At 63.6% G+C, this 113,012-nt stretch carries 101 protein-coding genes, 6 tRNA genes, 1 pseudogene and 1 riboswitch (2 of these 109 cut by a window edge); of the genes and pseudogenes, 54 read left to right on the top strand and 54 right to left on the bottom strand.

Going from position 1 to position 113,012, the window contains the following annotated elements; all coding sequences use genetic code 11:
• Positions 1–450, top strand: the end of a protein-coding gene (locus PQR27_RS16655) for an NAD-dependent epimerase/dehydratase family protein (protein WP_408524676.1). It extends 573 nt beyond the left edge of the window; the window shows 450 of its 1,023 coding nt (coding positions 574–1,023); its start codon lies off the left edge, out of view; the stop codon is at positions 448–450.
• A gap of 10 nt (positions 451–460) precedes the next feature.
• On the opposite strand, the gene PQR27_RS16650 is transcribed toward PQR27_RS16655, so the two are convergent.
• On the bottom strand, positions 461–649 hold the full coding sequence (locus PQR27_RS16650) for a hypothetical protein (RefSeq protein WP_408524675.1): 189 nt from the start codon (positions 647–649) through the stop codon (positions 461–463).
• 166 nt (positions 650–815) lie between these two features.
• Positions 816–1,526, bottom strand: a complete 711-nt coding sequence (locus PQR27_RS16645) for a pseudouridine synthase (protein ID WP_408524674.1) — start codon at positions 1,524–1,526, stop codon at positions 816–818.
• Between the two features lie 94 nt (positions 1,527–1,620).
• On the opposite strand from PQR27_RS16645, the gene PQR27_RS16640 reads away from it, so the two are divergent.
• From PQR27_RS16640 to poxB, 10 genes are all read left to right on the top strand, one after another.
• Entirely contained in the window at positions 1,621–2,871 is a 1,251-nt protein-coding gene (locus tag PQR27_RS16640; RefSeq protein WP_408524673.1) for an MFS transporter, read from the top strand.
• 184 nt (positions 2,872–3,055) lie between these two features.
• The gene (locus PQR27_RS16635; protein WP_408524672.1) at positions 3,056–4,024 is read left to right on the top strand and encodes a MurR/RpiR family transcriptional regulator; all 969 of its coding nucleotides are present in this window, start codon (positions 3,056–3,058) and stop codon (positions 4,022–4,024) included.
• The gene (locus tag PQR27_RS16630; RefSeq protein ID WP_408524671.1) at positions 4,021–5,013 is read left to right on the top strand and encodes an isoaspartyl peptidase/L-asparaginase family protein; all 993 of its coding nucleotides are present in this window, start codon (positions 4,021–4,023) and stop codon (positions 5,011–5,013) included. Before PQR27_RS16635 ends, PQR27_RS16630 begins: the two co-directional genes overlap by 4 nt.
• Positions 5,014–5,103: 90 nt before the next feature.
• On the top strand, positions 5,104–6,993 hold the full coding sequence (locus PQR27_RS16625; RefSeq protein ID WP_459251658.1) for a dipeptide ABC transporter ATP-binding protein: 1,890 nt from the start codon (positions 5,104–5,106) through the stop codon (positions 6,991–6,993).
• Between the two features lie 89 nt (positions 6,994–7,082).
• Entirely contained in the window at positions 7,083–8,645 is a 1,563-nt protein-coding gene (gsiB, locus tag PQR27_RS16620) for a glutathione ABC transporter substrate-binding protein GsiB (protein WP_408524669.1), read from the top strand.
• A gap of 106 nt (positions 8,646–8,751) precedes the next feature.
• Positions 8,752–9,672: a glutathione ABC transporter permease GsiC gene (gsiC, locus tag PQR27_RS16615; RefSeq protein ID WP_408524668.1), complete on the top strand. Its 921-nt coding sequence runs from the start codon at positions 8,752–8,754 to the stop codon at positions 9,670–9,672.
• Positions 9,673–9,679: 7 nt separating this feature from the next.
• On the top strand, positions 9,680–10,585 hold the full coding sequence (gene gsiD / locus PQR27_RS16610) for a glutathione ABC transporter permease GsiD (protein WP_408524667.1): 906 nt from the start codon (positions 9,680–9,682) through the stop codon (positions 10,583–10,585).
• Positions 10,582–11,661 (top strand): DmpA family aminopeptidase, encoded by a 1,080-nt coding sequence (locus PQR27_RS16605; protein WP_408524666.1) that lies wholly within the window; start codon positions 10,582–10,584, stop codon positions 11,659–11,661. The genes gsiD and PQR27_RS16605 overlap by 4 nt, the downstream gene beginning before the upstream one ends.
• The gene (locus tag PQR27_RS16600) at positions 11,658–12,491 is read left to right on the top strand and encodes a M55 family metallopeptidase (RefSeq protein ID WP_408524665.1); all 834 of its coding nucleotides are present in this window, start codon (positions 11,658–11,660) and stop codon (positions 12,489–12,491) included. The genes PQR27_RS16605 and PQR27_RS16600 overlap by 4 nt, the downstream gene beginning before the upstream one ends.
• 142 nt (positions 12,492–12,633) lie before the next feature.
• Positions 12,634–14,358, top strand: a complete 1,725-nt coding sequence (gene poxB, locus PQR27_RS16595; protein WP_408524664.1) for a ubiquinone-dependent pyruvate dehydrogenase — start codon at positions 12,634–12,636, stop codon at positions 14,356–14,358.
• A gap of 51 nt (positions 14,359–14,409) precedes the next feature.
• Here poxB and PQR27_RS16590 read toward each other — a convergent pair whose 3' ends face one another.
• Positions 14,410–15,336, bottom strand: a complete 927-nt coding sequence (locus tag PQR27_RS16590) for an alpha/beta fold hydrolase (RefSeq protein ID WP_408524663.1) — start codon at positions 15,334–15,336, stop codon at positions 14,410–14,412.
• A gap of 214 nt (positions 15,337–15,550) precedes the next feature.
• On the opposite strand from PQR27_RS16590, the gene PQR27_RS16585 reads away from it, so the two are divergent.
• Positions 15,551–16,936: an amino acid permease gene (locus PQR27_RS16585; RefSeq protein ID WP_408524662.1), complete on the top strand. Its 1,386-nt coding sequence runs from the start codon at positions 15,551–15,553 to the stop codon at positions 16,934–16,936.
• Between the two features lie 112 nt (positions 16,937–17,048).
• Here PQR27_RS16585 and PQR27_RS16580 read toward each other — a convergent pair.
• Both PQR27_RS16580 and hemN read right to left on the bottom strand, forming a co-directional pair.
• Positions 17,049–17,133 (bottom strand) — tRNA-Leu (locus PQR27_RS16580).
• A 106-nt stretch (positions 17,134–17,239) separates the two neighbouring features.
• Entirely contained in the window at positions 17,240–18,625 is a 1,386-nt protein-coding gene (gene hemN / locus PQR27_RS16575; protein ID WP_408524661.1) for an oxygen-independent coproporphyrinogen III oxidase, read from the bottom strand.
• Positions 18,626–18,868: 243 nt separating this feature from the next.
• Here hemN and PQR27_RS16570 point away from each other — a divergent pair, with 243 nt between their 5' ends.
• The 3 genes from PQR27_RS16570 to PQR27_RS16560 all read left to right on the top strand — a co-directional run bounded on the left by PQR27_RS16570 (position 18,869) and on the right by PQR27_RS16560 (position 20,795).
• Positions 18,869–19,177 (top strand): YkgJ family cysteine cluster protein, encoded by a 309-nt coding sequence (locus tag PQR27_RS16570; RefSeq protein WP_408525507.1) that lies wholly within the window; start codon positions 18,869–18,871, stop codon positions 19,175–19,177.
• A 108-nt stretch (positions 19,178–19,285) separates the two neighbouring features.
• The gene (locus PQR27_RS16565; protein WP_408524660.1) at positions 19,286–19,879 is read left to right on the top strand and encodes a DUF1439 domain-containing protein; all 594 of its coding nucleotides are present in this window, start codon (positions 19,286–19,288) and stop codon (positions 19,877–19,879) included.
• 79 nt (positions 19,880–19,958) lie between these two features.
• The gene (locus PQR27_RS16560) at positions 19,959–20,795 is read left to right on the top strand and encodes an undecaprenyl-diphosphate phosphatase (protein ID WP_408524659.1); all 837 of its coding nucleotides are present in this window, start codon (positions 19,959–19,961) and stop codon (positions 20,793–20,795) included.
• Positions 20,796–20,873: 78 nt separating this feature from the next.
• Here PQR27_RS16560 and trmB read toward each other — a convergent pair whose 3' ends face one another.
• The 5 genes from trmB to PQR27_RS16535 form a co-directional block, all read right to left on the bottom strand.
• On the bottom strand, positions 20,874–21,656 hold the full coding sequence (gene trmB, locus PQR27_RS16555) for a tRNA (guanosine(46)-N7)-methyltransferase TrmB (protein WP_408524658.1): 783 nt from the start codon (positions 21,654–21,656) through the stop codon (positions 20,874–20,876).
• 187 nt (positions 21,657–21,843) lie between these two features.
• Positions 21,844–21,917: transfer RNA gene (locus tag PQR27_RS16550), tRNA-Gly, on the bottom strand.
• 85 nt (positions 21,918–22,002) lie between these two features.
• Positions 22,003–22,566, bottom strand: coding sequence for a YggT family protein (locus PQR27_RS16545; protein ID WP_408524657.1), 564 nt, complete (start codon positions 22,564–22,566; stop codon positions 22,003–22,005).
• A 210-nt stretch (positions 22,567–22,776) separates the two neighbouring features.
• The gene (locus tag PQR27_RS16540) at positions 22,777–23,097 is read right to left on the bottom strand and encodes an EthD family reductase (RefSeq protein WP_408524656.1); all 321 of its coding nucleotides are present in this window, start codon (positions 23,095–23,097) and stop codon (positions 22,777–22,779) included.
• Positions 23,098–23,174: 77 nt separating this feature from the next.
• Entirely contained in the window at positions 23,175–24,113 is a 939-nt protein-coding gene (locus PQR27_RS16535) for a Rossmann-like and DUF2520 domain-containing protein (protein ID WP_408524655.1), read from the bottom strand.
• A gap of 791 nt (positions 24,114–24,904) precedes the next feature.
• On the opposite strand from PQR27_RS16535, the gene PQR27_RS16530 reads away from it, so the two are divergent.
• Positions 24,905–25,210, top strand: coding sequence for a hypothetical protein (locus tag PQR27_RS16530; protein ID WP_408524654.1), 306 nt, complete (start codon positions 24,905–24,907; stop codon positions 25,208–25,210).
• 144 nt (positions 25,211–25,354) lie between these two features.
• Here PQR27_RS16530 and PQR27_RS16525 read toward each other — a convergent pair whose 3' ends face one another.
• Both PQR27_RS16525 and PQR27_RS16520 read right to left on the bottom strand, forming a co-directional pair.
• Positions 25,355–26,032, bottom strand: a complete 678-nt coding sequence (locus tag PQR27_RS16525; RefSeq protein WP_408524653.1) for a LysE family translocator — start codon at positions 26,030–26,032, stop codon at positions 25,355–25,357.
• A 36-nt stretch (positions 26,033–26,068) separates the two neighbouring features.
• Positions 26,069–27,634 carry a UbiD family decarboxylase gene (locus PQR27_RS16520; RefSeq protein WP_408524652.1) on the bottom strand — a complete coding sequence of 522 codons (1,566 nt, stop codon included), beginning with the start codon at positions 27,632–27,634 and terminating at the stop codon, positions 26,069–26,071.
• Between the two features lie 603 nt (positions 27,635–28,237).
• Between PQR27_RS16520 and PQR27_RS16515 the strand changes: the two genes are divergently transcribed.
• Entirely contained in the window at positions 28,238–29,413 is a 1,176-nt protein-coding gene (locus PQR27_RS16515) for a transglycosylase SLT domain-containing protein (protein ID WP_408524651.1), read from the top strand.
• A 152-nt stretch (positions 29,414–29,565) separates the two neighbouring features.
• On the opposite strand, the gene PQR27_RS16510 is transcribed toward PQR27_RS16515, so the two are convergent.
• The 7 genes from PQR27_RS16510 to hemL form a co-directional block, all read right to left on the bottom strand.
• Entirely contained in the window at positions 29,566–30,762 is a 1,197-nt protein-coding gene (locus PQR27_RS16510) for a pyridoxal phosphate-dependent aminotransferase (RefSeq protein WP_408524650.1), read from the bottom strand.
• A gap of 133 nt (positions 30,763–30,895) precedes the next feature.
• Positions 30,896–31,330: a transcription antitermination factor NusB gene (gene nusB, locus PQR27_RS16505; RefSeq protein ID WP_408524649.1), complete on the bottom strand. Its 435-nt coding sequence runs from the start codon at positions 31,328–31,330 to the stop codon at positions 30,896–30,898.
• Positions 31,327–31,833 carry a 6,7-dimethyl-8-ribityllumazine synthase gene (gene ribH, locus PQR27_RS16500; RefSeq protein ID WP_408524648.1) on the bottom strand — a complete coding sequence of 169 codons (507 nt, stop codon included), beginning with the start codon at positions 31,831–31,833 and terminating at the stop codon, positions 31,327–31,329. Before ribH ends, nusB begins: the two co-directional genes overlap by 4 nt.
• A gap of 50 nt (positions 31,834–31,883) precedes the next feature.
• Positions 31,884–33,020, bottom strand: a complete 1,137-nt coding sequence (gene ribBA / locus PQR27_RS16495) for a bifunctional 3,4-dihydroxy-2-butanone-4-phosphate synthase/GTP cyclohydrolase II (protein WP_408524647.1) — start codon at positions 33,018–33,020, stop codon at positions 31,884–31,886.
• Positions 33,021–33,248: 228 nt separating this feature from the next.
• Positions 33,249–33,872 (bottom strand): riboflavin synthase, encoded by a 624-nt coding sequence (locus PQR27_RS16490; protein ID WP_408524646.1) that lies wholly within the window; start codon positions 33,870–33,872, stop codon positions 33,249–33,251.
• Positions 33,873–33,888: 16 nt separating this feature from the next.
• On the bottom strand, positions 33,889–35,064 hold the full coding sequence (gene ribD, locus PQR27_RS16485; protein WP_408524645.1) for a bifunctional diaminohydroxyphosphoribosylaminopyrimidine deaminase/5-amino-6-(5-phosphoribosylamino)uracil reductase RibD: 1,176 nt from the start codon (positions 35,062–35,064) through the stop codon (positions 33,889–33,891).
• Positions 35,065–35,130: 66 nt separating this feature from the next.
• Entirely contained in the window at positions 35,131–36,414 is a 1,284-nt protein-coding gene (hemL, locus tag PQR27_RS16480; protein WP_408524644.1) for a glutamate-1-semialdehyde 2,1-aminomutase, read from the bottom strand.
• 635 nt (positions 36,415–37,049) lie between these two features.
• Between hemL and PQR27_RS16475 the strand changes: the two genes are divergently transcribed.
• Positions 37,050–38,270, top strand: coding sequence for a Bcr/CflA family multidrug efflux MFS transporter (locus PQR27_RS16475; protein ID WP_408524643.1), 1,221 nt, complete (start codon positions 37,050–37,052; stop codon positions 38,268–38,270).
• Positions 38,271–38,402: 132 nt separating this feature from the next.
• Positions 38,403–38,633 carry a hypothetical protein gene (locus tag PQR27_RS16470; protein ID WP_408524642.1) on the top strand — a complete coding sequence of 77 codons (231 nt, stop codon included), beginning with the start codon at positions 38,403–38,405 and terminating at the stop codon, positions 38,631–38,633.
• Positions 38,634–38,642: 9 nt separating this feature from the next.
• Here PQR27_RS16470 and PQR27_RS16465 read toward each other — a convergent pair whose 3' ends face one another.
• From PQR27_RS16465 to rph, 5 genes are all read right to left on the bottom strand, one after another.
• Positions 38,643–39,101: a FapB/FapC family functional amyloid domain-containing protein gene (locus PQR27_RS16465; protein WP_408524641.1), complete on the bottom strand. Its 459-nt coding sequence runs from the start codon at positions 39,099–39,101 to the stop codon at positions 38,643–38,645.
• Positions 39,102–39,348: 247 nt separating this feature from the next.
• Positions 39,349–39,438, bottom strand: a tRNA-Ser gene (locus tag PQR27_RS16460).
• Between the two features lie 55 nt (positions 39,439–39,493).
• Positions 39,494–40,723 (bottom strand): radical SAM family heme chaperone HemW, encoded by a 1,230-nt coding sequence (gene hemW / locus PQR27_RS16455; protein ID WP_408524640.1) that lies wholly within the window; start codon positions 40,721–40,723, stop codon positions 39,494–39,496.
• Positions 40,720–41,364, bottom strand: coding sequence for an RdgB/HAM1 family non-canonical purine NTP pyrophosphatase (gene rdgB / locus PQR27_RS16450; RefSeq protein ID WP_408524639.1), 645 nt, complete (start codon positions 41,362–41,364; stop codon positions 40,720–40,722). The genes hemW and rdgB overlap by 4 nt, the downstream gene beginning before the upstream one ends.
• Positions 41,357–42,097, bottom strand: coding sequence for a ribonuclease PH (rph, locus tag PQR27_RS16445; protein WP_408524638.1), 741 nt, complete (start codon positions 42,095–42,097; stop codon positions 41,357–41,359). Before rph ends, rdgB begins: the two co-directional genes overlap by 8 nt.
• Before the next feature lie 240 nt (positions 42,098–42,337).
• On the opposite strand from rph, the gene PQR27_RS16440 reads away from it, so the two are divergent.
• The 5 genes from PQR27_RS16440 to PQR27_RS16420 all read left to right on the top strand — a co-directional run bounded on the left by PQR27_RS16440 (position 42,338) and on the right by PQR27_RS16420 (position 47,398).
• Positions 42,338–43,261 carry a YicC/YloC family endoribonuclease gene (locus PQR27_RS16440; RefSeq protein WP_408524637.1) on the top strand — a complete coding sequence of 308 codons (924 nt, stop codon included), beginning with the start codon at positions 42,338–42,340 and terminating at the stop codon, positions 43,259–43,261.
• An 18-nt stretch (positions 43,262–43,279) separates the two neighbouring features.
• Positions 43,280–43,960, top strand: coding sequence for a guanylate kinase (gmk, locus tag PQR27_RS16435; RefSeq protein WP_408524636.1), 681 nt, complete (start codon positions 43,280–43,282; stop codon positions 43,958–43,960).
• 139 nt (positions 43,961–44,099) lie between these two features.
• The gene (gene rpoZ / locus PQR27_RS16430) at positions 44,100–44,303 is read left to right on the top strand and encodes a DNA-directed RNA polymerase subunit omega (protein WP_006025620.1); all 204 of its coding nucleotides are present in this window, start codon (positions 44,100–44,102) and stop codon (positions 44,301–44,303) included.
• A gap of 119 nt (positions 44,304–44,422) precedes the next feature.
• Entirely contained in the window at positions 44,423–46,777 is a 2,355-nt protein-coding gene (locus tag PQR27_RS16425) for a RelA/SpoT family protein (RefSeq protein WP_408524635.1), read from the top strand.
• A gap of 132 nt (positions 46,778–46,909) precedes the next feature.
• Entirely contained in the window at positions 46,910–47,398 is a 489-nt protein-coding gene (locus PQR27_RS16420; RefSeq protein WP_408524634.1) for a phage protein NinX family protein, read from the top strand.
• Positions 47,399–47,486: 88 nt separating this feature from the next.
• Here the strand turns inward: PQR27_RS16420 and PQR27_RS16415 are convergent.
• Both PQR27_RS16415 and PQR27_RS16410 read right to left on the bottom strand, forming a co-directional pair.
• Positions 47,487–47,563, bottom strand: a tRNA-Arg gene (locus PQR27_RS16415).
• A gap of 82 nt (positions 47,564–47,645) precedes the next feature.
• A tRNA-Arg gene (locus PQR27_RS16410) sits at positions 47,646–47,722 on the bottom strand.
• 120 nt (positions 47,723–47,842) lie between these two features.
• Between PQR27_RS16410 and greB the strand changes: the two genes are divergently transcribed.
• On the top strand, positions 47,843–48,412 hold the full coding sequence (gene greB, locus PQR27_RS16405; RefSeq protein ID WP_408524633.1) for a transcription elongation factor GreB: 570 nt from the start codon (positions 47,843–47,845) through the stop codon (positions 48,410–48,412).
• A gap of 117 nt (positions 48,413–48,529) precedes the next feature.
• Here greB and PQR27_RS16400 read toward each other — a convergent pair whose 3' ends face one another.
• Both PQR27_RS16400 and PQR27_RS16395 read right to left on the bottom strand, forming a co-directional pair.
• A complete protein-coding gene (locus PQR27_RS16400) occupies positions 48,530–49,675 on the bottom strand; it encodes a porin (RefSeq protein ID WP_408524632.1) in 1,146 nt (381 codons plus the stop codon).
• Between the two features lie 518 nt (positions 49,676–50,193).
• Positions 50,194–50,448: a hypothetical protein gene (locus PQR27_RS16395; protein ID WP_408524631.1), complete on the bottom strand. Its 255-nt coding sequence runs from the start codon at positions 50,446–50,448 to the stop codon at positions 50,194–50,196.
• A gap of 450 nt (positions 50,449–50,898) precedes the next feature.
• Here PQR27_RS16395 and PQR27_RS16390 point away from each other — a divergent pair, with 450 nt between their 5' ends.
• Both PQR27_RS16390 and PQR27_RS16385 read left to right on the top strand, forming a co-directional pair.
• Positions 50,899–51,102, top strand: coding sequence for a cold-shock protein (locus PQR27_RS16390; RefSeq protein WP_408495345.1), 204 nt, complete (start codon positions 50,899–50,901; stop codon positions 51,100–51,102).
• A gap of 350 nt (positions 51,103–51,452) precedes the next feature.
• Positions 51,453–52,616 carry an exonuclease domain-containing protein gene (locus PQR27_RS16385; RefSeq protein ID WP_408524630.1) on the top strand — a complete coding sequence of 388 codons (1,164 nt, stop codon included), beginning with the start codon at positions 51,453–51,455 and terminating at the stop codon, positions 52,614–52,616.
• 33 nt (positions 52,617–52,649) lie between these two features.
• Here the strand turns inward: PQR27_RS16385 and PQR27_RS16380 are convergent, their stop codons facing one another.
• From PQR27_RS16380 to PQR27_RS16365, 4 genes and pseudogenes are all read right to left on the bottom strand, one after another.
• Positions 52,650–53,246 carry a chorismate mutase gene (locus tag PQR27_RS16380; RefSeq protein WP_408524629.1) on the bottom strand — a complete coding sequence of 199 codons (597 nt, stop codon included), beginning with the start codon at positions 53,244–53,246 and terminating at the stop codon, positions 52,650–52,652.
• A gap of 282 nt (positions 53,247–53,528) precedes the next feature.
• Complete coding sequence (locus PQR27_RS16375; RefSeq protein WP_408524628.1) at positions 53,529–53,678, bottom strand: hypothetical protein; 150 nt, start codon at positions 53,676–53,678, stop codon at positions 53,529–53,531.
• Between the two features lie 245 nt (positions 53,679–53,923).
• On the bottom strand, positions 53,924–54,055 hold the full coding sequence (locus tag PQR27_RS16370) for a hypothetical protein (protein WP_408524627.1): 132 nt from the start codon (positions 54,053–54,055) through the stop codon (positions 53,924–53,926).
• 167 nt (positions 54,056–54,222) lie between these two features.
• Positions 54,223–56,898, bottom strand: a pseudogene (locus PQR27_RS16365) (ATP-binding cassette domain-containing protein).
• A gap of 358 nt (positions 56,899–57,256) precedes the next feature.
• Here PQR27_RS16365 and PQR27_RS16360 point away from each other — a divergent pair.
• Positions 57,257–57,457 carry a hypothetical protein gene (locus PQR27_RS16360; RefSeq protein WP_408524626.1) on the top strand — a complete coding sequence of 67 codons (201 nt, stop codon included), beginning with the start codon at positions 57,257–57,259 and terminating at the stop codon, positions 57,455–57,457.
• A 101-nt stretch (positions 57,458–57,558) separates the two neighbouring features.
• On the opposite strand, the gene PQR27_RS16355 is transcribed toward PQR27_RS16360, so the two are convergent.
• From PQR27_RS16355 to pepN, 4 genes are all read right to left on the bottom strand, one after another.
• A tRNA-Thr gene (locus PQR27_RS16355) sits at positions 57,559–57,634 on the bottom strand.
• Positions 57,635–57,688: 54 nt separating this feature from the next.
• The gene (locus PQR27_RS16350; protein WP_325045703.1) at positions 57,689–58,705 is read right to left on the bottom strand and encodes a class 1 fructose-bisphosphatase; all 1,017 of its coding nucleotides are present in this window, start codon (positions 58,703–58,705) and stop codon (positions 57,689–57,691) included.
• 121 nt (positions 58,706–58,826) lie between these two features.
• A complete protein-coding gene (locus PQR27_RS16345) occupies positions 58,827–59,282 on the bottom strand; it encodes a HigA family addiction module antitoxin (RefSeq protein ID WP_408524625.1) in 456 nt (151 codons plus the stop codon).
• A gap of 269 nt (positions 59,283–59,551) precedes the next feature.
• Entirely contained in the window at positions 59,552–62,248 is a 2,697-nt protein-coding gene (pepN, locus tag PQR27_RS16340) for an aminopeptidase N (protein WP_408524624.1), read from the bottom strand.
• A 246-nt stretch (positions 62,249–62,494) separates the two neighbouring features.
• On the opposite strand from pepN, the gene PQR27_RS16335 reads away from it, so the two are divergent.
• Positions 62,495–63,178, top strand: coding sequence for a DUF4136 domain-containing protein (locus tag PQR27_RS16335; protein WP_408524623.1), 684 nt, complete (start codon positions 62,495–62,497; stop codon positions 63,176–63,178).
• Positions 63,179–63,332: 154 nt separating this feature from the next.
• Here PQR27_RS16335 and PQR27_RS16330 read toward each other — a convergent pair whose 3' ends face one another.
• Positions 63,333–63,905, bottom strand: a complete 573-nt coding sequence (locus PQR27_RS16330; protein WP_408524622.1) for a TMEM165/GDT1 family protein — start codon at positions 63,903–63,905, stop codon at positions 63,333–63,335.
• Positions 63,906–63,916: 11 nt separating this feature from the next.
• A riboswitch (yybP-ykoY riboswitch) is annotated at positions 63,917–64,132 on the bottom strand.
• A gap of 582 nt (positions 64,133–64,714) precedes the next feature.
• Here PQR27_RS16330 and PQR27_RS16325 point away from each other — a divergent pair.
• Genes PQR27_RS16325 through PQR27_RS16245 form a run of 17 tightly spaced genes read left to right on the top strand, consistent with a single transcriptional unit; the run spans position 64,715 to position 81,357 of the window.
• A complete protein-coding gene (locus tag PQR27_RS16325; protein WP_408524621.1) occupies positions 64,715–65,458 on the top strand; it encodes a beta-ketoacyl synthase chain length factor in 744 nt (247 codons plus the stop codon).
• On the top strand, positions 65,442–66,236 hold the full coding sequence (locus tag PQR27_RS16320) for a lysophospholipid acyltransferase family protein (protein WP_408524620.1): 795 nt from the start codon (positions 65,442–65,444) through the stop codon (positions 66,234–66,236). Before PQR27_RS16325 ends, PQR27_RS16320 begins: the two co-directional genes overlap by 17 nt.
• On the top strand, positions 66,211–66,510 hold the full coding sequence (apeE, locus tag PQR27_RS16315; protein ID WP_408524619.1) for an ApeE family acyl carrier protein: 300 nt from the start codon (positions 66,211–66,213) through the stop codon (positions 66,508–66,510). The genes PQR27_RS16320 and apeE overlap by 26 nt, the downstream gene beginning before the upstream one ends.
• 3 nt (positions 66,511–66,513) lie before the next feature.
• Entirely contained in the window at positions 66,514–66,765 is a 252-nt protein-coding gene (locus PQR27_RS16310) for an acyl carrier protein (protein WP_408524618.1), read from the top strand.
• Positions 66,765–67,427 (top strand): COG4648 family protein, encoded by a 663-nt coding sequence (locus tag PQR27_RS16305; protein ID WP_408524617.1) that lies wholly within the window; start codon positions 66,765–66,767, stop codon positions 67,425–67,427. Before PQR27_RS16310 ends, PQR27_RS16305 begins: the two co-directional genes overlap by 1 nt.
• Positions 67,424–69,130: an ApeI family dehydratase gene (locus tag PQR27_RS16300; protein ID WP_408524616.1), complete on the top strand. Its 1,707-nt coding sequence runs from the start codon at positions 67,424–67,426 to the stop codon at positions 69,128–69,130. The genes PQR27_RS16305 and PQR27_RS16300 overlap by 4 nt, the downstream gene beginning before the upstream one ends.
• Positions 69,130–70,866, top strand: coding sequence for a glycosyltransferase family 2 protein (locus tag PQR27_RS16295; RefSeq protein WP_408524615.1), 1,737 nt, complete (start codon positions 69,130–69,132; stop codon positions 70,864–70,866). The genes PQR27_RS16300 and PQR27_RS16295 overlap by 1 nt, the downstream gene beginning before the upstream one ends.
• On the top strand, positions 70,853–72,442 hold the full coding sequence (locus tag PQR27_RS16290) for an HAL/PAL/TAL family ammonia-lyase (protein ID WP_408524614.1): 1,590 nt from the start codon (positions 70,853–70,855) through the stop codon (positions 72,440–72,442). Before PQR27_RS16295 ends, PQR27_RS16290 begins: the two co-directional genes overlap by 14 nt.
• Positions 72,439–72,867: an acyl-CoA thioesterase gene (locus PQR27_RS16285; RefSeq protein WP_408524613.1), complete on the top strand. Its 429-nt coding sequence runs from the start codon at positions 72,439–72,441 to the stop codon at positions 72,865–72,867. Before PQR27_RS16290 ends, PQR27_RS16285 begins: the two co-directional genes overlap by 4 nt.
• On the top strand, positions 72,858–73,523 hold the full coding sequence (apeL, locus tag PQR27_RS16280; protein WP_408524612.1) for an ApeL family LolA-like protein: 666 nt from the start codon (positions 72,858–72,860) through the stop codon (positions 73,521–73,523). Before PQR27_RS16285 ends, apeL begins: the two co-directional genes overlap by 10 nt.
• Positions 73,523–76,039: an ApeM family transporter gene (gene apeM, locus PQR27_RS16275; protein ID WP_408524611.1), complete on the top strand. Its 2,517-nt coding sequence runs from the start codon at positions 73,523–73,525 to the stop codon at positions 76,037–76,039. The genes apeL and apeM overlap by 1 nt, the downstream gene beginning before the upstream one ends.
• The gene (locus tag PQR27_RS16270; RefSeq protein WP_408524610.1) at positions 76,036–77,220 is read left to right on the top strand and encodes a beta-ketoacyl-[acyl-carrier-protein] synthase family protein; all 1,185 of its coding nucleotides are present in this window, start codon (positions 76,036–76,038) and stop codon (positions 77,218–77,220) included. Before apeM ends, PQR27_RS16270 begins: the two co-directional genes overlap by 4 nt.
• A gap of 8 nt (positions 77,221–77,228) precedes the next feature.
• Complete coding sequence (locus PQR27_RS16265; RefSeq protein WP_408525506.1) at positions 77,229–77,714, top strand: hotdog family protein; 486 nt, start codon at positions 77,229–77,231, stop codon at positions 77,712–77,714.
• On the top strand, positions 77,711–78,436 hold the full coding sequence (locus PQR27_RS16260) for a 3-ketoacyl-ACP reductase FabG2 (RefSeq protein ID WP_408524609.1): 726 nt from the start codon (positions 77,711–77,713) through the stop codon (positions 78,434–78,436). Before PQR27_RS16265 ends, PQR27_RS16260 begins: the two co-directional genes overlap by 4 nt.
• Entirely contained in the window at positions 78,436–79,662 is a 1,227-nt protein-coding gene (locus tag PQR27_RS16255) for a beta-ketoacyl-ACP synthase (RefSeq protein ID WP_408524608.1), read from the top strand. The genes PQR27_RS16260 and PQR27_RS16255 overlap by 1 nt, the downstream gene beginning before the upstream one ends.
• Complete coding sequence (locus tag PQR27_RS16250; protein WP_408524607.1) at positions 79,659–80,888, top strand: beta-ketoacyl synthase N-terminal-like domain-containing protein; 1,230 nt, start codon at positions 79,659–79,661, stop codon at positions 80,886–80,888. The genes PQR27_RS16255 and PQR27_RS16250 overlap by 4 nt, the downstream gene beginning before the upstream one ends.
• 46 nt (positions 80,889–80,934) lie before the next feature.
• Positions 80,935–81,357: a signal peptidase gene (locus PQR27_RS16245; protein ID WP_408524606.1), complete on the top strand. Its 423-nt coding sequence runs from the start codon at positions 80,935–80,937 to the stop codon at positions 81,355–81,357.
• A gap of 57 nt (positions 81,358–81,414) precedes the next feature.
• Here the strand turns inward: PQR27_RS16245 and PQR27_RS16240 are convergent, their stop codons facing one another.
• Positions 81,415–82,143: a class I SAM-dependent methyltransferase gene (locus tag PQR27_RS16240; protein ID WP_408524605.1), complete on the bottom strand. Its 729-nt coding sequence runs from the start codon at positions 82,141–82,143 to the stop codon at positions 81,415–81,417.
• 108 nt (positions 82,144–82,251) lie between these two features.
• Between PQR27_RS16240 and PQR27_RS16235 the strand changes: the two genes are divergently transcribed.
• On the top strand, positions 82,252–83,496 hold the full coding sequence (locus tag PQR27_RS16235) for an NAD(P)/FAD-dependent oxidoreductase (protein ID WP_408524604.1): 1,245 nt from the start codon (positions 82,252–82,254) through the stop codon (positions 83,494–83,496).
• An 89-nt stretch (positions 83,497–83,585) separates the two neighbouring features.
• On the opposite strand, the gene guaD is transcribed toward PQR27_RS16235, so the two are convergent.
• From guaD to PQR27_RS16185, 10 genes are all read right to left on the bottom strand, one after another.
• Positions 83,586–84,932 (bottom strand): guanine deaminase, encoded by a 1,347-nt coding sequence (gene guaD / locus PQR27_RS16230; protein ID WP_408524603.1) that lies wholly within the window; start codon positions 84,930–84,932, stop codon positions 83,586–83,588.
• Positions 84,933–85,037: 105 nt separating this feature from the next.
• Positions 85,038–86,090, bottom strand: coding sequence for an adenosine deaminase (locus PQR27_RS16225; protein WP_408524602.1), 1,053 nt, complete (start codon positions 86,088–86,090; stop codon positions 85,038–85,040).
• 62 nt (positions 86,091–86,152) lie between these two features.
• The gene (xdhC, locus tag PQR27_RS16220; protein WP_408524601.1) at positions 86,153–87,166 is read right to left on the bottom strand and encodes a xanthine dehydrogenase accessory protein XdhC; all 1,014 of its coding nucleotides are present in this window, start codon (positions 87,164–87,166) and stop codon (positions 86,153–86,155) included.
• Between the two features lie 88 nt (positions 87,167–87,254).
• Positions 87,255–89,675 (bottom strand): xanthine dehydrogenase molybdopterin binding subunit, encoded by a 2,421-nt coding sequence (gene xdhB, locus PQR27_RS16215; RefSeq protein ID WP_408524600.1) that lies wholly within the window; start codon positions 89,673–89,675, stop codon positions 87,255–87,257.
• Positions 89,672–91,219, bottom strand: coding sequence for a xanthine dehydrogenase small subunit (gene xdhA / locus PQR27_RS16210; protein ID WP_408524599.1), 1,548 nt, complete (start codon positions 91,217–91,219; stop codon positions 89,672–89,674). Before xdhA ends, xdhB begins: the two co-directional genes overlap by 4 nt.
• A gap of 371 nt (positions 91,220–91,590) precedes the next feature.
• Positions 91,591–92,100: a disulfide bond formation protein B gene (locus tag PQR27_RS16205; RefSeq protein ID WP_408524598.1), complete on the bottom strand. Its 510-nt coding sequence runs from the start codon at positions 92,098–92,100 to the stop codon at positions 91,591–91,593.
• 110 nt (positions 92,101–92,210) lie between these two features.
• Positions 92,211–93,590, bottom strand: coding sequence for an amidase (locus tag PQR27_RS16200; RefSeq protein WP_408524597.1), 1,380 nt, complete (start codon positions 93,588–93,590; stop codon positions 92,211–92,213).
• A gap of 20 nt (positions 93,591–93,610) precedes the next feature.
• A complete protein-coding gene (locus PQR27_RS16195) occupies positions 93,611–94,291 on the bottom strand; it encodes a GntR family transcriptional regulator (RefSeq protein ID WP_408524596.1) in 681 nt (226 codons plus the stop codon).
• Between the two features lie 113 nt (positions 94,292–94,404).
• Positions 94,405–95,757, bottom strand: a complete 1,353-nt coding sequence (locus PQR27_RS16190) for an MFS transporter (protein ID WP_408524595.1) — start codon at positions 95,755–95,757, stop codon at positions 94,405–94,407.
• Positions 95,758–95,764: 7 nt separating this feature from the next.
• A complete protein-coding gene (locus PQR27_RS16185) occupies positions 95,765–96,451 on the bottom strand; it encodes a DUF2848 domain-containing protein (RefSeq protein WP_408524594.1) in 687 nt (228 codons plus the stop codon).
• 198 nt (positions 96,452–96,649) lie between these two features.
• Here PQR27_RS16185 and PQR27_RS16180 point away from each other — a divergent pair, with 198 nt between their 5' ends.
• The 3 genes from PQR27_RS16180 (at position 96,650) to PQR27_RS16170 (ending at position 101,164) form a co-directional block, all read left to right on the top strand.
• On the top strand, positions 96,650–98,407 hold the full coding sequence (locus PQR27_RS16180; RefSeq protein WP_408524593.1) for a cation:proton antiporter: 1,758 nt from the start codon (positions 96,650–96,652) through the stop codon (positions 98,405–98,407).
• Between the two features lie 138 nt (positions 98,408–98,545).
• Positions 98,546–100,009, top strand: a complete 1,464-nt coding sequence (locus tag PQR27_RS16175; RefSeq protein WP_408524592.1) for a gamma-glutamyl-gamma-aminobutyrate hydrolase family protein — start codon at positions 98,546–98,548, stop codon at positions 100,007–100,009.
• Positions 100,010–100,447: 438 nt separating this feature from the next.
• Positions 100,448–101,164 carry a DUF2968 domain-containing protein gene (locus PQR27_RS16170; RefSeq protein WP_408524591.1) on the top strand — a complete coding sequence of 239 codons (717 nt, stop codon included), beginning with the start codon at positions 100,448–100,450 and terminating at the stop codon, positions 101,162–101,164.
• Positions 101,165–101,298: 134 nt separating this feature from the next.
• On the opposite strand, the gene trpS is transcribed toward PQR27_RS16170, so the two are convergent.
• From trpS to PQR27_RS16155, 3 genes are all read right to left on the bottom strand, one after another.
• Positions 101,299–102,312 (bottom strand): tryptophan--tRNA ligase, encoded by a 1,014-nt coding sequence (gene trpS / locus PQR27_RS16165; RefSeq protein ID WP_408524590.1) that lies wholly within the window; start codon positions 102,310–102,312, stop codon positions 101,299–101,301.
• A gap of 243 nt (positions 102,313–102,555) precedes the next feature.
• Positions 102,556–103,743: a hypothetical protein gene (locus tag PQR27_RS16160; RefSeq protein ID WP_408524589.1), complete on the bottom strand. Its 1,188-nt coding sequence runs from the start codon at positions 103,741–103,743 to the stop codon at positions 102,556–102,558.
• Between the two features lie 254 nt (positions 103,744–103,997).
• On the bottom strand, positions 103,998–104,522 hold the full coding sequence (locus PQR27_RS16155; protein WP_408524588.1) for a GNAT family N-acetyltransferase: 525 nt from the start codon (positions 104,520–104,522) through the stop codon (positions 103,998–104,000).
• Positions 104,523–104,829: 307 nt separating this feature from the next.
• On the opposite strand from PQR27_RS16155, the gene PQR27_RS16150 reads away from it, so the two are divergent.
• Entirely contained in the window at positions 104,830–106,131 is a 1,302-nt protein-coding gene (locus tag PQR27_RS16150) for an MFS transporter (protein WP_408524587.1), read from the top strand.
• Positions 106,132–106,280: 149 nt separating this feature from the next.
• On the opposite strand, the gene PQR27_RS16145 is transcribed toward PQR27_RS16150, so the two are convergent.
• Positions 106,281–108,128 carry a tetratricopeptide repeat protein gene (locus PQR27_RS16145; RefSeq protein WP_408524586.1) on the bottom strand — a complete coding sequence of 616 codons (1,848 nt, stop codon included), beginning with the start codon at positions 108,126–108,128 and terminating at the stop codon, positions 106,281–106,283.
• Positions 108,129–108,252: 124 nt separating this feature from the next.
• On the opposite strand from PQR27_RS16145, the gene PQR27_RS16140 reads away from it, so the two are divergent.
• The 3 genes from PQR27_RS16140 to PQR27_RS16130 all read left to right on the top strand — a co-directional run bounded on the left by PQR27_RS16140 (position 108,253) and on the right by PQR27_RS16130 (position 111,619).
• Complete coding sequence (locus PQR27_RS16140) at positions 108,253–108,615, top strand: ArsR/SmtB family transcription factor (protein ID WP_408524585.1); 363 nt, start codon at positions 108,253–108,255, stop codon at positions 108,613–108,615.
• The gene (locus PQR27_RS16135; protein ID WP_408524584.1) at positions 108,612–109,787 is read left to right on the top strand and encodes a cation diffusion facilitator family transporter; all 1,176 of its coding nucleotides are present in this window, start codon (positions 108,612–108,614) and stop codon (positions 109,785–109,787) included. The genes PQR27_RS16140 and PQR27_RS16135 overlap by 4 nt, the downstream gene beginning before the upstream one ends.
• 101 nt (positions 109,788–109,888) lie before the next feature.
• The gene (locus tag PQR27_RS16130) at positions 109,889–111,619 is read left to right on the top strand and encodes an FAD-dependent monooxygenase (RefSeq protein WP_408524583.1); all 1,731 of its coding nucleotides are present in this window, start codon (positions 109,889–109,891) and stop codon (positions 111,617–111,619) included.
• Positions 111,620–111,665: 46 nt separating this feature from the next.
• On the opposite strand, the gene PQR27_RS16125 is transcribed toward PQR27_RS16130, so the two are convergent.
• Both PQR27_RS16125 and fdhF read right to left on the bottom strand, forming a co-directional pair.
• Positions 111,666–111,917 carry a formate dehydrogenase subunit delta gene (locus PQR27_RS16125; protein ID WP_408524582.1) on the bottom strand — a complete coding sequence of 84 codons (252 nt, stop codon included), beginning with the start codon at positions 111,915–111,917 and terminating at the stop codon, positions 111,666–111,668.
• Positions 111,918–111,925: 8 nt separating this feature from the next.
• Positions 111,926–113,012, bottom strand: partial view of a formate dehydrogenase subunit alpha gene (fdhF, locus tag PQR27_RS16120; RefSeq protein WP_408524581.1) — the final stretch only. The gene runs 1,922 nt beyond the window's last position; 1,087 of the gene's 3,009 nt are visible here — the last part of the coding sequence; its start codon lies beyond the right edge, outside the window; its stop codon occupies positions 111,926–111,928.

Here is a 113,012-nt window from a genome sequence, read left to right as displayed (position 1 = left end):
CGGCGCGCGACCGCCCGCGGTGTGGTTGCCGCCAGCATCGCGCGCATTCCCGGCATCTATGCGCGCAACCGTCTGCCGCTGGCACGGCTCGAAAAGCACACACCGGCATTGGTCGATGCCGACGACGTCTACACCAACCACATCCATGCCGACGATCTCGCGGCGATTCTCGTACGCATGGCCACGCACGGACGCGCCGCGCGCGTGGTCCACGCGTCCGACGACACGTCGCTGAAGATGGGGGAGTACTTCGACGTGGTGGCTGACGCGTTCGGCTTCGAGCGCGCTCCCCGCATCACGCGCGAAGAAGCCGAGCAGCAGATCGAGCCGACCTTGCTGTCGTTCATGCGGGAATCGCGGCGGCTCGTCAACCGACGCCTCAAGGAGGAGTTGCGGGTGCGCTTGCGCTATCCGAGCGTCGACGATTTTCTGCGCGCGGTGCGTGGCTGAGCGACCGATTTCAGGTCAGTGCCGGCAATGCTTCCAGAAGCAGGAAACACAGCATCGCGCCGATCAGTGCGCCGATCAGGTTCGGATGGTATTTGTGGCGCAGCCGCATGACGATGAGCAGCGCGCCGATCAGAACCAGCCCCAGGCACGCGAAAGCAATCATCACAGGCGAGATCGCAACAATGTCGCGGGTGACCATGACGCCCTCCTTGAACCCTTTGTAGTCTTTGTTTAATCGAGTATAGGGCGGCTCGTAAGGAAGCACATGTTGCGGCGCAGCGCGCTGCGCGGGCCGTGTGGGCCTTGTGTGCGGCGGAGCACACGATTCCCCTGACGCCTCAAGGCTTTAAAGGGGCACTACCGGTTTACCCGCTCCGTAAAGATCCGAGGTCGGTTTCGTCGAGCCATTGCCATGCGCCTTCGGCCAGCGTCGCAGGCAATGCAAGTCCGCCGATGCGCTCGCGGTGCAGTGCCTCGCAGCGGTTGCCGGCCGCCGCGATCATCCGCTTGACCTGGTGATACTTGCCTTCCATCACGGTGAGCGCCAGCGTGCGGTCGCCGCGTGCCCGTGCCTCGACAGCGGCGATCGGTTTGGCCTCGCCGTGCAGCAGTACGCCGTCGCGCAGGGCGGCGAGCTGGGCGTCGTCGACAGGGTGGCGCGTGGTCGCGACGTACACCTTCGGCACTTTGCGTTTCGGCGACGTGAACAGGTGGACGAACTTGCCGTCGTCGGAGAGCAGCAGCAGGCCCGTCGTATCCTGGTCGAGACGGCCCACGCATTGCACGCCGCGCTCGGCGAACTGCGGCGGCAGCAGGCTGAACACGCTCAGATGATGCTGTGGTTCACGCGAACATTCATACCCGGCGGGCTTGTTCAGCAGCAGATAGGCATGCTCGCGATACGGCCAGACGACGCCGTCCACGCTGAAACGGAACGTGTCGTCGCCGGTTGGGAAGTCGGTATCGGCATCGGTGCGGACCGCGCCTTCGACGCTCACGCGGCCGTCGCTGATCAGCGCGCGGCATTGGCGGCGCGAGCCGAAACCTTGAGTGAAGAGAATGCTTTCGAGATTCATGGCGAGCGAAGAATAACACCGCAAGAAGCGGAGCGCCGCGCCGCGCCAAAGCGACCACGATGCACTCCTCAAGTCCCGTCGCAGGAGTTTATCGATGCATGCCGCTTCCGCTTCATCCACGATCCGTCTGCCGGTCGCGTTCCAGCGCCTCGCATGGTCGAATCTGGTCGCGCAGTCCGCTGAGCAGATCAGCCTTGCCGCCGCGCCGCTCGTCGCTGTGTTCGCGCTCGGCGCCGGCGCGCGCGACACCGGTTTGCTGCAAACCGCGCAGACGCTGCCGTTCCTGTTGCTGTCGATTCCGCTCGGCGTGTGGGCCGATCGACGCTCGCGCCGCACCTTGATGACGCTCGCCGAAAGCGTGCGCGTGATCGCGATGCTGGCTGTGTTGCTGCTCGTCATGACGCACACCTTGAGTCTGCCGCTGCTTGCCGCGCTCGGTTTCATTGCGGCGACCGGCACCGTCGCCTACAACGTCGCGGCGCCTTCGCTGGTGCCGTCGATCGTGCCGCGCGAGGCATTCGCGCAGGCCAATGGACGGCTCGAACTCGCGCGCAGCGTCGCCTATTCGGCGGGGCCGGCGCTCGGTGGCCTGCTGGTGGGCTGGATCGGCGCGGGCTCGGCATATGGCTGTGCGGCCGGGCTGTCGGCGCTGGCCGTCACCTTGCTGGCGGGGCTGCGCGAACCGCCGCGCGCGACGGCCGCGCAGCGGCACTTCCTGCTGGAGCTGCGCGACGGCACACGTTTCGTGCTGCGAGACGCGCTACTGCGGCCGATGCTCGCGACCGCGGTGTTCTTCAATCTCGGCTTCTTCATTCTGCAAGCGGTGTATGTGCCCTACGCGGTGCACCGGCTCGGGTTGAACGCGTCGGCGGTGGGCGTGACGCTGGGTGCCTACGGCATCGGCATGGTGTGCGGCGCGCTCGCCGCACCGGCCATCGCGCGACGCCTCGCATTCGGCCGCGTGCTGATCATCGGACCGTTCTGCGGCCTGCTCGCCTCGCTCGTAATGGTGGCGACGCTCGTCGCGCCGTCGTTCTGGCTGGCGACGCTGAGTTTCTTCCTTCTCGGCGTCGGACCGATTCTGTGGGTCGTCGGCTCGACCACGCTGCGTCAGGCGATCACGCCGGAGCGGATGATCGGTCGCGTCTCGGCGCTCAACAGCACGGCAACGTATGGCGCGCGGCCGTTGGGCGCGTTGCTCGGCGCCGCGATCAGCGCGCGGTGGGGCATGGAGCCATGCCTCGTGGCCGCAGCGGCGGCCTTTGTCGTGCAGGCATTGATCATTGTCATGTCGCCGGCCGCGCGGCTTGCGGACATTCTCGAGGGCACGGCGACGGCACAGTGAAAAACGGTTTTCATCGGACCGACGCGTTGTGCCCCAAACACGTCGCGGCTCGTCGGGATAAACCCTCGAAAATGAAAATGAATTTTTTTATAAGGACTTTTCATGTAAATATACTTTCATTCAATTTGATTACGTCCCGGCAGGAAGTCCCCTTTGGGGACGGTCCGCGCCGTGGATCATCCGCATGGTCCATCACCCAGCCGCCGCTGCATCCAGTCCCGCCGAGCAGGCAATCGCCGCGCGTATCGCCGTGGCGATGCCGACCCTGACGCCGATCCACCGGCGCATGGGCGAATACGTACTGGCGAATCTGTTTCGCGCCGCGACCATGCGGATCGACGAACTGGCGAGCGTGGTGGGCGCCTCGGTGGCGACCGCGAATCGCTTCGCTCGCGCGCTCGGCTTCGACGGTTATCCGCAGTTTCGTGAGGCGCTGGTGCGCGGTTTCGAAGCCACGCTTGCGCCGGTCGAACGGCTGCGCAGCGCGCAGGAGTCGCTCGCGCCTGGCGACGACCTGCTCGATGCGTCGCTCCAGCAGGCCGCCGCCAACCTTCACTCCACCCGCACCGCAATCGATAGCGCCGCAGCCGAAGCCGCGGTCGAAGCGATCATTGCCGCACGCCGTGTGTTCGTGCTCGGCTACGGGGCCAGCGCGTTTCTCGCGGGGTTGATGGAGCATGGCCTGATGCCGTATCACGACAACGTGCAGTCACTCGCGCTGATCGGCGGTCCTTCGCATGCGGCGCGCCGTCTGTTCGCATCGGACGAACACGATCTGGTGATCGGGATCGCGTTTCCCCGCTACGTCGACGACACCATTGAACTCGCGCGGCGTGCCGCGAGCCGCGGCGCGCGGGTGCTCGCGCTGACCGACGGCCCGCATTCGCCGCTCGCGCAATTCGCCGATCTCACGCTGTACATCCGTTCGGAACGGCGGCTCGCGGCCAATGCCGATTCCGCCGTGCTGGCCGTGATCGAAGCGCTTTGCGACGCGGTCGCGTATCGCGCCAAACGCTCCGTGAAAGCGGCCGCCGAGGTCAGCGAATTCGTCCTGCCCTGGCTCACCGATCCCTACGCCGCGCCGTCCGGCACCGCGGATCAGTCCGCGCGCACGTCCATCCGTACTCCCCGCACTCCCAGAACCAAACGATGAACTCCAACGCAGTCATTGCCATTCACGGCGGAGCAGGCACCATCCTGCGCGCGTCGATGTCGGCCAACGCCGAAGCTGAATACCACGCCGCTTTGCATTCGGTGCTGAGCGCCGGCCAGCGTGTGCTCGCTGACGGCGGCAGCGCACTCGACGCCGTCAGCGAAGCCGTGCGTCTGCTCGAAGACTGTCCGCTCTTCAATGCGGGTCGTGGCGCCGTCTACACGGCAGCCGGCACGCACGAACTCGACGCCGCGATCATGGACGGCAGCACGCTCGACGCCGGCGCGATCTGCTGCGTGAAGCGCGTGCGCAACCCGATCCTGGCGGCGCGCCGCGTGCTCGAGCGTAGCGAGCACGTGTTGTTTACCGGCGAAGGCGCGGAAGCATTCGCGGCGGCGCAAGGACTCGAATTCGTCGAGCCGGAGTATTTCCATACCGACGCGCGTCATCGTCAGTGGTTGCTGGCGCGCGGTCAGCAACGCGCGATGCTCGATCACGACGGCGCGACACTGGCTTCCGCCGCGTCCGCTTCGAACGACGACCCCACGCCGCATGAACCGATCGATCCGAATCGCAAGTTCGGCACGGTCGGCGCGGTCGCGCTCGATCAACACGGTCACGTGGCGGCCGCCACATCGACGGGCGGTGTGACCAACAAGCAGGTGGGCCGGGTCGGCGATACGCCGCTGATCGGCGCGGGCTGCTATGCGGACGACGCCACCTGCGCGGTCTCCACCACCGGCTCCGGCGAGATGTTCATGCGCATGGTCGCCGCCTACGACGTGGCCGCGCAAATGGCGTATCGCAACGTCTCGCTCGAAGAAGCGGCGCACGACGTGGTGATGAATCGCTTGCCGAAAATCGACGGCCGCGGCGGTCTGGTCGCCGTCGATGCGCGCGGCAACGTCACGCTGCCTTTCAATACCGAGGGCATGTATCGCGGCTTCGCCCGCGTGGGTGAAACGCCGGTCACGGCGATCTATCGCTAACGCTTGCGCCCGCTCGCTGAACCTTCGCTTCCTGCGTCCGAATTCAAAGGAAACATCGTGCCGACTAACTCGCACTCCGCCCGCCCGCTGATGGAAACCTTGCCGCCGCAACGCGTACTCGCGGTCGACAATCTATCGGTCGCGTTCCGCAGCGGCGACACCACCTTCAATGCGGTGCGCAATCTGTCGCTGACGGTCGAGCGCGGCGAGACGCTGGCGATCGTCGGCGAATCGGGCTCAGGCAAATCGGTGACCTCGCTCGCGTTGATGCGGCTGATCGAGCACGGCGGTGGGCGTCTTGCCGGCGGCAGCATCGCTTTCCGGCGCCGCGACGGCAGCGTGCTGGACCTCGCGAAAGCGTCGTCCGGCACGATGCGCTCGATTCGCGGCGCCGACATCGCGATGATCTTCCAGGAGCCGATGACGTCGCTCAATCCGGTCTTCACGGTCGGCGATCAGATCAGCGAAGCGATTGCGCTGCATCAGGGCAAGAGCCGTTCCGCCGCGCATGCCGAAACGCTGCGCCTGCTCGAACTCGTGCGGATCCCCGAAGCGCGCCGGGTGGCTGCGCGTTTCCCGCATCAACTGTCCGGCGGCATGCGCCAGCGCGTGATGATCGCGATGGCGCTGTCATGCAAGCCCGCATTGCTGATCGCCGACGAGCCGACCACCGCGCTCGACGTGACGATTCAGGCGCAGATTCTGCAATTGATCCGCGGCTTGCAGGACGAGATGAACATGGGCGTGATCTTCATCACGCACGACATGGGCGTGGTCGCCGAAGTGGCCGATCGCGTGCTCGTGATGTATCGCGGCGAGAAGGTCGAGGAGGGCGCATCGGACACACTGTTCGCCGCGCCGTCGCATCCTTATACCAAGGCTTTGCTGGCGGCCGTGCCGCGTCTGGGCGCGATGCAGGGCACCGATCAGCCTGCCAGATTTCCGATTCTGACCGTCGAGCAGGCTGCCTTGAGTGGTGCCGAACAGGCCGTGCGTCCCGCTGCGGCAGTCGCTGAAGAGGCCCAGCCGCCAGTGCAGGACAGCACGCCGCCGATCCTGCGTGTGCGCGATCTGGTTACGCGCTTTCCGGTCAGGAGCGGCGTGTTCGGCCGCGTAACAGGCCGTGTGCACGCGGTCGAAAAAGTCAGCTTCGATTTGCGCCCGGGCGAAACGCTCGCACTCGTCGGCGAGTCGGGCTGCGGCAAATCCACCACCGGCCGCTCGTTGCTGCGCCTCGTGGAAAGCCAGAGCGGCTCGATCGAATTCGCTGGCAAGGAAATCAGTTCGCTGACGGGCCCGGCGTTGCAGGCGCTGCGCCGCGACATCCAGTTTATTTTCCAGGATCCGTTCGCTTCGCTGAATCCGCGTTTGACGGTCGGCTTCTCGATCATGGAGCCGCTGCTCGTACATGGCGTGGCGCAAGGTGAAGAAGCGCAGGCGCGGGTTGCGTGGCTGCTCGAAAAAGTCGGCTTGCCACCCGAAGCGGCGCGCCGTTATCCGCACGAATTCTCCGGCGGACAGCGGCAACGGATCGCGATCGCGCGGGCGTTGGCCCTGAATCCAAAAGTGGTGATCGCCGATGAATCCGTCTCCGCGCTGGACGTCTCCGTGCAGGCACAGATCGTCAACCTGATGCTCGATCTGCAACGCGAACTCGGCGTCGCCTATCTGTTCATCTCGCACGACATGGCGGTAGTTGAGCGCGTTAGCCATCGCGTGGCGGTGATGTATCTCGGCCAGATCGTCGAGATCGGCCCGCGCCGCGCGGTGTTCGAAGCCCCGCAGCATCCGTACACGAAGAAACTGATGGGCGCGGTGCCGGTCGCCGATCCGGCGCGCCGTCACGCGAAACGGATGCTGGCCGCCGATGAGATCCCCAGCCCGATCCGCGCATTGCACGACGAGCCGATTGTGGCGCCGCTGATTGCAGTCGGCCCGGATCATTTCGTCGCCCAGCACCGGGTCGGCGGTGCTTATTGAGCGCGCTGATCCACCCACCCGCAAGCACTCAAGTATTCCTATCCGCCTCACACCAACCTGATTCATTTCGCAGCCTGGAGCTTAACCTCATGAACCTGCTGGTCCCGTCTTCTCCGTTTCGTTTGCGCGCGCTGGTTAGCGGCGGCGCGGTGGTGTTCGCGATGCTCGCGGGCAATGTGGCGCACGCCGATACCACGGCCGTGATGGCTGTCGCGTCGACCTTCACGACGCTCGATCCGTACGATGCCAACGACACGCTTTCGCAAGCCGTCGCGAAGTCGTTCTATCAAGGGCTGTTCGGCTTCGACAAGGACATGAAGCTGGTCAACGTGCTGGCCGACAGTTACGAGGCGAGCCCGGACGCCCGGGTCTATACGTTCAAGCTGCGCCATGGCGTGAAGTTCCAGGACGGCACGGACTTCAACGCCGCCGCGGTCAAGGCGAACTTCGACCGCGTGACGGATCCGGCGAACAAGCTCAAGCGCTACAACATGTTCAACCGCATCGAGAAGACCGAAGTGGTCGATCCGTACACGGTGAAAATCACGCTGAAGGCGCCGTTCTCGGCCTTCGTCAACGTACTGGCGCATCCGTCCGCCGTGATGATTTCGCCGGACGCACTGAAGAAATACGGCAAGGATATCGCCTTCCATCCGGTCGGTACCGGTCCGTTCGAACTGGTGAAGTGGGACCCGGCGGGCGACCTGACGGTGAAGAAGTTCGCCGGCTACTGGAAGAAGGGCTACCCGAAGGTCGATTCGATCGACTGGAAGCCGGTCGTGGACAACAACACGCGTGCAGCGTTGATGCGCACCGGCGAAGCGGACTTCGCGTTCCAGGTGCCGTTCGAACAGGCCGCGCAATTGCAGTCGAGCCCGAAGGTCGATCTGATCGCGTCGCCATCGATCATCCAGCGTTACATCAGCCTGAACGTCAATCAGAAACCGTTCGACAACCCGAAAGTGCGTGAAGCGCTGAACTACGCGGTCAACAAGGACGCATTGACGAAGGTCGCGTTCGCCGGTTACGCGACGCCGGCTGACGGCGTGGTGCCGCAAGGCGTCGATTACGCGGTGAAGCTCGGCCCCTGGCCGTACGATCCGGCGAAGGCGCGCGAACTGCTGAAGGAAGCGGGCTATCCGAACGGCTTCGAAACCACGTTGTGGTCCGCGTATAACTACTCGACCGCGCAGAAGGTGATCCAGTTCGTGCAGCAGCAACTGGCGCAGGTCGGTATCAAGGCGCAGGTCGAAGCGCTCGAAGCAGGTCAGCGCGTCGCCAAAGTGGAAAGCGCACAGGATGCCGCCAGCGCGCCGGTGCGGATGTACTACGCGGGCTGGTCGTCGTCGACGGGTGAAGCCGACTGGGCCATCACGCCGTTGCTCGGTTCGGTGTCGTTCCCGCCGAAGATGGTCAACACCGCGTACTACAAGAACGACACCGTCGACAGCGATCTGAAGCAGGCGCTCGAAACCACCGACCGCACGCAGAAGGCCGCCTTCTACACCGACGCGCAAAAGCGCATCTGGGCCGACGCGCCGTGGATCTTCCTCGTCAAGGAGAAGGTGGTGTACGCGCGCAGCAAGCGTTTGTCGGGTGCTTACGTGGCGCCGGACGGCTCGTTCAATTTCGACGAGATCGCCATCAAGTGATGGGTTGAGCGCCCGGCCGCTGCGTTGTTCGTCAACGCAACGGCCAGGCGGTCGTGTACCGCGTCGCAAGATTCTTCGTTGCCCGCATCATTGCCGGATGGGTTTCATGCTGAACTTTCTCGTCAAACGTCTCTTTGGCCTGCTGCCGACGCTCTTTATTGTCGCCTTGCTGGTCTTCCTGTTCGTGCATCTGTTGCCGGGCGATCCGGCGCGGCTCGCCGCCGGCCCCGAGGCCGATGAAGCGACTGTCGCGCTGGTGCGCGCCGATCTGGGCCTCGATAAGCCGATGCCGCAGCAATTCACCAACTTCTTCGTGAAGATCGCGCATGGCGACTTCGGTACTTCGACGCGCAGCAAGCGGCCGGTCAGCCAGGAAATCGGCGAGCGCTTCATGCCGACGCTTCTGCTGACGCTCGCCAGCATGGTGTGGGCGGTGGTGCTGGGCATGGGCATCGGCATTGTCTCGGCGGTGTGGCGCAATCGCTGGCCGGACCGGCTCGGCATGACGCTCGCGGTGTCGGGTATTTCGTTTCCGGCCTTCGCGCTCGGCATGCTGCTGATGGAAATTTTCTCGGTGAAGCTCGGCTGGCTGCCGATTGTCGGCGACGGTTCGTGGCAGAGCTACGTGCTGCCGTCGCTGACGCTCGGTGCGGCGGTAGCGGCGGTAATGGCCCGCTTCACGCGCGCCTCGTTCGTCGAAGTGATGAACGAAGATTTTGTCCGCACCGCGCGCGCCAAGGGCGTGCCCGAGCGGCTCGTGATCGTCAAACACTGTCTGCGCAACGCGATGATTCCGGTCATCACGATGATGGGGCTGCAGTTCGGCTTTCTGCTGGGCGGCTCGATCGTCGTGGAAGTGGTGTTCAACTGGCCCGGCCTTGGGCGCCTGCTGGTCGACGCCGTCGCGATGCGCGACTATCCGGTGATTCAGGCCGAGGTGCTGTTGTTCTCGCTCGAATTCATCATCATCAACCTGGTTGTGGACGTGCTGTATGCCGTCATTAACCCGACCATCCGTTTCAAGTGAGGCCCGCATGAGCACCACAGCCACCGAGGCGAATGCGGCGAAATCCGCCCCCGCAGAACGCGCGATCCGCACCCCGTGGAGCGAGTTCTGGCGCAAATTCCGCAAGCAGCACGTGGCGCTCGCCGCGGGCATTTTCGTGCTGCTATTGATCGCGGTCGCGATCGTCGCGCCGCATATCGTTCCGTACGACCCGGAGAATTTCTTCGACTACGACGCGTTGAACGCGGGCCCTTCGGCGGCCCACTGGTTCGGCGTCGATTCGCTGGGCCGCGATATTTTCAGCCGCATTCTGGCGGGCTCGCGCATTTCACTGGCGGCGGGCTTTCTGTCGGTCGCGATCGGCGCGGTGATCGGTACGTTCTTCGGCTTGCTGGCCGGCTACTACGAAGGCTGGTGGGACCGCATCACGATGCGCGTTGCCGACGTGCTGTTCGCATTCCCTGGCATTCTGCTGGCGATCGGTGTGGTCGCGATTCTCGGCAACGGCATGATCAACGTGGTCTGCGCCGTGGCGATCTTCAGTATTCCGGCGTTTGCGCGGCTGGTGCGCGGCAATACGCTGATGCTCAAGCAACTGACCTATATCGAGGCGGCGCGCAGTATCGGCGCATCGGACTGGACCATTATCGTGCGGCATATTCTGCCGGGCACGATTTCATCGGTGGTCGTGTACTTTACGATGCGTATCGGCACCTCGATCATCACGGCAGCAAGTCTCTCGTTCCTCGGACTCGGCGCGCAACCGCCGACGCCCGAGTGGGGCGCGATGCTCAACGAAGCGCGCGCCGATATGGTCACGGCGCCGCATATCGCGCTGTTCCCGAGCCTGGCGATTTTCCTCACGGTGCTCGCGTTCAACCTGCTGGGCGACGGATTGCGTGACGCGCTCGATCCGAAGCTCGACCGGCCATGAGCGCGGCGAACCCTGAAACCATGCCGCATATCGGCGTATTGCCGCGCGGGCCGCGCGGGTCGATTGCCGATGTGCAAGGCGTGACGGCGGGCCATTGCACGCTCGATGACGGCCCCGTGCAAACCGGTGTGACGGTGATCCGTCCGCATGGCGGTGATCCGTTTCTCGACAAGGTGCCCGCTGCTGCGTCGGTGATCAACGGATTCGGTAAAAGCATCGGGCTCGTGCAGGTCGAAGAACTCGGTGTGTTAGAAACGCCGATCGCGCTGACGAATACCTTTGGCGTCGCCGCACTCGCGCAGGCGCAGATTCGCGCGGCGGTCGCAGCGAATCCGCGCATCGGACGCGAATGGCCGACGGTGAATCCGCTGGTGTTCGAATGCAATGATGGCTACCTGAACCATATCCAGGCGCTGGCTGTCGGCGAACAGCACTATCAGGCAGCCTACGATGCGGCTGGCGTGGCGATCGCCAGCGGTTCGGTCGGCGCGGGGCGTGGCATGTCGTGCTTCGACCTGAAAGGCGGCGTCGGCAACGCATCGCGCGTGGTCGAAGTGGCGGGGCAGATGTATACGGTCGGCACCCTGGTGCTGGCGAATTTCGGCCGTCTGCCGATGCTGACCGTCGACGGCGTAGCGCTGGGTCGCGTGCTGGCAGAACGTGCGTCCCAGGCGGCCACGGCGACCGCCGCGAAACCCGAGCAGGGCTCGATCATCATGATCGTCGCGACCGATGCGCCGCTCGACGCGCGCCAGCTCAAGCGTCTCTCGTTGCGCGCGGCGGCCGGCCTTGCGCGAACCGGTTCGGTCTACGGCCATGGCAGTGGCGACATCGCGCTGGCCTTCTCGACGGCTTATACCGTGCCGCACGATGCCGATCTCGTCACGTTGCCGCCGTTGCTCAAGGATGCGCGTCTCGATCCGCTGTTTCGTGCCTGCGCGGACAGCGTCGAGCAGGCGATCATCGACGCGTTGTGGAGCGCCACATCCGTGACGGGGCGCGATGGTCATCGGCGTCTGTCGCTGCGCGATACAACCAGCGATCTTGCTCAACTTCTCAAGTCATCCTTCAGATGAAAGTCCTCATTTCCGCCGATATCGAAGGCGTGGCGGGTGTGTTCCATCCCGAGCAAACCCGTGCGGGCAACGGTGAATATGAAGCCGCGCGCCGCTGGATGACGCTTGAAGCAAACGCCGCCATCGAAGGCGCATTCGCGGGCGGCGCCACCGACGTCTGGGTCAACGATTCGCACGGCGGCTTTCGTAATCTGCTGCCTGATCTGCTCGACGCGCGCGCCCAGGTCGTGCTCGGCAAACCGCGCACGCTCGGCATGATGGCCGGGCTCGAATACGGCGCGGCGCTGGTGTTCATGATCGGCTATCACGCGATGTCGCAAACGCGCGGCGTTCTTGCGCATACGATCAACAGTTTTGCGTTCGCACGCGTTTCGCTTGACGGTGTCGAAGTCGGCGAGGCGGGACTGTATGGTGCACTCGCGGAAGAATATGGCGCACGTGTCGCGCTTTTATCAGGCGACGATGTTTTCGCCGAGGAAACCGCGCCGCGTTTTCCGGGTGCGCGGTTTGTCGTCACCAAGCGCGCCACAGGGCATGCAAGCGGCGTCACGCAAACGCCGGCAGGCGCGCGCGACGCCATCGAACGCGCGGCGCGCGAAGTGGTTCGGCACCACCTGAGCGCCGGGCTGGCAGCGACCGCCACGCGTGCAACGCCGGCACCCGTGGATTGCGAATTGCGCGTCCAGACCACCGCGCTCGCGGATCTGTTCTGCCAGTGGCCGACGCTGACGCGTGTCGACGCCGTTACGCTGCGTTTCAGTGCGGCATCGGCGGAGCATGCCGTGCGCATGCTGAACTGCCTTTCGGCGATGTCGTTCATGTTGCGCTAGCCGATCAACGCCTTCCCTACGCGCGCAATTCATCACGCTTACGTTTTCATAAAGCATCAGCGCCATCGCGGCACGTTTCGCGAGGAAGCGGTACTCTCTGCCATTCCAGAGGTACCGTCTCTCTCACTTAGCGGAGTTCAGCATGGGTAAGCAGACTATCGCGGATTATCTGGCCAGAACATTGGCGGCAGCAGACGTCGAACGGATCTGGGGCGTGACGGGCGATAGCCTGAATGGCCTCTCAGATAGCTTGCAACGGCTCGGCTCGATTCGCTGGATGCATACGCGCCACGAGGAGGTCGCCGCCTTCGCCGCCGGCGCCGATGCGGAGGCCACCGGCAAGCTTGCCGTCTGCGCGGGCAGTTGCGGTCCCGGCAACCTGCATCTGATCAACGGCCTGTTCGACTGCCATCGTAATCATCAACCCGTGCTGGCGATCGCCGCGCACATTCCGTCGTCGGAAATCGGTCTCGGCTACTTCCAGGAAACGCACCCGCAAGAGTTGTTCAAGGAGTGCAGCCATTACGTCGAGCTGGTCACAAATCCGTCGCAGTTTCCGCGCGTGCTGGCGCGCGCGATGCGTACCGCAATCGAGGAGCGCGGCGTTGCGGTGATCGTGCTGCCGGGCGACGTTGCACTCGCCGAAGCACCCGACGAAACGCCAGCCTGGGCGGGCACGCTCGAGCGTTCGGCAGTGGTGCCGTCCGAAGCCGATCTGGACCGGCTCGCCGATCTGCTGAATCAGGCCAGTGGCGTGACGCTATTGTGCGGCAGCGGCTGCGCGGGCGCGCACGACGAGGTCGTGGCCTTCGCCGACCAGCTCGGCGCACCGACCGTGCACGCCTTACGCGGCAAACAATTCGTGGAATGGGACAACCCGTTCGATGTCGGCATGACCGGCCTGATCGGTTTCAGCTCGGGCTATTACGCAATGATGTCGTGCGACACGCTGGTGATGCTCGGCACCGATTTCCCGTACCGCAACTTTTATCCGACGCATGGCAACGTCGTGCAGATCGACCGTCGCGGCTCGGCGCTCGGCAAGCGCGCGCCGCTGAAACTCGGCCTTGTCGGCGACGTGAAGGCGACCCTGCAGGCGCTGTTGCCCAGACTCCAGCGCAAGACCGACCGGCGCTTTCTCGAGAACGCGCGCAAGCATTACGCCGACGCCCGCAAGGACCTCGACGATCTCGCCCGCCCATCCGCTCCGGGGCGCGCGATTCATCCGCAATACCTCACCAGCATCATCGACAAGGTAGCCAACGAAGACGCCGTGTTTGCCGCCGATGTCGGCACGCCGACGCTCTGGGCCGCACGCTATCTGACGATGAACGGCCGGCGCAGTCTGCACGGTTCGTTCAACCATGGCTCGATGGCGAATGCGATGCCGCAGGCGCTCGGCGCGCAAGCGGCCGAGCCCGGACGGCAGGTAATTTCGCTCTCGGGCGACGGCGGCCTGTCGATGCTGCTCGGCGATCTGCTCACCGCGCGCCAGTTGAACCTGCCGATCAAGGTCGTGGTGTTCAACAACAGCACGCTCGGCTTCGTCGCAATGGAGATGAAAGCGGGCGGTTATCTGGAAAGCGGCACTGATCTCGCCGCGACCGACTTCGCGGCGATCGCGCGCGGCGCCGGCATTTACGGCGCGCGTATCGAGCAGTCGGAAAACATCGAGACCGCGTTGCGTGAAGCGTTCGCGCATCCAGGGCCGGCGGTGATTGACGTGGTGACCGCGAAGCACGAACTCGCGCTGCCACCGAAGATTCAGTGGGCGCAGGCTAAGGGCTTCAGCCTGTATATGCTGCGCGCGGTGCTGAATGGCCGCGGCGACGAGGTGGTCGAACTCGCGACCACGAATCTGCGCTAAGTGCCGGCGGTGCATATGCGCGAGGACGCTCGCGCATATGCATGAAGCTCGCTACTGCTGGCGGCTCAGTTCACGTGCGGCGCGATCGATCACATCGGCGACCGCGCCCGCATGCGACACCGGGGCGAGATGGCTCGACGCCATCGGCACGATCCGCGCGCCCATCCGGTCGGCCATGAATTTCTCGATTTCGGGCGACACGGTGCGATCCTTCGTCGTCAGCACATACCACGAGGGTTTTTCTTTCCATGCCACATGGCTGACGGTTTCAGTGAACGCCTTGGCGGCGATCGGCTGTTGCGCGGCGGAGAGTACGCGCGTGAGGTTTTCCGGCACATCTGCGGCGAAGTCGGCGTGATATTTCGTGCGGTCGAGCCAGAGGAAGCCGGATGGGTCGGTGATGATGCTGTCACCCGCGGGCGCCGGCGCCGCGCGTTTCATGAGATCCATGGTCGATTCATGCAGGTCGGGCGCAATGGCCGCAATGTAGACCAGACCCGCGACGTTCGGCGCATTCGAGCCGCCCGCTTCGGTAATCACGACGCCACCCCATGAATGCCCCACGAGGATGGTTGGGCCGTCCTGACGCGCCAGCACGCGGCGCAGCGCGGCGACATCGTCGGCGAGCGAGGTGAGCGGGTTCTGCACCGAACTCACGTGATAGCCCTTCTGCTGCAACTTCGCGATGACGCCATTCCAGCTCGAGCCATCGACGAAAGCGCCGTGCACCAGCACCACGTTGCGCACGGGGCCGGACATCGGCGCGGCGGGTGCCGGCCTGGGCGCGGTGGCAACCGGAGCAGCGGGGGCCGGCGCGGGCGGCGTGGCAGGCTCTGGCGCCGGTGCTGCAGGCGTCTGAGAGTTCATGTCCGGCGCTGCGGCCGGTTCGGCAGCGGGTGCCGCGGTTTGCGCGAAGGCGCTGGCCCCAGCGAAGCAGAGACACACAGCAGCAGCGCAAAGCAGACGTTTGGGCGACATGTTGAATCTCCGAAGGCTGAAACCTCGACTAGGGCAACATACCGAAGCAGGGCGAGGGTGACAATCACTATCGTCGCCGTTAAGTGCGGCGCGGAACCAAGCACGGGTTCGTCCCAGTATTTAGGTAATATCGGCCACGCTAAAATTTACGGTTCTGCCGGGCCGGACCACAAGTCCGATCGGGTGATCGATATCCATACACTGGGGCGCAATTTTGAATAGTGCACAGCAGCAAGACGGCCTGAAGCGCGGGCTGAAGAATCGCCATATCCAGCTGATCGCGCTGGGCGGGGCGATTGGCACCGGCCTGTTTCTCGGCTCCGCCAGCGTATTGCAGGCAGCGGGCCCCTCGATGATTCTTGGCTACGCGATTGGCGGCATCATCGCGTTCATGATCATGCGGCAACTCGGCGAAATGGTCGCGCAGGAGCCGGTTGCCGGCTCGTTTAGCCACTTCGCGTACAAGTACTGGGGCGACTTTCCCGGCTTTCTGTCGGGCTGGAACTACTGGGTGTTGTACGTGCTCGTGAGTATGGCCGAGCTGACCGCGGTCGGCACCTATGTGCATTACTGGTGGCCGGGCGTGCCCACGTGGCTGTCGGCGCTGGTGTGCTTTGTCGGCATCAACGCGATCAATCTCGCCAACGTCAAAGCCTACGGCGAAACCGAATTCTGGTTTGCGATCGTCAAGGTGGTCGCGGTGATCGGCATGATCGTGTTCGGCGGCTATCTGCTGATCAGCGGCCACGGCGGTCCGCAAGCCTCGATCACGAACTTATGGGCCGACGGTGGTTTCTTTCCGCATGGTTTTCATGGCCTCTTCATGATGCTCGCGGTGATCATGTTTTCATTCGGCGGCCTGGAGCTGATCGGCATTACGGCCGCGGAGGCGGACGACCCGCAGAAGAGCATTCCGAAGGCCGTGAATCAGGTCATCTACCGGATTCTGATTTTCTACATCTGCTCGCTGACGGTGCTGCTCTCGCTGTATCCGTGGAATCAGGTGGCAGCCGGCGGCAGTCCGTTCGTTATGATCTTCTCGCAGATCGGTTCGACGCTGACGGCCAATGTGCTCAACGTGGTGGTGCTGACGGCCGCGCTGTCGGTCTACAACAGCGGCGTCTATGCGAATAGCCGGATGCTCTACGGTCTCGCGGAGCAGGGCAATGCGCCGCGCGCCCTGATGAAGGTCGACCGGCGCGGCGTGCCGTATATGGCGATTGGGTTGTCGGCGCTCGCTACGTTCACCTGCGTGATCATCAACTATCTGATTCCGGCCGAAGCGCTCGGCTTGCTGATGGCGCTGGTTGTCGCCGCGCTGGTGTTGAACTGGGCGCTGATAAGCCTGACGCATCTGAAATCGCGCAAGGCGATGGTGGCGGCGGGCGAAATGCTCGTCTTCAAGTCGTTCTGGTTTCCCGTCAGCAACTGGATCTGCCTTGCCTTCATGGCGCTGATCCTGGTCATTCTGGCGATGACGCCGGGATTGTCGGTCTCGGTGTGGCTCGTGCCGGCATGGCTGGTGGTGATGTGGGTCGGCTATGCGTTCAAGCGCCGGCGCGCGGCGCTGCACGGTGGCGCACGAGTGGCAGGGCAGTAGGGATTGTGTGGCGATGCTTGCAATGCGGGCATCGTCAGAAACAACAAACCCCGCCGGCAAAGCGCGCTGGCGGCGTTTTAGAAAAAGCTGAAGCGTGTATCACGCGAATTCTTGGTGCCCAGGGCCGGAATCGAACCGGCACGCCTTGCGGCGGGGGATTTTGAGTCCCCTGCGTCTACCAATTTCACCACCTGGGCAGGTCTTGCAGCGTACGCGTCAGGACATGGCGCGCAGCGAAGACGCAGATTATGGCCGAAAATCCTGCGACGGGCAAGCCAGTTGCTTTCGCCGCGTGACGAGTCTTCAAACGGTGCGGGAAAAACGTTCGAGCGTTTGCCGGCCGAGGTAGTGGTCGAACACCATGGCGATATTGCGCACCAGCATGCGCCCGGCCAGTTGTACTTCGAGCTTGTTGCCAGTTAGCGAGACCAGGCCGTCCTGCTCGAAGCCGCGCAGCCGCTCCAGTTCCGCTTCGAACGTGGTGGTGAAGCGGATCCCGTAGGCGGCCTCGAATTCGTCGAAGCGCAATTCCAGATTGCACATCAGCTGCGTGATGACGTCGCGGCGCAGACGGTCGTCGGCGGTGAGGCGCACGCCGCGCGCGATCGCGAGTTGGCCAGCGCCGATCGCCATCGCGTAGCCCGGCAGGTCTTTGATGTTTTGCGCATACACGTCGCCGACCTTGCCGATCGACGACGCACCGAAGCCGATCAGATCGCACTCCGCCCGTGTGCTGTAGCCCTGGAAATTGCGATGCAGGGTGCGTTGCGCCTGCGCGCGGGCGAGTTCGTCGGACGGCAGCGCGAAGTGATCCATGCCGATGTAGACGTAGCCCGCGCTCGTGAGCCGTTCGACCACCCGTTGCAGGATCGCGAGCCGTACGGCAGGCGAGGGTAGCGTGGCAGGGTCCATCTGGCGTTGCATCTTGAAGAGCTGCGGCATGTGCGCGTAAGCGAACACGGACAGGCGATCGGGCGCGAGCGCGAGCATCGTATCGAGCGTGCGGCTAAAGCTCTCGACGGTTTGATGCGGCAGCCCGTAAATCAGATCGACGCCGATCGAATGAAAGCCGGTGTCGCGCGCGGCCTGCATCACCGACGCGGTCATCTCCAGCGGCTGAATGCGGTTGATCGCCTGCTGCACGACAGGGTCGAAGTCCTGCACGCCGAGACTGAGCCGGTTGAAGCCGATCTTGCGCAGATGCGCGATGGCCTCCGGCGATGCCTCACGCGGATCGACCTCGATGGAATACTCGCCTTCGGCATCGGGCAGCAATGTGAAGTGCTGGCGCGTGGCTTCCATCAGCTCCGCCATTTCGTCGTGCGACAGAAAGGTGGGTGTGCCGCCGCCCCAATGCAATTGCGACACCGGCCGGCGCGTATCGAAACACGCCGCCTGCAGAGCCACTTCGCGCTTCAGCTGCTCGACATACGGACGCGCATGCGCGCGGTTTTTCGTCGCGACCTTGTTGCAGCCGCAGTAGAAGCACACGGTGTCGCAAAACGGAATGTGAAAGTACAGCGAGAGATCGGTGGTGGAGGCGCCCGGGGCAGCGGCGGCACGTAAATAATCGGCGCGATCGAAGTCGTCGCGGAACTGCAGGGCGGTCGGATAGGACGTATACCGTGGACCGTTCGCGCTGTATTTGGTGAGCAGATCGGGGCGGAACAGCGAGTGGGCGGTGGTCATGGAGGGCTCGGGTCTGACGGCCACCGTAGCAGAGGCAGGAGCGGGCGGGTTCGCAAGACTGGATCCAACAACGCAGGCGCCTCTTGAGCGTGGCCTTTCGTAGCCAGCAAGTTTACGTGAGCGATGCCGGCCCGATTGTGTAAAAAGGTCGCATCGGGTGCGGTGGCACAATGCGGGTCTGGTGTTGCATTGAATGTTTTCGAGTTCAGGAAAAATGTCGTGAATGATGTGCCGAACAACGTGATGAAGCGCGAATCTCCGTTCGATGTGGCAGGCCATGCGTGCCGCCCCGATTGCGGCGCGTGCTGCATCGCTCCATCCATATCCAGTCCGATTCCAGGCATGCCGCACGGCAAGCCGGCGGGCGTACGCTGCGTGCAACTCGGCGACGATCTGCGCTGTGCGATCTTCGGTCGGCCGGAGCGGCCGGCTTGCTGTTCCGGTTTGCAGCCGCAAGCGGAAATGTGCGGCACGAACCGCGGCGAAGCGCTCGCGTGGCTGACCCAGCTCGAAGCACAAACGCAACCGGCACCGCGCCTGGAACGTCTTTAGCACCTATGGCGTCTATGCCGCCGGAACGAGCCACAGACCGTTTGTGCCACATCAGAACGACCCACACCGTAACCGCATGCCCGAGAAAGCTTCCACAGGAGATTTCGCATGACTCGACCCGCTGCGCCGACCCGGCGCCGTTTCCTGCTTGCCGCGATGAGCGGCGGCGCCGCGCTCAGCCTCACCGTGTCGCTGACGGCCTGCGCGACAGCGACCTTCCCGTTCATCCCTTCGCACTACACGTTCTCGCAGCAGCAGGTGCAGGACGCGGTGCAGCGCAAATTCCCGTATCAGCGCACGGTTTCGCAAGTATTCGATGTCGCGCTCACTCATCCGGTGGTCGGCTTCCTGCCGGATGCAAATCGTGTTTCGGTGAAGCTCGACGCGCGACTCGCCAGTCCATTCATGCCGCAGCCGGTAGACGGCGTATTCACGCTATCGAGCGAACTGGTCTACGACGCCGCCAGCAAATCCGTCGTGCTGAAGTCGCCCAACGTGGATAACGTCAGCGTAAGCGGCGATGCGCAGGCTTATACGCAGCAGATCAACGCGGCCGCCGCGGTGCTCGCGACGCAATTGCTGACCAACTATCCGATCTATACCTTCAAGCCCGAACAGCTGCAATTTGCCGGAGTGAACTACGAACCCGGTACAATCACCGTCCTTACAAACGGCATACGCGTGCAAATCGTCGAAAAATGACGGAGCGCGCGGCCGGCGGGGCTGCGCGTGACGTGCCGACCCTGTTTCGACCGACTAATTACAGCGATGAGGGTCACGGATGGACTGGCTAATAGCGTGCAAGGCGCTGATTCTGGGTGTCGTCGAAGGCTTGACGGAATTTTTGCCGGTGTCGAGCACCGGGCATTTGATCGTCGCAGGCAGTCTGCTCAATTTCACTGACGAACACGCGAAGACTTTCGACGTCGTGATCCAGCTCGGCGCGATTCTGGCCGTGTGCTGGGAGTTTCGCCGCCGCATCGGCAGCGTGGTGGCCGGCTTGCCAAGCCGTCCGGACGCGCGCCGCTTCACGCTGAATGTGATCATCGCGACGATTCCGGCGGTAGTGCTCGGTTTGTTGTTCGAAAAGGCCATCAAGGCGGCGCTGTTTTCACCGGTGCCCGTCGCCTTCGCGCTAGTAGTAGGGGGCGTGGTGATTCTGTGGGCGGAAGCGCGTCAACGCGCACGCGGCGGCGTGGTGGCACGTGTGCAGAATATCGACGATCTGAGCCCGCTGGATGCCTTGAAAGTCGGTCTGGCGCAATGCTTTGCGTTGATCCCGGGCATGTCGCGCTCCGGCTCGACGATCATCGGCGGCATGCTGTTCGGGCTTGACCGGCGCGTAGCCACGGAGTTTTCCTTCTTTCTGGCGATTCCAATCATTTTTGGCGCGACCGCGTACGAGCTGCATAAAGACTGGCACTTGCTGTCGGTCGACGCGCTCGGCACCTTCGCGATTGGCTTCGTGGCCGCGTTCATCAGCGCTTTCGCGTGTGTACGCTGGCTGCTGCGCTACATCGCCGCGCACGATTTCACCGCATTCGCGTGGTACCGGATCGCGTTTGGATTGCTGATCCTGCTGGTGGGTTACAGCGGCGCGTTGAGCTGGGCGGATTGAGTTTGCGCTTGTTTGCTTATCGGTAACAAAAAGGTCCGCATTTGCGGACCTTTTTCGTTTTGGGCGTCGAGCGCAAGCTTATGCCGCAGTGCGCTTTCTGAACACCAGATCCCACACGCCGTGTCCGAGGCGCAGCCCGCGTCGCTCGAACTTCGTCACCGGACGATAGTCGGGGCGCGGCGCGTAGCCGTCGGCGGTATTTTCCAGCGTGGGCTCAGCACCCAGCACCTCGTGCATCTGTTCCGCGTAATTCTGCCAATCCGTTGCGCAATGCAGATAGGCGCCCGGCTTCAGGCGCGAAACCAGCAAGCCGACGAACTTCGGCTGGATCAGCCTGCGCTTGTGGTGGCGTGCCTTGTGCCAGGGATCCGGAAAGAAGATGTGCACGCCGTCGAGGCTGTCCGGCGCGATCATCTGTTCAAGCACTTCGACCGCGTCGTGCTGAATGATGCGAATGTTCGACAGGTTCTGCTCGCCCATCAGCTTCAGCAGCGCGCCGACGCCTGGCTCGTGCACTTCGACGCCGAGAAAGTCGTCATCCGGACGGTGCGAGGCGATCTCCGCCGTGGTCGCGCCCATGCCGAAGCCGATTTCCAGCACGCGCGGCGCTTCGCGGCCGAACACGCTGTGCCAGTCAGGCTGTTGCGGGGCGAACGGGACGACAAACTGCGGACCGAGTTCGTCCATCGCGCGGCGCTGGCCCGTCGAGACGCGGCCAGCGCGCGTGACAAAGCTGCGGATGCGGCGGCGGTGCAGCGGCTCGTCTTGCGGGGCGTCGCTGCCGACGGGTTGGTCTTCAGCTGCGCTGGAGATCGGCGGGAGTTCGTCCGGCAGGCCGGCGTCGTTTGGATCGTGGATCATCGTCGATGCTGCTACAAGGGTGAGGGCCTGGCGGCTTGCGTGGTGGGCTGCTGCAAGGCGCCGTTCGCGGCCGCGCGGCATGGGCCGTGGTTCAGGCGTAGCCGCGCCGGGCCGCCGCCACTACAAAAAAGCCGCCTTCATGGAGGCGGCTCTTGCTGGATTCTGCTGAAGGTCTTTAGCAGGAAAGTGGAGCGGGCGATGGGAATCGAACCCACGGCTCTAGCTTGGGAAGCTAGGGTATTACCATTATACGACGCCCGCAGAGCGCATGATTCTACGCGGGAAAGGGTAGTTTGCGCAAATCGCGCTACCGCCACCCTTGCCCAGCCGGCACACTTCGCGCGGTTCAGATTACAAAGTAAGTCAGCTGAACTGCCGCGCGCGTCACCACCATCAACAGCACCTGCACGATCACGAACAACAGGATCGGCGACAGGTCGATCCCGCCGAGCTGCGGCACCACGCGGCGCAGCGGATTCAGAAACGGTGCCGTCAGCTGATACAGGATCGGCATGGCGGGCGAACGTGGATTGAGCCACGACAGCAGCGCCATCAGGATCGTCAGCCAGATGATCAGGTTGAGCGCCCACTTGATGACGGTCAGCAGCGCGACGATCAGCAGGGTGGGCAGTAGCGTGAGGGGATCGGCGCCGGTGAGCATCACCATCGAGACCACATAGACAATCGCGGCGAGCAGGGCCGCGACAATGCTCGCCCAGTCGACATTGCGTGTGCTCGGCAGGATATGCCGCAGCGGTAGCACGATCCAGTTGGTGGCTTGCAGCACCGCGTTGGTGACCGGGTTGTACGGCGGCATGCGTACCACCTGTAACCACGCGCGCAGCAGCAACGCGGCGCCAAACAGCGTAAAGACGGTATTGAGCAGAAAACGGGCGATATCGCCAAACATCTCGTGTCCTTATCCTTCGGATGACGGCCGTCGATCGGCCGCGGGTCCCGGCGCTATCCGATTGGCGCGCCGGCGGGTTCACTCGGATTCCATGCGCTCCTCCCGCAGGAGGGCGCGTACATGCGACAGCACCGTCGATCATCACCGTATTCGGGCAAAGCTGGCCGGCGATCCGCAACGCACCACCCGGTCATCCTGCCTCAACGGCAGTTATTGGGAAATCTTGATCTCGCTGATCAGAATCGTGCCGTTGCCACCGTCCGTGTAATTGGGGATATCCGCCCCCAGGCGCTCTGCCGCCGGCTTGAAGACCTTGTAGAAATCGTCCGCGCTATCGAACAGGAAGTGTCCTGACGCGACGTACGGCGGCGGCGTTCCCGGCGGCCCGGCGTTGATGCCGACGTCGACCGACCAGCCTTTCAGCGACGGCCCGAACAGCCTGGCCGCCAGCGGCATGTGGGTGACGCAGTAATAGTCCACGTCGAAGTGGCCGTTTTCCCGATACGGATAGAGGATGCTGACCTTGATCATTGTATGTTCTCGTCTGTTGGTCCCGAAGCGCGGCGCTGGCGGATTGCGCGCGGCGCCGGACGTCACATTATCACGGCTTACTTGACGCTTGCACCTGCTGCAGCCTGATTCAGCGAACGGTTCAGCGAATCTTCAACGGCCTGCGCGATTGCCTTGATCGCCGTGGGCGGCGTCACGCGACGCTCGGCCAGACCGACCGCGCGCCGCGACAACAGGCCGTAAAGCGCGGCATGGTCGCCGCCGAGGCCTTCCAGCAGCGCCAGTTGCTTCTGCACCACGCCCGTGTCGCCGCGCGATACCGGGCCGGCGAGCGCGTTGGGCAGGCCCTTGTCGCGGGCGGTCTCGATGGTTCCGGCCAGCATCGGCAAAAGCGCGCGCAGGGCGTCGTCTTCAGCAAAACCAAGGGTGCGCCACAGCGCGACGCATTCGGCGAGGCTGCACAGCGCGAAGCTGGCGGCATAGTGCGCGGCCGCGTGATAGAGCATCCGCCCGCCAGCCGGGATCGACAACGGATGGCAGCGCAGTGCGACGGCCAGCGCCGTCAGCGTGTCCTTGAGCGCGCCGTCGGCCTCGATCGTCACCGAGCACCCGGCGATCCGCTCGATGTCGGCGAGATCGCCGCTAAACAGGTACAGTGGATGAAAACCGCCGATCGCGGCACCCTGGTCGCGCGCCGGCGCCAGCAGTTCGACCGGCGACGCGCCGCTGCAGTGCACGAGCGCCTTGCCGTGCGGGCTACCTGCGGTGTTGGGTGAGAATCGTAGTGTGTGCGCTGTCGTACCGATGCTGTCGTCGGGAACGGCTAAAAAGACCACATCGGCGGCATCGATAGCCTGTTGTGGATCGTCGAATGCCGTGCAGTGTCCGATTTGACTGGCAAGCCGGCTGGCCGAGGCCGCCGTGCGGCTCGCCACCGCCGTGACCGGATAACCGGCGCGTGAGAAGCCGAGCGCAAGACATCGGGCCAGCCGGCCCGCGCCGATGAAGCCGAGGCGCGGCAGAGAGGACTGGGACATGGGTACCTGCTCCAGACAGAACATTTGAAGGGGAAAGCAGAAGTATCGCGCATCCGCACCACCGGTGGCGAGGCGCCGGCTTTCCCCTGATCAGTTTCCGCGCGATATGGTGCGCGCGCTCCGTCATCTGACGGCGCGCACCCCGCAGGCTCGAAAACTGCTCACAATTTCGCCTTGAACTTGAAACGGTTTGGCAGTTGTTGGTCTGGGGGTTTTTGTCTCGCAGTCAGATTCGGGAGGTCACGATGAGTATTTTTTCTTACCGAAAGCACTTGCGGTTCTTGACGCATTCACAGCGCCGTCGCTGGTGGGACCAGAGAAAGCGCCTCACGCCGCGTGTGCGGATCAGTGGCGCATACGTTCCGCCTAACGTCTCCAGAGAATTCGCCTATGTGAAGGTAGGCTGAAATATCGTCCACTCACGAGTGAGAAATGCCCGGCGCGGTTGCGTCGGGCATTTCTTTTTTGGGGTCACAGTTGAACCCCAACTGCGCTTGTCAGGATTGAAGCGAATTTGTAATCAAAGATTACTGCCGAGTCAGCGCTTAAATGGTTGAAGCCGCTTGAGCGACGCGCTACTACCGTCTGGTCGCGCGCAAACCCTTGATTTCTAGCGAGTGCTGCGCCGCGTCTGGAGGACGCCAGACAAATGCGCATTGCGGCCCATTGCCGCCGATTGCAATTTGCAACAAATGCGAACAACGGCGCGAAGTCTTTTTCGATACATTGAATTCATGGCATGCAGGGCATGCGAAGTCGGCGACCTGAATGGGCCGCGCCAGGAGAATAAAGTGAAAAAGATCGTTCCGTTTGTCGTTGCTGCTGCACTCGGTGTGGGGCTCGCTACTGCTGCTCAGGCGCACGTTTCCGTCGGTATCGGTATCGGCGTTCCAATTGCGCCGGCTTATCCGGTTTATGCCGCGCCACCGCCGGTTTATTACTCACCGCTGCCCCCGCCGGTCTATGCACCGGCGCCCCCGGTCGTTTATGCGCCGCCGCCGGTCGTGGTGGGTGGGTACTACGGTGGCTATGGCCGTCCGTATTATCACCATGGCTACTACCGCGGTTATTACGGACACGGCTACTATCGCCGCTAATTGTGGCCAGATTTGCGTAAGTGCAGGTTGACGGCGTAACACCGGCTGGATCGGCGGGTTACGCCGTTTGTGTTTGTGCTGCGTTGCTCTACACCGCAGCGTTAAGCGGATGGAAAAACGGCTCGCAAACGCGAGCCGTTTTATCTAGCTAGCCATCTGTGCGGTCTGCACGATCAGATCGCGATATCCGTTGACGATCACGCTATACGAGAAGTATGCGAACAGCAGCGCCGACAATACATGACAGGCGCGCAGCAGTCCGGTGCCGGCGCGTTTGCGTCCATGACTGCCGAGTCCGCAGATAAAGATCGTCCAGCACAGGCCGCCGAGAAAGAAGCCGCCGAGAAACACCGGCGCGGTCGTCACACTCGTGGCACCCGCTTTCGCGATCAGCGCGCCGCCCACTGCCGCAAACCACAGAATCGCCGAAGGTGACGACACCGCCAGCAGCACGCCGCGCAGAAAGCCGCGCCATGCGGACAGATGCGGCGCGCTGGCAACCGCCTCGCCGGCAACCGGCGGCGCCGACGCGGGGAACATCGCTTCGCGGGCCATCTTCCAGGTGAGAAACAACAGTATCGCCGCGCCGCCGATCCACACGATCCAGCGGACCGATTCGAACTGCAGCAACGCGGCCATTCCCGCCAGCGCGAGCGCCGCGTAAATCAGGTCGCCGATACAGGAACCGAGACCTAGCCAGAAGCCCGGTTTGAAGCCATGCGACAGCGTCAGCGAAATCATTGCGACGTTGACAAGGCCGATATCCAGGCACAACGACAACGACAGAAAAAAACCATCCGACATCATTGAAAAAGCATGCATCCGCGCACCATCTGTTTTGTTATTCCAGGCCTGTTTTTACAGGCCCAATTCATTCCATAGCGTGTCGATGCGCTGCTTCACCGCGTCGTCCATGACAATCGGGCGACCCCATTCGCGATCGGTCTCGCCCGGCCATTTGTTGGTCGCGTCGAGCCCCATCTTGGAGCCGAGACCCGCCACCGGCGAGGCGAAATCCAGGTAGTCGATCGGCGTGCGATCCACCAGCACGGTGTCGCGCGACGGATCGATGCGTGTGGTGATCGCCCAGATCACCTCTTTCCAGTCGCGGATATTCACGTCCTCGTCCACCACGACGATGAACTTCGTGTACATGAACTGCCGCAGGAAGCTCCACACGCCGAACATCACGCGCTTGGCATGGCCGGGGTAGCTCTTCTTCATCTGCACGATCGCCATCCGGTAGCTGCAACCTTCGGGCGGCAGATAGAAATCGGTGATTTCGGCGAACTGCTTCTGCAGCAGCGGCACGAATACTTCGTTGAGCGCGACGCCGAGCACGGCGGGCTCGTCAGGCGGTTTGCCGGTGTAGGTGGAGTGGTAGATCGCGTCGCGCCGCATCGTGATGCGCTCGACCGTGAAAACGGGGAACCACTCCTGTTCGTTGTAGTAGCCGGTGTGGTCGCCGTAGGGACCTTCCAGCGCGTGTTCGTAGGCGGCGGATGCGCCTTTGGCGGGACGTGGTGGCGCGCCTGCGGGGGCAGGCGAGGGCGTGCCTTCCTGCGGGTAGATGAAGCCTTCCAGCACGATTTCCGCACGCGCGGGCACCTGCAGGCTATCGACGCCCGGCGTGATGCATCTGGCCAACTCGGTGCGCCCGCCGCGCAGCAGCCCGGCGAACTGGTATTCCGAGAGCGTGTCGGGCACCGGCGTGACCGCGCCGAGGATGGTCGCCGGATCGGCGCCCAGCACCACGGCCACGGGATATGGCTGGCCTGGATTGCGCAGCGCGAACTCGCGGAAATCGAGTGCGCCGCCGCGATGCGCGAGCCATCGCATGATCAGTTTGTTACGTCCGATCAATTGCTGGCGATATATGCCTAAATTTTGGCGGCTCTTGTTCGGGCCTTTTGTGACCGTCAGGCCCCATGTAATCAGCGGCCCCGCATCGCCTGGCCAGCAGGTCTGAATCGGCAGTTTTCCGAGGTCGACATCGTTGCCTTCCCAGACGATTTCCTGGCAGGGCGGCGCGCTTACCGTCTTCGGCGCCATGTCCCATACCGCCTTCGCGAGCGAGAGTAGTTTACCGGCGTCCTTGAGCCCTTTGGGCGGCTCCGGTTCCTTTAAGGCGGACAGCAGACGCCCGACGTCGCGCAGCGACTCCAGCGCGGCGCCGTCGCCTGCATCGGCTGCGTCGACACCCATGCCGAGCGCGACGCGGCGCGGCGTACCGAACAGGTTGCCGAGCACCGGGAACGCGTGTTCCTGCTTGCTCTCGAACAGCAAAGCCGGACCGCCGGCGCGCAGCACGCGGTCGCACACTTCGGTCATTTCCAGGATTGGCGAGACGTTTTGCGGGATACGGCGGAGTTCCCCGATCGCCTCGAGACGATCGGCGAAATCGCGCAGGTCTTTATATTTCATCTGGTGCGGTAGAGAGCCGCGCAAGCGGCGGGAAGGACGGCGCGGCAGGGCTTCCCGGCGCCAGAATAATTGTCGATTTTACCTGCGTTAGCTACCGCACGTAGATTCGCCAAATGGCCCGATTAGCCGAAGCGAATCGAGATAGCTCAAGAAGCGCGTACCACGCGGTTTTCAGGGCGCTGAACACCGTTCATTATTACAATTAGTTATAGATTTGCTTATTTATAGTGTTGACGATCTATAAAACCCTGAATAGAATCCGTCCACATTGGTTGCAGGGCGTGAACCTTTTTACCACTGCCCCCGGTCCCTTTTGACGCAACGCGTCACCGCTTACCGACTCCCTGCACGGTATTTGTCGGCTTAATGAAGTTCTCGCCAGCGTTAACTGACGCTGGTTTTTCGCGTGGGAGCCGCCGCCCGCATGTTTTTTGGCATGCCGCGGACCTCTTTTCAAGACGGCTCCCCACAAACGGTATTTGCCGTTTTCCCGACGTCGCTGCTGCCCTAACCAGACAGAGCGCGCGATGTCTTGATTCTGCGAGCGTGTTGCCGCCTGTTGCACCGGCGGAGTTCGCGGATCATGCAACATGGGAGATCTGAATGAACGCCTGGTTATCGTGGCGTCCCGATGAACGTATTGCGCAAGTTATGCGTGGTGTGTTGCGTCGCGGGACGCGAATGAGTCATCACCTGTTCAGCATTGTCGGCGGTGTCGCTGTCGTGCTGGCAGTCACGCTGTGGCTGATGCCAGCCTTGCGTGGCACCCTCGCCGCGAAGCTGATGCCGGTCATTTCGGCCGCTGTGCAAGCCGGTCCTGCCCGCCTGTTGCAGGGCAACCCGCTGCCGGCTTTTGGACCGCCTGCCGCGTCCGCCGACGACTCGCTGTCCGCGAATTCGACCAGCGACGACGCCGCCAGCGGCGCGAACAACGGCAACACCGGCGTCACTGCGAGCAATACCAGCTACGACGGCGCCTTCGACAACAGCGGCACGACCGGCATGGGCGTGGCCGCATTGAACGGCCTCGACCCGCGCACCATGCAGAGCGTCACCGCGCTGGCACGCCTGATTCCGGCACAACGCGTCTCCGCCGACGCACGCGACGATCGCGTGCTGGTCTCGACCCATGAGCAGGATCTGGTCTCGTCCTACCTTGCACGGCGCTATCGTGTCGCTCAGGAGCCCGTTAGCGAGCTCGTGAAGGCGGCGTTCGACACCGGCCGTGAAGTCGGCCTCGATCCGCTGCTGCTGCTGTCCGTGATGGCGATCGAATCGGGCTTCAACCCGTACGCCGAGAGCGGCGTGGGTGCACAGGGCCTGATGCAGGTGATGTCCAAGGTGCATTCGGACAAGTTCCAGTATTTCGGCGGTCAGAGCGCGGCCCTTGAACCGGTCGCGAACATCAAGGTGGGCGCGCTGGTGCTGAAGGACTGCATTGCTCGCGGCGGTTCGTTGCCGGGTGGTTTGCGTCTGTACGTCGGCTCGAGTTCGCAGGACGACGGCGGCTACGGCGCCAAGGTGATGGCCGAGCGTGGCCGTCTGCGCGATGTGGCGCGTGGCCGCAAGGTGCCGATCAACGCACCGCAGGCGCCGGTTCTGACGGCGTCGAACACGGCTCCGGCTGCTGCGGCAGGCAACGGCAAGCGCGTGCAGATGACGCTCGACACCGGTCATCCGTTGAGCACGGCAACGACGAAGACGCCGGTGTCCGACCAGGACGACGCCAGCGCCAATGCTCCCAAGCATGTGGCATCGGCTTCGGAGTTGGGCGCTTGAGCCAGGTATAGAAGGGGTTGGCCTGACGCGAAAGCGGCGGCCGGCCAGAAAAAAGGACACTCGCCGAGTGTCCTTTTTTTGTTTCCGCGATCGGACAGCGCGGCCGGGTTTGTCATCAAGCTTGGCCGCTTACTTAGGCGCTGTCCGTTGGTTCAATGCCGCCCGAACAGCTTTGCCAGCCGCTCGACGGCTTCTTCCAGTTTCGGATAGGCGGTTGCGTACGACAGCCGGATGTATTGCTTCGGCGCATAGGTGCCGAAGTCCATGCCCGGCACAAGCACCACGCCCGCGTCGTGCAGCATCGCCTTGGTGAGGGCGGCGCTGTCGCCGGCTGCCGGATGCGCAACCGTGCTGCAGTCGGCATAGACGTAGAAGGCGCCGTCAGGCATGACCGGTACCGTGAAACCCAGCGATTCGAGCGCCGGCGCAATGAAGTCGCGGCGGCGTTTGAATTCGAGGCGGCGCGCTTCGTAGATCGCGATCGTCTCCGGTTCAAAGCAGGCCAGCGCCGCGTGCTGCGCGAGTGCCGACGCGCAGATGAACAGGTTTTGGGCGAGCTTTTCGAACGCGCCGACCATTGCCGGCGGCACCACCAGCCAGCCGAGACGCCAGCCGGTCATGTTGAAGTACTTCGAGAAGCTGTTGACGGTCACCACGTCGTCGCCGAACGAGAGCGCCGAGACGGGCTTCGCGTCGTAGCTGAGACCCTGGTAGATTTCATCGACGATCGTAAAGCCGCCACGCGCCCGTACGACCTTGACGATGCGTTCGAGCTCGGCCGGTTCGATCGACGTGCCGGTCGGATTCGACGGCGATGCCAGCAGCACGCCGCGCGTGCGTTCGCTCCAAAGGCGATCCACATCGGCCGCGGTCAACTGGAAACGTTCGGCCGGGCCGCTCGGCACCATCACCGGCTTGCCTTCGGCGGCGATCACGAAATGGCGGTTGCACGGATAGCAGGGGTCGGGCATCAGCACTTCGTCGTCGCGATCCACCAGCGCCGCGCACGCCAGCAGCAACGCTGCCGAAGCACCCGCGGTGACCACGATCCGCGCCGGATCCACGCTGACGCCATAGGCTTCGGCGTAATGCGCCGAGATCGCCTCGCGCAGTGCCTGCAGGCCGAGCGCGCTGGTGTATTGCGTGACGCCCCGGCGCAGCGCGCTAGCGGCTGCCTCGATGACTGGCTCAGGCGCGGTGAAATCGGGTTCACCGATTCCCATGTGAATGATGTCGCGCCCCTCGCGCTCGAGCAGCGCGGCCTCCTTGGCCAGTTCCATCACATAGAAAGGCTGGATGGCGTCGACGCGGGCAGCAAGCCGCACCAAGGGTTCGGTCACGGAGTTCATACAGTTCAATCCAGTTCAGAAGCAAAAGCGGGACGGCGCCTGTCGCATGGATCGTCATGCGCGAAGCGGCGTCCTTGTGGACGGCCAGTTTTCGCCGTTGCCGGCGAGGGCGCACGAGGTGTGCACCTCATGCTCAACGCTTGCGGGCCGCCTGCGTTTCGTCCGCGCGCAGTGTCGCCGACAGTTTGTCCAGCACGCCGTTCACGTACTTGTAGCCGTCCGCGCCGCCAAAGGTCTTGGCGAGTTCGACCGCTTCGTTGATCACCACGCGATACGGGATGTCGACGTGATTCTTCAGTTCGAAGGCGGCAACCAGCAGCACCGCGCGTTCGACCGGCGAGAGTTGCTCGATCGGGCGGTCCAGGCACGGTGCAATCGCGGCGGAGAGGGCCTCCGAATCGCGGATCACGCCGTGCAGGATAGCGTCCAGATGTTCGTGGTCGGCCTTGTCGAAGCCTTGCGCGCCGCGCAGTTGCGCGTCGATTTCACCGCCGGGGGAGCCCGACAGCAGCCACTGGTAAAGCCCCTGCGTGGCCAGTTCGCGGGAGCGTCGGCGTGCGCTCTTCATGCCTCTTCCTCTTCTTCGTCTTCTTCCTCGTCGTCACCGCCGAGTTGTTCGAGCGCGACCGCGAGATTCGCCATTTCGACGGCCACGCGCGCTGCGTCACGACCCTTCTCGGTCATGCGCGCGACAGCTTGTTCGTCGGTTTCGGTGGTCAGCACGGCGTTGGCGACCGGAATGCCGAAGTCGAGGCCGATACGCGTAATGCCCGCGCCGCTTTCGTTCGACACCAGCTCGAAGTGATAGGTCTCGCCGCGAATCACCGCACCCAGTGCGACCAGTGCATCGAATTGCGCGCTTTCGGCGAGCTTTTGCAGCGCCAGCGGGATTTCCAGTGCGCCCGGCACGGTGACCAGCAGCACGTCTTCGCCGGTCACGCCGAGACGTTCCAGTTCTTCGATGCAGGAGTCAGCGAGGCCGTTGCAGACGGGTTCGTTAAAACGCGCCTGGACGATGCCGATACGCAGTCCGTCGCCGTCGAGATTCGGTTGGTATTGTCCGATTTCCATGTGAATTCCGTAGTGTTTTGAGTGGGCGCTTAAGCGCGTGAATGGTCGGATCAGCCTTGCTGCGGAGCCTGTGCGGTGCCGCCCGGCATCGGCACGAAGCCGGTGACTTCGAGGCCGTAGCCGGACATGCTGCCCAGCTTGCGCGGGTTCGATAGCACTTGCATCTTGCCGACACCGAGTTCGCGCAGAATCTGCGCGCCAATGCCGTACGTCTTGAAGTCGACCGGCCGGCGCTTGAGCGCTTCCGCTTTTTCTTTGGAGTCGAACGCCTTGAACACGTCGACCAGATGTTCCTTCGAATCGCCGCAGTTCAGCAGCACGATCACGCCCAGGTCGCGCTGGGCAATCTCTTTCATGGCCGCGTCCAGCGTCCACGAGTGGGTCGACTTGCCGACTTCGAGCAGATCCAGCATGGACAGCGGCTCGTGCACGCGCACCGGCGTATCGTGCTCTGGCTCAGGCGTGCCGCGCACCAGCGCGATATGCGGCTGGCCGCTCGGCTGGTCGAGATACATCACCGCGCGAAATGCGCCGTGCGCGGTTTGCATGGTGCGTTCGCAAATGCGTTCGACGATCGATTCAGTGCGGCTGCGGTAATGAATCAGGTCCGCGATCGTGCCGATTTTCAGATCGTGCTCTTTGGCGAACTCCATCAGGTCCGGCAGGCGCGCCATCGTGCCGTCGTCCTTGATCACTTCGCAGATCACCGCCGCTGGCGTGAGACCCGCCAACGCAGTGAAGTCGCAACCGGCCTCGGTGTGGCCGGCGCGCACCAGCACGCCGCCGGGCTGCGCCATGATCGGGAACACGTGACCCGGCTGCACGATGTGCTCGGCTTTCGCGTCTGGCGCAACCGCTGCGGCGATGGTGCGGGCACGGTCGGCCGCCGAAATGCCGGTGGTCACGCCTTCGGCCGCTTCGATACTGACGGTGAACGCCGTGCCGTACTGCGTGCCGTTGCGATAGGTCATCAGCGGCAGGTTCAGCAGCTTGCAGCGCTCCTGCGTGAGCGTCAGGCAGATCAGACCACGGCCGTAGCGGGCCATGAAGTTGATCGCTTCCGGCGTGACGAATTCGGCGGCGATCACGAGGTCGCCCTCGTTTTCGCGGTCTTCTTCATCGACGAGGATCACCATCCGGCCGGCTTTCAGTTCGGCGATGATCTCTGGAGTGGAGGCGAGCGTCATGTTGGCGAGTTTTTCGGGAAAGCGCGTATTTTACGCCACGCGCGCCGCCAAGTCGCCTGCGCCGGACAGCATAGGCCGTCTGGCCACTTGCTTGGGCCGGACGAGGGCCACTGGCATGGGTTTGCGGCCGCCAGGCCGCGGCGCTAGCCGCTCTGGGTGCCGGTTTCGATCGGGTGGGGAAGAGATCGCCAAGGGCGCGGCGGCCCTCGGGCGTGTGAAGCGGTTCGACTAGCCGGCGTTCTGCGAGGTCGACAGCATGCGCTCCACGTAGCGCGCAATCAGATCGATCTCCAGATTCACCTGCGATCCGTCATGCAGGTTTTTCAGCGAGGTGACCTGAACCGTGTGAGGAATCAGGTTGATCGAAAATTCACAGCCATTGTCGTGGTCTTTCACCGAGTTGACGGTCAGGCTCACTCCGTTGACGGTGATCGAGCCTTTATAGGCCAGGTAACGGCCGATTTCGCGCGGCGCCAACACGCGCAATTCGTGCGATTCGCCGACCGGCGCGAAATGCGTGACCGTGCCGAGGCCGTCCACATGTCCGGAGACGATGTGGCCGCCGAGCCGGTCATGCGCGCGCAGCGCTTTCTCCAGATTGACTTCGCCTGGTTCACCCAGACCGACCGTGCAGTTCAGGCTTTCACGCGATACGTCGACTTCGAACGAATGCGTGGTTTTTTCGACCACCGTCATGCACGCGCCCTGAATCGTGATGCTGTCGCCGAGTTGCACGTCTTCGAGATCGAGGCCGCCGGCTTCGACGTTCAGACGTACGCCCGCGTCGCCATTCGTGCCGAGGGGTTTGACTGATTCGATGCGGCCGACCGCCGCGACGATTCCTGTAAACATCGTGCTGGTTCCTTGATCAATTCGAAGTAGGTTGGGGTGCCGGCTCGGTTTGCGGCTCGGCGTCCGGCGCGTGACGAGGCGCCGCGCGGGGCACAAAGCGCGCGAGAATCCGCAGATCGTCGCCGAGCCGGTCGACCGTGTGGAAATTCAGTTGTACACGGTCGTCAAGCGTTTCGGGTGCGGTGAGATTGAACATGCTCATCGAGTCCATGCCGAGCAGGCTCGGCGCGAGATAGACCAGCAGTTCGTCGACACAGCCTTCACGCAGTAGTGAGCCGTTCAGCTTGTAGCCCGCCTCGACATGCAGTTCGTTGACATTGCGCTCACCGAGCACTTTAAGCATGGCGCGCAGATCGACTTTGCCGGCCTCGTTGGCCAGTTGCACGATTTCCGCGCCACGGTCGCGCAGCGCGGCGGCGCGTTCGGCATGGCGCTCATCGAGATTGCCGCAGAAGATCAGCGTGGGTGCGCCGGCGAGAATCTGCGCGTCGGGCGGCACGTCGAGCTGGCTGTCGATCAACACGCGTTGCGGCTGGCGCGGCGTGTCGACGGCGCGCACGGTCATGCGCGGATCGTCTTCCCTGACGGTGCCGATGCCGGTCAGAATCGCCGACGCGCGGGCACGCCACGCATGACCGTCGGCACGCGCCGCTTCGCCGGTAATCCATTGACTGACGCCGGAGGGCAGGCCTGTGCGGCCGTCCAGCGACGCCGCCACTTTCATCCGCACCCACGGTCGGCCGCGCGTCATGCGTGACACGAAGCCGATGTTCAGTTCGTGCGCTTCGTTGGCGAGCAGCCCACAACGCACCTCGATGCCGGCATCGCGCAGCATCTTCAGGCCACGCCCGGAGACTTGCGGATTCGGATCTTCCATCGCGGCAACCACGCGCTCGACCTGCGCGTCGATCAATGCATTCGCGCAAGGCGGAGTGCGGCCGAAATGGCTGCACGGCTCGAGCGTCACGTAGGCGGTAGCGCCGCGCAGATCGTGGCCACGCGAGCGCGCGTCCTTCAACGCGCGCACTTCGGCGTGATCCTGCCCGGCCGGTTGCGTGAAGCCTTCGCCAATCACCTCTCCGTTCTTGACGAGCACGCAACCGACCCGCGGATTCGGGTCGGTGGTGTACATGCCGCGCTTCGCCAACGCGAGCGCGCGCTCCATATGGACGAAATCGGTTTGCGAAAACATCGGGATCCGCTCGGGTACGGTGGCTGGGCTAGGGGCTGTGTGCTGCGGGTTCGGGGGACCGCCGGCTCAGGCCGCGAGCGAGGCGAAGGCGCCGCGCGCTGCCTCGATCGTGGCGTCGACAATCGCGTCGTCGTGAACAATCGACACGAAGCCGGCTTCATATGCCGATGGCGCGAAGTACACGCCCGCATCGAGCATCTTGTGGAAGAACGCATTGAAGCGCGCCACGTCGCTCTTCGTCACTTCGGCGAAGCTCGTCGGGATCGATTCGGTGAAGTACAGGCCGAACATGCCGCCGAGCGAATCGGCCGCGAACGGCACCTTCGCTTCGCGCGCGACATTCGCAAGGCCATTCGCGAGACGGGTGGTGCGCGCGGCGAGCGTCTCGTAGAAGCCCGGCGCCTGGATCAGTTGCAGCGTCTTCAGGCCTGCGGCGACCGCGATCGGATTGCCCGACAGCGTGCCCGCCTGATAGACGCCGCCGAGCGGCGCGAGGTGCGCCATGATGTCGCGCCGGCCGCCGAAGGCCGCCGCCGGCATGCCGCCGCCGATTACCTTGCCCAGACACGTCAGATCCGGCGTGATGCGGTAGACCTCTTGTGCACCGCCTAGCGCGACGCGGAACCCGCACATCACTTCGTCGAAAATCAGCACCGAGCCGTACTTGGTGCACAGGCGGCGCAAGGCCTGCAGGAATTCCGGCGTGGCGCGCACGAGGTTCATGTTGCCCGCCACCGGCTCGACGATCACCGAGGCGATCTCGTTGCCGAAGGCCTTGAACGCTTCTTCGAGTTCGGCGACGTTGTTGTATTCGAGCACCGTGGTGTGCTTGGCGATATCCGCCGGCACGCCCGCCGAAGTCGGATTGCCGAAGGTGAGCAGGCCCGAGCCGGCCTTGACCAGCAGGCTATCGGCGTGGCCGTGATAACAGCCTTCGAATTTGACAATGCGGCTGCGGTTCGTGAAGCCGCGGGCGAGACGCAGCGCGCTCATGGTCGCCTCGGTGCCGCTCGATACCATGCGGACCTGTTCGATCGACGGCACGAGCTTGCAGATTTCTTCGGCGATTTCGATTTCGGATTCGGTCGGCGCGCCGAACGAGAAGCCTTTTGCGAGCACACGCTGGACGGCTTCGAGCACTTCCGGGTGGACGTGGCCGAGGATCATCGGGCCCCATGAGCCGATGTAATCGATGTAGCGCTGGCCGTCGGCGTCCCAGAAGTACGGGCCTTCGGCGCGCTCGATGAAGCGCGGCGTGCCGCCTACGGAGCGGAAGGCGCGGACTGGCGAGTTTACGCCGCCAGGGATGGTGCGCTGCGCGCGGTCGAAGAGGGTTTGGTTTCTGGACATGGGTGTTCGATGAATGCGGTTGCTCGGCGGCGTGATGGGCTTGGGGCTGGGTCTGCGTTGCACGCGGGGCCGGGGGTGGTGGGGAAATTGTACCGGAGTCGGGGGGATGGGGGTTTTTGCCTGCGGCGTTGGCCTTTCCTTATTTTCTTGTTGGTCTATTAGCGTCGCCCCTGTGCGGGGCGGCACCTACTTTTCTTTGCCGGCCGCAAAGAAAAGTAGGCAAAAGAAAGCGGCTCAAACGGCCAACATTTAAGTGGGTCCCCTGGCTTGGAGGGGCTCGTGGCTCCGTAGAGATTGGGCCTGCGCACCTGCCCGCCTGGGTGACAAGGCTGTCATTCCTCCGGCGGCGCTGCGCGCGCCGATGCGGTACTTCAGTGGTGTAGCTTTTCATCATTATGGTGGTGGGTCTCTGCGTGGTGGTGGGTCGCTGCGTGTGGGTCTTCTTGGCGCGTGCGCCGTCACTTGCTCGTGCGTGTGGGACCCGCGGTCCTCTCGCATGGCTGTCCTCGATGTCAGGCGTCCCGGGGCAGTGGATGGGGTGGCCGTCGCGTACAATTGAGGCTGTCAAGTTGCTGTTTTCCCCGTTTCACCACGCTCCGCTGTCGATATCGACGCGGCGCTTCATCTGGATTCCCATGTCTCACGTCACCAGACGCCGGCCCGATGGCCGGCTGATTCTGTTGCTCGGTGCGCTGGCCGCATGCGGGCCGATTTCCATCGATATGTATCTGCCAAGCCTGCCAACCATCGCGCAGGCTTTCACCATCAGCACTGGTTCGGCGCAAACCACGCTTACCAGTTTCATGTTCGGTTTCTCGATCGGCATGCTGCTCTATGGTCCGTTGTCGGATTCATATGGACGTCGGCCCGTGCTCCTCGGCGGCATCATCATGTATGCGCTGGCGAGTGTGGCGTGCGCACTGTCGTTTTCAATTGGCTCACTGGTGACATTTCGCTTCGTCCAGGCGCTCGGCGCAGGGGCGGCCTCGGTACTGGCGCGCGCCATCGCCCGCGATGCGCACGGGCCAACCGACGCGGCCCGCGTGCTGTCAATGCTCGCAATCGTTACGTCGATCGGGCCGTTGCTCGCGCCGCTGATCGGCGGACAGTTGCTGTTGCTCGGCGGCTGGCGTGTCGTGTTCATCGTGCTGACGCTGTTCGGCACAGTGTGCGCGGTCACCGCCTTCCTCAAGGTGCCGGAGACATGGCCGCGCGAGAAGCGCGCGCAGTCGGCGTTGCTGCAATCGTTCGGCGCCTACGGCAAATTGCTGCGCGATCCGGTTGCGTGGGGACATATGCTCTGCGGCGGCATGGCGTTCGCGTCAATGTTCGCCTACATCACGGCGACGCCGTTTGTGTACATCGAGTACTTCCACGTGTCGGCACAACATTACGGCTTCCTGTTCGCGCTGAATATCGTCGGCATCATGTTCGGCAACTTCATGAATACGCGTCTTGTCGGTCAGCTCGGCTCGCTGCCGCTCATTTCCTTCGCGGCCAGCGTCAGTTGCATCGCTTCATTGTTCGTCTGTCTCGTGTCGCTGACGGGTTGGGGCGGGCTGTGGTCGATCGTGTTTGGTCTTTTCTTCGTGGTCGGCGTGGTGGGTCTGTTGTCCGCCAACTGTACGACCGATCTGATGCATCGCTATCCAATGAATGCAGGCGCTGCTGCCGCCGTGTTCGGCGCGGTTCAACTGGCGCTCGGCGCGCTGTCGAGTCTTGCGGTCGGACTGTGGCAGGATGGTTCGCCCAAGGGCATGGGCATCGTTGTCGGCGTCGCGGGCACGCTGTGTTACGTCGGCCGGATTCTGGTTGTCCGTTGGCATGGAAGGAAAGCGCCGGTCGTTGCGGCTTGAGATCGGCCTGAATTCGTGTGTGACCGGTTCGCCACGGACCCACTACGGAAAACACCAGGTGTTGCGTGCGCGCGACCGTGCCGTTCAATTTGCATTGCTATGATGGAGTCACTGTTCCTCGGAGCGGCAATCATGGCGATCAGAGATTTGATGAACGGCGAGCGGCAACATGCTGCCTTCGCCGAAGCGCAGAAGCTGGCAGACAGCGGCGCCTATCACGATTACACAGACATCGAATACGTCTTGCGCTTTGATTACGGCTTGTCGGATGTCTCAACGCTGCTCGACAGCCAGTTGGTGCATCGCGACCTGAATCGCCGTTGCGCGGATGCACGCGAGAAGCTGGAGATGCTTAGCGCCTGACGCAGGCTTTTAGTGAACCACGAGTCCGTTGAGCTGGGCATTGCCCACGCCGGACGCGAGGTTCACGCCGACGTTACCGCTGACGCGTGACAGCGCGCCCGCGCCGAGTTCGGCAGTCGAGTTGCCGGTCAACTGCGCGACGGTGTGCACGTTCTGTTGCGTTGAGATGTCGGCTTGCGGCGTGTTGATCAGCGCGATCTGATTCGCTTGCACGTTGAGCGCGCCTGCGGCGAGATTGACGCCGATGTTGCCGCTTGCACCATGCAGTGCGTTGGCACCCAGTGCGGCCGCCGAGGCGCCGAGCGTCACGTTGCCACCAATATCCTGCATGGACGTCAGCCTGACTGAGCCGAACACGGCGGCGCTGTCGTCGTCGGACAATGCTATCGACGAACCGGCAAACGCGCACGATGCACTCACGCCCATGGCAATCCAAACCAGTGCGGTAACGAGCGAACGGAATTTCATGAGCGTCTCCCGGGCGTGCGCGGACAGGACAGATCAGATAGCTTTGATATCGACCGGCGAGCGGGGAAGTTAAGGGGAGGGGAACCCCCTGAGCGTTCGTTCCGTCTGCGGCAAACGCATGTTCCGTTCAGTGTAGGCGGCGGTTGGCGTCTCGGCCCATGGTGTGCGGGAAAGCTGGCCGGGTTAGCCGCGACATTGGCGGCTATCAATGAAAAACGGGCCGCAAGGCCCGTTTTCATTGATTGTCTGGCGGAGGCGGTGAGATTCGAACTCACGGAAGGATCACTCCTTCGCCGGTTTTCAAGACCGGTGCCTTAAACCGCTCGGCCACACCTCCAAGCCGCAAATTGTAACCTGAAAAATCCCCGCTGCGGCACACGGTGGCGCAGCAATCACTGCGGATCTTTCAGAAACAGCCCTTGCAGATCGTTCAGGAACGCCTGGCCGAGTGGCGTCGGCGCGATCTTTTCGTGATCGCGGGTGATCAGCTTGCGCCGTTCTGCTTCCTGCAAAGCCGGCTCGATCGAGGTCATCGACAACCCCGTGCGCTCGATGAAGCGGTGCACTGGAAACCCTTCCACCAGCCGCAGCGCGTTCAGCATGAACTCGAACGGCAGATCGCGCGGTCCGACTTCGTGTTCTTCCTGCACCGCTGTACCGGCCTTCGCCTGCTCAATGAAGGTGGTGGGATGCTTGTAACGCGCCTGACGCAGCACGCGGTTCGGAAACGACAGCTTGGTATGCGCGCCGGCGCCGATGCCAAGGTAGTCGCCGAAACGCCAGTAGTTAAGATTGTGCTTGCTCTGCCGATGCGGTTGCGCGTAGGCGGAGACTTCGTAACGACCATAACCGGCCGCCGTTGTGCGCTCGTGAATCCAGTCCTGCATATCGGCGGATGCATCGTCGTCCGGTAGTGCAGGCGGGAACTTCGCAAACAACGTGTTCGGCTCGAGCGTCAGGTGATACAGCGACAAATGCGGCGGCGCGTAGGACAGCGCGGTTTCAATGTCGGCCTGACATTCCGCGAGCGTCTGCTGCGGCAGCGCGAACATCAGGTCGAGGTTGAAGTTGTCGAATGTGCTGGCCGCCACCTCGACCGCGTGGCGTGCTTGCGCCGAATCGTGAATCCGGCCGAGCGCCTTCAGATGCGCCTCATTGAAACTTTGAATGCCTACCGACAAACGATTCACGCCGCTCGCGCGAAACTGCGCGAACTTGGCGGCTTCGAAAGTGCCGGGATTGGCTTCGAGTGTAATTTCCGCGTCCGCGTCGAGCGGCAGCAGCGCGCGCACGTCGGACAGCATGCGGTCGAGTCCTGCCGCCGACAGCAGGCTGGGCGTGCCGCCGCCGATAAACACCGTATGTACCTGGCGGCCCCACACGAGCGGCAGCGCCAGCTCGAGATCGGCGCGCAGGGCGTCCAGGTAGTCGGTTTCCGGGAAGGTGTCGCCGTTCCATTCGTGCGAGTTGAAATCGCAGTACGGACACTTGCGCACGCACCACGGAAAGTGGACGTACAACGCGAGCGGCGGCAACGACGTGAGACGAATGCTGCCCGGCGACGTAAAGGCCTTGATGACGCCGCTGCCGATATCGGCAGCGGCCGGCTTGATCGGAATCATGCTTCCTCCGTCAGACGGGCGAGCAGTTGCCGCAATGCGATCGCGCGATGGCTGCTGGCGTTCTTCACAGCCGGTTCGAGCTCCGCCGCGCTGGCGTTCAGCGAAGGCAAAAAGAAGTACGGGTCGTAGCCGAAGCCATGCTTGCCGCGCGGCGTATCGAGCATTTCACCTTGCCAGCGTCCTTCGGCGATCAGCGGTTCGGGATCGTCGGCGTGACGCACGAGTGCCAGCACGCAGTAGTAATACGCGCGGCGATCGGCTTCGCCCTGCAGCGCGGAAACGAGGCGTGCGTTGTTCGCCGCGTCGCTTTTCTCGCCGCCGGCAAGCTGCGCGTAACGCGCCGAATAAACGCCCGGCGCGCCGCGCAATGCCCGCACGCATAAGCCGGAGTCGTCGGCGAGCGCGGGCAGGCCGGTGAGCTTCGCCGCGTGACGCGCCTTGGTCAGCGCGTTTTCGACGAAGGTAGGGTGCGGCTCTTCCGCCTCGGGCACGTTCAGCTCGCCTTGCGGGATCAACTCGATGCCGGCGGCGCCGAGCAGCGCCGCGAACTCGCGCAGCTTGCCCGCGTTGTTCGACGCCAGCACGACTTTCTTCAGCGGCGCGCCGGACACAGCGCCGCCGCGTTGACTCACTTCACTCACCCTTGTGCTCCAACGCTGCTTTCTGTTTCGCGATCAGCGTATTGATGCCGTCGCTTGCGAGGTCCAGCAGCGAGTTCATTTCGTCGCGCGAGAACGGCACGCCTTCGGCGGTGCCCTGGATTTCGACGAAGCCGCCCGCGCCCGTCATCACCACGTTCATGTCGGTGTCGCATTGCGAATCTTCGTCGTAGTCGAGATCGAGCACCGGCAGGCCGTCGTACACGCCGACCGAAATCGCCGCGACGTAATCGGTGATCGGCGAGCTTTCGATGCGGCCGGTGGCCAGCAGCTTCGCCACGGCGTCATGCGCGGCGACGAAAGCGCCGGTGATGCTGGCCGTGCGCGTGCCGCCATCGGCCTGGATGACGTCGCAATCGATATGCAGCGTGCGCGCGCCGAGCTTCTCCAGATCGAACACCGAACGCAGCGCCCGGCCGATCAGACGCTGGATTTCCTGGGTGCGGCCGGTTTGCTTGCCGCGCGCGGCTTCGCGGTCGCTGCGGGTGTGCGTGGCGCGCGGCAGCATGCCGTATTCGGCGGTCAGCCAGCCCTGGCCGCGGTCGCGCAGGAACGACGGCACGGACTCGGCGATGCTGGCCGTGCAGATGACTTTGGTGTCGCCGAACTCGACCAGCACCGAGCCCTCCGCATGCTTCGTGTAGTGCCGCGTGATGCGCACGTCGCGCAGCTGGTTGGCCTGGCGGCCGCTGGGGCGTTGAGTGTCGTTGGTCATGTTGGGATCGGTGTGGAAGAAAAGCGGAAGGGAAAGCGCGATTTTACCGCCTAATAGTGTCTATCGCGCGGCGCGACCTGGCCGCGCGACGGCTGTGCGCGTGTGCCGTCCGGTGTTCACGGGGCGGCTCTCGTGCCAAAAATGGGATAATGCGGATTCCCCGCCCCGCGTCTCGTACACGCCGGGCGATTCGACTCTCCGGCCATCGCCATATGCATGGCCACACTCTCGAGAAATACCATGATCTACAGCATGACTGGCTATGCGAGCGCCACGCGCGAACTCGTCGCGGCCTCGGGCACGGGTGGTGTGAGCGTCTCGGTCGAACTGCGCACCGTGAACTCGCGCTTTCTCGACCTGAACTTCCGCATGCCGGAAGACGTGCGCGTATGCGAGCCGACGCTGCGCGAAATGCTGATGAACAAGCTCTCGCGCGGCAAGGTCGATATCCGTATCAATCTGCAGCGTAGCGAACAGTCCGCCAACGCCGGTTCGATCAGTCATGACGCGCTCACGCAGCTCGCCTTGCTTGAACGCAGCGTGCTGTCCACTTTCCCTGAAGCGGAGCGTCTGCGCACCGGCGAAATTCTGCGCTGGCCTGGCGTGCTGGCCGAAAGCGGCGTGGCGCCCGAGGTGCTGCGCGACGCGGTGCTCGCGTGCGGCAAGCAGGCGATCACGGATCTGATCGACGTGCGTGGCCGCGAAGGCGCGCAACTTGCCGCCATGCTGCTCGCCAACGTCACGGAGATGGAAGCGATCGTGACGAAAATCACGCCGCTCGTGCCGGAACTGATCGCGAGGCATCAGCAGAAGATCGTCGAGCGTCTGCAGGAAGCGCTCGGCATCGCCGCGCCCGATACGGCTGTAACGATCGTTTCGCGCGAGGAAATCAACGAACGGATTCGCCAGGAAGTCACGATGTACGGTATCCGTATCGACATCGCCGAAGAGCTGTCGCGCCTCACGGCTCACCTGAACGAAACGCGTCACGTGATCCAGAAGGGCGGCAAGGTCGGCAAGCGGCTCGACTTCATGATGCAGGAACTGAATCGCGAAGCGAACACGCTGGGTTCGAAAGCGGCGGCGAAGGAACTGGCCGATTCGTCGATGACCTTGAAGCTGCTCATCGAACAGATGCGCGAGCAAGTACAAAATCTGGAATAAAGCTGGAGCAACACGAACATGACCGACCACACACGCGAACACAGCGCACCACGCAACCCCTACGCCGGTGCGTACCCCGGCAATCTGTTCATGGTGGTCGCGCCTTCGGGCGCGGGTAAGTCGACGCTCGTGAACGCGCTGCTCGCCGGCGACGACGCGATCCGTCTGTCGATTTCGTACACCACGCGCCCGCCGCGTCCGAAAGAGCAGGACGGCGAGCATTACCATTTCACGACGGTCGACGATTTCCTCACGCGTCACGCGGCCGGCGAGTTCCTCGAAAGCGCGGAAGTGCATGGCAACTACTATGCGACTTCGCGCCTGTGGATCGAAGAGCAGATGAAAATGGGCCATGACGTGCTGCTCGAAATCGACTGGCAGGGCGCGCAACAGGTGAAGAAGCAGTTTCATAACGCGGTCGAAATTTTCATCCTGCCGCCGTCGCTGGATGCGCTCGAAGAGCGTCTGAAAAAGCGCGGTCAGGACGAGCCGAACGTGATCACGCGGCGTCTGCTCGCGGCCGGCAGCGAAATGGCGCACGCGGCGGAAGCGGAGTACGTCGTGATCAACGAGAACTTCGATCGCGCGCTTGGCGAGCTGCAATGCCTCGTGGCCGCGACGCGTTCGCGCTTCGCATCGCAATACGCGCGCCACACGCAGCTTTTCGTGCAGCTCGGCATTCACCTGCCACACGCGTGAGCGCGGCGGTGTGTCGAGCACATAAGGTAGAATAAGGAACATCAATTAACGCCCCCAGACCTGTCGCTTCGCGCCAGGCCCCCCGAGGGGGACAAGAAAACTTGGGGCGGCCCAGTTTTCTTGCAAGAAGGAACCCAACATGGCCCGCATTACCGTCGAAGACTGCCTCAAACAGATTCCGAACCGTTTCGAACTCGCGCTTGCCGCAACCTATCGCGCGCGTCAGCTCGCTCAAGGCCACACGCCAAAGATCGAAAGCCGCGACAAGCCCACCGTCGTCGCACTGCGCGAAATCGCAGCCGGCCAGGTTGGCGTCGAAATGCTGAAGAAGGTGCCGGTTTAAGGCGCACTGTTCCGTTTTCGATTGCGCATTTGCCACACGCGTTTGTCACACTTATTTGCCACGCGTAATTGCATCAACGTACAGGCCGGCGTCCAACCCTAACCGCTACGGAGGCGAAAATGAGTGCTACCCCGCCCACCGCAACGGAAGTGGAACACGACGCCGACTCGCCCTCGTCTGCACGCAAGTACATCGACGCGGTCCTCGAACAGTCGTTTCGCCATCTGTTCGGGCCGACCGCCACGCCGGAGCAACCGCGCCGGCATGACGTCGTTTCGATCGCCAAGCTGACGTCCGCCTTATCCGGCTATTTGCAGCCAGAAGAGATCAAGGACATCAAGGCGGCGTTCCATTTCAGCGACGAAGCCCACCTTGGCCAGTATCGCCAGAGTGGCGAGCCCTACATCACGCATCCTGTCGCCGTCGCGGAAATCTGCGCGGGCTGGAATCTCGACGCCCAGTCGATCATGGCGGCGCTGCTGCATGACGTGATGGAAGACCAGGGCGTGACCAAGGCCGAACTCGCCGAGCGCTTCGGCGCCAAGGTCGCGGAACTGGTGGACGGCTTGTCGAAGCTGGACAAGATGGAGTTTCGCAATCGCGAGGAAGCGCAGGCGGAAAACTTCCGCAAGATGCTGCTGGCAATGGCGCGCGACGTCCGCGTGATTCTGGTGAAGCTCGCCGACCGGCTGCACAACATGCGCACGCTCGGCGCGGTGCCGCACGAAAAGCGCCGCCGCGTGGCCCGCGAAACGCTGGATATCTACGCGCCGATCGCGCATCGGCTTGGCCTGAACAATACCTATCGCGAGCTGCAGGATCTGAGCTTCGCGAATTTCAATCCGCACCGCTACGCCACGCTCGAAAAAGCCGTCAAGGCTGCGCGGGGCAACCGGCGCGAGGTGGTCGGCAAGATTCTGGAGTCGGTGCAGCGCGCGATTGCCGACGCGAAGCTCGACGCCGAAGTCACCGGCCGCGAGAAAACCATCTTCAGTATCTACAAGAAGATGCGCGACAAGCAGTTGTCGTTCTCCCAGGTGCTCGACGTGTATGGTTTTCGCGTCGTGGTTGAGAGCGCGCTGGAGTGCTACACCTGCATCGGGGCGCTGCATGCGCTCTACAAGCCGGTGCCGGGCAAATTCAAGGATTACATCGCCATCCCGAAGGTGAACGGCTATCAGTCGCTGCACACCACGCTGGTCGGCCCGTTCGGTGCGCCGATCGAGTTCCAGGTGCGCACGCGCAAAATGCACGAGATCGCCGAAGCAGGGGTGGCCGCGCACTGGTTGTACAAGAACGGCGGCGCGGATCTGAACGACGTGCAGAAGCGCGCGCATCAGTGGCTGAAGTCGTTGCTCGACATCCAGAGCGAAGCCGGCGATTCGAGCGAATTCCTCGAGCACGTCAAGATCGACCTGTTCCCGGACGCGGTCTACGTGTTCACGCCGAAGTCGAAGATCATGGCGCTGCCGCGCGGCGCGACCGCACTCGACTTCGCGTATTCGATCCACAGCGACCTGGGCAACCAGTGTGTCGCGGTGAAGATCAACAATGAACTGCTGCCGCTGCGCACAGAGCTGAAGAGCGGCGATATCGTCGAAGTCATCACGGCGCCGTATTCAAAGCCGAATCCGGCGTGGCTGGGGTTTGTGCGCACCGGCAAGGCACGCTCGGCCATTCGCCACTATCTGAAGACGATGCGTCTGAACGAGTCCGTGCAGCTCGGCGAACGCCTCGTCGATCAGGCGCTCAAGGGTTATGGGCTGGCGCTCTCGGACGTCACGCCGGAAGCATGGGAAAAGCTGGTGCAATGGACGGGCAACAAGAACCGTCAGGAAATTTTCGCGGACATCGGCTTGGGCCGGCGTGTCGCGGCGGTCATGGCCAAGCGCATCGAGGTCCTGATGAGCGGCCGCGACGCTGACGACGACGGCTCGCGCGACGGTACAGCCTCGCATGCGCCGCCGGTGGTGATTACCGGCACCGAGGGCATGTCGGTGCAGTTGTCCGCGTGCTGCCGCCCAATTCCGGGCGACGACATCATGGGCTACATCGGGATTGGCCTCGGCATGGCGATTCACACCACGGATTGCCGCGTCGCCCAGCGTATTCATCGGCGCGATCCGGGTCGCTGGATCGACGTCGCGTGGGCGCCGCAGCCGGGACGCCTGTTCGATGTCGCGGTGAAGGTGCTGGTCAAGAACACCAAGGGCGTATTTGCCCGCGTCGCGGCTGACATCACATCGGCGGACGCCAACATCGTCCACATCGCGATGGACGAAGACCTGTCGCAGGAATCCACGGTGCTGCGTTTCGTTATTCAGGTCAGCGACCGCGTCCACCTTGCCAATGTCATGCGGCGTGTGCGCACCAATCCGGACGTGATGCGCATTGCCCGCGAGCGGCCGAGCGAGGAAGGGCATCACCGCCACGACGGCGGCATGCGGATCGATCGCGAACGGGCGGATTACTAATCCTGATGGCTGTTTGAGGCGCCTCGAGGTGCATCGAGCTGCCTCAGGCCGCGTTTGACGACTCACCCCACCGTCCGAATCTGAACGCCCTCGCGACCTGAGAGTCTCACCTGAACTTCAGGGAGAACGCTTATGAACGTAGCTGACCTCACTGGCGTGGCGCTCGACTACTGGGTCGCCCGCAGCCTGCACGACTTCGTGCGCGAAATCCACTTTACCGATAGCGGCGAGACGGTCTCGATCCGCGGTAACGACCGTGGCCGCCCGTGGGACGGCCGGTTCATGCCCTCTACGTCATGGGAAGCGGCGGCGGCAGTGCTGGAGCGCGCTCAGCGGCTGGAAGTGCGTGAGCGGACCCATCACGGCGCGGCTCACTGCGTGGCGGATTTTGAGGGTGGACATCGCACGGTGGAGGGGCGAGGGGACTCTTTGCAGGTCGCGTTGCTCCGGGCGTTTGTTCAAAGCCGTTTCGGCGATAGCGTGGAAGAGGTGTTGCGTCAGCCGCAGGCGCTGGATGGGACGCGCGCGAAGCCGATCGGTGACCAGACAACGGGCGGGTCGTTTGATGACATGCCGAGGCCCGGCGGGCAGATTGGCGACATCCAGTCGCCGCCGCGATAGGCGTCGCGGTGGCGCGGTATCGATGGCGCAAGGGCGGAAGCGGTTGACCAAAAACAAAGGGCCTTCCGATCGGAAGGCCCCTCATAGATGGTGCGGCTGGCAGGATTCGAACCCACGACCCCTTGGTTCGTAGCCAAGTACTCTATCCAACTGAGCTACAGCCGCACGCTAAACAGGTGGTGCAATGATACTGCAATAAATCCGGGTAAAACGTAAGGGCCTCCCCGGAGGGAGGCCCTCGAATAAGTGGTGCGGCTGGCAGGATTCGAACCCACGACCCCTTGGTTCGTAGCCAAGTACTCTATCCAACTGAGCTACAGCCGCACGCAGAAACGAGATTATAGCAAAGGTTTCAAAAAAGGGAAGCGTGTAACTGCGATTTGTCTCATTGCCCTGATCGTGTACCCTTGATAGGCAGTCGCTTGCTGCAGCCAATGGACCATCATGAACAAGGCATTTGTCAAAGAGTCGAGTGAAGAAAACGACGACGACCTCGACGTCGCCCAGCCCGATGTCCCCGCGGGTACGAAAAACTACATCACGCCCGCCGGCTACCGGCGCATGCGCGACGAACTGCTGCATCTGATCGACAACGAGCGGCCGGAGGTGGTCAAACTTGTGTCCTGGGCGGCGTCGAATGGCGATCGCTCGGAAAACGGCGACTATATCTACGGCAAACGCCGTTTGCGCGAAATCGACCGGCGCATCCGCTTTCTGACCAAGCGCCTCGATCTGGCGGAAGTGGTCGACAGCAGCAAGCAGGAAAACGTCGATCAGGTTTTTTTCGGCGCAAGCGTCGAATATGCGACGGAAGACGGCGAAGTGCATACCGTGACGATTGTCGGCGTCGATGAGGTCGATCTGGATATCGGTTGCGTCAGCTGGATCTCGCCGATCGCACGCGCGCTGCTCAAGGCGAAGATCGGCGATACGGTGACGCTGCACACGCCCGCCGGTCCGCAGTCGATCGACATACTGGACGTTAAGTATCCTCCACCGGACACAGGCGGCTAGATCTGCCGATCGGAGCAGCCAAGCATGTGGCTCTCTCCGGGTACCTGCTTTCATCCTCAGAAAGCAAAAAAGGCGCCGCGAACGGCGCCTTTCGGGACTGCGGGTGATGCGGCCGCTTTAGAAGCGGTGGCGCAGACCTGCGGTCACCGCCACTTGCTTGTTGTTGCCCGAAGCGCCCAGACCGTTGATGTCTGCGTCGACGATGGCGTTTTCGTTGATTTGCTGGTATTCGCCTTGCAGGTACACGTCCGTACGCTTGGACAGCGCGTACGCGGTTTGCAGGTTGAACTGGTTCCAGTGCGGACGCGTGCCGGCCAGGCTCGCACGCGTGTACGTGTACGAACCTGCGACGCTCACTGCCGGCGTCAGCGCATAACGAGCATTCGCTTCGAAGTTCTGGAAGTGAGCGCTGCTGCCGCCGAACGCGATACCGCCCGTTTGACCCGATGCGCCTGCACCGATACCTGCCAGACCCGACAGGTTCGTTTGCGAGTACACGAGGCCGACGGTTGCCGGACCGAACGCGTAGTTCGCGCCTGCGCCCCACGTTTGCTGACGGCCAGCGAAGAACGTGTTGTCGCTCGACACTGCGCCACCCGAGTTGAACGCCGCAGCCGCGCCGGTCGCGCCGTTGCTGTTCAGTTGCAGGTAAGCCGCGGCGACGTTGAGGCCGCCCCAGTTATACGATGCGCCTGCGCTGTAAGCACGGTTGTTGGCGAAGCCGTCAGCCTGATTCGAGAAGCCGTACATGCCGCCGAACTTGAAGCCGCCGTAGTTCACGCTCTGGTACTTGACCGAGTTGTTGACGCGGAACGAGTTGTTCAGGTTGTCGTTATCGAACGGGTGCGCGAACTGCGTGCCGCCGTACTGTGTGCCGGTCAGTGCCAGCGGGCCGACGTAGTCGACCATGCTGTCGTATTGACGGCCCAGGGTCACGGCGCCGAACTGGTCGCTCGTCAGGCCGACGAAGGCTTGACGGCCAAATTCACGGCCGCCTTGCTTCAGCGTGCCGTCATTGATGCCGAAGCCGTTTTCCAACGTGAAGATGGCCTTGAGACCGCCACCCAGATCTTCAGCGCCGCGCAGGCCCCAACGGCTGCCGTTGACCGAGCCGCTCGTTTCTTGCCAGTTGCTGTGGCCGTGCTGGTTATTCGTGTAGGTGATGCCGGCGTCGATCAAACCGTACAGCGTAACGCTGCTTTGGGCATGTGCCGCCGTGGCAAAAACGCCCGTGAGGGCCGCGACCATGAGTGTCTTTTTCATCTTGTAACTCCGAGAGCGAGAGTGGGTGTTGAACCCAGGCTTAAGGAGACCTTCACGCGGCGCTGCGAGAGGCGAAATCCACGTGAGAAGCGCGCCGTGTTCCAGGCGCACCGGTTTCCGGTTAGGCAGAGTGTAGAGAGGGGCTGCGACAAATAGGCATTCCGATTTTCGCAATAAAGTATTACGTAATCAGAAACGATAGTCGAATGCCGTTAAAGCCTTGCTGATAAAGGCTTGCGGCGATATACGGTGAGGAAAGAAGATAGGCCAGCCGAATCACGTTGCTCATTTGCGACAGTATTCGATGCGGAAAAACAACGTAATAAAGCGTATTAAAGTGATTGTTGTCGCTATTGCAACAGATGATTGTCGATAGTGAGAATAATCGAAATTGGCGCAACCGCTATACTGCAAGTTCTGCTTTCCGAAGCAGACTTTTTCGTTGACGAAGAAGATCTCCAAACCTTTGTCGGCGCGACTTTCCAGTCGCGCTTTTTTTTCGCCTGGCGACTACTGAGTTAGTGCGCGTGCGCGGTCAGGTCGGTTGCTGTCCAGTCAGACGTGACGGAGACACTCCAGTCTTCCATCACATAGCGGCGTGCGTCCATCGGTGACGACAGCAGGTTTTGCCAGTGATCGCCGTGCCACACCGGATCAGGATCGAACTCCAGCGCAGAGGATGATTCGTCGACCACTGCGGATTGATCGGTCGCCGTCTTTGCGGGCGATTGGGTGAGCCAGGTGACGAGGCGGCGCAATTCATTGAACAGCATGGCGGTCTCCTGATACGCATAACTACTTTGCTATCAATTTCCATCATGCGGCCATGATTGCAGCGCAACAACTCGGACAAACACTTACTAAAATCATTCTTTGTTACATATTGCCGAAACGGTGTTGAAATTTTTCCCGCCATTTAGCATGTCGTCAATTAAGCGGTAAGAATGACATATCGATTTTTCTCCTTTTACTGAAAATTCTGCGCCGAGTTTAACTTGACTAGTTGTCCGTTTATCGCGCAGTGAGCTAAGCGAATATGGAAAATTTACTTGACGGCATTTCGTCGTTCCCCGTATAACGGCAATGCTGAATTTCAATCGCCAGACCTGATCGCGCAGAGGCTGTCAGAAATATCCGATTCAGGTGCTTCAGGTGCATTTGGCTGCGGGATTCGGCGTGAGGGCATTGCCCGATTTTGATAAAACATCGAGGGAAACTGGAATATGGAAACTGGTATCGTCAAATGGTTCAACGATGCTAAAGGTTTTGGCTTCATCACATCGGATTCGGGTGGCGACGATCTGTTCGCGCACTTTTCGGAGATTCGCAGCGAAGGGTTCAAGTCGCTGAAGGAAAATCAGCGCGTCTCCTTTGACGTCAAGGCGGGCCCGAAGGGCAAGCAAGCGGCCAACATTCAGCCGCTGTAAATCGTGCTGATCTGTCCGGCGCATGCCGCCGGGCACCAAGGCGTAGAGAAGAAAGCCCTCGTCAGACACGAGGGCTTTTTTAATGGCTGTTTGTTGATAAGGCGTGTGCTATTAACTATCCAGTTCGCGCGAATCTGAAAAACGCAAAGAAACGAGAAGGTATCTCGGGGAGTTTCAGATCGATCAGTATAAGAACAGAGTAGTTTGCCGCCTTATGTCCGGCGCTCCGCGCACATGACCGTCCGGTCATTTTCGCCAGCAACAGCCACCACAATGCCATGCTGTCCGGCTACGCGGCCGCCAACTGGTGCATACTTGCCGCAAAGCCACACGTCCAAAGTATCTCTTCCATGTCTGAACAGCTTCTGCCGGAACCGGCCCTCGATGTGCCGATCGTATTCGTCGACCTTGAAACCACGGGCGGCTCGACCAGCGAGCACCGCATTACCGAAGTCGGCGTGGTCGAAGTAGGGCCGGCCGGCGTATCGCGCTGGAGCAGCCTTGTCGACCCGCAGCAGTCCATCCCGTCGTTTATCCAGCAACTTACCGGCATTACCAATGCGATGGTACGCGGCGCACCGACCTTCGATGCGATCGCGCCGGCGCTATTGGAGCGCCTGAACGGCAAGTTGTTCGTCGCGCACAACGCCAGTTTCGATCGCGGGTTTTTGCGTGGCGAATTTCGCCGCGCCGGGCTTGCGTTCGACCCGGACGTGCTGTGCACGGTACGTCTGTCGCGCGCGTTGTTTCCGGCGGAAAAGCGTCATGGGCTCGACGCGCTGGTCGAACGCCATGGGCTCGTGCCGTCAGATCGCCACCGCGCGCTGGCCGACGCCGATCTGATCTGGCAGTTCTGGCAGCGGCTGCACGGCCTTGTGCCGCTGGATGTCTTACGCGCGCAGATCGAGCGCACGACGCGACGCTACCGGCTTGCCGGCGACATCACTGAAGATCTGCTCGATACCGCGCCGGCTGGCTGCGGCGTCTATGCATTTTATGGCGAAGCGGATTTGCCGCTGTATGTCGGGCGAAGCGTGCGCGTGCGCCAACGGTTGCGGGCGCATTTGACGGGCGAGCGGCGTTCGTCGAAGGACATGCGGCTCGCGCAACAGGTGCGGCGTGTCGAGTGGCGAGCCACGGGCGGCGAGTTGGGTGCCATGCTCGCGGAGGCGCAGTGGATCTCGACACTGCGTCCCGGGCATAACCGGGTGCCGCGCGTAACAAAGAGCGATCCCGCGGATGCGCCCTGGCCGTTCGAGGGGCCGATTGTTTTTGAAGAGCGCGAAGAAGCGTCGCTTGCGCGGGCTTTTCATGTGGTCGACCGGTGGCGCTATATCGGCCATGCGCCGTCGCTCGTGCAGGCGGCGACGCTGCACGCGGCCAGCGCGGCTGGGCCGTTCGAACTATCCACCTATCGCATCCTGCAGAGTCATCTTGCGCGCGGCTTGCGCGTGATGCCCTTGAGCGTGACACCCGGCACGTCCGTGCCGCAGGGGGCGCCGAGCCTCGCCTAGCGATTGCAAGCCAGGCGAGTGCAACAGCTTCAATTAGCCCGTCGCGCCGACGCCGCCCGATTCGCACACATGACCGAGAGCTCGCGTCAGCGCGCTCGAACGGGCGGAGTCGTACCGGGTCAGCGATTTCCAGTTAGCAAGCGATTGCGCAACGCGCGACGGACAGTCCGGCGCCGTGCGCAGCGGCTGGACCCGAGCCAGTGCGGCCACCAGTGACTGCGTCAGCTGGTCCAGTTGCGGTCTCGTGCTGCTGGCCAGATCGGGTGCCGGCCCTTCAGGCGGCCGCGTGCTGCGCCAGTTGGCAAAGAGCGCATTCTGCACGTCCTTGCTGGCGTCGATCTGATCCTGAAAGAAGGCACGCGCAAATGCCGGGTCGACGTTTGCCGCGACAGCGCGCTTCTCGACGTCGGCGAGTAGCGCATTTTCGCGCGGCGTGTCAGTGATCGCTCGATGGTTGGCCCACTTCCAGCGCGCCACAGGCTCCGCCAAGGCGAGGCGTTGCGAGGCGAGCGCGATCAGACTGGTAAGCGCCGTGTCGTCCCCATCGGCGATGGCAGAGGCGGGGGCAAACGCAAGTGCGGCGAATAGCGCGAGCGCGCAGGACGTGCCGAGGCGGTACGAAAGATTCATGAGTGAAGGAACGAGCCGGGCGGCCGTGGAAGAAAAACCAGAAGAATAGACGATGCGGGGAGCAACTGGGCGCGCTGACAGATAAAGACGCGCGTCTCGGATATGTAGGCGTAGGCGACAGGCGCGCACGGACCTACGCGGGCCGGGGGAACCCCGCGCCCTACGATCAGGCAGCCATCACCCGCATCGCAAACTGGACGCTGAATGGCTGTTCAGACGCGATGCGACACACACCGTGCGCCGATCGCGCGGTCGCCGATGCTGCATCGCGCCACTGCAAAATTACTTCGTTTCGCACGACTTGCGTTGTTCGTCGAAAAAGGCGCGAACGTGCTCAGGCAGTTCTGCACCCAGAAACTCGACGCCAGCGGGTTCCGGATCCGGGCAAAAGACTTTATCCGGGGTCGGAATCTTCGGTGGTTTGGCATCCATGATCACTCTCCTTTACAAACCGATTATCTGCCTCGGTCCCCGTTTTACACCAGTGCCCGACGCGCCTTACCTGTTCTCTGTTGCTTTATCGGCACAATGCGACCCGCGATTGAATTCTTTGAATAGAATTTACCGGTTGACTGCGCGCACGGTGTTTTTGTTACCGCCAATCAATCAGTTCCATACTCCCCGCCGCATCTTTCCCAGCCTTGCTCCGTAAGCGTTCCACGGATTAACTTCGTGCGTCACGGTTCCACCCGTTGATTCGGGTTGGTATGAACAATTGGTGTTATTTTTTGTGCGCTGCCGCATTTGGCCGGATTTTCTTCTTCTGTGTCCGAACGTTCGTTAATTGCTGATCCATTCAGTTCGCTCAATCAGCCCCTAATCTCTTCGTTAACGAACGATTCCGCGAATTCGTTGACGAGCAAGAATACTTTTTAAGGCTTCTTGCATAAATAAGCAGGCGCCACGTTCCATTCGGAACATGGCGCCTATAAGACGCACGCTTTTAAGCACTCGCTAATGCACGTTCCGGTCGTGTTCAAGCCATGAGGCGTGGCCGCAGATAAGCGGCAGTGCGGCTGTCTCTGGCGCGCGCCACCTTTTCCGGCGTGCCGCTTGCCACGATCGTGCCGCCGGCGTCGCCCGCGCCCGGGCCGACGTCGATCACTCAGTCGCTTTGCGCGGCCACCCGCATGTCGTGTTCGACCACCACCACTGTGTTGCCCGCGTCGACGAGTCCCTGGAGTTGCACCAGTAGCCGGTCCACGTCGGCGGGGTGCAGGCCGGTGGTGGGTTCGTCGAGGATGTACAGCGTGTCGCCGCGCTGCGCGCGCTGCAGTTCGGTGGCGAGCTTGATGCGCTGCGCTTCGCCGCCGGACAATTCAGTGGCCGGCTGACCGAGCCTCAGATAACCGAGGCCGATGTCGCGCAATACATTCAGCGCGCGCATGACATGGGCTTCGTCGGCGAAGAAATCACAGGCCGCGTCAACGGTCAGGTCGAGTACTTCGGCAATGTTTTTATCGCGCCACGTGATTTCCAGCGTCTGCGTGTTGTAGCGGGTGCCGTGGCAGGTCGAGCAAGGCGCATAGACGCTCGGCAGAAACAGCAGTTCGACGCTGACGAAGCCTTCGCCTTCGCAGGTCGGACAGCGGCCTTGCGCGACATTGAACGAAAAGCGGCCGGTGCTGTAGCGACGCTTGCGCGCCAGTGGCGTGTCGGCGAAAAGCTTGCGCACGTGGTCGAACAGGCCTGTATAGGTCGCCAGGTTGGAGCGCGGCGTGCGCCCGATCGGCTTTTGATCGACGCGCACGAGCCGCCGCAGCGCGTCCATGCCATCGACGATATGACCGCTGGTCGGCACCGTCGCACTGGTGAGCAGCGGGTCCTGCTCATCCTCGTCCGGGCCTTCGATGACCCGTCCCAGGCGGGTTGCCACGAGTTCCGGCAACGCCTGGCTCACGAGGCTCGATTTGCCTGAGCCCGACACGCCCGTGACGGTCGTAAAGCAGCCAAGCGGAAACGCAGCGTCAAGCCCGTGCAGATTGTTGCGTGTGATATTGGCGAGCCGAAGCCAGCCAGCAGGTTTGCGCGCCGTGCGTTGGACGGGCGCGGGCGGCGCGAACAGCTGCCGGCGCGTCTGCGACGCCTCGATCTCGGCAAGTCCGGCCGGCGGACCGCTATAGACCACATGACCGCCTGCCTCGCCGGCCGCCGGGCCGACATCGACCAGCCAGTCCGCGCGCCGCATCATCTGCAGATCATGTTCGACGACAAACAGCGAATTGCCTGCCGCCTTCAGTCCTTGCAGTGCGGTGAAGAGCGCTTCGCCGTCGGCAGGATGCAGGCCGGCGGACGGTTCATCGAGTACATACACGACGCCGAATAGTTGCGATGACAGCTGTGTCGCCAGGCGCAAGCGTTGCAGTTCACCCGATGACAGCGTCGGCGTGCTGCGCTCCAGCGCCAGATAGCCGAGCCCCAGGTCGATCAGCGTGGTCAGTCGCTCCAGCAGTTCGGCTGCAATCCGTTGCGCGGCGACGCGCTTCTCTTCGGAAAGATTCGGCGTGCGTCGCACATCGGGCGCGGCTTTGTGCGCCGATCCGCCTGCGGCGACCCGTTGCGCTGTCGCGTCGCGCATCGCCCGCTTGCTGAGCGCCTTGTTGTCGCCGGCGTTCGTGGCGTCCTGATCCGGCCATTCGCCGCGTGCGATGGGATCGAGGATTGCCGCGAGCCGTGCGAGCGGCAGTTGCGAGAATTCACCGATATCGAGCCCTGCGAACGTCACCGAAAGCGCTTCTTTCTTGAGGCGCTTGCCATGACAGCTCGAACATTCGCTGCCCACCATATATTGCGACACGCGCTTTTTCATCAGCGCGCTCTGGGTATTCGCGAAGGTGTGCAGCACATAGCGGCGCGCGCCGGTGAAGGTCCCCTGATAGCTGGGTTCGGCCTTGCGTTTGAGCGCGGCGCGCGTTTCCTTCGGCGTAAGGCCGGCGTAGACGGGCGCAGTGGGTTGTTCGTCGGTGAAGAGAATCCAGTCGCGATCTTTCTTCGGCAGGTCGCGCCACGGTGTGTCGACGTCGTAGCCGAGCGTCACGAGGATGTCGCGCAGATTCTGTCCGTGCCACGCGGGCGGCCATGCGGCGATTGCGCGTTCGCGGATGGTGAGCGAGTCGTCGGGCACCATCGATTTCTCGGTGACCTCATAAACCCGCCCGAGCCCGTGACAAGTGGGACACGCGCCCTGCACCGTGTTCGGCGAGAAGTCCTCGGCGAACAGCATCGGTTGCTTTTGGGAATAGGCGCCGGTACGAGAGTAGAGCATGCGCACGAGGCTGGATAGCGTGGTCACACTGCCCACCGACGAACGCACGCTCGGCGTGCCACGCTGTTGCTGTAGAGCCACCGCGGGCGGCAGACCTTCGATCGCATCGACTTCGGGCACGCCGACCTGCTCGATCAGGCGGCGTGCGTACGGTGCGACCGATTCGAAGTAGCGCCGCTGCGCTTCGGCGTAGAGCGTGCCGAATGCGAGCGACGATTTGCCCGAACCGGAGACGCCGGTGAAGACGACGAGGGCGTCGCGTGGAATCTCGACGTCGATATTCTTGAGGTTGTGTTCACGGGCGCCGCGCACGCGGACGAAACCGGCGCGCGAGGGCGCGTCGGCGGTGGCGGAAGAGGAGCGGGGCTTGTTGCGGATGGCGTCCATGTCGATCGATATTGGATAAGCGTGCTGACCCGGCCGAGCGGGCGAATGCTATTGACGATGCACGGACCATGCCTGTGCGAAACGGCTGAGACTTGCGGTAGCGGCGCTGGCGGCGCGTGCGTACCTTGGTGTCCCGCGTCAGGGTAATCGAAGCGCCGCGGAAAACGAAACGCCTGCGAAGGCCCGTGTGGGCGCTTTACATGCGCCGATGTGGCGACATTACTAGATGCTGAGCGGCCCAGCGGACTTCGCGCCGCCTATCATTGAAGCGGCCATCTGCGACCGAGAGTGCGGTGGATAACCGACGCGCCAGGACCGGCGCGGATGATGGCTGTTTTTGCCCTTCAGAGAGGTCATCATGGAAAACGCTGTCTATTGGAATGGACGCCAGGTCGGGATCGAATGCGCTGGCCGGATCTTGTGGTTTTCGTCGGCGCCGCTAGAAGCGATCGCTGCGTACGGCCAGCCTCAAGCCACGGGCGCGATTGTTGAAGACCCGGTTGTGGTTCGCAATCTGGCCGTGACTGCGGGATTCGACAGGTTGGACTTTGGCGCGTGAGCAGCAATCACATGGGGCGAATGTCGCCCAGGCGGCGCGTGTGCGGTACGCGGAAAGCAAAAAACCCAGTCGCGAGGACTGGGCTTTTTGCTTGAATCTTGTGGTGCCGGAAAGAGGAATCGAACCCCCGACCTTCGCATTACGAATGCGCTGCTCTACCGTCTGAGCTATTCCGGCATCAGGAGAAACGAAATTATATGAACTTTTTTATCGGCTTGGCAAGCCCCTTGCTCACTTTTTTGTTTCGAGATGGTAGCGGGTAACGCGGTCGACTTCGTTCTTCGAGCCGAGGAACACCGCCACGCGTTCGTGCAGGCTCTTCGGCTGGATGTCCAGAATGCGCTTCTCGCCGTTGGTCGCGGCGCCGCCGGCTTGCTCGACGATGAACGCCATGGGGTTCGCTTCGTACATCAGGCGCAGCTTGCCCGGCTTGTCCGGCGTGCGCTTGTCGGCCGGGTACATGAAGATGCCGCCGCGATTCAGGATACGGTGCACGTCCGCCACCATTGACGCGATCCAGCGCATATTGAAGTCGCTCTGGCGCGAACCGTCCTTGCCGGCCTTCAGTTCGCCGATGTATTTCTCGACCGGCGGATACCAGTGGCGTTCGTTCGACGCGTTGATCGCATATTCACGTGTTTCCACCGGAATGCGCATGTCGCTTTGCGTGAGCACCCAGGAGCCCAGTTCGCGGTCGAGGGTGAAGCAGTTGACGCCGTTGCCGGTGGTCAGCACCAGCACGGTTTGCGGGCCGTACACCGCGTAACCTGCGGCGACCTGCTGCGTGCCCGGTTGCAGGAACGACTGCTCGGTGGGTTGCTGGCCGTCAGGGCAGCGCAGCACCGAGAAAATCGTGCCGATCGACACATTGACGTCGATATTCGACGAGCCGTCGAGCGGATCGAACACCAGCAGGTATTCGCCCTTTGGATAATTGGCCGGGATCGGGAAGAACTGTTCCATTTCCTCGGAAGCCATGCCGGCCAGGTTGCCGCCCCATTCATTAGCCTCGAGCAGGATTTCGTTCGACAGGATGTCGAGCTTCTTCTGCACTTCACCCTGGACGTTCTCGCTGCCCGCCGTGCCAAGTGCATCGCCCAGCGCGCCCTTGCTGACGTGGTAGCTGATCGCCTTGCACGCGCGCGCGACGACTTCGATCAAAAGGCGCAGGTCGGCCGGCAGGTTGTTGGTCTCGCGCTGCTGCTCGATCAGGTACTTCGTGAGAGTGGTACGACGTTGCAAAGCCATTGCTGTACTCCGGGAAGGCTTAGGGAATGTCTCGATTTTAACCGTTGCCGTGTCGGTTCCGTGCTTTTGAGGAAGAAGCGCGCGCAGTCGTGCAACGGCACCTTGCAATGCATCCCGAAATTCACGCTTTTCGGCGCGCCTTGATGGCTGTGACGTTACCGGTCAGGCTGGCCGCGAGTGCGGCGGCGCGGGCGTGTTCGGCCGGGACCTTGGGCATTTTCGGGCGTTCTGCCCTCGGCAACGGCTCGATCTCGCGTTCGATCTGTGCGCCGGCCGCGGCAGTGGCGATGCGCAGATCGTAGCCGATCTGCAGATTGAGCCAGAATTGTGCGCTCGCGCCGAAATAGCGCTCGAGCCGCAACGCGGTATCCGCCGAGATGGCGCGCTTGCCACGCACGATGTCGTTGATGCGCGGTGCTGGCACGCGCAGCGCCAGCGCCAGCGCATTGACGGACATGCCGAGCGGTTCGAGGAACTCGCCGCGCAGAATCTCGCCCGGATGGATATCCGGGATGCGCTCGCCGGTGTCGATGTCGGAGAAATCGATGCTGTCCAGATCGGAGCGTTTGATGACCATGCCGGTCTCCCAATAATCAGTGAATGCACGAACCTGCCCTGAAAAATTCTCGCCGTAGCTTTGTCGCCGAATGTCGTGATCATGGGATGATATAACGCATTGCGTTAAACGTAAACCGTTAAATGGGTACGTTTACTTTCACCCCGCCGAACCGATACGAACAGTCGTCCAGACGGCCAACGTCGCCTGCAGTGCGCCTAAGCCAGGACGAAAAAAAGCCGGCAACACGTGCCGGCTTTCTCAACGCGCCAAGCGCTGTCAGACGATCATCACGCCAACGCTTTCTCTACGATCTCCCGCACGTCGCGCGACTTCACCTGCGAGGCCACTTTCTCCAGCGCCGCGCGCATGCCGTCACGCAGCGTCGGCGTGAAGCGGCGCCACAGTTCCAGCGAGCGGGCAAGGCGGGCGGCCACTTGCGGGTTGATGGCGTCGAGCGCGATCACCTGATCGGCCCAGAACGCATAGCCCGAGCCGTCTTCGGCGTGGAACTGAGCGGGGTTCGCTGCGCAGAAGCTGAAAATCAGTGAGCGCGCCCGATTCGGGTTCTTCAGGTTGAACGCAGGATGCGTCATCAGCTTGCGCACGATATCGATCACCGGACGTTGCGCGTTGCCACGTTGCGTGGCCTGCAAGGCGAACCATTTGTCGATGACGAGCGGCTCCTTTTCGAAGCGCCGGTAGAAGTCGTCCAGTGCCTGCTGCGCCTCCTTGCTGCCGCCGTTCGCCGCCGATGCGTTGAGCAGTGCCGAGAGCGCCGCCGAGCGGTCGGTCATGTTATTCGCCGCGTCGTACTGCGCGGACGCAAGGCGCACGGCCTGGGCAGGATCGTCCAGTTCCGCGAGATACGACAGCGCGAGATTCTTCAACGCACGATGACCGGAAGCCTCCGGCGTCGCCTCGTACGCGCCCGGCGTGCGATGCGCTTCGTAGATCTTGAGCCAGTCGTTTCTGAGCGCGTTCGCAAGGCGCTTGCGCACGAACTGCCGTGCCGCGTGCACCGCCGCGGGATTCGATTCCGCCATCTGCTCGGCCAGATACGCTTCTGATGGCAGCATCAGCGCCAGCTCGCGGAACGCCGGCGAGAGCGTCTCGTCGGTGAGCACGCGGGCGAACGCGGCCACCACGGAATCGTCGAGTTGCAGCGGCACGCCGGTCGCGGCGCGCCCGGCCAGCGTCAGCAATTCGCGCGTGGCAAGCCGTTGACCCGCTTCCCAACGGTTGAACGGATCGCTGTCGTGCGCGAGCAGGAACGCGAGCTGGTCGGCCGAATAGTCGTACTCGACGATCACCGGTGCCGAGAAATTGCGCAGCAGCGAAGGTAGCGGTTCCTGCGCGACGTTCACAAACGTGAAGGTCTGTTCGGTCTGCGTGAACTGGAGGACGCGCGTGGTGCCGGCCGACGCTTTGGCTTCGCCTTCCAGTTGCAGCGGCAGATCCGCCCCGTCCTTCCCGATCAGGCCGATCGCGAACGGAATCAGCAGCGGTCCTTTCTGCGTTTCGCGCGTGGCCGGTGCGGCCTCGCCATAACCTTGCGTGAGCGTCAGGCTATAGCGTTGCTGCGCGGCGTCGTAGCTGGCGCGCACGGCGACGCGCGGCGTGCCGGCCTGGCTGTACCAGCGCTCGAATTGCGCCAGATCGCGGCCGTTCGCATCGGCAAGTGCATGACGGAAATCGTCGCAAGTCACCGCCTGGCCGTCATGACGCTTGAAGTACAGGTCCATGCCCTTGCGGAAACCGTCGCGGCCGAACAGCGTCTGGTACATCCGCACGACTTCCGAGCCTTTTTCGTAGACGGTCATCGTGTAGAAGTTGTTGATCTCGACATAGCTCTCCGGGCGCACCGGATGCGCCATCGGGCCGGCGTCCTCGGCGAACTGCATCTGGCGCAGCACGCGCACGTCTTCGATACGCTTGGTGGCGCGGGCGGCTTCGTCGGTCGCGCCGCCTGCCATGTCGGCGGAGAATTCCTGGTCGCGGAACACCGTCAGGCCTTCTTTCAGGCTCAGCTGGAACCAGTCGCGGCAGGTCACGCGGTTGCCGGTCCAGTTGTGGAAGTACTCATGGCCGACCACCGCCTCGATGTTGGCAAAGTCGGTGTCCGTGGCCGTTTCGGGGTTCGCCAGCACGTATTTCGTGTTGAAGATGTTGAGCCCCTTGTTTTCCATCGCGCCCATGTTGAAGTCGCTCACCGCGACGATCATGAAGCGATCCAGATCGAGTTCCAGCCCGAAGCGTTCCTCATCCCACCTGATCGAGTGAATCAGCGAATCCATGGCGTGACGGGTCTTGTCGAGATCGTGCGGCTCGACCCACACCTGCAGCAGTTTTTCCTTGCCCGAGCCGCTCTTCACGCGCTCTTCGAGCGCGACCAGCTTGCCCGCCACCAGCGCGAACAGATAGCTCGGCTTTCTGAACGGATCTTCCCAGCGCGCAAAATGGCGGCCGTCCGGCAGGTCGCCTTCTTCGAGCAGATTGCCGTTCGAAAGCAGCACCGGATAGTCGGCCTTGTTAGCGCGCAGCGTGACCGTGTAAGTGGCCATCACATCCGGGCGGTCGAGGAAATAGGTGATTCGGCGAAAGCCTTCGGCCTCGCACTGCGTGAAGAAGTTGCCGCCCGACACGTACAACCCCGACAAGGTGGTGTTCTCCGCCGGATTGCAGATGCTGGTGAGCGTGAGCTCGAACGCGTCGGGCACGTTATCGAGCACGAGACCATGTTCGTGCGCGCGGGCATTGCCAAAAGGCGTGCCGTCGATCGTGGCGCTGACGAACTCGAGTTGCTCGCCCATCAGTTCGAAATGCGCGGCGCGGGACGCGTCCGGATTGCGGCGCACGCGCATCGTGTTCCTGACGACGGTGCGTTCGGGGACCAGATCGAATTCCAGTGCGACGGTGTCGATCAGGAAGGCAGGCGGCGCGTAATCGGCGCGGCGGATCACATTGGGCGTTGCGGTATCGGCCATGGCGTTCTGTAGTGATGGGACTCGAGCCGTCACGCGCGCGAAGGGCGCGCGAGCCGGGCTTGTCGAGCCATTGTACAAAGCCTCGGCCGATCGCGGCGCGGCGATTCGTGGCTGGGTTGATCGTGCGCACCGAACTTTTTACCGAATTGCCAGGTCAGCGTATTATCAAATGCATCCCGCGCGGGAGCGCGTGAGCACAAACGAATCCGGTCAAGACGGGCGATAACAGGCAACACGAGGTAGACCATGAAAATCGATCAATGGACGCGCCGCGCCACGCTGCTGATCGCAGCGCTGACGGTGCTGCTGTCCGGCTGCACCACCTACGTGACCACCCAGGTCACGGCGTTCTCCGACTGGAGCGGCAGCGACGCGACCCGCACCTACGCGTTCACGCGAGCGGGTGACCAGCAGAACAATCTCGAACTCTCCACTTACGAACGCTTCGTCGGCAATGAACTCGCCACGCACGGATTCCGCCAGGTGGACGCTGCGCAGGCGCGCTATCTGGTCGGGCTCTCGTATGGGATGCGTTCGGACATGGTGACGGTCGCGGAGCCGGTGTATTACAACCCGTGGCCTGCGCCTTATTGGGGCCGGCCATTCGATCCGTGGGGGGCGTTCCCGACCACCTACGTGAACCAGAGTTATCCGATCTTCACGCACCTGCTCGGTGTACGGATTACCGAGCGGGCAACGGGCAAGGAGGTCTACAACGTGACGGCGCGAAATTCTGGTGGCGAATCATCGCTGGTGCGTGCCATGCCCTATCTGGCGCGTAGCGCGCTGGCCGATTTCCCGCTCGGCAACGGCGTGGTTCACACCGTGAAGATTCCACTCGACGCCAACGGCGACGCGTCGAATGAGATTGCCGGCACCTCGCCCGCCGGCGCGCCGGCTTCGGCGTCCGGCGCGAAGGTCGTGCAGTAGGCAGAAAGCGGCGCGCCTACCGGCGCGCACTGCGACTGAACAAAAACGGCCCGGCAGGTCACTCCTGCCGGGCCGTTCTGCTTCATCACCGGCGCGCGATGCAGAGCATGCCGGTAACGCAGGTGAGGCGTGGGCGAGCAGGCGGCAGCCGTGCTCAAACGCCGACGCCGAACAACGCCATCGTCCCCAGAATCACGAACATCACCGCGGCGATGCCGTGCACGAGTTTGGTCGGAAGCCGGTGGGCGAAACGGTCGCCGAGCAGGATGGCCGGCACGTTGGCGATCATCATGCCGAGCGTCGTACCCGCCACCACGCCGAAGAAATCATGAAAACGCGCGGCGAGGGCGATGGTCGCGATTTGCGTCTTGTCGCCCATTTCGGCGAGGAAAAACGTCACCACGGTCGCACCGAATACACCGAAATGTGTGCGGCTGGTATTGGCTTCCTCATCGTCGAGCTTGTCCGGGACGAGAATCCACAAGCCCATCGCGATGAACGACGCGGCGAGCGCCCAGCGCATGATGGTCGGCGTAATGAGGGAGCCAAGCCACGCACCGAGTGCGCCGGCGCAGGCGTGATTGACGAGGGTGGCCGTGAGCACGCCGAGGATGATCGGCAGCGGTTTGCGGTAGCGGGCGGCAAGGACGAGCGAGAGCAATTGCGTCTTGTCGCCGATTTCAGCGAGCGTGACCGCTCCGGTCGAAATGAGAAAAGCGTGGTTCACGTTGGATGGGTTCCCCGGGCCGAAATGTGAACGAGCGACGACCCACGACACGCCGGGCCCTGTAGCGGCGCGTGTGGATCATCGGTCTCGCCAGGCCAGAGGCTGCGGCTGCCATGGCCTTGCAGGCCAAGTCTGTTGACAGGCGCCCCCGCGAGTCGCACGGTCGATGCACCCGGATGCTGCGGTGCGGACGTATCGCGAGGCGGCTACTCCCCAATGAGGGACGGAGTATAGCAGGCGTGAGCGTGCGGCATGGGGAATCCGGCAGTTCTGTCGCAAGCCCCGGGCCTCGTTTGCCGCCGTAAGCGCGTGTAAGTCGCGACATGCTTCGCGTATTTCCGGGCGAACGGAAGAGAGAAGTGTGCCTAACTGAAACAGTTTACGGAAAGTTAAATGAAAGAATTGGCGTGACCAGTTTCAACCAGGTACGCCATATTGCTCCCGACAAGGGCCTTGCACCGTAGTCACCGCCTGCGCGAGGGCTGTCAGGCTCACGGGGCGGCGGCGCGGAGCAGTTGTCTCAGCGGCGATACGGATACAGATGGATACGTCTTTTATGGCTGATTTAATCCAGAATATTCAGTATGATTCCGGCGACCATAGGGAGCCGGAGTCAATCCATCTGACGAATTGACGATGGCGCCTAAATAATCGGGGCCAAGTGCCGTTAGTTCGCTGAACCCAATAAGAAGATTGGCTTGACCCCGGTTGAAGAGTGTCGGCCCGCGCGGCGCACTCACGTTGTGACAGCGGTGTGAATGCCGTCAGGCGCCCTCAGCCTCTCCTCGCTTCTACGCGCGAACTCCGATATGCCCGATCTGCACTGGACCATTCCGGTCGCTCGCTGGTCTAGCTGGCCTGCTGCCGCCTCTGCCGCACCCGATATCGGCTTCATCGAGCCGATCGTGCGGCGTCGTCTGAGCACGCTGTCCAGAGTCGCACTGAAGGTTGCGCACGATTGCGTCGCGCAGGAAGAGGTGCGGGTGGTGTTTGCCTCGCGGCACGGCGAATTGCGGCGCACCACGGATATCCTGCGCACCATCAGTGCGGGCGAGCCGGTGTCGCCCACCGCCTTCAGTCTCTCGGTGCTGAACGCGATGACCGGGGTGTTCGGCATCGCGCGCAGCGACCGCTCGGCCGCCAGCGCGATCTCGGCTGGCGCTGAGACGCTCGGGTACGCGCTGCTGGAAGCGCACGCGCAATATGCGACGCAGCCGGACTCGCCCGTGCTGCTGGTGTACGCCGACGAACCGGCCGATCCCGCGTACGGCACGATCGAAGACGAAGTACAGGGCGGCGCGCTCGCGATCCTTCTGAATGGCGACAGCGCAGCGGGGCAGCTGGTCTGCACGCTGTCCGGCCTCGGCGCGTCGGACGCCTCGGACTCCCCGGACGCAGTACCGCCGAACAGCGCAAACCCGTCGGCTGCGCGAGGCGAGCCCTTCTCGACCCAGAGCGAGGCGCTGCAGCACTGTCTGGACACCGGCGAGCCCGCGCGCTGGCAGGGCACCGGCGCGAGCTGGCATTGGAGTTGGCATGACCACGCGGCTTGATTACGGTTGGCGGTTCTGCGCGACGGGCATGGCCTTCGTGGTGTTTGGCATCTGCGGCGTGCTGTTTTCGGTGCTGGTGTTCCCGTTCGCGTGGCTGTGGCCACACCGGGCGTCGCGTCAGCGCGTCGTGACTACCGTGATCCACTGGTTTTTCCGCGCGCTGGTGGCGGTACTGGAGCGCATCGGCGTGATGGAGCTCGAAGTGTCGGGCGGCGCGGCGTTACGCGCGGGCGGTCCGGCGATCGTAGTCGCCAATCATCCGACCTACCTGGACGTGATGGTGTTACTGTCGCTCACGCCGCACGCCTGTTGCGTCGTGAAGAATGCACATTGGAGCAACCCGTGTTTCTGGGGCATCGTGCGCTCGGCTGAATATGTCAGCAACGCCGATCCCGCGGAACTCGTCGACGCCGGCGCGCGGCAACTCGCGGCAGGCTATACCATGATCATTTTTCCCGAAGGCACGCGCAGCCCCGCGCCGAACCGACTGCATGCGTTTTCGCGCGGTTTCGCGCACATGGCGCTCAAGGTCGGCGCGCCGATCGTGCCGGTGCTGATGAATTGCGATCCGCCGGCGTTCACCAAACAGATGCGCTGGTACGACGTGCCGGCGCGGGCGTTCCGGATCCGCGTGAACGTGCTCGAGCCGCTCGGCATCGAGCAGCTCGCGGCCCACGAAACGACACCGTCTCTCGCGGCGCGCAGCGTGACCAGCGCCATCGAAGCACACATTACTCAGCACCTGTTCGCTTATGGATTCTTTAAAACTGGAAATTAAGCAGCTTCTGATCGAGGCACTCGATCTGGAAGACCTGAGCCCGGCCGATATCGACGACGATGCGCCGCTGTTCGACACGGACGGCATCGGCCTGGATTCGATCGACGCGCTCGAAATCGGCATCGTGCTGCGCAAACAATACCAACTGACCATCGCAGCGAACGACGAACGCACGCGCGAACACTTCCGCTCGATCAGCACGCTGGCTGCGCTGGTAGCCAGCCAACGCGAAGCGGAACACGCCGTGAACGAAACTACAAAGAAGGGGGATTAAATCGTGTCCGAGGCAGAGATTCTTGAGCGCATCCGCGCCATCTTCAAGGAGAACTTCGCGATCGAGCCGGAGCGTGTCACGCCCGAAGCGAACCTGTTCGAAGACCTCGATCTCGACAGCATCGATGCGGTCGACCTCGCCATCAAACTGCAGGAAATGACCGGCCGCCGGATCAAGCCGGAAGAGTTCAAATCGGTGCGCACGGTCGGCGACGTGATCGGTGCGGTCGAATCGTTGCTGGCGGCCCAAGGCTGATGCCATCCGTGCGCCCGCGCATCGAGACGGCAGCCGGCTCGGCCGCCGAAGCGGCGTCGGGCCCCCGGCGTCACTGGGCCCAGGCCGTCGTGCAGGTGTTGTTGAAACTTGCGTATCCCGCGCTGATCCTGTGCGCGTGGCGCTGGGACACGCCGCGCTACGTCGGCGGCATGCTGTTTGCGATTCTGTGGCTGCAACGCTGGGCCGGCAGCGGTCCTGTCGCGACCTCGTTGCGGCGGCTTTCCGCGATCGACTGGACCGTGGTCGGTTTGCTGAGTTGCGCCTCGGCGGCGATCGTCGCGACCAATAGCGAACTGCTGCTGCGTCTCTATCCATCGCTCGTGAACCTGGGACTTCTGATCGCGTTCGGCGCGACGCTCGTGCGCGGGCCGTCGATGATCGAGAAATTCGCGCGGCTCGGCAATCCGAATCTGCCTGCGCCCGCTGTGCGCCACACATGGCGCGTCACGCAGGTATGGTGCGTGTTCTTCGCGCTGAACGGCGCGTTCTCCGCTTACACGGCGCTATTCTGGAGCCGCGCGAGCTGGTCGCTCTATAACGGCGCGATCGCCTATGGGCTGATCGGCGTGCTGCTGGTGGCCGAGGTGATCTGGCGTTATCTGGTGGTACTGCCGCGAGCCGCGCGTGCGGAGGCGGCATGATCGCATTGCACGATCTGCTGTCGGCGGCGCATTGCGACGGCGCCGAGCGTTCACCGGTATGCCGCGACGGCGCCGCCGTGCTCGATCGCGCGGCGTTTCGTGCTCGCGTGTCGGCGCTGATCGCCGTGGTGCAGGCGCAAGCCGCGCAACGCTACGCCTTGTGCATCGACGATCCGTTCGATTTTGCCTGCGCGCTGTTCGCGCTCTTTGCCTGCGGCAAGGAACCGGTGATTCCAGCCAATGCCACGCCCGGCTATCTCGCGGATCTCGCCGATGCCTATGACGCGGTGCTCACCGACGCCGACCTGCTGCCGTTCGTGCAGGACTTCGTACTAGACACTTCGCACGCGCGCAGCGCTTCATACACGATCGATCCGCAAGCCCCGTTGACGCTCTACACGTCGGGCAGCAGCGGCCGTCCCAAGCCCATTCGCAAGTCGCTCGCGCAGTTCAACGCCGAAGTGCACACGCTCGAAAAGCAATGGGGCGCGCTGGTGGGCGACGCGACGACGCTCGCGAGCGTCCCGCATCACCATATCTACGGTTTGCTGTTTCGCGTGCTGTGGCCGCTCGCCGCGGGCCGCGCTTTCGACCGCGCGATCAGCATCGAGCCGCTCCATTTGCAGACGCAGATCGAGCGGTGCGGTGCAACGGTGGTGGTCTCGACGCCCGCGCAACTATCGCGTTGGCCGGCGTTGCCCGGCTTCGCCGCATTGACGCCGGCACCGCGCGCGATCTTTTCGTCCGGTGGGCCGCTCGCGCTGGAAGCCGCACAGGAATACGCCGCCGCCTATGGTGCCGCGCCGCTCGAAATCTATGGCAGCACGGAAACGGGCGGCATTGCGTGGCGGCGCCAGGATCAGACCGATGCATGGCAACCGGTAACGGGCATCGAGGTGCGCTGCGATGAAGACGGCGCGCTGAACGTCCGCTCGCCGCATCTGGATCACACCGGCTGGCATCGAACGGACGACAAAATCGCGTTCGACGAAGACGGCCGCTTCCGTCTGCAAGGCCGCCTCGATCGCGTGCTCAAGCTCGACGGCAAGCGCGTTTCGCTGCCGGAACTCGAAGCGCGTCTCGCGCTGCATCCCTATGTCGCGCTAGCGGCCATCGTGCCGCTGGAAGGCGCCTCGCGCGAACGCGTCGGCGCCGTGATCGCGCTGACCGAGGCGGGCAGTGACGCCCTGCGCGACGAAGGCCGCGTGCTGCTCGCGAAAACCCTGCGCCGTCATCTCGCCGCCTATTTCGATGTGGTGGTGCTGCCGCGCCATTGGCGTTTTCGCGTGACGCTGCCGTTCGACGCACGCGGCAAGCTGCCGGTTGCGGCGGTCGCGGCGGCGTTCGAGCCGCGCCCCGATGGCGTGGAAGTACTTGCCGAAGCGCGCAGCGCCGATACGCTGCACTACGAACTGCGCGTACCGCCCACGCTCGTGCATTTCGCTGGCCACTTTCCCGGCCTGCCGATCCTGCCTGGCGTCGTGCAGGTCGACTGGGCGATGCGGCTGGCGGCCGAACATGTGCCGGCGGTGCGCGCGCTGGCGTCGATAGACAGGCTCAAGTTCACGGCCCCAGTGCCACCGGGCGCAGTGCTGAATCTGACGCTCGCGCACGATGCGGAGCGTCGTCGCGTGCAATTCACGTACCGGCTGAGCGGACGCGAATGCGCGTCCGGTGTGATCGTGTATCGGGAGACGGCGTGATGAGCTTCTCCCCGTGCATCGTCATTCCGATCTACAACCACAAAGACGCGATCGGCGCGACTGTCGCCGGCCTGGCCGTGCATCGGCTGCCGATAGTCGTCGTCGACGACGGCAGTGACGAGCCGACGCAGCAGGTACTCGCCGCGCTTGCGCAACAGTACGCGGGCCAACTGACGCTGCTGCGCCTGCCGGTCAACGGCGGCAAGGGCGCGGCGGTGATGGCGGGTCTACGCGCCGCGCGTGAGGCGGGCTACACGCACGCCTTGCAGATCGACGCCGACGGCCAGCACGACGCCACCGATGTCCCGCGCTTCATCGAGGCCGCACGCGCCGAACCGGGCGCGGTGATCCTTGGCCGCCCCATCTACGACGACAGCGTGCCGAAGGCGCGCCTTTACGGCCGCTATCTGACGCACGTGTGGGTGTGGATCGAAACGCTCTCGCTGACAATTCGCGATTCGATGTGCGGCTTTCGGCTATATCCGCTGGCGCTCGCCTGCGACCTGATCGACAGCGTGCAACTGGGCACGCGCATGGATTTCGACATTGAAATTCTCGTGCGCCTCCACTGGCGGCGCGCGGCGTTCCGTTCGATACCGACGCGCGTCACCTATGCCGCCGATGGCGTCTCGCATTTCGACGTGCTGTGGGACAACGTGCGCATCAGCGGTTGCCACACGCGGCTCGTCGCCGGCATGCTGTGCCGTCTGCCGATGCTGCTCGCGCACAAGGTGATGCCGCGCCAGGCGGCAGGCACGGCAGAGGCGGCGGCAGCGGCGGCGGAGCAGGGCGGGCAGGACTGGTGGCGGATCGCCGAGCGCGGCAGTCATGTGGGCATGTCCTTGCTCGCACTCAGTTGCAAGCTGTTCGGCCGGCGCTTTACCGCGCTGTGGCTGCATCCGATCGTCGCGTATTTTCTGCTGACGGGCCGCGCCGCGCGCGAAGCGTCGGGCAATTACTTCAGACATCTGGGCGAAGCCGCGCCGTACGGCGATATACCGCGTCCGGGCTGGTGGTCCGCATATCGTCACATGTTGGCGTTCGCGCAATCGGGCTTCGACAAGCTCGCGGCATGGTCCGGCCGCGTCAACAACGCCGACGTGAAATTCGAAGAGCCGTCGGCCTTCGAGGCGCTCGTGGCGAGCGGCAAGGGCGCGCTCGTGATCGGCGCGCATCTCGGCAATCTCGAGATGACCCGCGCGCTTGCCGCGCGAGGCGCATACGCGAAAGTCACGGCGGTCGTCTACACCGAACACGCGCGGCGTTTCAACAGCGTGCTGGCGTCCTCGAACAGCGAATTCGCGCGGCATCTGCTCGAAGTCCGCGACTTCGGGCCCGAGACCGCGATGCTGATGCAGGAGCGTGTCGATGCGGGCGAATTGCTGGTCATCGTCGGCGACCGCGTGCCAGCGCACGAAATGGGCCGCACCACTGAAGCGCAATTTCTCGGTTCGACCGCACCGTTTGCGCAAGGTCCCTACGTGCTCGCGCATGCGTTGGGTTGCCCGGTCTATCTGTTCTTCTGTCTGAAAGAGCGCGACGGTTATCGTCTTTATTTCGAGCCGTTCGCCGAACGCATCGAGTTGCCGCGCCGCGAACGCGCGCAGCATCTGGCTGCGTGGGCGCAGCGCTACGCCACGCGCCTCGAACACTATTGCCGCAAGGCGCCCTATCAATGGTTCAATTTTTTCGATTTCTGGGCCAGCCCCAAACGAGGCGTAAATGGCCGAACATGATCTGATCGACTCGCCGAAGCCGGCTGCACACGCCGCAGCAGTTGTTTTCGGCGCTCGCAAGCTGACGATCGAAGAGGTCGTCGCCATTGCGCAGCATCGCGTGCCGGTTGCGCTGAGCGCCGATCCGGCGTGGCGCGCGCGCATCGAGCGTGGCGCCGAATTCCTGCGCCGCCATCTGGCGTCGGGCGCGACCGTGTACGGCGTCAACACCGGTTATGGCGACGCCTGCGTGATCGATGTGCCGATGGAACTGGTCGAGGCATTGCCGTTGCAACTGACGCGCTATCACGGTTGCGGCATGGGCCAGTATCTCGACGACGCGCAAACGCTCGCGGTGATCGCCGCCCGGCTCAATTCCCTGGCCTACGGTTTCTCCGGCGTGCGTACCGTGTTACTCGAACGCCTTGCCGATCTGATCAACCATCGCGTATTGCCGCGCATTCCGTCGGAAGGCTCGGTTGGCGCGAGCGGCGATCTGACGCCGCTGTCGTATGTGGCGGCTGCGCTGGCTGGCGAGCGCGACGTGGTATTCGAAGGCAGGCTGCGCGATGCGCGCGGCGTATGGAGCGACCTCGGTCACGCACCGCTGACACTTGCGCCGAAAGAAGGTCTCGCGCTGATGAACGGCACCGCCGTGATGACGGGCCTCGCCTGTCTCGCGTTCGCGCGGGCCGATCATCTGACGCGCCTGACCGCGCGCCTCACGGCGCTCTCGACCATCGCGCTCGATGGCCGCGCCGCGCATTTCGACGCGACGCTGTTCGAAGTGAAGCCGCACGTCGGCCAGGCCGAAGCGGCCGCATGGATTCGCGCCGATCTGGCCGGACGCGACGATACGCCAGGGCATCGGCTGCAGGACCGTTATTCGATTCGCTGCGCGCCGCACGTGATCGGCGTGGCGCGCGACGCGTTGTCGTGGGTGCGCCGGGATGTCGAAAACGAACTGAACAGCGCGAACGATAACCCGTTGATCGATCCCGACAACGAACGTGTGCTGCACGGCGGCAACTTCTACGGCGGTCATATCGCATTCGCGATGGATTCGCTCAAGGTCGCGGTTGCCAATCTCGCGGATCTGATGGACCGGCAACTCGCGCTGCTCGTCGATGTGAATTTCAACAACGGCCTGCCGCGCAACCTGTCGGGCGCCGCGCCCGCGCGCGCCGCGATCAATCATGGCTTCAAGGCCGTGCAGATTTCGTCGTCCGCGTGGACGGCCGAGGCACTGAAGAACACCATGCCCGCCAGCGTGTTCTCGCGTTCCACCGAAGCGCACAACCAGGACAAGGTCAGCATGGGCACGATCGCCGCGCGCGACTGTTTGCGGGTGCTGGAATTGACCGAGCAGGTGGCCGCCGCCCATACGCTCGCCACCGTGCAAGCCGCGCGCCTGCGTTTGAAGATCGACAGCGCGACGCCGGTCCCCGCGCCGCTGCAAGCGTTTGTCGATAGCGTCACGGCGCAGTCGCCGTTCGTCGACGAAGACCGCGCGCTGGAAAGCGAGCTGCGCGCCTTGACCGCGCGCATCGCCGCCTGCGATTTGCTGGACGACTATCGCGGAGGCTCGCAAGCATGATTCCACCCCGCAAAGTGCTTACCGCCAGCGCGACGGTCGAAGTGCCGTTTCACGACGTCGATGCAATGAACGTGTGCTGGCACGGCCACTATCTGAAGTACTTCGAGATCGGCCGTGCCGCGCTGTTGCGTGCATTCGACTACGACTACCGCGAGATGCAGGCCTCGGGCTATCTGTGGCCGATCGTCGAAGCGCATCTGAAGTACGTACGCCCAGCCACCTACGGTCAGAAGATCGAAGTGCGCACCCAGCTGCTCGAACACGAAAACCGCCTGAAAATAGGCTATGAAATTGTCGATTGCGCTTCCGGTACCCGCTTGACGAAGGGCTACACAATCCAGGTCGCCGTCGATGCGGCCACCCAGGAACTGCAATTCGTCTCACCGCCAGTCGTATTCGAGAAACTGGAGCGTGTATGGGGATGATGAATCCGCGTGGCGTGGTGGCGAGCGTGTCGTTCGCATTGAGCATGGTCGTGGCCGTGGCGCCGGTCAACGCTGCGGAAAGCGCGGCGTCCGCGGGCAATCCGGCGCTGGTCTCGCAAATCGCCTCGCACCTCGCGCAAGCCAGGGGTGTTCGCGCGCAGTTCACGCAAACGCAAACGCTCGCCGCGATGAAGCAGCCGCTCGTCAGTACCGGCTCGCTGGTGTTCTTCCGCGAGCGCGGCGTGATCTGGCAGATCGACACGCCCTACAAAGCGATGTATGTGATCACCGACGCGGGCGTCACCGAAATGAACGCCAGCGGCCAGCGCGTGACCACTCACGGCGCACAAGGCACTCGCGGCGTCGCGCAGGTTTCGAAGATGATGCGCGCGATGCTCGGTGGCGATCTCTCAGCGCTGTACTCGCAATTCGACGTGCAGGCCGAAGGCAGTGCCGCCCAATGGCGCATGCAACTCACGCCGAATCAGCCGCAGATCGCGCAGTCGATCAAAGGCTTGCAGATGAATGGCGGTGACTATCTGCAAAGCCTGCGCATCACGCTCGCGAACGGCGACATCACCAGGCTCGAGTTCGCGAAGAGCGTGGCCGTAACCGAACCGACGCCTGCCGAGCGCGCGCTGCTCGGAGCGCCGTAATGCACGTGCTGCAGCAGCGGTCCGCGAAACAGGCGTGGGGCATGCGCGCCGCGTGGCTGCTGCTCGCGCTCGTCGCGGCGCTGTATTGCGGCTGGCGTTTCGCGGGACCGTCGCCGTTGCAGACCAATCTGCTCGCCTTGCTGCCCGCGACCGAAGCCGATCCGGTGGCCGAAAAGGCGGTCGATTCGCTGGCGAGCGCGCTGGGCGATCGCACGGTTTTTCTCGTCACCAGCAACGACGAAGCGCACGCGAAAGCGGCGGCGAAACAGCTCGGTGCGTCGTTGCAAAAGAGTGGGGCCTTCGGTTCGGTGACCGCTGAGTTGCCGCCATTCGATCTTTCACAGATCGCCGCGTTGTACATGCCGTATCGCTTCGGCCTGCTTGCGCCTGCCGACCGCGCGGCGCTGGCCGGCGGCGCTGCGAGCGCCATGTTGCACGACGCCCCGCAGGAAACCCCCCGCCCCGCCGGAAGTCCTGGTGCGGGATTGCGGGACTCACTTGCCCAACGCATCTACAGCCCGTTGCGCGGCGGCCTGACCACGCCGCTCGCCGACGATCCATTCGGCTGGCTCGAACACTGGCTCGCGGGCCTGCCGCTTGCCACCTCGAATCTCGAACTCGAAGACAACCTGCTGGTCGCGCATCGCGGCGCGGCCACCAGCGTGCTGATCGTCGCCACGCTGCCAGGCTCAGCCTATGAGTCGAAGACGCAGCATGCGGTGCTGGATGCGCTCGCCCGTGGCGAAACGGCTTTGAAGCAGGCCTTTCCCGACGTATCGGTCGCTCGTACCGGCGCGGTGTTTTATGCGGAATCGGCACGCAGCGCATCCGAGCATGAGGTGCATCTGATCGGCGTCGCGTCGCTGTGCGGGATCGCGCTGCTGATGCTGTGGGTGTTCCGCTCGCCGCGTCTGCTGCTGCTTGGTTTCGTGTCGACCGCGCTCGGCATCGTCTGCGCGCTCGCGGTGACGATGCTCGTGTTCGGCAAGCTGCATCTGTTGACGCTGGTGTTCGGCGCGAGCCTGATCGGCGAAGCGGTCGATTATTCGATTCAGTACTTTGTGGTGTATCTCGGCGCCGGGCGCGATTGGGATTCGCGCCGTGGCGCGCGCGCCGTGCGTCCGGCGTTGACGGTCGCGCTCGCGACCAGCCTGCTCGGCTACGCGATCTTGACCTGGGTGCCGTTTCCCGCGCTCAAGCAGATCGCATGCTTTGCGATCGCCGGTATTACAACGGCGTTCGCATCGGTATTGTGGCTGCTGCCCGCGCTGCTCAGGCATGCGCCGAAGCACAGTCCGCGGCGCCTGTTTGCCGGCGCCGCGCGTCTGCTGACGGTATGGCATCGCACGATCGGCGGCAACCGTGCATGGTTCGTGGCGGCGCTGTTGCTGATCGTCGCGATTCCCGGCTGGCTGCGTCTGACCAGCGACGACGATATCCATCTGCTGATTCAGCGCGATCCGTCGCTGGTTGCACAGGAGGACAAGATACGCGATGCGGTCGGCGTCGATAACAGCGCACAGTTTTTTGTCGTGCGTGGCGAGACGCCGGAAATCGTGCTGCAACGCGCCGAAGCATTGGGTACGAAACTGGACGCGTTGAACGGCACGGCGAACAAGGTCGGCAGCTATCAGTCGGTGGCGCAATTCGTGCCGTCCGCGAAACAGCAAAATGAAGACCGCGCGTTGCTCGCACAGCATGTATTCGACGACCCCGCCGCGTTGCGCGCCACGCTGCTGCAAGCCGGCTTCAAAGACGAAGTCGCCGATACGTGGCTCGCCGCCTATGCAGAGCCGCAGCCGCCGCTAACGGTCGACACGTGGCTTGCCGCGCCGTGGTCGCAACCGTACAGACATCTGTGGCTGGGCGTTGTCGATCCGGGTACCCGAGCCTATGCGTTGGTCGTGATTCCGCAAGGCGTCACGCCGCAGAACGAAGCCGCGCTGATCGCCACCGCGAACGCGCTGCCGGGCGTTGTTTTCGTCGACAAGGCGGCGAGCGTGTCGAAGCTGTTCGGCGCGTATCGTGTCGATAGCGGCTGGTGGCTCGGCGGCGCGCTGACGCTGGTGCTGGTTCTGCTGATGGTGCGGTACGCGAGGCAGGAAGTCCCCGGCCCCGCAGGAAGTCCGCGTGGGGGATGGGTGGACCGTGTACGCGGCGGCGTTGCCGTCACGCTGCCGGTGCTGCTCGCGGTGGCCGTCACGCTGGCGGTGTTCGGCTACGCCGGCGTACCACTGAATCTGTTCAACTGGCTCGCGCTGATGCTGGTGCTCGGCGTGGGTGCAAACTATGCTGTGTTTCTGCGCGAAGGCTGCCTGCGCCAGGACGCCGATCTCGGCGCGGTGTGGACCGGCGTGCTGCTCTCGGCGGCGACCACGCTGCTGTCGTTCGGCATGCTCGGCATGAGCGCGATGCCCGCGCTGAAGAGTTTCGGCGCCACGCTCGCGCTCGGTATCGCCGTGTCGGTGCTGCTCGCGCCCATCGGCATGCCATCGGAATCAAGGAGGCCCGCATGAAGGCGCCATCAGTTTATTTGCACGCGCTCGGCATGATCAATGCGCTCGGCGGCGACCTCGAGGCAATTGTTCCGGCGCTGGCCGCGTGCCGCGCGCCCGGCATGGCGAACGCGCATACGGGGATCGGCGAGGCGTTTGTCGGCGGCGTGTTCGCGCCGCTGGAGCTTGCACCACCGGCCGCGCTCGCGCGGTACGACTGCCGCAACAACCGGCTGCTGCTCGCCGCACTGGCGCAGATCGCGCCGGCCGTCGCAGCAGCGCGTGAACGCTATGGCGCGCACCGGATCGGCGTGGTGCTCGGCACCAGCACGTCGGGCATCGAAGCGGCCGAGGCCGCGTTCGTCTATCAGGCGCAGGCGGGCAATTTGCCGGCCAACTTCAACTACCGGCAGATGGAAATCGGCACGGCCGCACCGTTCGCTGCTGCCGCGCTCGGCGTGCACGGTCCGGCGTACACCATCTCGACCGCGTGTACATCGAGTGCCAAGGCGTTCGTGTCGGCGCGCCGGCTGCTGCAATTGCAACTGTGCGACGCGGTGGTGGTCGGCGGCGTCGATTCGCTGTGCGAGCTGACGGTGCAAGGTTTCGCCTCGCTCGAATCGACCAGCCCGGTGTGCACCAATCCGATGAGCCGCAATCGCTGCGGCATCAATGTCGGCGAAGGTGCGGCCGTGTTCCTGATGAGCCGCGAGGAAGCGGCTGTGCGGCTCGCGGGCGCCGGTGAATCGAGCGACGCGCATCACATTTCCTCGCCCGACCCGCAAGGTGTCGGCGGAGAACTCGCGTTGCGCGCGGCGCTCGCCGATGCGGGCATTGCGCCGTCGGCAATCGGCTATGTGAATCTGCACGCCACCGCGACGCGCAAGAACGACGAGATGGAAGCGAATCTGATGGCGCGTGTTTTCGCCGAAGGCGTGGCGACGAGCGGCACCAAGCCGCTGACCGGTCACCAGCTCGGCGCGGCGGGCGCGACCGAACTCGGCTTCGCGTGGCTGACACTCGCGCGCGAAAACGTGCCTCTGCCGCGTCATCTGTGGGACGGCGAGGCTGATCCCGCGCTGCCGGTGCTGGATCTCGTCGAGTCCGAGCGCTTTCTGCCACGCGGCGCCGCGGCGCAATACGTGATGAGCAATTCGTTTGCTTTCGGCGGCAGCAATGTCAGCCTGATCCTCGCGCGGTGATGGACGCGATGACCCAGACGCTCTCCACCGACGCGCTGCTCCAGCAACCGATCGAAGCGATCCTGCCGCATCGCGACACCATGTTGCTCGTCGACACCATTAGCGCGTTCAGCGACGAGACGCTGAGCGCCCACGCCACCGTGCGCGCCGACGCGTGGTACGCGGACGCCGACGGTGCAATGCCCGCATGGATCGGCATCGAACTGATGGCGCAGGCAATCGCCGCACATGTCGCGTTGCTGGCCATGCGCGCAGGCGGCCGCGCGCGTCCCGGCGTGCTGCTTGGCTCGCGGAGTTACAAGGCGCTCGTGCCCGTGTTCGCAAGCGGTGCGCAATTGCGGATTCACGTGACAGAATTGCTGCGCAGCGAAGCAGGTCACGGCGCCTACGAATGCACGATCCATCACGACGACGTGTGTTGCGCCGAGGCAGTCATCAAGGTATTTCAGCCGCCCGATTTTCAGTCATTCATCGAAGGGAGTTTCAGTTCATGAGCCGGCGTGTTCTCGTTACCGGCGCAAGCCGCGGCATTGGCCGCGCGATTGCGTACAAGTTGGCCGCCGACGGTTTTGCGGTGTCCGTGCATTGCCGCACGGGACGCTCGGAAGCCGAAGCGGTCGCGACGGGCATCGCCGCGCAAGGCGGCACCGCGCGCGTGCTGCAATTCGACGTGCGCGAGCGGGCCGTGTGCCGCGAAGTGCTCGAAGCGGATGTCGCCGCGAATGGGCCCTACTACGGCATCGTGTGCAGCGCGGGCGTGACCCGCGACGCCGCCTTCCCCGCGCTCACTGAAGAAGACTGGGACATCGTGATCGAAACCGGTCTGGATTCGTTCTACAACGTCGTTCATCCGCTGACCATGCCGATGGTGCGCGCAAGGAAGGGCGGGCGCATCGTCACGATCGCTTCGGTGTCCGGCGTGATGGGCAATCGCGGCCAGGTCAACTACAGCGCGGCGAAGGCCGGCCTGATCGGCGCAACCAAGGCGCTCGCCGTCGAACTGGCGACGCGCAATATCACCGTCAATTGCGTGGCACCAGGCCTGATCGAAACCGGCATGCTCGATGAGATGCCGCTCGAACAGGTCCTGAAGACGGTACCCATGAACCGCGTCGGCCAGCCTGCGGAAGTGGCGTCCGTGGTCAGCTTCCTGATGTCGGATGCGGCCTCGTACGTCACGCGTCAGGTGATCGGCGTCAACGGCGGGATGGTGTGATGAAACGTGTGGTCATTACCGGCATGGGTGGCGTGACCGCGTTCGGCGATAGCTGGGACGAAATCGAAGCACGCCTGAAGCGCGGCGTGAACGCGGTGCGGCGCATGCCCGAGTGGGATTACTTCGAGTCGTTGCATACGCGGCTCGCCTGTCCGCTGCCTGGCTTCACGATGCCCGCACACTATCCGCGCAAGAAAACCCGCTCGATGGGACCGGTGTCGATGTATTCGGTGCGCGCGAGCGAACTCGCGCTCGCCGATGCGGGACTCGCCGCCGACGACAGCATCAAGGACGGCCGCATGGGCGTCGCCTACGGTTCGTCGTCCGGCTCGGTGCAACCGATTCGCGCGTTCGGCACGATGCTCGAAACCGGCTCGATGGGTGACGTCACGTCGAACAGCTACGTGCAGATGATGCCGCATACCACCGCGGTCAACGTCAGTCTGTTCTGGGACCTGAAAGGCCGCATCATCCCGACCTCCTGCGCGTGCGCGTCGGGCAGCCAGGCGATCGGCTACGCATATGAAGCGATCCAGATGGGCAAGCAGACCCTGATGCTGGCCGGCGGCGCGGAAGAACTGTCGGGGCCGGCGGTCGCCGTGTTCGATACGCTGTACGCGACCAGCACGCGCAACGACGAAGCGCATCTGACGCCGCGGCCGTTCGATGCCGCGCGCGATGGCCTCGTGGTCGGCGAAGGCGCGGCCACGCTGGTGCTCGAAGAATACGAACACGCAGTGGCGCGCGGCGCGCGGATTCATGCGGAAATCGTCGGCTTCGGCTGCAATTCGGACGGCGCGCACATGACCCAGCCGACTGCCGAAACGATGGCGCTCGCCATGCAGCTTGCTTTGCAAGATGCGCAATTGCCGCCCGAAGCGATCGCCTACGTGAACGCGCACGGCACCTCCACGGATCGCGGCGACATCGCCGAAAGCCATGCCACCGCGCAGACCTTCGGCGAGCGCATGCCGATCAGTTCGCTGAAGAGCTACGTTGGCCATACGCTCGGCGCGTGCGGCGCGCTCGAGGCGTGGTGGACCATCGAGATGATGAAGCGCAACTGGTACGCGCCCACCCTCAATCTGGAGAACGTCGATCCGGCCTGCGCGCCGCTCGATTACATCGTCGGCAGCGGGCGCAGCATCGACGCGGAACACGTGATGAGCAACAACTTCGCGTTCGGCGGCATCAACACCTCGCTGATTTTCAGGCGCGTTCGATGAGCGTGGCGCTGCAACGCGTGGTCGTGACCGGCATGGGAATCGTGTCGTGTCTCGGCAATACGCTCGACGAAGTATCCGCCGCGTTGCGCGCGGGCCGCTCGCGCATCGAGCGGATCGACGCGTGGCGTGAAGGTGGTTTTGCCAGCCAGGTGGCGGGCGTGGCGTCGGTCGCGCACGAGCCGCCCTTCGAGCGCAAGCTCGAGCGCTTCATGGGCGACACGGCGCGCTTTGCGTGCCATGCCGTGCGCAAGGCGATCGACGACGCCGGCCTCGATCCCGCCGCGCTGCGCTCGCCGCGCGCGGGCGCGGTGATTGGATCGGGTGTCGGCACGATGGCGGCTTACGACGCAGCCATGGCAATCGCAAACACACGCGGTGTCGATCGGGTGCCGCCGTACACGGTGCCGCAGGCGATGAGCAGCACGGCGTCGGCGAACGTCGCGCAGGTGTTCGGCATGGAAGGCGTCAGCTATTCGCCGTCGTCTGCCTGCACGACGTCGGCGCTGGCGATCGGTCAGGCGATGCAACTGATCCAGACCGGCCGTCAGCAGATCGTGCTTGCCGGCGGCGCCGAGTCGCTGCACGACAACATGACGCTGATGTTCGACGCGATGGGCGCGTTGTCGCGACGCTTTAACGACACGCCGCAGCAGGCGTCGCGTCCGTACGATACGGCGCGCGACGGCTTCGTGATTGCCTCGGGTGGTGGCGTGCTGCTGCTCGAGTCGCTCGATCACGCGCTGGCGCGCGGCGCGCGCATTTACGCCGAGCTGAGTGGTTTCGGCGACTGCACCGACGCAACCGGCATGGTCTCGCCGCATGCGGCAGGGATCGTGCGCGCGATGCGTGGCGCGTTAGGCGACGCGAACCGGCGCCCGGACTACATCAATACGCACGCACCGTCGACGCCGCTTGGCGACGTCGAGGAACTGCAGGCGCTGCGCGAGCTATTCGGTGACAGCGTCCCGCCGTTTTCGTCGACCAAAGGCATGACCGGGCATCCGCTCGGCGCGTGCGGCGCGCACGAGGCGATCTACACCTTGCTCATGATGCGCGAGGGTTTCATCGCAGGCACAGCGGGCATCGAGACGCCGGAGCCGGGCGTCGCCGGCATGCCGCTCGTGCAAACGACGCGTGACGCGCGCATCGACACCGCGCTGTCGAACGCATTCGGATTCGGCGGCAGTTGCGCGAGCCTGATGTTTCAAGCATGGCGCGACGGTTGAAGCGGCCGTGAATTTAGAAAAACGAAGCACAACGAGGGTAACAAGAATGAAAAAAGCTTTTGTACTGGGCACGTTGGCAGTGGTGGTGCTGACGCAGGCGGGCTGCGCCACGCAGGTGAAGTCGTTGCCGCTCGCGGCGTCCGGCGGTCAGTCGCGGGGCGGCGTGCCGGTGTATTTCGGACAGCAGAATCATCCGGCGGTGAGGAGCCAGTTGGGCGACGTGTCGTACTCCGTGCGGATCGCCAGGAAGGTCGCAAGTCCCGACGAGGCATGCCATGAGGCGCTGGCTGAAGCGGTGCAGAAACTGCGCGCCGCGGCTCATGAACGTAACGCGAATGCCGTGATCGACGTGTCGACGCGTTTTCATAGCACCACGAGCAGTTCGTCGACCGACTTCACGTGCGGCGTAAGCCCGAGCGCCGCCGCAATTGCAGTGAGCGGTCAGCTCGTCGTGCTCGAAACGAACTGAACCCGATCGAAGCCAGAACGCACGGAAAGAACTCGCTAAAGCAACAACAAACCCGATTCAACCGGTTTTGACCGCCGCAACGTTGACCAGCGTTTCACGACGCTTGCCAGGTTGCGGATGGGTCAGGCCGATACGTTCGAGCAGGCCGAAGTCTGCCGCGCGGCTCCACCAGAGATAGGGGAGCGAGACGTTGCGCGGGCTGAAGCTGAAGCCGCCGTGGCGGATCATGGCGAGGTAGCCGTCGGCACTTTTCTGGACCTGCATGGGATGGCGAAACAGCAGGCGGATCACCCACGACTTGATGTACGCGTCGGTCGATTCGGCGAACAGCAGCATGCCGCCCGGTTTGAGCACGCGGCGAAACTCGGCGAGCGCACGCTCCTGCTCGACGAGATGGTGGAAGGTTTGATGGCAGAACACGATGTCGGCGCTGGCATCGGGCAGCGGCAGTTTTGCGCAGTCGCCGTGCAGCAGTTCGATATCCGCGACCTTGTCACGGCAGGCGCTGGCTGCGCGGGCAGCCAGGATCAGCGAAGGCTCGTGAAAGTCGATGCCGACAAGGCGGCGCGGCCTGAACGCATCGGCCAGCAGGCGAAACGAAATACCTTGCCCGCAACCGGCGTCGACGATCACCGGCTCAACCGGCAACGGCGCATCGATCAGGCGCTTGAGGTCGTTGATCGCGACCCGCAGCACGTGATGTTCCCAGGTATGGGTACGCAGGAACCAGATACCGAAGGCTGTTTCCGGCACGTAGGGCACGCTGGATGTTTCGGATGACGACACGCTGGGCTCCCCGACGGAATGATGTTCTTGCGGCGATATGCGCAATTGTAACGAGAAGTAAGGGTGCAGCGTAATGCTGTTCGGAGCACGCAAACGAATGAGGTCAACGTGAGTACAGATTCGTCAAAGCGCACCACCGTCGACGTGGCGATCATTGGCGCCGGTCCGGCAGGCGCGGTCGCGGCAGCCCTCCTGCGCAAAGCGGGCCGTTCCGTGCTGGTGCTGGAGCGCCAGCATTTTCCGCGTTTTTCGATCGGCGAGAGTCTGCTGCCGCAAAGCATGGCTTACCTCGAAGAGGCCGGCATGCTGCAGGCGGTGGTCGAAGCCGGTTTCCAGTACAAGAACGGCGCGCATTTCGTCTATCGGGACCAGTCGTCGGCATTCGACTTTCGCGACAAGCATTCGCCGGGCTGGGGCACCACCTATCAGGTCGAGCGTGCCCTGTTCGACGATCTGCTGATTCGTTGCGCGGCGGAGCAGGGCGCCGACGTGCGCTTCGGCCACACGGTGCGCGCGATACAGACGGGCGACGCACCGGTACTCGAAGTGAGCGACGAATCCGCCAACGTCTATGAAGTTCAGGCGCGTTTCGTGTTCGACGCGAGCGGTTTCGGCCGGGTACTGCCACGCCTGCTGAACCTCGAAGCGCCGACGCGGATGCCCACGCGTGCCGCGATCTTTACTCACCTGCGCGACGGCATTCCGACTGGCGCAACCGATCGCAACAAGATCTGCGTGGCGACCCACCCGGAGCGCCGCGATGTGTGGTTCTGGATGATTCCGCTGGCCAATGGGCGCTCGTCGGTGGGCTGCGTGGCCGAGGCCAGTTTTCTCGATGTGCCGGAAGCGGACCGCGACGCGAAACTGCGTGAGTTGATCCAGCAGGAGCCGACCCTCAACGCGCTAATCGGCCAGGCGCCGTTCCTGATGCCGGTGCGCCAGATCGGCGGCTACGCAGCGAACGTCGAGCGTCTGCACGGACCGGGTTACGCATTGCTCGGCAACGCGGGTGAGTTCCTCGATCCGGTGTTCTCTTCAGGCGTCACGATCGCGCTGCGCTCGGCCCATCTCGCGGTGCAGACGCTGAACCGCCAACTGGACGGCGAGCAGGTCGACTGGTCGGCGGCTTACGATGTGCCGTTGCGCAAGGGCATCGACACGTTCCGCGCGTTCGTCGAGCGCTGGTACACCGGCGAGTTGCAGGACATCATTTTTTATCCGCAACAGACGCCGTCGATCCGGCGCATGATCAGCTCGGTGCTGGCAGGTTACGCGTGGGATGAATCGAATCCGTATGTGGCCGATCCGGTGCGGCGGTTGAATGCGTTGCATGAGGTTTGTATGCACCATTGAACGTGCAGTTTGGCATCGGCAAATAAAAGGGGCGCTTCGTTTCCGAAGCGCCCCTTTTTTACGCCATGCCAAGCAAATTGCAGTTCAGCTCAAGCCGCAATCTTCGCCACTCGCGGCGCATACCGCCGCACATCATCGCGGCGATGCACGCGCTTGCCTGCGGCATACGTTTCGTAAATCGCACGATCGTCACCCAGCAGCGCGAAGGCGAACAGCAGTTCTTCGAGCGATTCGGTGCGCGCGGTGCGGCGCGCGAGTAGCGGCGTCGCTTGCGGATCGAGTACGACGAAATCCGCTTCCGACTTAGCCTTGAGCGTGCCGACCTTGTCCGCCAGATCGAGCGCCTCGGCCGCGCCCGCAGTGGCGAGGTAGAACATCCGCGTAGCCGTCAGATGATGGCCGGTGAGACGCGCGACCTTATGCGCCTCGTTCATCGTTTGCAGCATCGAAAACGACGTGCCGCCGCCCACGTCCGTTGCCAGCGCGATCGGCATGCCGGCTTCGTCGGCCTTGTCGAAATCGAACAGGCCGCTGCCGAGAAACAGGTTCGAGGTCGGGCAATGCGACGCGACGGTGCCGGTTTGCGCCATGCGCTTGCGGTCTTCCTCATCGAGGTGGATGCAATGGCCGTACACGGCGCGGCGGCGCAGCAGGCCGTAGTGATCGTAAATGTCCAGATAGCTGCGGTGGCCCGGGAACAGATCGGCGACCCATTTCACTTCGTCGGTATTTTCGGCGACGTGGCTCTGGATGAAAATGTCCGGATGCTTGCCGGCCAGCACGCCGCACGCTTCCAGTTGCGCTTCGGTCGAAGTGGGCGCGAAACGCGGCGTGAGCGCATACATCTGGCGGCCGCGGTTGTGCCAGCGGCCAATCAGTTCGGCGCTGTCGTCATAGCCCGATTGCGCGGTGTCGCGCAGGAACTCCGGGCAGTTGCGGTCCATCAGTACCTTGCCGGCCACCATGCGCAGATTGCGCGCCTCGCTTTCGGTGAAGAGCGCATCGGCCGATTCCTTATGTACCGTGCAATACACGAGCGCCGTGGTCGTGCCGCAAGCCAGCAGTTCCTCGACGAAGAAGCTTGCCGTATCGCGCGCATACGCCGGATCGCTAAAGCGCCGCTCGGTCGGAAACGTGTACGTATTGAGCCAAGGCAACAGCCCAGGCGCCGGCGACGCGATCATATCGGTCTGCGGATAGTGAATGTGCGTATCGATGAAGCCCGGCACGATCAGCTTGTCGCGCATCTCCTGCACCTGGGTGCCGGGCGCGAGTTGCGAGGCAAGCGCCGCATATGCGCCGGCCGCGACAACATGGCCGTCTTCGACGATCAGCAGGCCGTCTTCGTTGAAGACTGCCGCATTGGGCGACTGCGCAGGATCGCCGTTGAAAGTCAGCAATTGCGCGCGAAAGGCTGATTGTGCCGATTGAGTCATGGAAAAACCGTCTCCGAATGGTGGGAACCTAAACAGCGCAGACGGCGGCTTTATGCGGGCTCCCGATCGAACCCGTGCCGCCGCCGGCTGCCATTCATCGGCCCGTCAGTGCGGGCCGCTCTTATGCCAGTGCGCGTCGAGCTTCGCGATCAGTTCGCTGCGTTGCTCGGGCGTGACGAACGACGCTTCGAAGCTGTTGCGGATGATCGTGTAGACCTCGGCATCGTTCAGCTTCAACGCGTCGATGGTGGCGAAATAGTTGGCGTTCACGTAGCCGCCGAAGTAGGCCGGATCGTCGGAATTCACCGTGACGGCGACGCCGCGATCGAGCAGGTCCTTCAGCGTGTGCCTGGTCATGTCGTCGAACACGCAGAGCTTCAGGTTCGACAGCGGACACACGGTCAGCGCGACGCGCGAATCGGCGAGGCGCGCGACCAGCGCCGGATCTTCAATGCTGCGCACGCCGTGATCGACGCGGTCCACCTTCAGCAGATCGAGCGCTTCGTAGATATACGACGGCGGGCCTTCTTCGCCCGCGTGTGCCACCAGCTTCAGACCGAGCGCGCGCGCCTTGGCGAAGACGCGTTCGAACTTCGACGGCGGGTGGCCGCGCTCCGACGAATCCAGGCCGACGCCGATCAGCCGATGCTTGTATTGCTCGAATAGCGGCAGGGCTTCTTCGAAGGTGGCGAGCGCGTCCTCTTCGGACAGATGGCGCAGGAAACACAGAATCAGCTTGCTCGACATGCCGCGCTGTTCCGCATCGGCGAGCGCGCGGTCAATGCCGGCCACGACGGTTGCGATCGGCACGCCGCGTTCGGTGTGCGTCTGCGGATCGAAGAAGATCTCGCTATGGATCACGTTATCGGCGAGGCATCGTTCCACGTACGCCATTGTCATGTCGTAGAAGTCCTGCTCGTGCAGCAGCACGCTCGCGCCGGCGTAGTAGATGTCGAGGAACGATTGCAGATCGGTGAACGCATAGGCGGCGCGCAAGGACTCGATCGAGTCGTACGCGAGCTTCACGCCGTTGCGCTCGGCGAGCGCGAAAATCAGTTCGGGTTCGAGCGAGCCTTCAATATGGATGTGCAACTCGGCCTTGGGTGCGCGAGCGGTTTTCTCGGCGAGCGGCGTAGGGGTAGCGTTCGTTGTAGTCATGGTCGGTCAGGAGTTCGTTAGAGTCGGTTCGCGCCGGATGCAATGAGACGTCGTGCCGTGCTTCAGGCTGTCTGCGCCGCGTGGCTGCCCGCGTTCGCCTCGACCGCCTGCAACACCTGCGCGGCCGCCGAGATCGCAATGATCTCCGGCGACTTGTCGACGATGCCGTCCACGCCGAGCGGGCACTTCATCCGCGCAATCCGCGACGGATCGATGCCGCGTGCCGCCAGCCGATGCTCGAACTGCTTGCGCTTGCTATGCGAACCGATCATGCCGAAGAACGCGAAGTCGCCGCGACGCAGGATGCGCTCGGCCAACTCGAGATCGAGCGCATGGTTGTGCGTCATGACGATGAAGTACGTATGCGGCGCGGCCTGGTCGATGGCTTCGTCAGGTGCGTCGTTCGGATCGATCTTCACGTTCGGGGCATGCAACGTGTCCGCGGGCGGAAACTGCGCGTCACGTTCGTCGACCCAGCGCACGGTGCAGGGCAGCGTGGCGAACACGCGAACCAGCGCCGCGCCCACGTGACCGGCGCCGAACAGCACGACGGAGAAGTCGCCTGGCGCGATGGTTTCGGTGAGCAGCGCGCTGCTGTCGTCGAAGCCGGCGCCGTCCCACAACAGGCAATCGGCGGCATCGACACCCGGCTCGGGGTCGGACAGCATCACCGCATCCGGTGCGGGGCCGAATGATACGCTACGCACCGTCGAAAGACCCGCGGCCACGCGTTTGGCAAGCGAGGTGATCCAGCCGAGGTCGCCTACGTCGAGGCGCTCGAACGCGACAATCACGGCGCCGCCGCAGCATTGGCCGAGACTCGGGCCCAGTGCGAAGCGTTCGAGCCGGCGCATATGCGGCGAGCGCATGCCATCGCGCAGCACCTGGCGGGCGGTCTCGATGGCTTTCCATTCGAGGTGTCCGCCGCCGATCGTATGCTTGGCCGAATCGCGCGTGACGATCATCTTGGTGCCGGCTTCGCGAGGCGCCGAACCTTCGACGCGCGCGACCGTGACCAGCACGGCGGCGTCGCCGTGCGCGAGCAGTTGTTGCAGGTCAGGTAGCCAGGCTTGCATCCAGCGGTTCTCCATACGTGGCCGCGCGGGGTGTCCGTGCGGCCGGTTGCGTGTGGCCTGACGCGGTTGTGTCGCGCCAGGGCCTGTTTCAGGTTGCTTGAACCGTCGTGTCGTTCGTAGCCGGTTCAGTGGGCGGCGGTTGCGTTGCCGGCGCCGTTTGCAGCGCGTCCAGCGCGTCGAGAATCGCTTCGGGCGTGGCCGGCGCGCGCAACGCCGGCGCGGCCTCGGCGTCCGGCACCGCGGCCGCGATGGCATCGCGAATCGCGAGGAACACCGAGAACGGCAGCAACAACGGCGGTTCGCCGACGGCCTTTGAGCGAAACACCGTCGGCTCCGCATTCTGATTGCGATACAACTGCACGTGGAACGCAGCGGGCGTGTCGCTCACGGCGGGAATCTTGTAGGTCGACGGCGCATGCGTCATCAGGCGGCCATCGCGGTTCCACCACAATTCTTCGGTGGTCAGCCAGCCCATGCCCTGAATGAAACCGCCTTCCACCTGGCCGATGTCGATAGCCGGATTGATCGACTGACCGGCGTCGTGCAGCACGTCCGCGCGCACCAGTTTCCATTCGCCGGTCAGCGTGTCGATCACGACTTCCGACACCGCCGCGCCGTACGCGAAGTAATAAAACGGGTGACCGGTCAGCGTTTTCGCATCCCAATGCACTTTCGGCGTGGTGTAGAAACCGTCGGACCACAACTGCACGCGCGCCAGATACGCGGCGCCCACCAGTTGCGCGAACGGCATGGCGCCGCCGTTCACCGACACTTCACCGTGGGCGAATTCCACCGCGTCCGCCGTGCCGCCGAGCTGCTTCGCGGCCAGTTCCGCGAGCCTTGCGCGGATCGTGCGGGCGGCGGCTTCGGCGGCCTTGCCGTTCAGGTCGCTGCCGGTGGAGGCGGCCGTGGCCGAGGTATTCGCGACCTTCGAGGTGTCGGTTGCCGTGACGCGCACGCGCGAAAGCGGCAAGCCGAATTCGTTCGCCACCACTTGCGCGACCTTGGTGTTGAGCCCCTGGCCCATCTCAGTGCCGCCATGATTGACGAGCACCGAGCCGTCTTTGTACACGTGCACTAGCGCACCGGCCTGATTCAGGAACGGCACGTTGAACGAGATGCCGAACTTGACCGGCGAAAACGCGATGCCGCGTTTGAGCACCGGGCTTTTCGCGTTGAATGCGGCGAGCGCGGCGCGGCGTGCGCGGTAGTCGCTGGTTTCAAGCAGCTCGTCGGTCAGCGGCGCAATGATGTTGTCTTCGACGCGCTGTCCGTATGGCGTCGTATTGCGTTCGTCGATGCCGTAGTAATTGGCGAGCCGGACATCCAGCGGATCGCATTTCAATTGACGCGCGATGCTGTCCAGCATCACTTCCATCACCAGCGCGCCCTGCGGGCCGCCGAAGCCGCGAAACGCGGTATTCGACTGCGTGTTGGTTTTGCAGCACAGCGCGACGATATCGACATCGGACAGGTAGTACGCGTTGTCGAAGTGACAGACGGCACGCGTGGCGACCGCGCCTGAGAGATCGGCCGAATAGCCCGCGCGCAACGCTATTTCGACGCGTGCGCCGAGAATCCGGCCGCTGTCGTCGAAGCCGGCGTGGTATTCGTAGACCGCGTCGTGCCGCTTGCCGGTGATCATGAAATCGTCGTCGCGATCGGCGCGCAGTTTGACCGGGCGGCGCAGCCGTTTCGCCGCCAGCGCCGCCACGCACGCGAATAACGCCGATTGCGATTCCTTGCCGCCAAACCCGCCGCCCATGCGCCGGCACTCGCAGATCACGTTATGCGCCGGCCAGTCGAGCATATGCGCGACTACCTGCTGCATTTCGCTGGGATGCTGCGTCGAACTGTAGACGAGCATGCCGTCCATTTCTTTCGGCACGGCATAGGCGACCTGGCCTTCCAGATAAAACTGTTCCTGGCCGCCCACTTCGAACTTGCCGCTGATCCGATGCGGCGCGGCGGCGATCTTCGCGTCAGGTTCGCCGCGCCTCAGATGCAGCGGCGGCAGCACGAACTGTTTCGCGGCTTTCGCTTCAGCGGGCGTGAGGATGACTTCGAGCGGCTCGTAGCGGATCACGTCGTCGCTTCTCGCGAGCGCAGCCGCGCGGCGCGCCAGGTCGTGGCTTTCGGCGATCACGGCAAACACCGGCTGGCCGAGGTACAAAACCTCATCGACGGCGAGGATCGGATCGTCGTGCAGCACCGGGCCGCAATTGTTCTCACCGGGGATGTCCTCGGCGCTCAGCACCGCGATCACGCCGGGGGCCTTGCGCACGGCGCTCAGATCGAGCGACACGATGCGCGCATGCGCGTGACGCGACAACCCAAGCGCCGCGTGCAGCGTGCCCTGCAATTCGGGCACGTCGTCGGTATAGGTGGCCTCGCCGCTCACATGAAGCGCGGCCGATTCATGCGGCAACGACGCGCCGATAGCCGTCTCGCTGTCCAGCGCGGCGCCGGGTTGCCTGGTATGTTCGACGAACACGTCGGTGCGGTTCATGACGGCTCCTTGGCAACGTGCGCATCCGGCACGCCGGCTTCGAACGCGAACGCATTCACGTCGAAGAGGGTGAGCGGTGCCTGATCGCGCGTTTCGAGGTGGAAGCGCCACAACACGTTACGCGCCACCTTCAGTCGATAGGCGCTCGAGGCACGCATGTCGGTGAGCGGCTGGTAGTCGGCGACGAGTGCGTTCATCGCTTGCCGCGCGGTGCTTTCGTCCCACGTGGCGCCGTTCAGCACGGCTTCGGTCTGTGCGGCGCGTTTCGGCGTGGCGGCCATGCCACCGAACGCGATACGCGCGTCGCTGATGACGCCGTTCCCGGTGAGGCGCAGCGCAAATGCCGCGCATACGGCGGAGATGTCCTGGTCGTAGCGCTTCGATACCTTGTAGGTGCGAAAGCGCAGATTGCCCGCCGGTCGCGGCACGCGCAGCGCCGCGACGAATTCGCCGACGGCGAGGGCGGTCTTCTGATAGCCGAGGTAGAAGGCTTCGAGCGGCAGCGTGCGGCTATTCGCGCCATGCCGCACCACGACTTCGGCACCGAGCGCGAGCAGGGCGGGCATCGAATCGCCGATCGGCGAGCCGTTGGCGACGTTGCCGCCGAGGGTGCCGGCGTTGCGGATCGGCAGCGACGCGAAGCGCGTCCACAGTTCGGCCAGTTCCGGGTAGTCGGCGGCGAGCGCCGCGTAGGCGTCTTCGAGCGTGACGGCAGCGCCGATCGTCAGCGTTTGCGCATCGCGTCCGATCGTCTTCAGTTCGGCGACGTTGCCGATATACAGAATGTCGCCGAGATCGCGGAACTGCTTGGTGACCCACAGGCCGACGTCCGTGCTGCCGGCCAGGAGGCGTGCCTGCGGATGCGCGGCGCGCAGTTTGGCGAAGGCGTCCAGCGTGAGCGGCGCGCGGAAAGTGGGCGTGCCGAAGTCGGCGCCGCGCGCGTCGGGCGCGCTGTATTCGAAGGTGTCGCGGCGCTGGATTTCGCGCAGCGCGTCGGCGACGGCCTTGCGCTCGAGCGCGACGCGCGGGTACTGGGGATAGTCGAACATCTTCTGCGTCGCGTCGACGATCGGCCGGTAGCCGGTGCAACGGCACAGATTGCCGGACAAAGCGGCATTGATTTCATCGCGGGTGGGCAGGCCGGCGGCGGCCGGCTTGTTTTCGTACAGCGCCCACATCGACATCACGAAGCCGGGCGTGCAGAAACCGCATTGGGAGCCATGGCAATCGACCATGGCCTGTTGCACGGGGTGCAGCGCGCCGTTGGCGGCGCGCAGGTCTTCGACGGTGAAAAGCGCACGGCCGTCGAGCGTCGGCAGAAACTGGATGCAGGCGTTGACCGCTTTCAGCGCGAGGCCGCCTTGCGCGTCCAGTTCGCCAATCACGACGGTGCAGGCACCGCAGTCGCCTTCCGCGCAGCCTTCCTTGGTGCCCGTGCAATGCAAATCCTCGCGCAGGTACTGAAGGACGGTGCGCGACGCAGGAAGGCCCGCGACCTCACGGACGGACCCCTGGTGGTAAAAACGGATGGTTTGCGTTGTCATGGCGAATCCGAAAGACATTGCGGACCGGGCGCGCGTTACGCTTGGGGTCGCGCCAAAGCCGGCCTTGCGCACGTAGATCGCCATCCATATCCGAAGATAGCACTACCTTGTCCTGAAAATATTTCCCATATCGCATGAAGCGTATTCGGAAGCGGTCATGAGATAAGTACGATTCGCGCCAAGCCGGGAAGTTGCGTGAGCGGGAGGGAATGGCGCAAAGCCAGGTAGGACGGGGCGTTGCGGGTGCAACCCGTGTGAAAACGCCGACCTTGGCGCCGTCGTGAGAGACGGTGCCGAGGCCGGCGTTTTCAGGCGCTTATCGGGTTTTTACCGGGTTCAAGCGAGCCACGCAGGCGCCTGGCAGGGCGGGATCAGGCGATCCGGCGGCGGTTCCGGACCAGGCTGAGCGCCAGCGGTACGAAGGCCACCACGAACGCGACCAGCGACCACATGGGCAGCGTCAGACCCAGAATCGGCGGATAGGCCGTTTCGCACAGCCCGGCGACCTTGAACACGCCTGGCAACCAATGCGCGGGCGGCAAGCTGTCGACCAGCGGTTGCATCGCGTCGAAGCCGCAGCTGAAGCCCGGATTCGCCTGTACATAGACGTGGCGGGCGGCTGTCACGATGCCCGCCAGCGCCGACAGGGCCGCCAGCACTTCCAGCAGACGCACGCCACGCCAGTTGTTAAAGCGGGCGCCGAGGAACGCAAAAATCGCGATCAGCAAGAAGAAGTAGCGCTGGATGATGCACAGCGGACACGGGTCCTCGTGCAATCCGTACTGCAAATACAGTGCGCCGGCGACGAGGCCAACGCAGATCAGGCCAAGCAGAACCAGCAGGGAGCGCTCGCGGCGCAGCATCGCATTGTCATTATTCATGGATCGTGTGGCTGTCTTGAAACGGAAAGGGCGGGTGCCCGCGATTCTAGCGCGAACCCCCGCCCTGACGCTTGGCATGCTTTCAACTCGCAAGCCCGCTCGGCTCCCAGTCAGCGAATTGCGTTGAGCACGGCTTCGGCGCCTCGGCCGATGGCGAGCAAGGCGTCGTCGGCGTGTGGCGCGCCCGCCAGCATCAGGCCGACCGGCGCGTCGCCACGCAGATGACAGGGCAGCGACAGCGCGCAGGTGTCGAGGAAATTGAACACGCTCGGGTTGCGCAGGATCAATGCATTGGTACGGCCAAAGGCGTCATCGTCGTGGACCAGATCGGCCACGCGCGGCGGCACCACCGGCACGGTCGGCGCGATCACCGCGTCGAAACGCTGCCATAGCGTGCGGGCGGCTTCGTCGAGCATGGCCTGGCGTTCGGCGACCAGATCCAGATAATCGGCGGCGCTGGCGGGCTGACCCTTGAGGATGCGTACCAGCACGCGCGGGTCGTATTGCTCGCGGTGCTTTTCCAGCAGTGGCCGGTGCCACGCGTACGCCTCGATCGGCGAAAAGCCGAAGCGGTTGATCTCCGGCAGACGGTCGAGCGGCGCAAAGCGCACTTCGCTGACAATCGCGCCGGCCGCTTCCAGATGCTTGAGCGCGGTGTCGATCGCCGCGGCCACTGCCGGCTCGACGCCGTCCGTCACGAAATTGGTCAGCACACCGAGGCGCACGCCTTCGAGCCGGCGAGCCGCCGGAATGCGCGGCTCCAGTCCGGCGAGCATCCGGTCCACCAGCGCGCAGCAGGCTACCGAGACGCCGATCGGTCCGAATGAATCGAGGGTGGGCGAGAGCGGCACGCCGCCTTGCTTCGGGATACGGCTGGCGGTCGGCTTGAAGCCGGTCAGCCCGCAGAGGGCGGCGGGAATGCGGAGCGAGCCGCCGGTGTCGGTGCCGAGCGCGACGGCCGCCATGCCGTCCGCGACCGAAGCCGCCGCGCCGGAGGAAGAACCCCCCGAAATCCGCTCATCGCCCTTCACGCCGCGCTGATACGGCGATAGCGGATGGCCGTAGTGCGGGTTCAGACCGAGTCCGGAAAATGCGAACTCGCTCATATTGGTACGCCCGACGATCACCGCGCCCGCGCGCTTCAGACGCGCCACCGCGACCGCATCGGCGGTGGCGGCAGGCGCGTCGGCCAGCACGACCGAGCCCGCGCGCGTCACCTGGCCGTCGATATCGAACAGGTCTTTGACCGACACCGGAATCCCGGCGAGCGGCGAGAGCACCGTGCCGGCGGCGCGCAGGCGGTCGTGCGCATCGGCGGCGGCGCGGGCGTTGTCCGCGTCGACGTGCATGAAGGCGACCGCGCCCTGGCCGGCCGGATCGGCGATCCGGTCGAGCGCGGTTTCGACGAGCGCGCGACTGGTGGTGCGGCCGGCGGCGAGGTCGGCGGCAAGCTGGGCAAGCGGCGGAAAGGGCGTGAATTCAGTGGCCATGGTGATCGGTAGGACGCCGGTTAGATTCGATTGAAGAGAGTCGCGCGAAACGCTTCGATATGCTTTTGCACCGATTGGCGGGCGCCTTCGGCATCGCGTTCACGCAGCAGGCGAAACAGTTCGAGATGTTCTTCGTGCACGTCTTCGAGATGATGCAGCTCGGACAGCGAAATGAACCAGAAGCGCAGCGAGCGTTCGTGCAGCCCACGCAGAATGTCGGCCAGTACCGGGTTGCGCGAGGCGGCCGAAATCGCCAGATGAAACTCCCGGTCGATATCCATCATGCCTTCGATATCGTGCGCGGCGACGCATACCGCCGAGCGCTGCAGCAAGGCCTGCATCGCGTCGTAATCGTGCTGCTGGGCGTGACGCGCGGCCAACTCGACGCAGTAGCTCTCGTTCACGAGCCGCACGTCGATGATCGCCAGCACGTCGTCGAGCGAAACCGGGCGGACCATGATGCCTTTGCGCGGCATGATGGTCAGCATGCCCTCGTGCACCAGCCGATGCAGCGCCTGATGCACGGGCGTGCGGCCAATGCCGGTCAGCGCCATCAGCTCCGCCTCGTTGAGCACCTCGCTCGGCCGCAAACGCATGGTGATGATCTCGCGTTTGACGAACGCGTAGGCCTGTTCGGCAAGGCTGGCGCTCGCGGTTTCGCGAGCGGGCTTCGAGGGGCGGGCAGTCTGCAAAAGCGTCATGTGAAGAGGAAGCGGACGATGTCGTCCGCATTGTAGAGCAAGGTTTTGCGCGGACGGCGGCGCGTGGCGGTGGACCACTTGCGCCGTCCGCAAATGACGGCAAACGCAGCGCGTCAGGCGCTCTTCGGCGTGACTGCCGCGGCGTGCTGCACCTTCACGCGCGGCATCATCAGCGTGACGAGGCCGCCCACGATCAACGCGCCGGCGATCAGCACGAGACCGAACGTGACGCTGTGCGTCGCGTCCTTGACGATGCCGAGCACGTACGGGCTCACATAGCCGGCCAGGTTCGCAATCGAGTTGATCACCGCAATCCCGGCGACCGCCGCGCTGCCTTGCAGGAACGTCGTGGACATCGACCAGAAGATCCCGAAGCCCGCCAGGATGCCGATATAGGCGATCGACAAACCGGTCACGGCCAGCGGAATCGAGTTCGTGACCGAGGCGCTGCCGAGCAATCCCGCCGCGCCGATGAAGCAGCACACCGCGTAGTGCCAGCGCCGTTCACCGGTGATATCCGACGAGCGGCCGATCAGGATCATACCGATACCCGCCGCCAGATAAGGAATCGCGGTGACGAAGCCGTTGGTGACAAGATTGGTCACGCCGAGATCCTTGACGATCTGCGGCAGCCAGAACGAGAAACCCGCGTTGCCGGTGATGAGGCAGAAGTAGATCAGCGTGAGCATCCAGAAGCGGCCCGAGCGCAACGCGACAGCCAGACTATGCTCGGCGCCGGCCGCCGCGGCTGCCGTGTTCTCCCGCGCGAGGCGCCCCAGGATCACGCGTTTTTCGCCGTCGGTGAGCCAGGCGGCTTCGGCCGGCGTGTTGCGCAGCACGGCGAGAGCCCAGAAGCCGGCGAGGATCGACGGAATGCCTTCGATCAGGAACATCCACTGCCAGCCGCGCAAGCCGTGCGCTTCGTGCAGCGCGGACATCAGAAAGCCCGACAACGGCGCGCCGATGATGCCCGCCACCGGAATTGCCGCCATAAACACGGCGACCATCCGCGCGCGGCGGTCCGACGGGAACCAGAAGGTCAGGTAGAGCACCACGCCCGGCACCAGTCCGGCTTCGGCGACGCCGAGGCAAAAGCGCAGCACGTAGAACATCGTTTCCGAGCGCACGAACATCATCAGGCACGACAGCAGCCCCCACAGCATCGTGATGCGGGCGATGGTGGCGCGTGCGCCGAACTTCTTCAGCAGCAGGTTGCTCGGCACTTCGAACACGAAGTAGCCGAAGAAAAAGATCCCCGCGCCGAGTCCGTAGGCCGCGTTCGAGAGGCCGAGGTCGCCGGTGAACTGCAATTTCGCGTAGCCGATGTTGACGCGGTCCAGGTAAGACAGCACGTAGACGAGAAACAGGAACGGCATGATGCGCCACGTGATCTTGCGCAGGGCGGCGGCTTCGATCCAGGCGTCGGAAGACGGGTCGGCGGTGGCGGATAGCGACGGGGAGCTCATGGGTGCCTCATTCGACAATAGGTAACGCGTGCACGCGGTACGCGTGGCGCAGCGTGCGATTCAGGATGGGGTCGTGCAATTCGAGTTCGAGCGCGTCACCGTCAGCCATGCCCACGATGCCGCCTTGCACGGCCAGCGTGCCGCAGAACATCGCGGCGCCCTGCGCCAGCGGCGCGCGTTCCAGCAGATTGGCGGCCGGCAGCAGCGCGGCGACGCTGCCTTGCTGATAGACGCGCCGCACACCATTGGCGATGGCGTACGCGCGCAGTTCCAGTTGATCCCAGTGGCCGGCGACATCCTCGAAGCGCCATGCGTCGCGTGCGACCGGTTTCGGACAGACCTGCTTGGATACGGTGACGCCGTAGGCCTCGACCTCGCGATCGGTATGGTCGGAGCCGACCGTGACGAGCAGGCCGCGGGCGCTTTGCACCAGCACGCATTCCGCTTCGCCGCTCGACTTCACGCCGACCACGTCGACCTGTTCGGCCTGCGTCAGCAGTTCGGCACCGAGCCGGTAGAAGCACGGCGTGGTGGAAGGGCGCTTCACACCGAGTTCGGCCAGTTCGGCAATGTGATGCTCGATTGCGGCCTGGTCGCGTCCGGCCCAGCCAGCAATAGTCAGACGATTGACCTCGACGACGTCGGCCGCGCTACTGCCGGAACGGTCCATTACATTGAAAGACACCTGCTGCATGGCTCGACTCCAAATAAAATATGCAGCAAATATTATTGTGATATTTCACAGATGTCCAGCGCGCCAAAAATATTTTGATTCTTCTTCGCCTGACGCTGGTGCGATTCATGTCCCTCGGGGAGTCTGCGAGATTTGGCGTGTCGTGCGCGTACGTTACACTGCGTTTTTGAAACATTACTTTTTGTAAGGAACGCGTTCATGCATCACGGCATTGGCTTTATTCAGGATCTGGCGGTCGTGATGGCGCTTGCCGGCGTCGTCACGGTGCTGTTCCATCGCCTGAAACAGCCAGTGGTGCTGGGTTATATCGCTGCGGGCGTGATCATCGGACCGTACACGCCGCCCTTCCAGCTGATTCACGACGAGCAGACCATCCAGACGCTCGGCGAACTTGGCGTGGTGTTCCTGATGTTTTCGCTCGGGCTCGAGTTCAGCCTGCGCAAGCTGTTCAAGGTCGGGGCGACGGCGATCGTCGCTGCGCTTTCTGAGATCGTGCTGATGCTGTGGATCGGCTACGAGATCGGCGGCGCGTTCGGCTGGAGTTCGATGGATTCGCTGTTCCTCGGCGCGATTCTGGCGATCTCGTCGACCACTATCATCGTCAAGGCGTTGTCGGAACTGGGTTTGAAGCGCGAGAGCTTCGCGCAACTGGTGTTCGGGATTCTGATCGTCGAGGACATCCTGGCGATTGCGATGCTGGTGCTGCTTTCGGGCATCGCGCAGACCGGGCATTTGAGCGCGGGCGTGGCGGTCGTCACGCTCGGCAAGCTGCTGCTTTTCATGACGGTGTCGCTGGTGGTTGGCATTCTGGTCGTGCCGCGCGCGTTGAACTATGTGGCGCGCGCCAGGAGCGACGAAATGCTACTGGTGTCAGTGCTCGGCTTCTGCTTTGGCTTCTGTCTGCTGGTGGTGAAGCTCGATTACAGCATTGCGCTCGGCGCGTTCCTGATCGGCGCGATCATGGCCGAGTCGCGCCATCTGCACCGCATCGAGCATCTGATCGCGCCGCTGCGCGACGCGTTCTCCGCGATCTTCTTCGTGACCATTGGCCTGATGCTGAATCCGGCTGTGCTGGTCGACTACGCGTGGCCGATCGCGGTGATTACGGTGGCCGTGATCGTCGGCAAGATCGCTTCGTGCGGACTCGGTACCTTTCTCGCCGGCAAGGACGGACGCACGGCGATGCGGGTCGGCATGACGGTTTCGCAGATCGGCGAGTTCTCGTTCATCATCGCCTCGCTCGGCCTGACCTTGAAGGTGACGAGCGCGTTCCTGTATCCGATCGCGGTGGCCGTTTCCGCCTTGACCACGCTCTTCACGCCTTATCTGATTCGCGCCGCCGATCCGCTGACCCAACGGCTCGGCCGCGCGATGCCGCGCACGCTCGCCAACGTATTCGGTATGTACGGCCAGTGGTTGCGCAGTCTCAGCACCGAAACCGGCGAGCCGACGTTGTTCAGCATGACGCGGCGGATCATCCTGCAGATCGCCGTCAATCTGGCACTGGTCGCGGCCATCTTTCTGATGGTGTCATATAGCGCGCCGTACACCAGCACCTTGCTCGCGCGCTGGATCGCTTCCGAGCCGATGCAGCGCGTGGTGCAGTGGAGCGTCGCGCTGGTCGTGTCCATGCCGTTGCTCGTGGCGGTGTATCGCAAGACCAAGTCACTCGCCTTGCTGCTCGCCGAGGTGAGCGTGCAGCCGGCAACCGCGGGGCGCTTTACGAGCGCGATCCGCTATGCGATCTCGGACCTCGTGCCGGTGGTCTCGATGGTCGGCGTATTTCTGTTGCTGGCGGCGCTCTCGGGTGCGATCTTGCCGCCAACCGGCCTGCTGACCGTGGTATTGATCTGCGCCGCGCTGCTGCTCGCGCTGGTGTGGCGCTGGTGCGTGAAAATCCACGCGGCGATGCAGATCGCGCTGCGCGAAACGTTCGACGAACAGCCGGATCCCTGAAGTGGACGGACTTGAACGGGCGCGCGCCACGGCTTGCAACAATGTGAGCAATTGTGTGCGCGTTTGCGGGGCTTGGCTCGCTGGCGGATAATCAGGGCATATTCATTCGTTCGCGTGGAAGGCGCCTGTCTGACTGTCATGAGCGAAAACAAACCTGAAAACGCCGGCAAGCCCGGCAGCCCTGCGTCGGCATCGCCGTCTGGCGAAACGTCGGATGCGACGAAGTCCGTCGCCCTGCCGCCTGAACCGGCGGCCTCGCTTCCTCCCTCTCACGAAGACGCCATCCAGTCCCCGCTCAAGGATGAGGTGAGGCCGTCTGCCTCTTCCGCGTCGCCGGCCGCCGAGGCGGCGGCCGTGAGGTCGTCGACCGACGACCCCGACAGCGCCTCGACTGTCACGCCCGTGAATCCGCAAACGGCGCGCCAACGCGACGCGGCCGAAGCGCGCAGCTCGGCGGCGGCGTCGACCGCGAAACAGGAGGCCGCCGTACACGAGCGCGATGCGCGGCGTGCGGGTATTCGTCCCGGGGCGCCTGTCATCACGCCCGCGAGGAGCCAGCCGATTGCCGGTGAATTGACTACGTCAGACGATAACGTGGCCGATGTCGACGAAACGGAAGCTTCGAGCGCGCGTCGCCCCGGCGCGCCGCCGCCGGGCTTCGGCGCGGCGCCTGACTTCAGCGCTACGAATCCGCCGCCGCCGAATGCGTTGCCGCCGTCGCCGCCGCGTTATCTGAAGCAGAGCGATTCGGCGTGGACGGTGTTCGGCCGCATCATTGCGGCGCGCGCGCGTCAGCTGTTCGATCGCGCGGGTCAACGGATCACGCAGCGCACGTTGCGCATTGGCGTGTCGGCGCGCATTTTCCATCCGGAACCGGGCGCGAAGGGATTGCGTGGCAAGACGTTGCAATACCTCGAGGAATCGATCGCGCACTGGGTGATGTCGCGCGACGTGCTGGTGTTCATGATTCCAACGGTCGGTCACCAGGGCATGCTGCACCCGAGCAATATCCGCCTGCGTGACTATGCGAAGCATCTCGACGGTCTGCTGCTGCAAGGTGGCGCCGACGTCTCTCCGCAGTCATACGCTGAAGCGGCGTCCAGTCACGAGTGGCCCGGCGACCGCGTTCGCGATATGTACGAACTCGAATTGCTGCATGAATTCATTGAGTCGGGCAAGCCGGTGCTCGGCGTGTGCCGCGGCTGTCAGCTGATCAACGTGGCGTTCGGCGGCACCTTGTATCAGGACATCGCCACCGACGTGCCGACCGCCGGCACCCACGTCAACGAAAACTACGATCAGCATCGGCACGGCATTCATTTCCCGGATGGCTCGACGTTGGCCAACATGTTCCCGGGCCACCGCGACGCGATTGTCAACTCGATCCATCACCAGGCGGTCAAGACGCTCGGCCGCGATCTGAATATCGAGGCGGTGTCGGCGTCGGACGGCATTATCGAGGCCGTGCGTTATCGGCGTGCGCCTTTTGTGATGGGCGTGCAGTGGCACCCGGAGTTTCATCGCGCGGGCGGCCCCGAGTTGCTCGATTGCACGCCGTTGCTCGATACCTTCCTGCGGGTGGCGCGCGAAACGCGCTTCTGAACCTGATCCGTGCGAGGCGCTGTCCGTGTTCGGCGGCGCGTCTCGCGCAGTACTGCGGCTGTTCTTTCGTTAGCGTTGCGCTTTCTGCGCGGCTGGCCTCAACGTGGCCATCGGTCGCTTGTAATCTGAATAATGACGAATGCGAGATAACGGATCGATCAAGTAGCTCGCCCAGTTATCTCCATATAGCAACCGAGTGCAACGTTGGATTCACGCGAAATCGACAAAGATTGTGATTTTTCCGCATAGAGCGGATCGTGATATTTCTGGCTTTTATGAGTGAATTTATTTCGCAATTACCGGATTCGCATAGCCGAATTCTCCGCTGTCGATTTATCTCGATTTAAAGTGCTTCCGTGCGACATCTCAATGCTTCGCTTAACGGCCAATCCGCGCGATAATCTGCGGCTGATCTGGATTTGCATGGAGCATGCACGTATGAAGTACCCCTTAACTATACGGCGCGCCATGCTGCTCGCGACCTCGTGTGCGCTGTTGCAGCATGGCGGTTTCGTGCTGGCTGCGCAAAGCGACGAGGCCGCGCCTCTGGCCGGCACACGGCCAGCCATGAACACGCTGACGCCGCAGCCGGTTGTCGCCGCGCTGCGCAATGCGGCGTCAGGCGCAGCGGCTACGGCCGGCGATGCGCAAGGCAATGTCGCCGAACTGATGCAGATGATTCACGACGCAAAGCTGAGCGAACTGCGCACAAGTTATAACGGCAGTTACGGCGCGAGTCTGTTTTTCTATCCGCAGGAAATGACGTATTACGTCGCGCTATTTCAGGATAAACATTTCTGGCGCGTCATCAAGTCGCAGGACATGGTGCGTGCTGAAGCGGTGTATGCCGGCTTTGTCCAGCAAACGGTGCAACTGGCCGATGTCGAGATTCGCCGCACACAGTTGCAGGCGCAGAAAGCGTATATCCAGGACATCATCGCTTTGTCGGAAGATCGCGCGAAACGGTTGCAGGCCGATCTCGATGTTGCCCGTACGCAGCAGGCCAAGGTCAACGACTACCAGCGCCAAACGCAGAGTGAAGCGGTGGCCTTGCATGCGGAAAAGGAAAAGGCCCAGGCGCAGTTGCGGCAGGTGCAGGGCGAAGTGATGCAATTGCAGCGGCAGACCGAGCTTGGATTGCCTACGCAGAAGTAAGTGCGTGACGTGAGCAAAAAGCCCGGCAATGAATGCCTAACTGTGCCGCAAAGGCGCGGGTAGACCGAAGCTGATTTCCAGGAATCCCCCGTGAGCACCGCGTTCCGGGGGATTCGTTTTTTTTGCGTCTTCGATCATTCGAAGTAGGTCAATCCCAGCGCGCCTTTCACCTCGGACAAGGTATTCCCAGCGACCTCCCGTGCGCGCATCGTGCCGCGACGCAGGATAGCCAGCACCTCAGCCCGGTCACTCTCCAACTCGCGACGCCGGGCGCGGATCGGTTCGATGATCGCCTGCAGCCGTTCGTTCAGCACACGCTTGACCACGCTGTCGCCCAGGCCGCCGCGGCGATAGTGTGCCTTGAGGTCGTCTACTTTCTGCACGTCCGGCTCGAATGCATCCAGGAACGCGAACACCACGTTGCCCTCGACCTGCCCAGGGTCGCTTACGCGCAGGTGGTTCGGGTCGGTGTACATGTCGTTGACCGCCTTCGTGATGTCGTCCGGGGCGGCGCCCAGTGCAATCGCGTTGCCGAGAGATTTGCTCATTTTGGCTTTGCCGTCGGTGCCGGGCAGCCGCGAGACGTTGGAGAGCACCGCCTCGCACTCAACCAGTACCTCCCGGTCGACGGTGTTGTTGAACCGCCGCACCAGTTCGTTGGTTTGCTCGATCATCGGTAGCTGGTCATCGCCTACCGGCACGTGTGTCGCCTTAAATGCGGTGATATCGGCCGCCTGACTAACCGGATACATCAGAAAGCCGGCGGGAATATCGCGCTCGAAACCACGCAACTGGATTTCGGCCTTGATAGTGGGATTGCGCTCGAGTCGCGCGACGGTCACGAGATTCAGGAGATATTGCGACAACTCGGCAAGCTCCGGCACTTGCGACTGGATCAGAATGGTCGATTTCGACGGGTCGATGCCCACCGCGAGGTAGTCGAGCGCCACCTCGATGACGTTTTCGGTGACTTTCTGATGGCGGCCGACGTTGTCAGTCAGCGCCTGCGTGTCGGCGAGCAGCAGGAACTGCTGTGCCTCATGCTGCAGTTGTACGCGAGCGCGCAACGAGCCGATGAAGTGACCAAGGTGGAGCGGGCCGGTTGTGCGGTCGCCAGTGAGGATGACGGGTTGGTTTGCGTGTGACATGGTCAAGTGTTCCGTATGTTTCTCGACACCACCAGCCATCAGCGCGCAGATACGAAAATGCCGCCAGGACTGGCGGCATCACATTTTCAGGTTCGTGAGGAAACGGGCCGCCGGGTTCAGGCGTGCCACCAACGATGCAGGCTTAGTGAGGTCGGGTTCGTCTCCATCTGACAAGTATAGCGCGGCACCTTGATGTCCCGTCAATGCCGCGCGGCAATGCGCATTTACGCGATGACCTGTCGCTTACTTCGCGAACTGGTCCGGAACGTCGGTCACGCGGCGCTGTGACATGTGATCCATCCATTTCGTTGCGCTGGTCGCGGGGGAATTGATCGACGAGGCTGGGGGCGGTGGCGGCGCGATATCGCGCAGGTGTGTGCCAGCCGACAGCTTGACCGATGCGTATTCGTCGGTGCCAGGTTGTGACGGCGCAAGCGATGAGTAAGGGCCTGCTGCGGATGGCTTTGGCCAAACGCCTTGTGCCATCGCCGGGACGACGGGCTGTGGCATTCCGTCGTTTGCTGTTTGCGGATCTGGCGGGCGTATCACAGCGGCGCCCGCCGAACGGCCCTGCTGAATTGTGTCGGGGAAGACAACGGTCCGTTCGCGCAGCTTGTCGCGGCGACGCGATGGGCCGCGGGCGGTAGCGGTGCGTGATGGTGTGGCTGTGACCTGCGGGACGATATCGGGCGAGAGCCTCGCTGCGGCACCGCCCGATGTGGTGGTGCGCGCCGCATTTGGTGAAATGCTTGCCGAAGCCGAAGCCGAAGCCGAAGCCGAAGCCGAAGCCGAAGCCGAAGCCGAAGCCGAAGCCGAAGCCGAAGCCACGCGTGCAGCCGATGACGCGCCGCTCGACGTCCCCGCGCTTGATTCGCTGTTTGCTACGCGGCGGGTTGCCGTCGCGTCGGCTGCACGCGGCTTCGAGGGTAGCACCTCCCGATTGGCCGACACCGTTCCTGTGGGTTTGGCGTCACTTACCGCATGACGCTGCGCCAGATGGCCGAACGCGAGCCACGCGAGCATCGCGGCGCCGCCGAGTGCGCACGCGCCGCCCGCGAGCGCACCCCTGTGTCTCGCCGCGCCGCGCCCTGCGGGGTGCAACACCAGTGCGCTGTCCGGCATCAGCACCACGCGTTCCGGGGATGCTGGCAGAGGCTCTTCAGGCGAAATATCCCGCCTTGCGTTCGAGGCAGCGCTCGCGGTCCGCTCGCCCAGCGGTTCCCATTTGCAGATCGAGCGGATGGTCTGCGCATTCATGCAGAAGGTGCGGAACACGGCCGCGTAGAGTGCCTTGAGTTCCGCGCGCAGACTGCGGCCCGGCGGCAGCAATGCCCAGTTGCGCCCGAAGGGGGCTGGCAAATGGCCGAGCGGGCGCAACCGCGGGAGCGCCATCGAGCCTTCGATCAGAGTGAGGGGAATGGTGGTCGACATCGGTCTCTTTGCAGCGCCTCATGAAGGATCACCGGATGGGTGGGCCGGCGGATCTGTGGGAACTCTGGCTTCGGAGGGATGCAAATGAAACGCTGCACGCGGATTTAACACGCCGGCGCACAGACGCTTCGAGATGAAGCCATCAGGGTGCGGAAGATAATGTCAGGAAGCGGCCGAATGAACGATCGGACTGTTCCGAAAATGAGGCACCGGTCTGCGACGTTCTGGTGGCGATCAAACCGGGCGCACCTATTCTATCGATCGAGCCTGTACACGTAGCGCAGCGCGGTGATATCCACGCCGCCCATATGATCCGGCTCTGCGCCAACGAACTGCCAGCCTTGCCGCTCGTAGAAACCGATCGCGGGGGTATTGCCTTCGAGTACGTACAGATACAACTGCGTCTCGCCTTGCGCTCGCGCCCAGTCTTCAGCGGCGCGCATCAGCAGTTTGCCGACGCCCACGCCCTGATGGGCCGGCAGGGCGTGCAGGTTATCGAGCAGCACACCCCATACGGATTCCGGTTGCTGTTCGACACAGACGAAACCGGTCGGCTCGCCGGCCAACTCCGCGATCCGCACCATACGGCGCTCGCCGCCCGGCGCACCGAGACGCGCCGCCCAATACGCGGCGCGCTCCTGTGTGACCTGGCCGTCGAGAAAAGCGTCGGGCAACAGGCCGCGATAAGTGGCCTGCCAACTGGCGCTGTGAATCGAAGCGATCAGCGCGGCGTCGGACAAGGTCGCGGGGCGCAGCGAAAGGGCGTGGGTGGTTTGCATCGGGATGATATTCAACGAAATTGCGTCGCTGCAAAAGTCCATGGCGAAGGACGCGTGACGAGATATGTAAGGAAACCGCATGCATTTCGCGACAGCGCCAGGAACGGTAACATTACGTGTAGCAGGCCCCGCCTGAGTCACAACGTTTACCCTGATACCGCGGCACTGCGTTCAGCATGAGAATGCAGCGCCCCCGGCGCGTTCTTTTTTTGTTCCGCCCGTGGCATCCGCTCGCTGCACGCAGTGGATTGGTTCAACTGCCTGATCGTCGCATGTTCATGCGGCGGCGGGCTTATCAGAGAATGTCATGTCTACTGCGACACACGCCGCTTCCTCAGTCGAAGAATCCAAGGTCAAGACCGTTTTCCGCGTTGTCAGCGGCAACTTTCTTGAGATGTACGACTTCATGGTCTACGGCTATTACGCTTCCGCGATTGCCAAGACCTATTTTCCGAGCGGCAACGAGTTCGCCTCGCTGATGCTGTCCCTGTCGGTCTTCGGCGCGGGCTTCCTGATGCGGCCGCTCGGTGCGATCGTGCTCGGCGCCTATATCGACCATCACGGCCGCCGCAAAGGCCTGATCCTTACGCTCGGCCTGATGGCGCTCGGCACGCTCACGGTGGCGTCGATTCCAGGCTACGCGACGATCGGCGTCCTGGCGCCGGCGCTCGTACTGTTCGGCCGCCTGTTGCAAGGATTCTCCGCCGGGGTCGAACTGGGCGGCGTGTCGGTGTATCTGTCCGAGATCGCGACCAAGGGCAACAAGGGCTTCTATTGCGCGTGGCAGTCGGGCAGCCAGCAGGTCGCCGTGGTGTTCGCCGCGCTGATCGGCGTGGTGCTCAACAAAGTGCTGCCGGCCGACCAGATGACCGCCTGGGGATGGCGCGTGCCGTTCCTGATCGGCTGCCTCATCGTACCGTTCCTGTTCCTGATTCGCCGTTCGCTGCAGGAAACCGAAGAATTCAAGGCGCGCAAGCATCATCCGAGCATGGGCGAGATCGTGAAGACGATGGCCGCGAACTGGGGCATCGTGCTGGGCGGCATGGGCATGGTGATCATGACCACGGTGTCGTTCTACATGATCACCGCGTACACGCCGACCTTCGGCAAGGAAGTGCTCAAGCTGTCGTCGATCGATACGCTGGTCGTGACCGTGTGTATCGGTCTGTCGAACCTGGTCTGGCTGCCGCTCGCGGGTGCGCTGTCGGATCGTATCGGCCGCCGTCCGGTGTTGCTGGCGTTCACGATCCTGACGATCATCACCGCCTATCCGGCACTGCAATGGCTGGTTGCCGAGCCGTCGTTCGCGCGGCTGCTGGCCGTCGAGTTGTGGCTGTCGTTCCTGTACGGCAGCTATAACGGCGCAATGGTGGTGGCACTGACCGAAGTCATGCCCGTCGAAGTCCGCACCGCCGGTTTTTCGCTGGCGTACAGCCTTGCAACGACGATCGGCGGCTTCACGCCGGCCATTTCGACCTTGCTGATTCACACCACCGCCAACAAGGCCGCGCCGGGTCTGTTCCTGGGCGTGGCGGCGATTTGCGGCCTGATTGCAACGCTTGTGCTGTATCGCACGCCGGAGTCGCGCAACCAGTACCGAACCGCATAGCGCTTCACCGATTCATTCGGGCAAACAAAAACCCCGCGTTCTCACGAGCGCGGGGTTTTTTGTTGGGCGTAGAGGATTGAGGATTGAGGATTGAGGATTGCAGCGTTGCAGCGTTGCAGCGGCGGCCGGTTGTGGCGAGTCGCGCCGGGCTAGGCGTGGCGCAATTCGTTCGCCACGGCAGCCACCACATCGGACCACGCGCCGGGTTGCGCCTGGCGCACCAGCGTCGCGCCCGGATACCACGTGCTGCGCGTTTCGCCGACAAACCAGCGCCAGTCCGCCGCAAACGGCAGCATCAGCCATAGCGGCTTTTTCAGCGCGCCGGCCAGGTGAGCAATCGACGTATCGATCGACACCACCGCGTCGAGCCGTTCGATGATTGCCGCAGTGTCCGCGAAATCGCCGATCCGCTTGTCGAAGCGATGTATCGACCCACTGCGCGGATGCGCGTCGAGCGCCGCGCGCTCGTCGGCGCTCAGTTCGGGCTGCAGCACGATCCAGTCGATACCGTCCAGCGCGAAAAGCGGATCGAGCGCGGCGAGCGGCATCGAACGGGTTTCGTTCTGCTGGATGCGCCCGGACCATGCAATACCGATCTTGCGCTTTGCCTGGCCGCCAAGCGAGCCGCGCCATTTGCGGCCATAGGCAGGCGGTACGCTGAGATAGGGCGTGCGGTCGGGAATCGTGTCGTAGGTCGTGCCGAGCGCCAGCGGCAAGCTCAGCAGCGGGCAATGCAGGTCCGCTGCCGGCCGCGGCGCGCCCTGGGCGATCAACGTGACGCGCCAGGCTTGTGCCGCCAGCGCGAGGAGCGGCAGCAACTGCGGCTGCACTTCGAGCACGACGCGCGCCGCCCGCTGCGCAGCCAGTGGCACGAAGCGCACGAATTGCAGCGTGTCGCCAAAACCCTGTTCGGCGTGCACGAAGAGCGTGCGCTGTTCGATCGGCTCGCCGTGCCAGCGCGACAGGGTTTGAATGACCGGTTGTGCGGTGGTCTGGAGCCGCCATTCGTATTCGGGCAAGCCACGCGTGAAATCGCGCAACGTGAGCCACGTCAGCGCGCGGTTCATGTGCGCGGAGGCGAGGTCCGGGCGCAGACGCAGCGCCTGATCGAAGGCGCGCACCGCCGCGGCGTGCGCGCCCAGCGCCTGGTGGGCGGTGCCGAGGCTGAGCCACGCAATGGCGAATTGCGGATCGAGGCCGACCGCGCGCTCGAAATACGGCAGCGCCTGCGCGTGCCGTCCCAGGGCCGCAAGCGCATTGCCGAAGCCGAAGATGGCCGGCGGCAGGTTCGGCTGCAATGCCAGCGCCGCCTGAAACGAGGTGACGGCCTCCTCGTGTCGGCCGGTGGCGTCGAACGTATTGGCGAGATTGAAATGCGCGGCGACGAAGCGCGGTTCGCCGGCCAGCGCTGCTTTAAAACAGGGGATCGCCTCATCCGCACGGTCGAGCGCGTTGAGCGACATGCCCATGTTGTTGAGCGCGCCCGCGTGCCCGGGGCGCAATTCGAGCGCGCGCTGAAACGAGGCGATCGCGTCTGTATGGCGGCCGAGCGCGTGCAACGCGTTGCCAAGATTGTTATGCGACGAGGCGTCCTGCGGTTGCAGGCGCAGCGACTTCTCGAACGCGTCGGCGGCGTCTTCGTGGCGGCCCGCCGCGGCGTAGGCGTTGCCGAGGTTGTAGTGCGCCATCGGGAAGGACGGCGCAAGCGTCAGTGCGTTGCGAAACTGTTCGATGGCGTCGTCGATCTGACCGAGCGCCTTCAGCGCGTTGCCAAGGTTCAGTTGCAGCGCGGCGTCTTCCGGGCGCAGGTTCACCGCGCGCCGCACGAGGTCGGCGGCTTCGGCGTGCTGACCTTGCTGGTGGCGCAGCACGCCCAGCAGATGCAACGCGTCGACGTGCACGGGATTACCGTCGAGCGTCGCGCGGTAGCCGCGCTCGGCGTCGTCGAGCCGGCCGTCACGATGCGCCGCGAAAGCGCGGTCAAATACAGGTTGCATGACGGAGGGATGGTCTTTCAGGTGAGGCGAACGCCGCATTTTCCCACACTCGCCGGACCGCCCTCCGATTTGACCTGTCGTATCAATGCATATAACATATGAATACTTGTTCATATGTATGCGAATGTCCCCGTCTGTTATGGCTTCCACTGCTTCGCTCGTCAGTTTCGAAGACCGCTCGCCGGACACGATCGTGCCGCTGGCCGACCTGTTTCGCCTGCTCGGCGACCCGACCCGCTTGCGCATCGTGCTCGCATGTGTCGACGAACGGCGCGCGGTCGGCGCGATCGCGGAGGGGCTGGGTTTGTCGCCGTCGCTGGTGAGCCACCATTTGCGGCTGCTGCGCGCGGCGCGGATCGTGCGCGCGGAGCGGCAGGGCAAGCAGGTGTTCTATCTCGCCGCCGACCGCCATATCAGCGCGATGCTGGCCGGCATGCTCGAGCACGTGGCCGAACCGGCCGCCGAATTTCCTCTGGGCCCGTCATGAAGAAAACCGCCACGCCGAACCGGACCGCCCAGGAGCGCGAGGAGCATCACGCGCGGGTATGGCTCGATGGGGGCGAGAGCGACAGTGCGCAGGTGGATGGGCAGGTCCACGCTGCTCACGACCATGACGCGCACGCCGGCCATGAGCACGCGGAGCATGAGAATGAGCACGGCTCGGCGCATGCCCATCACGCCCACGATCACACCCACGATCACGACCACACCCACGACGGCCACCAGCATGGCCACAGCGGCCACAGTCACGCTGGCCACAGCCACGCCCACACACCCGTCAAAGGTCACGGCCACGCATTCGCGCTTGCCGTCGCGCTGAACATCGCGATCGTGGTGATTCAAGGCGTCTACGGCGTGATCGCGCATTCCACCGCGTTGCTCGCCGACGCCGGCCACAATCTCTCCGACGTGCTCGGCCTGCTGCTTGCCTGGGGCGCCACATGGCTTGCCACCCGCCGTCCGTCGGCGCGCTACACATTCGGCTACGGCAGTTCGTCGATTCTCGCGTCGCTCATCAATGCCGGCCTGCTGCTGTTCGCGTGCGGCGTGATCGTCGCCGAGGCAATCGGGCGGTTGATGAATCCGGCGCCGGTCGCGGGGCTCGCCGTGTTTGTGGTCGCGACAATCGGCATCGTCGTCAACGGGATTTCCGCGTGGCTCTTCATGCGTGGCCAGAAGGAAGATCTGAACCTTCGCGGCGCCTTTCTGCACATGGCCGCGGACGCCGGCATCTCGGCCGCGGTCGCGCTCAGCGGCCTTGTGATTCTGTTCACCAACTGGTCGTGGCTGGACCCGGTGATGAGCCTGCTCGTGGTGGCCGTGGTGGTGTACGGCACGTGGGGTCTGCTGCGCGATTCGGTGCGGCTTGCGCTCGACGCCGTGCCGCCTGGCGTCGATCTGCAACGGATTCGCGACTATCTCGCCAACCAGCCCGGCGTCACCGACGTGCACGATCTGCACGTGTGGGCGCTCTCGACTACCGGCAACGCGCTCAGCGCGCATCTGGTGATGCCGGCGGGCCATCCGGGCGACGAGTCGATCGACGGCATCGTCATCACGTTGCGCGAACGTTTTTCGATGCAGCACGCGACGCTGCAGGTCGACCTCGGCACCACGGATCACCACTGCGCGATGGAACACCCGCCGCACGCGCACTGAGCCGCCGGCGGCGCCCGGACGCCCCGCGTTTGATGCAGCGCACCGTCGGGCGGATGATCGGCGGCGTACACTAGAGCGCACTGCTGCCTCCGGAGTTCTGCATGGACGCTGCTTCAAACGATGCGTCGCCGGTGTTGATCGTCGGTGCGGGTCCAACCGGACTCGCCGCGGCGATGAGTCTGGCGCGTGCCCACATTCCAGTGCGTCTGATCGACAAGGCGATGCAAGCCAACCCGTATTCACGGGCCATCGGCATTCAGGCGCGCACCCTCGAACTGCTTGAACAGCATCGCCTGGTCGAGCCGTTTCTCGAACTCGGCCATCGCGCCCGCATCGCCAATCTGTTTTCCAATGGCATGCGCCTCGCAAGGCTCGACTTCGATCCGCTGCAAACGCGTTATCCGTATCTGCTATTTCTCGACCAGGCCGTGACCGAGCGTCTGCTGACCGAGCATCTGGCGACACTCGGCGTGACGATCGAGCGCGGCGTCGAGTTGACGATGTTTGCGCAAGGCTCGGCCAGCATTCAGGCGACGTTGCGTCGCGCGGACGGCCATACCGAGACGCTGCGCCCGTCGTACATGATTGCCGCCGACGGCGCGCATAGCGCGATCCGTCACCGGCTGGGATTGAACTTCGCGGGCAAGACCTTCGAGCAGACCTTCCTGCTGGCCGACCTGCACGCGGAAACCGATTGGCCTGAGGACGAGTTCCACATGTTCGCGTCAGGCGACGGCCTGGTCGCCCTGTTTCCAATGGGCCACGGGCGCCATCGTCTGATCGCGGATCATGCCGTCGAGCCTGTCACGGCGACAGCGATGGTGCCTGCTACGCCGGCGGGGCTCGGCGAACCGCCACTGAATCGGGTGCCGCCGCCTTCGCTCGACGAGTGCAAGGCACTGATCGCGCGGCGCGTGCATGAGCGGGTCGACGTGTCGGGTCTGACGTGGTCGTCCTATTTCCACCTCAACAGCCGGATGGTGGAACGCATGCGCGTGGGGCGAATCTTCCTCGCGGGCGACGCGGCGCACGTGCACAGTCCGGCCGGCGCGCAAGGTATGAATACCGGCATTCAGGAGGCATTCAATCTCGGCTGGAAACTCGCCCGTGTTCTGAAGGGCGCGGCGGCGGATCGCCTGCTCGATACGTATCACGCCGAGCGGCATCCGATCGGGCGTGACGTCCTGCGGCAAAGCGGCTTTATTACGCAAATGGCCGAGGCCGATCACGGGCCGCTGAAGCTGCTGCGCGAGCGCGTGATGCCGGTGCTGGCGGCGCTCGGTCCGCTGCGCGACGCGGCACGGCTGACCATCAGTGAGTTGTCGATCCAGTATCGGCGCAGTCCGCTGACGCTCGAGCGTGTACTCGATGGCGGTCCGCGTGCCGGCGAGCGCGCGCCGGATGCGCTGGTGCATGTGGTGGACGGGCCGCTTGGCCGTGCGCCCGGTGTCGGCTGCATTTTCGATCTGCACGACCCGGCATTTTTCTCGCTGTTCCTGCTGGTCGCGCCGATGCCGGCCGACGAAACGCCGCTCGATCCGGCTGCGAAACACGAGTCGCCGCCGAACGCGGAACTGGAGCATCTTGCCGCCGAGGTCGAACGACTCTTGCCGGGCGCCGTGCGCATCTGGCGCATCACGGATACGACAGGCGAGGGCGGCCCCGCACTGAGCGAATCGTATGGCCGTACGCGGCCGTCGTTCTATCTGGTGCGCCCGGATGGCTACATCAGCGCGCGCGGCCGCACCGGGTCCGATCTGCATGGCTTGCTGCGACACTGCGAAGCGTGGTTCGCCGTGGGCGGCGTGATTCCGGAGCAGGCTGCGCTGTGAGGCTGAACGGCTCGCGCGGGGCGAGCCGCCGGGGTGAGCCATCGACTCAGGCGAAGGCTGAAGCGGCCGGCGTCAGCGAGTCGCGATGCCTGACGAGCGCTTCCCTGACGATGCCCGACATCTCGAGCCCGTTTGCATCGGGTTCATCGAGCGTCGCCAGCAAGGCGCGCCGCATGCGCGGCTCCCAGAAGCGGCGGATATGGTCGGCGATGCCGGCGAGTGCTTCTTCCCGGTCCGGCATCGAATCGAAAAAGTCGCCGATCCGGTTCGCCATATCGATCAGATTCTGATTGTCCATGGCTCGCCTCACTTACCCGATGAAGCATTGGCCAACTCGCGCTGCCTGAGCAAATCGAGCTGCTCCGTGTTGAAGCGCGAATAGTCCCTCTGCCATTGCGACGGCTGTTCGACCGGCATCACCTGCACCGCCGTCACCTTGTACTCGGGGCAATTGGTCGCCCAATCCGAGCTATCGGTGGTGATGACATTCGCGCCCGACTCGGGGAAGTGGAACGTCGTGTAGACGACGCCCGGCTGCATCCGTTCGGTCACCTTCGCGCGCAACACGGTTTGTCCCGCGCGCGATTCGATGCCGACCCAGTCGTCGGTCTTGATACCGCGTTCCTCGGCGTCGTGCGGATGCAGTTCCAGACGGTCTTCGTCGTGCCAGCGCGAGTTTTCGGTGCGGCGCGTTTGCGCGCCCACGTTGTACTGCGACAGGATGCGGCCCGTGGTGAGCAGCAGCGGGAACTTGCGCGTGACCTTCTCCGGCGAGGCGATGAACTTCGTGATGACGAACTTGCCCTTGCCGCGCACGAAGGTGTCGATATGCATGGTCGGCGTGCCGTCGGGCGCGGCTTCGTTGCACGGCCATTGAATGCTGCCGAGCTCGTCGAGTTTCTTGTACGAGACGCCGTGGAAGGTCGGCGTGAGACGCGCGATCTCGTCCATGATCTGCGACGGATGGGTGTAGTCCATCTCGTAGCCGAGCGCGCGCGCGAGCAGGATCGTGGCTTCCCAGTCGGCATAGCCGGCGAGCGGGGGCATCACTTTGCGCACGCGCGAGATGCGGCGCTCGGCATTGGTGAACGTACCGTCCTTTTCGAGGAACGTCGAACCCGGCAACAACACGTGCGCGTACTTCGCGGTCTCATTCAGGAAAATGTCCTGCACGACGATACATTCCATTGCCGACAGCGCCGCCGCCACATGATGCGTGTTCGGATCGGACTGCACGATGTCTTCGCCCTGGCAGTACAGGCCCATGAAGGTGCCGTGCAGCGCGGCGTCGAACATGTTCGGAATGCGCAGCCCCGGTTCCGGCTGCAGCGTGATGTTCCAGGCTTCCTCGAACTGGCCGCGCACGATCGGATCGCTGATATGACGATAGCCT

This window comes from Paraburkholderia fungorum (assembly GCF_046027215.1).
Lineage (GTDB): Bacteria > Pseudomonadota > Gammaproteobacteria > Burkholderiales > Burkholderiaceae > Paraburkholderia > Paraburkholderia fungorum_D.
This window is presented reverse-complemented; position numbering and strand designations above follow the sequence as displayed.

Excerpts from the sequence above, each read along its gene's own strand:
- PQR27_RS16650 (WP_408524675.1), bottom strand. The coding sequence starts at position 649 with ATGGTCACCCGCGACATTGTTGCGATCTCGCCTGTGATGATTGCTTTC.
- PQR27_RS16645 (WP_408524674.1), bottom strand. The coding sequence starts at position 1,526 with ATGAATCTCGAAAGCATTCTCTTCACTCAAGGTTTCGGCTCGCGCCGC.
- PQR27_RS16640 (WP_408524673.1), top strand. The coding sequence starts at position 1,621 with ATGCATGCCGCTTCCGCTTCATCCACGATCCGTCTGCCGGTCGCGTTC.
- PQR27_RS16635 (WP_408524672.1), top strand. The coding sequence starts at position 3,056 with ATGGTCCATCACCCAGCCGCCGCTGCATCCAGTCCCGCCGAGCAGGCA.
- PQR27_RS16630 (WP_408524671.1), top strand. The coding sequence starts at position 4,021 with ATGAACTCCAACGCAGTCATTGCCATTCACGGCGGAGCAGGCACCATC.
- PQR27_RS16625 (WP_459251658.1), top strand. The coding sequence starts at position 5,104 with ATGGAAACCTTGCCGCCGCAACGCGTACTCGCGGTCGACAATCTATCG.
- gsiB (WP_408524669.1), top strand. The coding sequence starts at position 7,083 with ATGAACCTGCTGGTCCCGTCTTCTCCGTTTCGTTTGCGCGCGCTGGTT.
- gsiC (WP_408524668.1), top strand. The coding sequence starts at position 8,752 with ATGCTGAACTTTCTCGTCAAACGTCTCTTTGGCCTGCTGCCGACGCTC.
- gsiD (WP_408524667.1), top strand. The coding sequence starts at position 9,680 with ATGAGCACCACAGCCACCGAGGCGAATGCGGCGAAATCCGCCCCCGCA.
- PQR27_RS16605 (WP_408524666.1), top strand. The coding sequence starts at position 10,582 with ATGAGCGCGGCGAACCCTGAAACCATGCCGCATATCGGCGTATTGCCG.
- PQR27_RS16600 (WP_408524665.1), top strand. The coding sequence starts at position 11,658 with ATGAAAGTCCTCATTTCCGCCGATATCGAAGGCGTGGCGGGTGTGTTC.
- poxB (WP_408524664.1), top strand. The coding sequence starts at position 12,634 with ATGGGTAAGCAGACTATCGCGGATTATCTGGCCAGAACATTGGCGGCA.
- PQR27_RS16590 (WP_408524663.1), bottom strand. The coding sequence starts at position 15,336 with ATGTCGCCCAAACGTCTGCTTTGCGCTGCTGCTGTGTGTCTCTGCTTC.
- hemN (WP_408524661.1), bottom strand. The coding sequence starts at position 18,625 with ATGACCACCGCCCACTCGCTGTTCCGCCCCGATCTGCTCACCAAATAC.
- PQR27_RS16570 (WP_408525507.1), top strand. The coding sequence starts at position 18,869 with ATGAAGCGCGAATCTCCGTTCGATGTGGCAGGCCATGCGTGCCGCCCC.
- PQR27_RS16565 (WP_408524660.1), top strand. The coding sequence starts at position 19,286 with ATGACTCGACCCGCTGCGCCGACCCGGCGCCGTTTCCTGCTTGCCGCG.
- PQR27_RS16560 (WP_408524659.1), top strand. The coding sequence starts at position 19,959 with ATGGACTGGCTAATAGCGTGCAAGGCGCTGATTCTGGGTGTCGTCGAA.
- trmB (WP_408524658.1), bottom strand. The coding sequence starts at position 21,656 with ATGATCCACGATCCAAACGACGCCGGCCTGCCGGACGAACTCCCGCCG.
- PQR27_RS16545 (WP_408524657.1), bottom strand. The coding sequence starts at position 22,566 with ATGTTTGGCGATATCGCCCGTTTTCTGCTCAATACCGTCTTTACGCTG.
- PQR27_RS16540 (WP_408524656.1), bottom strand. The coding sequence starts at position 23,097 with ATGATCAAGGTCAGCATCCTCTATCCGTATCGGGAAAACGGCCACTTC.
- PQR27_RS16535 (WP_408524655.1), bottom strand. The coding sequence starts at position 24,113 with ATGTCCCAGTCCTCTCTGCCGCGCCTCGGCTTCATCGGCGCGGGCCGG.
- PQR27_RS16525 (WP_408524653.1), bottom strand. The coding sequence starts at position 26,032 with ATGCATGCTTTTTCAATGATGTCGGATGGTTTTTTTCTGTCGTTGTCG.
- PQR27_RS16520 (WP_408524652.1), bottom strand. The coding sequence starts at position 27,634 with ATGAAATATAAAGACCTGCGCGATTTCGCCGATCGTCTCGAGGCGATC.
- PQR27_RS16515 (WP_408524651.1), top strand. The coding sequence starts at position 28,238 with ATGAACGCCTGGTTATCGTGGCGTCCCGATGAACGTATTGCGCAAGTT.
- PQR27_RS16510 (WP_408524650.1), bottom strand. The coding sequence starts at position 30,762 with ATGAACTCCGTGACCGAACCCTTGGTGCGGCTTGCTGCCCGCGTCGAC.
- nusB (WP_408524649.1), bottom strand. The coding sequence starts at position 31,330 with ATGAAGAGCGCACGCCGACGCTCCCGCGAACTGGCCACGCAGGGGCTT.
- ribH (WP_408524648.1), bottom strand. The coding sequence starts at position 31,833 with ATGGAAATCGGACAATACCAACCGAATCTCGACGGCGACGGACTGCGT.
- ribBA (WP_408524647.1), bottom strand. The coding sequence starts at position 33,020 with ATGACGCTCGCCTCCACTCCAGAGATCATCGCCGAACTGAAAGCCGGC.
- PQR27_RS16490 (WP_408524646.1), bottom strand. The coding sequence starts at position 33,872 with ATGTTTACAGGAATCGTCGCGGCGGTCGGCCGCATCGAATCAGTCAAA.
- ribD (WP_408524645.1), bottom strand. The coding sequence starts at position 35,064 with ATGTTTTCGCAAACCGATTTCGTCCATATGGAGCGCGCGCTCGCGTTG.
- hemL (WP_408524644.1), bottom strand. The coding sequence starts at position 36,414 with ATGTCCAGAAACCAAACCCTCTTCGACCGCGCGCAGCGCACCATCCCT.
- PQR27_RS16475 (WP_408524643.1), top strand. The coding sequence starts at position 37,050 with ATGTCTCACGTCACCAGACGCCGGCCCGATGGCCGGCTGATTCTGTTG.
- PQR27_RS16470 (WP_408524642.1), top strand. The coding sequence starts at position 38,403 with ATGGCGATCAGAGATTTGATGAACGGCGAGCGGCAACATGCTGCCTTC.
- PQR27_RS16465 (WP_408524641.1), bottom strand. The coding sequence starts at position 39,101 with ATGAAATTCCGTTCGCTCGTTACCGCACTGGTTTGGATTGCCATGGGC.
- hemW (WP_408524640.1), bottom strand. The coding sequence starts at position 40,723 with ATGATTCCGATCAAGCCGGCCGCTGCCGATATCGGCAGCGGCGTCATC.
- rph (WP_408524638.1), bottom strand. The coding sequence starts at position 42,097 with ATGACCAACGACACTCAACGCCCCAGCGGCCGCCAGGCCAACCAGCTG.
- PQR27_RS16440 (WP_408524637.1), top strand. The coding sequence starts at position 42,338 with ATGATCTACAGCATGACTGGCTATGCGAGCGCCACGCGCGAACTCGTC.
- gmk (WP_408524636.1), top strand. The coding sequence starts at position 43,280 with ATGACCGACCACACACGCGAACACAGCGCACCACGCAACCCCTACGCC.
- rpoZ (WP_006025620.1), top strand. The coding sequence starts at position 44,100 with ATGGCCCGCATTACCGTCGAAGACTGCCTCAAACAGATTCCGAACCGT.
- PQR27_RS16425 (WP_408524635.1), top strand. The coding sequence starts at position 44,423 with ATGAGTGCTACCCCGCCCACCGCAACGGAAGTGGAACACGACGCCGAC.
- PQR27_RS16420 (WP_408524634.1), top strand. The coding sequence starts at position 46,910 with ATGAACGTAGCTGACCTCACTGGCGTGGCGCTCGACTACTGGGTCGCC.
- greB (WP_408524633.1), top strand. The coding sequence starts at position 47,843 with ATGAACAAGGCATTTGTCAAAGAGTCGAGTGAAGAAAACGACGACGAC.
- PQR27_RS16400 (WP_408524632.1), bottom strand. The coding sequence starts at position 49,675 with ATGAAAAAGACACTCATGGTCGCGGCCCTCACGGGCGTTTTTGCCACG.
- PQR27_RS16395 (WP_408524631.1), bottom strand. The coding sequence starts at position 50,448 with ATGCTGTTCAATGAATTGCGCCGCCTCGTCACCTGGCTCACCCAATCG.
- PQR27_RS16390 (WP_408495345.1), top strand. The coding sequence starts at position 50,899 with ATGGAAACTGGTATCGTCAAATGGTTCAACGATGCTAAAGGTTTTGGC.
- PQR27_RS16385 (WP_408524630.1), top strand. The coding sequence starts at position 51,453 with ATGTCTGAACAGCTTCTGCCGGAACCGGCCCTCGATGTGCCGATCGTA.
- PQR27_RS16380 (WP_408524629.1), bottom strand. The coding sequence starts at position 53,246 with ATGAATCTTTCGTACCGCCTCGGCACGTCCTGCGCGCTCGCGCTATTC.
- PQR27_RS16375 (WP_408524628.1), bottom strand. The coding sequence starts at position 53,678 with ATGGATGCCAAACCACCGAAGATTCCGACCCCGGATAAAGTCTTTTGC.
- PQR27_RS16360 (WP_408524626.1), top strand. The coding sequence starts at position 57,257 with ATGGAAAACGCTGTCTATTGGAATGGACGCCAGGTCGGGATCGAATGC.
- PQR27_RS16350 (WP_325045703.1), bottom strand. The coding sequence starts at position 58,705 with ATGGCTTTGCAACGTCGTACCACTCTCACGAAGTACCTGATCGAGCAG.
- PQR27_RS16345 (WP_408524625.1), bottom strand. The coding sequence starts at position 59,282 with ATGGTCATCAAACGCTCCGATCTGGACAGCATCGATTTCTCCGACATC.
- pepN (WP_408524624.1), bottom strand. The coding sequence starts at position 62,248 with ATGGCCGATACCGCAACGCCCAATGTGATCCGCCGCGCCGATTACGCG.
- PQR27_RS16335 (WP_408524623.1), top strand. The coding sequence starts at position 62,495 with ATGAAAATCGATCAATGGACGCGCCGCGCCACGCTGCTGATCGCAGCG.
- PQR27_RS16325 (WP_408524621.1), top strand. The coding sequence starts at position 64,715 with ATGCCCGATCTGCACTGGACCATTCCGGTCGCTCGCTGGTCTAGCTGG.
- PQR27_RS16320 (WP_408524620.1), top strand. The coding sequence starts at position 65,442 with ATGACCACGCGGCTTGATTACGGTTGGCGGTTCTGCGCGACGGGCATG.
- apeE (WP_408524619.1), top strand. The coding sequence starts at position 66,211 with ATGGATTCTTTAAAACTGGAAATTAAGCAGCTTCTGATCGAGGCACTC.
- PQR27_RS16305 (WP_408524617.1), top strand. The coding sequence starts at position 66,765 with ATGCCATCCGTGCGCCCGCGCATCGAGACGGCAGCCGGCTCGGCCGCC.
- PQR27_RS16300 (WP_408524616.1), top strand. The coding sequence starts at position 67,424 with ATGATCGCATTGCACGATCTGCTGTCGGCGGCGCATTGCGACGGCGCC.
- PQR27_RS16295 (WP_408524615.1), top strand. The coding sequence starts at position 69,130 with ATGAGCTTCTCCCCGTGCATCGTCATTCCGATCTACAACCACAAAGAC.
- PQR27_RS16290 (WP_408524614.1), top strand. The coding sequence starts at position 70,853 with ATGGCCGAACATGATCTGATCGACTCGCCGAAGCCGGCTGCACACGCC.
- PQR27_RS16285 (WP_408524613.1), top strand. The coding sequence starts at position 72,439 with ATGATTCCACCCCGCAAAGTGCTTACCGCCAGCGCGACGGTCGAAGTG.
- apeL (WP_408524612.1), top strand. The coding sequence starts at position 72,858 with ATGGGGATGATGAATCCGCGTGGCGTGGTGGCGAGCGTGTCGTTCGCA.
- apeM (WP_408524611.1), top strand. The coding sequence starts at position 73,523 with ATGCACGTGCTGCAGCAGCGGTCCGCGAAACAGGCGTGGGGCATGCGC.
- PQR27_RS16270 (WP_408524610.1), top strand. The coding sequence starts at position 76,036 with ATGAAGGCGCCATCAGTTTATTTGCACGCGCTCGGCATGATCAATGCG.
- PQR27_RS16265 (WP_408525506.1), top strand. The coding sequence starts at position 77,229 with ATGACCCAGACGCTCTCCACCGACGCGCTGCTCCAGCAACCGATCGAA.
- PQR27_RS16260 (WP_408524609.1), top strand. The coding sequence starts at position 77,711 with ATGAGCCGGCGTGTTCTCGTTACCGGCGCAAGCCGCGGCATTGGCCGC.
- PQR27_RS16255 (WP_408524608.1), top strand. The coding sequence starts at position 78,436 with ATGAAACGTGTGGTCATTACCGGCATGGGTGGCGTGACCGCGTTCGGC.
- PQR27_RS16250 (WP_408524607.1), top strand. The coding sequence starts at position 79,659 with ATGAGCGTGGCGCTGCAACGCGTGGTCGTGACCGGCATGGGAATCGTG.
- PQR27_RS16245 (WP_408524606.1), top strand. The coding sequence starts at position 80,935 with ATGAAAAAAGCTTTTGTACTGGGCACGTTGGCAGTGGTGGTGCTGACG.
- guaD (WP_408524603.1), bottom strand. The coding sequence starts at position 84,932 with ATGACTCAATCGGCACAATCAGCCTTTCGCGCGCAATTGCTGACTTTC.
- PQR27_RS16225 (WP_408524602.1), bottom strand. The coding sequence starts at position 86,090 with ATGACTACAACGAACGCTACCCCTACGCCGCTCGCCGAGAAAACCGCT.
- xdhC (WP_408524601.1), bottom strand. The coding sequence starts at position 87,166 with ATGCAAGCCTGGCTACCTGACCTGCAACAACTGCTCGCGCACGGCGAC.
- xdhB (WP_408524600.1), bottom strand. The coding sequence starts at position 89,675 with ATGAACCGCACCGACGTGTTCGTCGAACATACCAGGCAACCCGGCGCC.
- xdhA (WP_408524599.1), bottom strand. The coding sequence starts at position 91,219 with ATGACAACGCAAACCATCCGTTTTTACCACCAGGGGTCCGTCCGTGAG.
- PQR27_RS16205 (WP_408524598.1), bottom strand. The coding sequence starts at position 92,100 with ATGAATAATGACAATGCGATGCTGCGCCGCGAGCGCTCCCTGCTGGTT.
- PQR27_RS16200 (WP_408524597.1), bottom strand. The coding sequence starts at position 93,590 with ATGGCCACTGAATTCACGCCCTTTCCGCCGCTTGCCCAGCTTGCCGCC.
- PQR27_RS16195 (WP_408524596.1), bottom strand. The coding sequence starts at position 94,291 with ATGACGCTTTTGCAGACTGCCCGCCCCTCGAAGCCCGCTCGCGAAACC.
- PQR27_RS16190 (WP_408524595.1), bottom strand. The coding sequence starts at position 95,757 with ATGAGCTCCCCGTCGCTATCCGCCACCGCCGACCCGTCTTCCGACGCC.
- PQR27_RS16185 (WP_408524594.1), bottom strand. The coding sequence starts at position 96,451 with ATGCAGCAGGTGTCTTTCAATGTAATGGACCGTTCCGGCAGTAGCGCG.
- PQR27_RS16180 (WP_408524593.1), top strand. The coding sequence starts at position 96,650 with ATGCATCACGGCATTGGCTTTATTCAGGATCTGGCGGTCGTGATGGCG.
- PQR27_RS16175 (WP_408524592.1), top strand. The coding sequence starts at position 98,546 with ATGAGCGAAAACAAACCTGAAAACGCCGGCAAGCCCGGCAGCCCTGCG.
- PQR27_RS16170 (WP_408524591.1), top strand. The coding sequence starts at position 100,448 with ATGAAGTACCCCTTAACTATACGGCGCGCCATGCTGCTCGCGACCTCG.
- trpS (WP_408524590.1), bottom strand. The coding sequence starts at position 102,312 with ATGTCACACGCAAACCAACCCGTCATCCTCACTGGCGACCGCACAACC.
- PQR27_RS16160 (WP_408524589.1), bottom strand. The coding sequence starts at position 103,743 with ATGTCGACCACCATTCCCCTCACTCTGATCGAAGGCTCGATGGCGCTC.
- PQR27_RS16155 (WP_408524588.1), bottom strand. The coding sequence starts at position 104,522 with ATGCAAACCACCCACGCCCTTTCGCTGCGCCCCGCGACCTTGTCCGAC.
- PQR27_RS16150 (WP_408524587.1), top strand. The coding sequence starts at position 104,830 with ATGTCTACTGCGACACACGCCGCTTCCTCAGTCGAAGAATCCAAGGTC.
- PQR27_RS16145 (WP_408524586.1), bottom strand. The coding sequence starts at position 108,128 with ATGCAACCTGTATTTGACCGCGCTTTCGCGGCGCATCGTGACGGCCGG.
- PQR27_RS16140 (WP_408524585.1), top strand. The coding sequence starts at position 108,253 with ATGTCCCCGTCTGTTATGGCTTCCACTGCTTCGCTCGTCAGTTTCGAA.
- PQR27_RS16135 (WP_408524584.1), top strand. The coding sequence starts at position 108,612 with ATGAAGAAAACCGCCACGCCGAACCGGACCGCCCAGGAGCGCGAGGAG.
- PQR27_RS16130 (WP_408524583.1), top strand. The coding sequence starts at position 109,889 with ATGGACGCTGCTTCAAACGATGCGTCGCCGGTGTTGATCGTCGGTGCG.
- PQR27_RS16125 (WP_408524582.1), bottom strand. The coding sequence starts at position 111,917 with ATGGACAATCAGAATCTGATCGATATGGCGAACCGGATCGGCGACTTT.